Here is a 92,683-nt window from a genome sequence, read left to right as displayed (position 1 = left end):
CCGCCATGGCTGTTCGGCGCGGGGTACATCGACAGGGTCGCACCGACGTAGGGCTGGCCCGGGGTGTAGGTCACCCGGAACGGCTCGTAGTCCATGCAGACGTGGTTGGTGGGCACGTAGAACAGGTTGGTCTTCGGCGAGTAGGCGGCGGGCTGCTGGTCCTTCGAACCCAACGCGGCCGGGCAGATACCCTTGGAGTTGGTGTCCTCGCCGTTCTGCTCGGTGGAGAACTTGGCCTGGACGAGGGGGCGACCGTAGGTCTTGGAGCCCTTGTCCATGTCGACCTTGGAGGCCCAGTTGACGACCGGATCGAACTTCTCGGCGACGAGGAGTTCGCCGGTGGCGCGGTCCAGGGTGTAGCCGAAGCCGTTGCGGTCGAAGTGGGTCAGGAGCGGGCGCTCCTTGCCGTCGACCTTCTGGTCGGTGAGGATCATCTCGTTGATGCCGTCGTAGTCCCACTCGTCGTGGGGGGTCATCTGGTAGACCCACTTGGCCTGCCCGGTGTCGGGGTTACGCGCCCAGATGGTCATCGACCACTTGTTGTCGCCCGGACGCTGCTTGGGGTTCCAGGTCGAGGGATTGCCCGAGCCGTAGTACATCAGGTCGAGCTTGGGGTCGTACGAGTACCAGCCCCAGGTGCAGCCGCCGCCGGTCTTCCACTGGTCGCCTTCCCAGGTCTTCAGCGAAGAATCCTTGCCCACCGGCTTGCCGAGGTAGGTGGTCTTCTCCGGGTCGACGAGCATCTCGTCGTCCGGGCCGACGGAGTAGGCGCGCCAGACCCGCTTGCCGGACTTGAGGTCGTAGGCGGTCACGTGACAGCGTACGCCGAACTCGCCGCCCGAGATGCCGACGATGACCTTGTCCTTCACCGGCAGCACGGTGGCGGTGTTGGTCTCGCCCTTCTTCGGATCGCCGTTCTGGACCGACCAGTTCACCTTGCCGGACTTGGCGTCGAGCGAGACGACCGTGGTGTCGGCCTGGTGCAGGATGATGGCGCCGTCGGCGTAGGCCAGGCCGCGGTTGACCGTGTCGCAGCACATCACCGGGATCACCGACGGGTCCTGCTTGGGCTCGTACTTCCACACGATCTTGGCCTCGTGGTCGAGGTCGAGCGCGTAGACGATGTTCGGGAACGGGGTGTGGACGTACATCATGTTGCCGATGACGAGCGGGGCGCCCTCATGGCCGCGCAGCACGCCGGTCGAGAAGGTCCAGGCCACCTGGAGGTTCTTGACGTTGTCCTTGTTGATCTGGTCGAGCTTCGAATAGCGCTGGTTCGTGTAGTCGAGGCCCGGGAACGCCCACTGGTTGGGGTCCTGCATCAGCTTCATCAGGTTTTCGTTCGCGATGGCCGGCATGGCGGCCGGCAGGAGCGTCGCGGCGTAGGCGACGGACGCCGCAAGGGCGATCTTCCTCATAGGTGTTCCTCCATTTGAGCGTTCGAACCCGGACGTTGTGTCCGCCAGGGGTCTCCTCACCGCATCCCGGTCCGTCGGCGGCGACGTGTCGGCCCTGCGCGCTTCCGCGCCGGGCCCCGGACCGGGGCTGCATTCCCCTCGAGCCCCAAGATCATCGTCCGGGAGCCCAAGTGGAGCGCCGGTAGAAGTATCGAATTATAAGATCAGCGCAATAAGCATTTTCTAAGTGCGACAGAATTATCCAGTCATTATCATGCAGATGCTGATTTAACCAATACGACGTCGCCCGAAAAAGCCATGGCTTTATCAGGGGCGCAAATAGTGCTGTTTTTTAAATAAAGATGCCGCTCTTTATTATTCCGAGACATCGCTTTTTTGCGTTGACTCAGACTATCGAGTGGCTATCCTTATTCCTGCGACAGACTAGACCTAAGCACATGTATTCTTGTGACCGCTCGGAGGCATGTGTCCTGGTCGCGGCGGAGCCTTATGGCTCCGCCTTTTTTTTCGTGCGCGAACGGGAAAAGGCCCGGACCGCGCCTGGTGGGCGACGGCGGGCATCAGGACGGTCTTGGATCGGGCAGGGTCATCGGTCGGCTCATGAGGGGCCGCCTTGCGGCGATCCGGTTGCGGTCATGAGCGTGACGGTGCGGGTCAACACATAGCTCTACCCGCGCCGAAGCGCTCGGTAGAAGCTATCGTCCGGCCCATAGGGGGCCGGCAGTTATCGGGGAGCTTCATCCCCATCCCACGTCCGGCAACGTGGATTAATCCGTCGTCCGGGTCAATCCCTTCGTCGACCGATCACGCGCGGGTCACGGCAAGGGAGAGGAAATAGGCGCCGTAGGCCGTCACCATGAGGGCCGCGACCCCGTCGAGGACGTAGGGCGGCACCTTCCGGAAGATCCCGGTGCCGCCGAGGGCGAAAGCCAAGGTCGCCACGAGCACGACCCCGATGCCGACCCCGAGGGTCGCCGTTCCCGCGCCCTCCCGAAGCGAGACGCCGAGCCAGACCACCAGGATCTCAAGCCCCTCGGCGACCAGGGCCCAGGCGGCGACGCCGAGGCCCGCGGCGTTGATCGGCCGCGACCAGTTCGCGTCCGTCGAGCCGGGGGCCGTGCCGGCATCGCGCTTCGAGAGCCCGTCGATGAACTCGTAGAGCAGGTACAGGCCGAACCCGAGCAGCAAGACCGCCGAGATCCAATCCAGGACGTTCAGGGCCAGGAGGTAGGCCGCCTTGCGCAGGACGACCGCGAGGATCGACACCGCCAGCCCGCCGAGGATGGAGCCCGCCAGGACGCTGCGCCATCCGAACCGGTACGCCCCGGCCATCATCACCGTCGCGGCGATGAAGAGTTCGGTGAAGGTCACCTGGAAGGTGATGACGGCTCCGAGCCAGGAAAGGGTCATGGGATGCGCTCCGCCCCGGGCCGGCGTCGAACGCGCCGGCCTCGGCCGCGGAGGGCATAGACATGCCCCGGGCCCTGGACCAGCCACCGTCTTTCGTGATGCTTTCGAACGACCCGGGCCCCATCCCCACTCGGGATGGGGCCCGGGCGCGCGGGAGTTGGATCTTGACGAACGGGCGAGGCGAAGGCATCTCCCGTCCACGGCAATGGAATCTGCCGGGCCTTTCGGCCAAACCGCCCCCTGGGCTAATGACTCCTACCTTTTGCGGCGCCGCAACAAGGGGGACTCATGCGCGCGACCTTCCAAAATCTCTTCGACAGCCTGAACCTCGCGGCGTTCGTCCGCACGCGGCACGCCCATGCCGTTTCGGTGGCGCGATGGTCGGCCATCCTCGTGCCGATGGCCGCGGCGGTCGGCACCCTCTGCGCGGCCTTCCTGTGGAGCCTCGACGCGGCCACCCAGGCGCGCTTCGACCATCCCTGGTTCCTGTTCCTGCTTCCGCTCGGGGGCTGTGCCGTCGGCTTGCTCTACCACCTGTTCGGCAAGAGCGTTGAAGGCGGCAACAACCTCATCGTCGAGGAGATCCACGAGCCGGACGGCGGCGTGCCGCTCCGGATGGCGCCGCTTATCTTCCTCGGCACCATCGTCACGCACCTGTTCGGCGGGTCGGCCGGGCGCGAGGGTACCGCCGTCCAGATGGGAGGCAGCCTTGCCAGCGCCTTCGGCAAGCTCTTCGGGGTCGATGCGGCCGGGGTCCGGGTCCTCCTGATGGCGGGTATCGCCGCCGGCTTCGGCGCAGTCTTCGGCACGCCCATCGCCGGCGCGGTGTTCGCGCTGGAGGTGCTCGCGGTCGGTCGCGTCGAGTACGCCGCGCTGGTGCCCTGCCTCCTCGCCGCGGTGGTCGGCGACTGGACCTGCCAGGCATGGGGCATCCACCACGGCTTCTACCACGTGGACTTCCTCGCCGGCGGCGCGAAGGCCCTGACCGTCGATCCGCTGCTCCTTGCCAAGGTCGCGCTCGCCGGCGTCGCTTTCGGCCTTGTCGGGTTGCTGTTCGCGGAAGCCAACCACCTCCTCGGTGGTTGGCTGAAGCGCCTGGTCCCGTACGGGCCGCTCCGCCCGGTGATCGGCGGCCTCGCGGTCATCGGCCTCGTCTACGCTTTTGGTACGCGGGACTACCTCGGGCTCGGCGTCTCGGCCGCCGACGCCGGCGGGATGACCATCAACACCTTCTTCGGGCCGGACATCCATCCCTGGAGCTGGGCCCTGAAGATCCTGTTCACGGTCGTGACCCTCAGCGCCGGGTTCAAGGGCGGCGAGGTCACGCCGCTGTTCTTCATCGGCGCGGCGCTCGGCAACGCCCTGGCCGGGCTGCTCGGCGCGCCGGTGGACCTGTTCGCGGCGCTGGGGTTCGTCGCGGTCTTCGCCGGCGCAGCCAACACGCCGCTCGCCTGCACGCTGATGGGCATCGAGCTCTTCGGCGCGACGCACGGGGTCTATCTCGCCGTCGCGTGCTTCCTGGCTTACCTCTGCTCGGGTCACAACGGCATCTACCTGTCGCAGCGCATCGCGGTCCCGAAGTCGGCGGCGGCCAACATCCCGGACGGCATGACCCTGCGCCAGGCCCGTACGGGCCGGGTGCCGACCGTCGCACCGTTGGCCGAGCGCCCCATCACCGAGGAGACGTCATGACCCCATCGCATCGCGTCGTCGCCGCCGACACCGGCATGATCCGTATCTACATGAAGCCGGGCGAGCGCGGCGGCGCCGGCAAGGGCCGGTGGTTCTCTGGCTCGAAGCCGCTCTATCGGGAGCTCGTCGCCCAGGCCAAGGCGGAGGGCCTCATGAACGCCGTCGCCCACCAGTCCCACCACGGCTACAGCAACCATGGGCCGATCCAGGACGACGGCGCCGAGTCGCTCAACCCCGAGCTGACCATGTGCGTCGAACTGATCGGCACCCGCGAGCAGCTCGAAGGCTTCTGCAGCCGGCACGGTGCCCAACTCGCGAACAAGGTCATCGTCTACAAGCACCTGGAGCACTGGAGCGTCAGCCAAGTCGGCGTCGGTGCGGCGGGCCGGGCTGCATGACATGAACCGTCCCGGGACGCTCCGGGCTTCGGATTGCCGGATAGGCCAACGAATGCGATAGCCGGCCATGGGTGCGCGGTCCGACCTTCGGACCGGCAGGCTTCAGCGTTGGTCGGGCCGCCAGCGCGGGAGATCTATGCCCATGCCGCGGCGCCTTCGCCCGACCTCGGCCCTGCGTAACGTCCTCCGGGGCGAGGCCTCAGGCGGCCTGATCCTGATGGCGAGCGCCGCCCTGGCGCTGGCCATCGCGAACTCCGGCTGGTCGGGCGTCTACTTCTCAGTCCTCAAGACATACGTCGCGACGGCCTGCCTGAACGGGGACATTCGTCTTCGTGTTACCTGAACGTTCCCGGCCCCAGGCCGTTGGAGGCTTGCCTTGCGAGCTTCCCGCGTTCGCTGACGTGGAGCCAGTGGATGCCCGCAATCGCCAGGACCGAGTTCGCGAAGTCCGAGACCCCGCTGCCCTCCGATGAGGGACATGGCCCGAGGGCGGGGTTCTGGGCGCTGACGCTCGGTTCGGTCGGCGTAGTCTACGGCGACATCGGCACCAGCCCGCTCTACGCCCTGAAGGAGTCCCTCCACGCCACCGCCGGAGGGGGGCACGCGCCGACCCGCGAGATGGTCTTCGGCGTCGTCTCGCTGATCCTCTGGGCGCTCATCCTCATCGTCACGCTCAAGTACGTGCTGCTGGTGATGCGGGCCGACAACGACGGCGAAGGCGGCACGCCGTCCCTCGTGGCGCTCGCCCAGCGGGCGCTGGGCCATTCCGGCGGGTTCGTGATCGTGCTGGGCATGGTCGGCGTCTCACTGTTCTTCGGCGACGCCATCATCACTCCGGCCATGTCAGTGCTCTCTGCGGTCGAAGGGCTGAAGCTGGTGACCCCGGCCACCGACCCGTACGTCCTGCCCATCAGCCTCGCCATCCTGATCGGGCTGTTCGCCCTGCAGAGCCACGGGACGGCGCGGGTGGCGACCTTCTTCGGCCCCCTCACGGCGTTCTGGTTCATCGTCATGGCGCTGGGCGGCCTGGGCCACCTCGTCGACGACCCGAGCATTCTGGGTGCGCTTAACCCCGCCCACGGCGTCTCGTTCATCCTGAGCCACGGCACGGCCGGCCTGCTGGCGCTCGGTGCCGTGTTCCTCGCTGTGACCGGCGCGGAGGCGCTTTACGCCGACATGGGACACTTCGGTCGCACGCCGATCCGCGCGGCCTGGTTCGGGCTGGTGCTGCCGGCGCTCGCCCTGAACTATCTCGGCCAGGGCGCCATGCTGCTCGCCCACCCCGAGCGGGCCGAGAACCCGTTCTTCCTGCTCTATCCGTCCTGGGCTCTGCTGCCGATGGTGCTACTCGCCACCGTGGCGACGGTCATCGCCAGCCAGGCGGTGATCACCGGCACCTTCTCGATCACCCAGCAGGCGATGCAACTTGGCCTGCTGCCGCGCATGCGGGTCCTGCGCACCTCCGAGACCGAGAAGGGGCAGATATACATCCCTCGGGTGAACTGGTGGTTGCTCGTCGCGGTCGTGTTCGTGGTGGTGCTGTTCAAGTCGTCGAGCGGCTTGGCGGCCGCCTACGGCATCGCGGTCACCGGCGACATGGTCATCACCGCCTGCCTGCTGTTCGTCGTCGCCTGGAAGGTCTGGCGCTGGTCGCCTGCGGTCGCGGCCGCGGTCATCGCGCCGTTCCTACTCATCGAGTTGGTGTTCCTCTCGGCCAACGCGCTCAAGATCCTGCACGGGGGCTGGGTGCCGTTGACCATCGGCGCCGCCCTGGTCACGGCGATGTGGACCTGGCGGCGCGGCTCGGCCCTGATCGCCGAGGAGATCCACCGTCGGCGCGTGCCGCTCTCCGAGTTCACGCGGATGGTGGAGACCGGCTCGATCCAACGGGTGCCGGGAACGGCCATGTTCCTGACGGGAACGCCCGGCGATACCCCAGGGGCCCTGATGCACAACGTCAGGCACAACCGGGTGATGCACGCGAACAATTATATCCTGCACGTGGTCACCGAGGACCTGCCGCGCGTGGCAGACGCCGAGCGCGTCGCCGTGAGGAAGCTGTCCGACGCCTTCTCCTGCGTGACGGTGCGCTTCGGGTTCACCGAACTGCCCGACCTTCCGCGCGCCCTTGCGGCCGCGGGCCTGGACAAGGGCGACCTGTCGTACTTCCTGACGCGGCGGGTGCTGGTGGCCTCGCCGGAGACCGGCATGCCGGTGTGGCAGGACAGGCTCTACATCTCCATGGCCCGTGCGGCCACGGACGCGTCCCGCTACTTCCGCATCCCGGTCGACCGTGCCGTCGAGATCGGCGCCCGGATCGACATCTGATCCCGGGGAGGTCCGAGTGCGGTCGAGATTGTTTTCGATCCATTGCCAGCGGCGGTCGTGCTCGCCACGCGTCAGATCAGGCTGTTTCCTTCGCCCTACGCATCTCTTGGCCATCCTGGATGACCGGCAGACTTCGGCTCGTAGTCCGTTCGCGCGGTAGCACCGCGGTGCTTCCACGGTCGGCAGGGCCACCTATGTCTGTCTTAGCACAGCACGCCGCCGAAAGCGGCCAGACTGCTCTCCACCCATCCCGGTCGTAGAGCGGACGCACGGGTCGCGACCCAACGCGTCGGCTCAGTCCGTTTCCATGTCTGCCTGTAAGCGGGCGTTGTTTCGCATCCTGCTGTTTGGGTAGGATCAGTGGAGTGCCGCCCAATCGACCTTCGACAACGGATGTACCGCAAGCGGTATTTCGTCGGCGAAAGCAGGGGGCGCTATAGGAGGCGAAGAGCAGAACCGAGGGCATGGGTAATGAGCGTCTTCATGCAAAATATGGTAATAATCTGTGCTTTTCTCCTGACGGAAAATAACCCGCCAGGGGATGATCCAGCGACAAAAGACCAACTTCGAGCTTTTGGAACTTTAATTAGATCTGAAACATACTCTTGCCCAATAGCAACGAGCGCGACCTTCCTGGGCAAGAGTGGAAATGGATACGCCGTGAGGGTGACTTGTTCTGATACGACAGTCGGAGCATTTTACGTTCCGACCGAGTATGTATTAATCATAGACCAAGATTTTAATGTCGTGATACGTCCGATGAAATAATATTAAAGGGCGAAACCCTTTGCTCTTAGCTCGATAAATGATCGTATGGGCCTCTCCCCGAATGCGAAATCCTCAGGCATACGATCGACCGGATCGTCCCCTTCTAAATCAAATCCATCCAACCGGTAGCGACGCGCATTCAAACCTTGGTCGCCGGTCACGGCAACGCGTTGCGAACCCTCGTAATGGTGCTGGAGGCCTTGGGCCGAGCCAGGTCGAGGCCATGGAGATCCCAACCGGATCGGTCCGGATGTACGGCTTCGGGCCCGACACGACCATCGCCTCGCGTAGGGTGATCGGCTGGTATCCGACCGGGTCCTAGACCTCTCCTCCGACCGTCGGACCATGCACCCAGGCCCCCCCTGACGCTTCGGCGGATTTCGCCAGCAACCGGTTATATGAAGCGTCATACGCACAAAGAATCAAAACGATGCAACAATAGCTTTCCCAAGATCAATGCCCCCCGACGGCGAAGGTCGCCCCAGGTTTATCGTGAGTACCGATGCGCTCGACCATCGTTGCCGTCGCCTCGTTCATGCCGACGACGTCGACCGTGATCCCGTGGTGGCGGAGCTTGAGGACGACCCGGTCGAGGGCATTGATGGCCGAGATGTCCCAGAAGTGCGCCGCCGAGAGGTCGATCACGACGCCCTTCAGAGCTTCCTCGCGGAAGTCAAAGGCGGCGTGGAAGGCTTCCGCGGTGGCGAAGAAGATCTGTCCGGTCACCTGGTAGGTGCGCACGTCGCCCTCGCCACGGGATGACCGGACGGCGAAGAACTTGGTGACCTTGTGGGCGAAGAACAGCCCGCTGAGGACCACGCCTAACAGGACGCCCTTGGCGAGGTCATGGGTCGCGACCACCACCGCGACCGTGCCGAGCATCACGAAGCTCGACGCCTTCGGATGGGTCACCAACGTCCCGAGCGACTTCCACTGGAAGGTGTTGATCGCCACCATGATCATCACCGCGACGAGTGCCGCCATCGGGATCCGTGCCACGTAGGGACCGAGCACGACGATCAGGAACAGCAGGAAGGCGCCGGCCCACAGGGTCGAGAGCCGTCCGCGCCCGCCCGAGGAGACGTTGATGACGGACTGGCCGATCATGGCGCATCCCGCCATGCCCCCGAGGAAGCCCGAGGCGATGTTGGCCACGCCCTGACCGGCGCATTCGCGGTTCTTGTTCGAGCCCGTGTCGGTCATCTCGTCGATGATGGCCGCCGTCATCAGGCTCTCCAGGAGCCCGACCATGGTCAGCGTCAGCGAGACCGGCAGGATGATCCGGAGGGTGTCGAGGGTGAACGGCACCTGCGGCAGGGCCACCCAAGGGAGCTCGCTTGGGAGCGCGCCCATGTCGCCGACCTTGTGGATGCCGAGGCCTAGGTACATCGAGACCGCGGTGAGCAGGACGATGGTGACCAACGGCGAGGGTACCGCCTTGGTCAGGTACGGCAGCCCGTAGATGATGCCGAGGCCGATGGCGGTCATGACGTAGACCGTGGTGCCCTGACCGAGGAGCTCCGGCATCTGCGCCAGGAAGATCAGGATCGCCAGCGCGTTGACGAACCCGGTGACCACCGAACGCGATACGAACCGCATCAGATTGCCCAGGCGCAAGCCCCCGGCAATGATCTGAAGGAGCCCAGTGAGGATGGTGGCGGCGAACAGGTAGCCGACTCCGTGATCCTTCACGAGGCCGACCATGAGTAGCGCCATGGCCCCGGTGGCAGCGGAGATCATCGCCGGACGCCCGCCGGCGAAGGCGGTGACCACGGCGATGCAGAAGGAGGCGTAGAGGCCGACCTTGGGGTCGACGCCGGCGATGATCGAGAAGGCGATGGCCTCGGGGATCAGGGCCAGGGCGACGACCGTGCCGGCCAGCAATTCACGCGTGACGTTCGGAGCCCATTCGCTCCGGAGATGTGCGAGGTTCATGATGGGTGGGAGACTTTCGTCGTCCCGCACGCGAAGCGTCGTCGATCCGGTGCGGGATGCGCAAGACGATGGGTCGGCCTCCTCGGAGGTCCGCGACACGGTCATCGTCGATTGCGTGGTCCGGCGGATCGGCGGCCGGAAGAGCCACCCGGGGTTTCACCGGGTCCTGTTGGATGACCCCGCTCGTACATCAACCGTGTGGTGCGATGCAATAACCTAGCGGCGCCCGGTGGGGACCGCTCGGGCCAGGATCGGCGTCAACGTCCTTACCGCTGCAGCGGCCCCGCCGAGACGTCGGCCGATAGCGGTAGCGAACGCCAGAAGTTCATGCCTGGCGGTCGTCTCGTTTCCTGAACCGTTTCATGGATTGCGTAAGAAGAGGTTGGGACGCAAGCATGCGGCAGGGCGCAAGTGCCGATGCCGATCGGGCCGGATGGGTCAGGGCGCCGACGTTGCGATAGAGCATGTATCCCGCCACCACGAAGATGACCCCGGCGAAGATCCGGTTCAGCAGCCCCTTGTAAGCGGCCAGCCGGCAGGCCAGCCGCATGCCCAGGAAACCACCGGCGAGGCCACCGGCGATGAACTCGGCGGCCACGATCCAGTCCACGAGTCCGGACAGCGCATAGTTCGCCGCCGTGGCCAGCCCGAAGGCGCCGACCGCCAGAAGCGAGGTGCCGACCGCGTTGATCAGCGGCATCCCCGTCGCGAAGACGAGGCCGGGCACGATGAGGAAGCCGCCGCCGATCCCGAAGAAGCCCGACAGTATCCCCACCGTGAATGCCACGGCGAGCACCTTCGCCGTCGGCATCGGCCCGCATCCCTCGGCCGGCGCGCTTTCCAGGGCTGGACCGCCGTTTCGCCCGGAGCGGAGCATATGGATGCCGACGACGACCATCAGGATGGCGAACAGGAACAGCAGCCGCTGACCGTCCACGGCCTTGCCGAGGGTCGAGCCGACCAGGGCCCCGAGGACGCCCACCAGGGCGAAGACAATGGCGCACCGCCAGCGCACGTTGCCGGCGCGGGCGTGGCCACCGAACGTCAGCGTGGCGTTGGCCGCGACCGCCAGCGCCCCCGTGCCGATGGCGAGGTGGGGCTGGGACATGCCGACGACGTAGAGGAGAAGGGGGGTGGCGAGGATCGAGCCGCCGCCCCCGATCAGACCGAGAGTGAAGCCGACGCCGGCTCCGGACAGGAGGGCAGGCAGCGCGGTCATGACATGGTCGCTCCATAGGCCGAGCCGGAGCCGCGGATCGAGGTCAGGCGGTAAAGCAGCATTCCGCCGAGCATCGCGGCCACGAAGATCGCCACGTCGGGTAGCCCCAGAACGAGGGCAGCAAGCGCGGGTCCGGGGCAGAGGCCGACGAGGCCCCAGCCGATGCCGAACAAGGCAGCGCCACCGAGGAGCTTCGGATCGAGGCGACGGCCGGCGGGAACCTCGAACCGGCCCGCCAGGAGGGGACGGGCCATTCCGCGTCTCAGCCGGTAGCCCACCGCCGAGAGGGCCACCGCGCCCGTGAGCACGAACGCCAGGGTCGGGTCGAAGGCGCCGGCGACGTCGAGGAAACCGAGCACGCGGGCGGGGTCCATCATGCCGGACAGGGCGAGGCCAAATCCGAACAGGAGCCCGGCGACGAGCGCCGCCACGATGCGGGAAGCGTTCATCGGGACAGGCCCCCGTGCCGAACCAGGAACACGGTCGCCATCGCGAACGCCATGAATGTCGCCACGGCGGCGAGGGAGCGGGGCGACAGGCGAGCGAGGCCGCAGACCCCGTGGCCGCTGGTGCAGCCGGAGCCGAGTCGGGTGCCGTAGCCGACGAGGAGGCCGCCGAGGATCAACATCGGCCACGGCGCGTCGATGCGGGCCGCCGGCCATTGCCCGGCGACGCCACGGTACAGCACCGGGCCGAGCAGCAATCCGACGAGGAACGCGATCCGCCAGGCGGCGTCGCCGTCCCAGCGACCGAGGAGACGGCCGGCGATGCCGCTGATGCCCGCGATTCGTCCGTTGGCGAGGAGCAGCAGGGCCGCCGAGGCGCCGATGAGGGCGCCCCCGCCAAGCGGGGTGATGACGAAGCTCATGCCTCGTCCCCCACCCGTCCGAACACCGCCGCCTGGCCCAGCGTGCGGGCACGGGCCTCGACGGTTCGCGGCGGGACACGGCGGATCGGGCGCGAGGAGACGAGGATGTCGTCCATGGCCGACAGCAGCGCGAGCATGCGCGGGTCTGTCAGTCGATAGTACACCACCTTGTGCTCTCGCCGGGTGGAGACCACCTCCGCCTCGCGCAGGGCGCCGAGTTGCTGCGAGAGCGTCGGTTGGCGGATGCCGAGCTCATGCTCGATTTGGGATACTGCGTGCTCCCCCTTCGCCAGGAAGAACAGGATGCGGAGGCGGTTCGGGTTCGCCACCATCTTAAGAAGGTCGGCGACCATCGTCGCCGTCTCCTCGGAGAGGTCCGGCGCCTTAGTTGGCTCGATGCTCACCAAGCGGCTCCTTCGAGGGTATCGAGGGGGACCTTGAGGTAGCGCCGGCCATTCTCCTCGGGCTCCGGAAGGCGCCCGCCCCGGATGTTGACCTGGAGCGCGTGCAGGATGAGCTTGGGCATCGGCAAGGCGGCGTCGCGGGCGTTCCGCAGGTCGACGAACTCGGCCTCGCTCCTCGCCGCGACCATGTGGATGTTGTGGGCGCGCTGCTCGGAGACGGTGCTCTCCCAGGCCGCCATGCGGCCGTTCGGCTCGTAGTCGTGGCCGGTGAAGACCCGGGTCTCGTCCGGCAGGGCGAGGATCGCCTGGATCGAGCGCCACAGCGTGGCGGCATCGCCGCCGGGGAAATCGCAACGCGCCGTGCCGGAATCCGGCATGAAAAGCGTATCGTGAACGAAGGCGGCGTCGCCGATCACGTAGCTCACCGACGCCATCGTGTGGCCCGGCGAGAACATCACCCGCGCATCGACCTCGCCGACGCGGAACGTTTCCCCGTTGGCGAACAACCGGTCCCACTGCGATCCGTCGACGGGAAAGGCGGAGGGTAGGTTGTATAGCCCCTTCCACAGGTGCTGGACGTCGACCACCCGCTCGCCGATGGCGGTGGGCGCCCCGGTACGCGCCTTCAGGTAGGGGGCCCCGGAGAAGTGGTCCGCATGGGGATGGGTATCGAGGATCCACTCGACCGTCAGGCCGTTGGCGCGCACATGATCAAGGATCGCATCCGCAGAGCGCGTCGCGGTCGCACCGGACTTCTCGTCGAAATCTAGGACCGGATCGACGATGGCGCATCGGCGCGTCGTCGGGCAGGCCACGACGTATTGGATGCTGCCGGTCCGCCTTTCGTGGAAGCCCTTAACGATGGGGTGCTGGCTGGCGACGGTCATGGTCAAAGTCTCCCCAGGCGGTAGTACCAATCGGCGCCCTGGCCCGTGTCCTGGGCGGGGGCGGCGATCTCGTCGAACGTGAGGGGCGGCGTCGCCAGCACCGGCTCGCCCGGATGCCATCCCTCCGGCGTCGAGACCTCGGACGCGTCGGTGGCCTGCAGGGCGGAGACGAGGCGCACGATCTCCTCGACGCTGCGTCCCACGGTCATCGGGTAGGCGAGGGTCGCGCGGACGGTCCCTTCCGGATCGATCACGAAGGTGGTGCGCACGGTGGCGCTGGACGTCGCTCGGGCCGGCAGCATGCCGTAGGCGCGGGCGATGCCCATGGCCGGGTCCTCGATGATCGGGAACGGCACCCGCACGCCGAAGCGCTGCTCGATGCTGTGCTTCCAGGCGAGGTGCGACGAGAGGCTGTCGACCGAGAGGGCGAGGAGGTCGCAGTCGAGGCCCTGGAAGCGCTCATAGGCCTTGGCGAACGCGACGAACTCGCTGGTGCAGACCGGCGTGAAGTCGGCCGGATGGGAGAACAGCACGAGCCAGCGGCCGCGATACACGTCGAGTCTGCGCTCACCCATCGTCGTGCGGGCCCGGAACGCCGGTGCCGTATCGCCGATGAGCGGCGGGCATCCCGGTCGCTCGGCCACCACCGACACGTCAATATCGCTAGTCATGAAGTGACATCCGTCTCAGGCGTCCTGGATCTTCTCAGAACATCAATGTGTTTCCCCTTGTATCGAAAGTCAATATGTGTTTTTTGGAGATAAGAATATAAATATACATAATGATATATCGAAGACGAGGCGAGGAGCCGGATCATGGACGTTAAGCGGATCGATCAGGGCCTGTCGGTGACAGGGCAGCTACGACCGACAGACCTTTCCGAGGCCGCCCGGCTTGGGTTCGGGTCGATCATCTGCAACCGCCCCGACGGCGAGGGTGCCGACCAGCCGGGCTTCGCCGAGATCGAGCGGGCGGCGACGGAGGCGGGTCTCGACGCGCGCTACCTTCCGGTGGTCTCGGGAGCCGTGACCGATGCGGACGCCGAGGCCTTCGGCGTTGCGCTACGGGCGCTGCCCGGACCCGTTCTCGCCTATTGCCGTACCGGCACGCGATCCACCACGCTCTGGTCCCTGGATGAGGGGCGTCGCGGGCGCCCCCTGTCCGCCATCCTCGCTACGGCGAAGGCCGCGGGCTATGACATGAACGGCGTCGCCCGGCGCATCGCCTCCGGGGGGCGCGTCCCGACCGACGGCGCGGAGGCGAGCCACACCGTGGTGATCGTCGGAGGCGGAGCCGGCGGCATCGCCGTCGCAGCGAGCCTGAGGTCGCGCAAGCCCGACCTCGACATCGCCATCATCGAGCCGGCCGATGTGCACTACTACCAGCCGGGCTGGACCATGGTCGGCGGCGGCGTCTTCGAGCCGGCGACGACGGCGCGCACGATGGCCTCGCTTTTCCCCGACGGGGTTCGCTGGATCAAGGCGGCGGTGGCAGCCTTCGAGCCGGAGAGGAAGGCCGTCATCCTGGAGGGCTGCCGGGTCGTCACCTACGACCGCCTGATCGTCGCGTCCGGCCTGACCCTCAACTGGGGAGGCATCGAGGGACTGGGCGAGACCCTCGGGCGCAACGGGGTCACCTCGAACTACCGGTACGACCTCGCGCCCTATACATGGGAGCTGGTCCAGGGCCTGCGCTCGGGCCGGGCCGTGTTCACGCAGCCGCCGATGCCGATCAAGTGCGCTGGGGCGCCCCAGAAGGCCCTCTACCTCTCCGCCGACCATTGGCGCCGCGAGGGCCGGCTCGGGAACATCGAGATCGATTTCTTCAACGCCGGCCCCGTCCTGTTCGGCGTGAAGGAGTACGTGCCGGCACTGATGGAATACGTCGAGCGCTATCGGGCCGGACTCCATTTCGGGCATACGCTGACGCGCATCGACGGGTCGGCCAAGCGGGCCTGGTTCGCGACGAAGGCCGGGGATGGATCGCCATCGACGGTCGAAGTGCCCTTCGACATGATCCACGTGACGCCGCCCCAGCGGGCACCGGACTTTGTCAGGGCCTCACCGCTGGCGGATGCCAACGGTTGGGTGGAGGTCGATCAGGCAAGCCTGCGTCATACCCGTTTCCCGGACGTCTACGCCCTCGGCGACGCCTGCAGCGCTCCCAACGCCAAGACGGCCGCGGCCGCGCGCAAGCAGGCACCGGTCGTCGCGCATAACCTGTTGCACGACCTAGGCTACGTCCGCACCCCGCATGTCGCCTATGACGGATACGGCTCCTGTCCGCTCACCGTCGAACGCGGCAAGATCCTGCTCGCCGAGTTCGGCTACGGCGGAGCCTTGCTGCCGAGCTTCCCGTCCTGGTTCATCGACGGCACGAAGCCGAGCAGGATGGCGTGGTTCCTCAAGGAGCGCATGCTGCCGCCGATCTACTGGAAGGCGATGCTCAAGGGGCGGGAATGGATGGCCAAGCCGAAGGCCGTCGCCTGAACCTGGCCGCATCGAAAACATCAGGAGAAGACGCCCATGAGACGCCGGACGTTCGCCACGCTGCTCCCGTTGCTCGCGCTGATGGCGATCCCCGCCATGGCGGCTGGCGACGTACCCGCCGGGTATTATTCCGACCAGAAGGTCGTTTACCAGAACGACGGCGGCAGACCGGACAACGCGACCTACTTCAAGCACCTCCTCGGAAACCTCAAGAACCACGTCGAGGCAGTGGGCAAGGACCACATCCAGGTCCGCGTGGTGGATTTCGGCGACGGCGTCGACCTGTTCCAGATGGCGGCCAAGGACACGATGCTCGCGCAACGGATCGACGACCTCAAGGCGGAGGGGATCAGGTTCCTCATCTGCAGGAACACCCTGACGCAGCGGAAGATCGATTGGCACGAGCTGCACGGGGTGACCGAGGCCGACATCGTCCCGAGCGGGGTGGCGGAGATCGTCCGACTGCAGGGGATGGGCTTTTCCTACGTCCACCCCTGAGGACGGCTGCCGCCCGGGTCGTGGCCTTATCGGCCCAGAGAGCTTTCGCGACCTTGACCGCCGTACACGTCGACGACCCCCATCAGCTCCCCGGTCCGCCCCGATCCCGGCAACGACCGCTCTCATGTCGCACTTTTCAGGAATTCCTGAAAATGCGATAAGTCCCGAAATCAAGGCGCGCCCGGAGTTCCTCCATGCTGTCCAACATCGACGCTCTCGTGCTGGCCCGCGCGCAATTCGGGTTCACGGTCGCCTTCCACATCATCTTCCCGGTCTTCTCGATTGGCCTCGCAAGCTTCCTCGCGGTCCTCGAAGGGCTGTGGCTCGCGACCGGTCGGCAGGTCTTCATGGATCTGTTCAAATACTGGATCAAGATCTTCGCCATCGCCTTCGCGATGGGGGTCGTCTCGGGACTGGTGATGTCCTACCAGTTCGGCACCAACTGGTCGGTGTTTTCTGACAAGACCGGGCCCGTGCTCGGGCCGCTGATGGCCTACGAAGTGCTCTCCGCGTTCTTCCTTGAGGCCGGCTTCCTCGGCGTGATGCTGTTCGGCATGCGAAAGGTCGGGCCGCGCCTGCACTTCGTCGCCACCCTGGCCGTCGCCTTCGGGACCTTCTTCTCCGCCTTCTGGATCCTGTCGGTGAACTCGTGGATGCAGACGCCGCAGGGCTACGGCGTCAACGCGGCCGGCCAGTTCGTGCCGGAGGACTGGTGGGCGATCATCTTCAACCCGTCCTTCCCCTATCGCCTCGTCCACATGGTGCTCGCCGCCTACCTCACGACCTCGCTCGTTGTCGGCGCCGTCGGCGCCTGGCACCTCCTGCGCGACCGCTTCAACATCGGCGCCCGGACGATGTTCTCGATGGCGATGTGGATGGCGGCGCTCGTCGCACCCCTCCAGATCCTGGCCGGCGACGCGCACGGGCTCAACACCCTTGAGCACCAGCCCGCCAAGGTGATGGCGATGGAAGGCCATTACGAGAGCCATCCCGACGGGGCGCCGCTGATCCTGTTCGGCCTGCCGAACCAGGAAGCCGGGAGGATGGACTACCAGGTCTCGATCCCGAAGCTGTCCTCGCTGATCCTCAAGCATGACCTGAACGCGCCGCTGAAGGGACTCGACTCCATCCCGCGGACGAACTGGCCCCCGGTACCGGTCGTGTTCTGGTCGTTCCGGGTGATGATCGCGCTCGGCATGTTGATGCTGCTGCTCGGTGTCGTCAGCCTCGTGGCCCGGTACAAGCGTCGGCTCTACGAGTGGGCACCGTTGCACCGCTTCGCCCTGGCGATGGGTCCGGCGGGCTTCGTCGCGGTGGTCGCCGGCTGGATCACCACCGAGGTCGGGCGCCAGCCCTTCACCGTCTACGGCCTGCTGCGGACGACCGAGTCCGCCTCGCCGCTGTCGGCCCCTGCGGTCGCGGCCTCGCTCACGGCCTTCGTGGTCATCTACTTCGCGGTGTTCTCGATGGGCATCCTCTACATCCTGCGGCTGATGGCGAAGGCCCCCCATCCCGGCGAGCAGGGCGTAGAGCCCGGCAAGCCTATCCGGGCGGCCGGCATCACCCCGGCGCCTTCGGTCGGTTCCGACCGTACCCTGCAGCCGGCCGAGTGAGGGCATCGCGATGTTCGAGAACGTGGACCTCACCGTCGTCTGGGCCCTGATCATCGCGTTCGCGGTGTTCGCCTACATCGTCATGGACGGCTTCGACCTCGGGATCGGCATCCTGTTCCCCGCCTTCCGGCCGGGTCCGGAGCGCGACACCGCGATGAACTCCGTCGCCCCCGTCTGGGACGGCAACGAGACCTGGCTCGTCCTCGGCGGCGGCGGCCTGTTCGCGGTGTTCCCTCTGGCCTACGCCATCATCATGCCGGCGCTCTACGCGCCGATCATCGCGATGCTCCTCGGCCTCGTCTTCCGCGGCGTAGCCTTCGAATTCCGCTGGCGCGACCCACGTCACCGCGCCCTATGGGACATCGCCTTCACCGGCGGTTCCGTCGTCGCGACCCTGGCTCAGGGCATCGCGTTGGGGGCCCTGCTGCAGGGCATCAAGGTCGAGGGCCGCGCCTATGCCGGCGGCTGGTGGGACTGGCTGTCGCCATTCAGCGTGCTGGTGGGGATCGGGCTGGTATGCGGTTACGCGCTGCTCGGCGCGACATGGCTGGTGATGCGCACCGAGGGACCACTTCACGACCGCGCGCGCGCGCTGTCGCTGCGCCTCGGCGTCGCCACGGTGCTGGCCATCGCGGCGGTCAGCGCCGTGACGCCGTTCCTGGAAGGCAAGTATTGGCAGAACTGGTTCGCGATGCCGAACGTCCTGCTGACGACGCAGGTGCCGCTGCTCGTCGGAATCGCGGCCTTTTTCCTCCATCGCACCCTTAAGCGAGGCCGGGACCGCTGGCCGTTCCTGATCGCGCTCGGGCTGTTCCTGCTCTCGTTCGTCGGCCTCGGGATCAGCATCTTCCCCGACGTCGTGCCGGGTCGCGTCACCATCTGGCAGGCGGCGTCCCCCCATGCCAGCCAGGTCTTCATCCTGGTCGGCGCCTCGGTGCTGATCCCGATCATCCTGACCTACACCGGCTATGCCTACTGGGTGTTTCGCGGGAAGGTCGACGCGGACGGCTATCACTGATGGCCCCGATCCCAACCGAGCCGGGACCGCTCTGGCGACGCCTCGCCTGGCTCGCCGCGATCTGGCTCGGCAGCGTGCTGGCGCTCGGTGTCGTCGCCTTCGTCCTGCGCACCTGGCTCAAGGCCGGCTGAGCGCCCCTCTCCGATCATCGAACGCGGAGCTTCCGTGCAGCTTCCTCCCCTCGTCCAGACCTTCGTCCTGCATTTCGGCGAGATGGGATCCCGCTGGGGCATCAACCGCACGGTCGGGCAGATCTATGCCGTGCTGTTCGTCGCCGAGCGCCCGCTCAACGCCGACGAGATCGTCGCGCGGCTCGGCCTGTCGCGTTCCAACGTGAGCATGGGGCTGAAGGAGTTGCAGGCCTGGAAGCTCGTGCGGCTACAGCACGTGCCCGGGGACCGTCGCGACTACTTCTCCACGCCGGAGGACATCTGGCAGATCGTCCGTACCCTGGTCGAGGAGCGCAAGAAGCGGGAGATCGATCCCACGCTGACGATGCTGCGTGAGACCCTGATGCAGGTGCCGCAATCCGATGCGGAGGTCCATGCCCAGGCGCGGCTGCGCGAGATGCATGACCTGTTGGAGCTCCTCACCGGTTGGTACGCCGACATGCAGCGACTGGAGACCGAACGGTTGGTCGACCTCCTTACCCTCGGGTCGAAGGTCCAGAAGATGCTCGAACTCAAGGATCGCCTCCTGCCTCGTGCCCGAAAGATCCGCGAGGATGATGGTCGCTGACCGATCCATTGCCGGGAGGAGCTGGTGAAGCCGCCTAATCGGGCCTTCCCGCCGCCAACGCCGCTCGGTCGATGACCTGCACCTGCCCGCGACGGACCTCGACCAGGCCGGCGTCGGCCCACTCCCCCAGGAGGCGGCTTATCACCTCCCGTACGCTCCCGACGTCCGATGCCAGTTGTTGGTGCGTTTTCCAGACGATCCCCCCGGCATCGGCCTCGACCAACAACCGCCGCGCAAGCCGTTGTTCCAGCGGCGCGAAGGCCACCTCCTCGACGAGGTCGAACACGGCGGTCAGGAGCTTGGTGTAGTCGTCGAGGACGAAGTCCCGAAACTCGTCGCTCTCCCGCATCAGTTGGCGGAAGGTGTCGGCCGGTAATGCGGCAAGCTCCGTCCGGCTCTCCGCGACGCTCTGCGCCGGGAAGCCGCCGCCCGACAGCAGGCACTGGGTGGTGAGGACACAGGTCCCGCCGGCGCCGACCTTGTAGATCAGCATCTCCCGGCCGGTCTCGGACATCCGGAACACCCGGGTCCTCCCGTCGATGCACATGAGGTAATTCGCACACGCACCCTGGAGCTCGTAGGCAATCGCGCCGGACTCAAGCACGGGGAAATGCACGTTGCCGCGCGCGATCTGGAGATGGCTCGCGCTGAAATTCCGGACCAGTGGAAAGCGCTCGATCCAGCGTTCGATCTGATGGGCGGTCTGCATGGTCATCCTCCCGGGGCCGGCGGTCGTTGGATGCCGCCATGCCCATGACTCAAGCGTTATAGCTTCGGAATCCGTAGCCTTCGGTGACTTGGGTCACAGACGTTTGCGTCGGCATTCCATACCACTGTGGTCACTGAACAAAAAACCGTCCGGCAAGACCGTCATGAAGCGCAGGCTTTCGATGGACCAGGGCGAGAAACCGGGAGAAACCATGCGCCGCCTCGTCCCCCTTCTGCTCGCTTCCGTGCTCCTGGCCGCCCCCGCCCATGCCGAGCAGGACCTGCTCCTCGGTGCCAACATGGGCTCCGCCGCGATGACCAAGGCCGAGATGACCCGAGCCGACGTCGAGGCACTGATCGCCAAGGCGGACGGCAAGCCCATCGACCTCTCCGACAAGGCGCTCGCCGGCCTCGACCTCTCCGGCCTGAACCTGAAGGGCGCGAACCTGCGCACCGCCCGGCTCAACAAGGCCAACCTGCGCGGCGCCGACCTATCCGGCGCGAACCTGGAGCAGGCCTGGTTCATCAAGGCCGACCTCTCCGGCGCCAAGCTGGTCGGCGCAAAGATGTTCGGCATCACCGCCCGCGACGCTAACCTCAGCGGGGCCGATCTCAGCCGGTCGATGCCCATCGGCGACTTCAAGGGCGCGAACATGTCCGGGGCCACCCTCGTTGATCTCAAGGGCGGGGCCGACATCAAGAACCAGTCCATGGGCCTGATGCGGGCCGTGTTCGTCTCGGTGAACCTCAAGGGTGCCAACCTGAAGGGGGCCAACCTCGGGCGCGCGCGCCTGGAATACGCCGACCTCACCGATGCCGACCTCACCGACGTGGTCCTGATGGGCTCCGACCTGTCGGGCGCCAACCTCACCGGCGCGACCGTCGCCGGGGCCGACTTCAAGAACGTCGACGTCACAGCCGCCCGGCTCATCGATCTGAAGGGCCAGGACAGCGCCAAGGACTGGTCGGCCCGCGTGAACGTCGACCGCGCCATCACGCAGGTCTCGAACTGAGCCCTCTTCCACCTCGACCAATCCACGAAGGAAAAACGTCCATGACCACTCGCCGTATCTTGCTCGCCGCCTTCGCCGTCGCCCCCATGCTGTTCGGCACCGGGGCCATCGCCGCCGAGATGACCTACACGCCCGCCGCGTTCGAGGCCGCCCAGAAGGCCGGCAAACCGATCCTCGTGCACATCACCGCTCCGTGGTGCACGACCTGCGCCGCCCAGAAGCCGATCCTGTCGAAGCTTGAGGCCGATCCGAAGTTCAACGACCTGCAGGTGTTCGACGTCGACTTCGACAGCCGCAAGGACGTGGTCAAGCAGTTCGGCGCCACGATGCAGAGCACGCTGATCACCTACAAGGGCACCAAGGAGACCGGACGTTCGGCTGGCGAGACCAAGCCCGAGGCGATCTCGTCGCTCCTCGACAAGGCGATCTGAGGCTTTCGCGTGGTCACGAGCCTGGGCCTCGCCTTTATCGCCGGCATCCTCTCGGTGCTGTCCCCGTGCGTCCTGCCGCTGCTGCCTCTGGTCCTGGGAGCGGCCGCCTCGGAGCATCGGCTCGGTCCGGCTGCACTCGCCGGCGGCCTGGCCCTTTCCTTCGTAGTCATCGGATTGTTCGTGGCCACCGTCGGGTTCGCCATGGGGCTCGACGCCGGCGTCTTCCGGACCGGGGCAGCCATCATGCTGATCCTGATCGGATTGGTGCTGATGGTACCGGCGGCCCAGACCCGGCTGGCTGTGGCTGCGGGTCCGATGAGCAACTGGACCGAGAACCGCTTCGGCGGCTTCTCGACCGCTGGGCTGCCGGGCCAGTTCGGCGTCGGCCTGCTGCTCGGCGCGGTCTGGAGCCCGTGCGTTGGGCCGACCCTCGGTGCGGCCTCGCTGCTCGCATCCCAGGGCCGCGATCTCGGAGCCGTGGCCCTCACCATGTTCCTGTTCGGGATCGGCGCGGCCCTGCCGCTACTCGTCCTCGGCACCCTGTCGCGGGAGGTGTTGATGCGATGGCGCAACCGGATAATGGGGGTGGGTAGGGGATTGAAGGCGGCGCTGGGCCTGATCCTCGTGGTGACCGGCCGGACCATCGTGCTCGGCTACGACAAGATGTTAGAAACGGCCCTCGTCGATGCCTCTCCGGCTTGGCTGACGGATCTGACGACCCGGCTCTGAAGGGTCGCCATCCTGGTATCGAACGGCATGCCTGCAGATCCGGCACCGCAAGCGGTCCCCCGGGTGGGGGCTATGGGACCGGTGCTTTTGAGGAAACCCACGCGGATCGTCGACCGCGTGGGTTCGCCTTCGCTCATCCGGGCACTCGACGCCCAGTGGCCAGGCTAAGGCAGCGCCGCCTCAGCGGCGGCAGCGTCCGGCGGGGCCGCGATACAGCCCGGGTGGGCAGCCGCGCGGCGCGCCGGTGACGGCCCGCCGGATCGCGCCGCGCGGACCGCGGTTCAGGCGACACCCTCCGAACCCGCCACGATGTGCGCCGAACCCGCACCCGCCGCGCACTTGGACGATGGGGGCATCGAGGCCTAACCCGGGGTTAGCCATGGGCAGGGCCTGGGCCCCGCCTGTAACGAGCATGGTCGCGAACGCGCCGACGATCACACCTGTGAGCTTCATGATATTTCCTTCGTTGTTGCGGGCGCAGCTCATGGCGTTGCCATTGGGGAAATCGGAATCTTAGACCTGATCCCGGGCATTCGGGTCACTTGGCGCGGCAAGGTCGCTCCGCGCGAACGACGCGACGGTCGTGGTCTGCGTCCAGCCGAACGAACCGTTTGGTGGACACGGCGTCGATCTCCACCGCCGTGAGGAAGCCGTCGGCGTCCGCATCGATAGCCCGGAAGCGTCCGGCCGGATCGTAGGGCCCCTTTCCGGGATGGGCTTCCCACCAAGCCGACCACTCCGCTCGGCTGACGCGACCGTCATGGTCGGTATCGGCCCGCATCATCCGGGTGCGGTTCCGCGTCAGGAACGTCGCGAGATCGACGCCGGCGGAAGCCCGGTCTCCCGTCGGCAAAGGGGCCGTCGTCGGTGATTGGGCGGATGCGGCCGTCACCGCAAGGAACGTGGCCAAGGTCAGACAGACGAGACTCTTCGCCATGAGCGCAGCTCTTTCGTGGAAGGACCGGACGGGGGCGTGCCGGATGGCACGCCCCCCATGCTTCGGATGCCTGGCGCCGGTCACCACCGGCGATGCCAACCACCGTGCCAGCGCGGACCGCCCCAGCCGAAGCGCCTTGGGCCATAGAATGCCGGCCGATAGCCGTAGGGCCGGTAGAACACCCGCGGTCCGAGGTTGGGCCGGCAGATGCCGTATGGCCCGCGATGGCCCCCGAGGCCGCAGCCGTCCCGGGCCTCGGCCGTGCCGGCGGTTGCCAGCGGGCCCACGAGGCCGGCCATCAGCAGGGCCGCCGGAAGCAGTCGCTTGAACAGGCTCGGTGCGCGCACCGTTTCCTTCGTCATCGATTTATCTCCCGATGCGTGGTTGCGAGTGCCGAGACCTTGCCCCCCGCCTGTCGCAGGCGTTTGCCGGGAACCTCCTTTTTCGTCGCAAGCCGTCGCCGTCTCGAAAGTCCCGATACATTTCGCGACAGATTCCCCCGGGAGACGGACGCCGCGGCGCGTTAGGGTCGGCGGCGAAAGGCAAAGGACATGGACGACGCACACATCCTGGTGGTCGACGACCATCGCGACATCCGCGATCCGCTCGCCGCCTACCTCAAGCGGCACGAGCTCCGGGTCAGCGTTGCGGCGGACGCGGCGGCGGCCCGTGTCGTCCTGGCGGGAAGCGTCATCGATCTGGTGCTCCTCGACGTGATGATGCCGGGCGAGGACGGGCTCTCGCTCTGCCGCCATATCCGGGAAGCCTACGATACGCCCGTCATCCTGCTGACCGCCCTGGCGGAGGGGACCGACCGGATCGTCGGCCTGGAGATCGGGGCCGACGACTACGTCACGAAGCCCTTCGAGCCGCGCGAGCTTCTGGCCCGCATCAAGAACCTTCTGAGGCGCACGCGTGCGCTCCCTCGGACCCGGGAGGAGGCGGACGGACGCAAGCTGGCGTTCGACCGCTGGACGCTGGACACCGACCGTCGCGAGCTCGTCGATGACGCCGGCACCCCGGTAACGCTCAGCACGGCGGAGTTCCGCCTGCTCTCGGCGCTGACCCGGCATCCCAGGGTTGTGCTCTCCCGCGACCAACTCCTCGACATGACGAGCAGACGGACGGCCGACGCCTTCGACCGCAGCATCGACAACCAGGTCAGCCGGCTCCGGCGCAAGCTGGAGCGCGACCCGGCCAAACCGGGGCTGCTTAAGACCGTCTGGGGCGGGGGCTACGTCCTGGCGGCCGAGGTGAGGACGGTGCCTTGAGATTGGTGCCGCACTCGCTCGGCGGACGGCTGGCGCTGCTGCTCGTGCTCGCCGTCGTGGGCGCGCAGGCGGCGGCCTTCGCAATGTTCGCGCACGAATCCTCGCGGGTCGGTCGCGCGGCGGCCAGGACCCAGGTCGTCGACCGCATCGCCACGCTGGTGCGCCTGCTCGACACGGTCCAGCCAGACACCGTCCCGAGCGTCGTCGCGGCCTACGGGTCCCCCCGACACCGCTTCACCATCGATGCCGGGAGCCTCGTGCCCGAGGGCGCGATGGGTGTCGACGAGACGCGGCTCGCGCGGCGGATCGACCGACGCATGAAGGCCGACGTAAGCCAGGCGCGGATCGCCCTCGTCGAGCGGGACGCCGGGGAGGACACCCCCCGGGGCCGCCTGTCCGACAGGCCCCAGGCCCTGCGGGTCTCCGTCCTGCTGGACGACGGACGCTGGCTAAACGCCGAGGCTCCGCTCGCGCTGCGGACGCCGCCGTGGATACGCATCGCGCTCATCCAGGTCCTGGCGAGCGTGGTCGCGGTGCTCGTGGTCGTTGCCATCGCGAATCGCGGGATCGTCGGCCCTGTGGCGGAACTCGCCACGGCCGCGGAGATGGCCGGGCGAGGCGCCGCGTTCGAACCGCTGCCGGAGCGCGGCCCGCGCGAGTTGCGGACCATGACCGCGGCGTTCAACGTGATGCAGGTGCGCTTGGAGGCCTTCGTCGCCGACCGTACCCGGATGCTGGCCGCGATCAGCCACGACCTGCGCACGCCCATCGCCTCTTTGTGGCTCCGGGCCGAGATGGTCGAGGACGGCGAGCTGAGGAGCGCTATGGTTCGCACGATCTCGGACATGGGGCGGATGGTCGACGCGACCCTGGCGTTCGCCCGGGACGATGCGCTCGCCCAGGAAAGCGGCCCGCTGGATCTCGCCGAGATGGTCCGGGCGCTGGTGGACGACCACGTGGTCCTGGGGCGGGACGTCACCGTCGCGTCGCCGGCCGATCTACAGTTCCATGGTCGACCGGTGGCACTGCGTCGGGCCCTCGACAACCTCGTAGAGAACGCCGTCCGGTACGGTGACAGGGCGAGGATCACTCTTGAGCGGGGCGATGATAGCATCCGCATCCTCGTCGACGACGACGGGCCGGGCATTCCAGCCGACAGGATCGAGGAGATGTTCGCGCCCTTCGCGCGGCTGGAGGGCTCGCGGAATGCGGAAACGGGCGGGACCGGTCTCGGCCTCGCCATCGCACGGTCGGCGATCCGCGCGCATGGGGGCGATGTGGCCCTGGCCAACCGGGTCGGCGGCGGTCTGCGAGCCGACGTGAGCCTACCGGCCTGATGGCCGGTATGGAGCCGGCCGGATGTCGAGGATGTATTCCGCATCCCCGGCGTCGCGAGATCACGCCGCCCTGGCGGTGACCTTATCGAAGGTGCCCGTCGCGATCTGGTCTTCGAGCTGCGCCTTGAAGTCCGCGATGCCGAGGACCTGGACGGGATTGCCCGCGTCGTCGAGGAACTCGTAGAGGGCGTCCTCAATGTTTCGGTTGCTGAAGAACACGATGGCGTCCTCCTCGCCGCCGCCTTCCAGATGCGGCTCGCCGTTCGCGACGCCGGAGACGTAGCTGCCCGTCGGGCGGGTCTCCTTGTGGGTCCCATCCTGCCGGTAGAACCGAAGCTCGCCTTGCATGACGAGCGTCACGTAAGGGCTCTTGTGCCGGTGCAGCATCACCCGCTGGTTCGCCGCGAACTTGAACACGACGTCAACGATGCGGTTTTCCTCGTCGACCTTGTAGACGAAGAACGCGATGTGAGGGAGCCAATCCAGGGTCCGCCACGTGATGTTCGTCTCGTCGAACATATGATCCGGCATTTCGTCATCTCCCGCTTTCCATCCGGCCGCTTCTGGGTGGCGCACGGCTTTCGGCCGCATCGGATGGTTCAAGTCGGGGGCAACGTCCCCCATGATGAATGGATGCGCTCCCATCCGGTCCATCGACTGGCCTAACTCCACGGACGATCCCGACGGGTCCGGCCTGCTCCCCTACCTCGCGGCGGGTGCAGGCCAGTCTGCCGTCGACCAGATCCTCGGCCTTCCGCTGAAGGCCCCCCGGCACCCCGTCCAGGCGGAGGTGCCGTCGATACGCATCATGCGGTGCCGTTTCCTCCGGTGGCGCCGTAGACCTCGCCTGTGACGAAGCTCGCCTCCTGGGAGGCCAGGAACACGTAGATCGGCGCCAGCTCGACCGGTTGGCCCGGGCGACCCAGGGGTACCTCGGAGCCGAATTTCTCGACCGCCTCCTGCGGCTGGCCGCCGGAGGGCTGCAGTGCGGTCCAGAACGGGCCGGGGGCGACGGCGTTCACGCGGATGCCCTTCGCGATGGCCTGCTTCGCCAACGCCTTCGAGAACGCGATGATGCCGGCCTTGGTGGTCGCGTAGTCGACCAGGATCTTGGGCGGGTTGTAGGCCACCACGGAGGCCGTGTTGATAATGGACGCGCCGGCCGGGAGCAGGGGCATCGCTGCCTTGGTGATCCAGAACATCGCGTAAAGGTTGGTCTTCAGCGTCAGGTCGAACTGCTCGTCCGTGATGTCGCCGATGTCCTTCTGATTGGTCTGCTTGCCGGCGTTGTTCACCAGGATATCGAGGCCGCCGAGTTCGACCACAGCCTTGTGGACAAGGGTCTCGCAGAACGCCTTGTCGGTGATATCGCCCGGCAGCAGGATCGCCTTGCGCCCTTCCGCCTCGATCAACTTGGCGACCTCCTGCGCGTCCGGCATCTCCGCCCCGACGAAACTCAGGGCGACGTCGGCACCCTCGCGTGCGAACGCGATGGCCGCGGCGCGCCCGATGCCGCTATCGGCGCCTGTCACCAAGGCCTTGCGACCTAAAAGGCGACCGTGCCCAACGTAGCTGGTCTCGCCATGGTCGGGCTTCGGGTCCATCGCCTCGGCAAGGCCCGGTGCCGCCTGCGGCTGCCGCTTGAACGGTGGCTGAGGGTACTGCGTACGAGGGTCTTGCATCGCGATGCGATGGTTCTGGGCGTCGGTCATTTCTGGAATCCTGTGAAGGCGACCTGACTTCGAAGCCGGTCGCGACGGGCAGCGTTCTCGCAGTGCCCGGACATGATCGAAAGCGTGCCCGTACAAAGCCTGTTCCCGTTACCGCTGCGTGGGCAATCGTCACCCCGGCCAGCTGTCGAGGCCAGGAGCCTCAGGGAAAACCGACGCCCCCCGGTCAGGGCCGCGCTTCCAGCAACACCACCTCGTCACCGTCCCATCGAACGAGGAAGCCTGCCTCGTCGGTCGCTTCCGATATGACCGCCTTCCAATCCGATGCAGGACGTTCGGCGGCCCGTTCGAAGACGAGGTCGCAAATTCTGGAGACCGCCCCGACCGAGGTCGCTCCGCGCCTGGCCCAGTGACGGTTCAGGGTCGCCGAGGCGACATCGTAAAGCTTGGCCTGCTCGGCCGCGGCGATGTCCAATCGCATGTCTTCGAGTTCGGCAGGACCGATCATCGCTGGGCATCCCCGTGTCGGTGAAACACCGATCCGAGGTTTTCCCCCGGACCGGACGGCCGGTGAGCGACTATGGCAGGGCGCCGATCATGCCCTTCGCCTCGGACATCGTATTCTCGCAGGCGCGCTGGTCGCCCCGGCGATCCTCGTCCGTTGCCCGGATGATGAGCGTCCGGGCGTTGACGACGTGGTCGGCCGTCGAGACGGTCTCGGGGTCGCTCGGCGCGTCGAGACGTACCGTGCCCACGCCCCGTGGCGACCCGGTCCGCAGCGTGTGCCCGGGCTGCAGGCCGGAAACCTGTATGGCTCCGGCGCTGTCGAGGCGTCGTTCGATGGTCCCAATCTGCTCGGCGCATGAGGACGCCAGCGCAGGGAGGGGAGCAGCGGCCAGGACGAGGGCCGCAAGGGCGGGATTTAGGCGCATCGGTATGACTTTCGGGGAGATGGCAGCATCACGGTTTCGCTCGGCGAGCGTTCGACCCGATGCCGTCCCTCACCCGTCGATGCGAGGGTAGCGCCCATTCAACGGGCCTCAGCGCGGAATGTTGCAGTGCAGCACGAATGGCTGGGCAGCTCCGTGTTCCGCCGAGACGCGCTTGCCCCCGCGCGCTGACGACGCGTTGGACGAGGATCGCGGCATCCGTACGAGAGGACTGACCGTCCGGGAGGTGAATGGCGCCGTCAGTCTGCCTGCTCTAGGACTACGGCTGGACGACCATCGGGAACTTGGCGGCCAAGGTCGCGCAGAGCGCATCGCGATTGCGGATGGCCTGCCATCGCTCAAATTCCGCCGCGCCCGAATGCATCGCCTCGGCGGCGGGGCGGCTGCCGATGGCATCGAAGCAGATACGTGCCCGATCCACGATTGCGGAGTTGTAGGCGGTGAAGCCACAGGCCGCCGACGCTCTGCGCAGCATCCCGTGCATCCTGAGGAATCCGGCGCATTCGAAGTCCGCGGCGGACGCAGATGGAATACCCGCAGCAAGGATTGGGACACCCAGGAAGGCGGTGGCCCTGATGGCGGCCCGGACGCCCCTAACCATCGACGCCCGCCCGCTGATCGCCTTTCATCCCCAGTCCGGATGGCTGGTCGTCGCGACGGCGCCAGGGGAGCCGCAGATGCGCCAGGTACGGATAGACGGCAGGCAGCACGATGAGGGTGAGTAGGGTCGCCGTGACGAGACCGCCGATCACCACCGTGGCCAGCGGGCGCTGCACCTCGGCGCCCGCGCTCGTTGAGAGGGCCATCGGCAGGAACCCGAGCGCCGCCACCAGTGCCGTCATGAGGACCGGGCGCAGGCGCATCTCGGCGGCCCGGGTCGCCGCCTCGCGGGCGTCGAGTCCGACGCGTTCGAGGTCGCGGATGTAGCTCGTCAGCACCACGCCGTTAAGGATGGCGATGCCGAAGGTGGCGATGAATCCGATCGCCGCCGAGATCGAAAACGGCAGCCCGCGCAGGTACAGGGCGACGATACCGCCGGTGGCGGCGATCGGCACGTTGAGGAAGATCAGCCCGGCGAGGCGGATGTCGCCGAACATCACCACGAGGAGCACCAGGATCGCCGCCATCGCGGCCGGGACCACCACGGAGAGCCGGCTCGTCGCCTCCTGCAGGTTCTGGAACTGCCCGCTCCATTGCAGCGAGTAGCGCGGCGGCAGGGTCACCTGGGCCTTGACCGCCGCTTGTGCGTCGCTGACGAAGCTCTGGACGTCGCGTCCGCGAACGTTGGCCTGAACCGAGATCCGGCGCTGGAGCTTCTCCCGGCTGATCTGGGCGGGCCCCGTCGCCACGTCGACGGAGGCGACGAGCGAGAGCGGAACCAGCGCCTTGCCGCTCCGTCCGACGGGCAAGTCGCGTATGCGCGCGATGTCGCTGCGGTCGGCGGACTTCAACCGGACCACGATGTCGGTGATGGAGTTGTCGTCGCCGTAGATCATTCCGGCGGTGCGGCCGCCGATGCTCTCGACCACATCGAGGATGTCGCTGACGTTAATGCCGTAGCGGGCGGCCGCCCCTCGGTCGACCTGGATGGACAGGGCCGGCATGCCGGCCTGCGCCTCGGCCTTCACGTCGGCCGCGCCCGAGACGCCGGAGACCGCCCGCACGATGGCGTCGGCCTTGTCCTTCAGCACCTTCAGGTCGTCGCCGTACAGGCTGATCGCGACGTCGCCGCGCACGCCTTCCAGCAGGTCGTCCATCCGCATCTGGATCGGCTGTGAGAACGCGTAGGAAACCCCCGGCACCTCCGCGCGCAGACGCTTGTCGAGGGCGGCGACGAGCCCCTCCTGGGTGGTCGCCGTCGTCCAGGTCGATGGGTCGGACAGGGTAATGAAGCTATCGGTGGACTCGACCCCCATCGGGTCTGTGGGGATCTCGGCGCTGCCGGTGAGCGAGACGACCCGCTTCACCTCGGGGAAGCTCTTCAGGGTCTGCTCGATGCGATGCATGACCTTGAGCGAGGCATCGAGGTTGATGCCCGGCAGCTTTTCCGACGTGATGACGATGGAGCCTTCCGAGAGCTTGGGCAGGAACTCGCCTCCAAGCCGGGTCGCCAGCCAGCAACTTCCGGCGAACAGCCCGAGGGTGACCAGGAGGGTGATCCCGGTGCGACGTTCGGCCAGCCGAAGGATGGGGGTGTAGGCGCTCCGCGCCCAGTGGACGACGCGGGTCTCGCGCTCGCCGATCCCGGGCCCGGCAAGCACGATGGCGGCGAGCGCCGGCATCAGGGTCATGGTCAGCACCAGCGACCCAGCCAGCGCCAGGATGACGGTGAGAGCCATCGGCCGGAACATCTTCCCCGCCACCCCTTCGAGGGCGAGAATGGGCAGGTAGACCATGATGATGATGGCCACCGCGAACAGGATCGGGCGCGCCACCTCGACGGTCGCCTTGCGGATCACCTCCTCGGCCGGACGCTCCGGGTGTTCGCCGCGGGCGCGCAGGACGTTCTCGATCATCACCACGGCGCCGTCGACGATGAGGCCGAAATCGATGGCGCCGAGGCTCATCAGGTTGCCCGAGAGCCCGAACAGCCGCATCCCGGCGAACGCCATCAACATGGACAAGGGGATCGCGGCCGCGACCACGAGGCCGGCCCGGAGGTTACCCAGCAGCAGGAGCAGCACGACGATGACGAGCACAGCCCCCTCCATGAGGTTGTGCTCGACGGTACGGATGGTTCGTGCCACGAGTGTGCTGCGGTCGTAGTAGGGGACGATCTCGACGCCCGGTGGGAGCTGCTGGCGCAGGGTCTCGATGGTCTGCTTCACGGCCACGACCACGGCGCTGGCGTTCTCGCCCTGCTGCATCATGGCGATGCCGACGACGGTCTCGCCCGCCGCATCGTGCGTCACGGCGCCGAGCCGCACCTTCGGGGCTTCCACCACCTCGCCCAGGGTGGCGACCGTCACCGGTACGCCGCCCGGCCCCGTCGTGACGACGATGTTGGCGAGATCCTTCGTGTCCTTGGCGAGCCCGAGGCCGCGGATGACCTCCTGCTGGTCGTTGTGCTCGATGTAGGCGCCGCCGCGCGCGGCGTTGTTCTCGGCAAGCGCCGTGTAGACCTGGGCCATGGTCACGCCGTAGCGATGCAGGCTCTCGGCGGCGATGCGGACCTCGTAGGTAGGCATCTGGCCACCGTAGATGTTCACGTCGGCGATGCCCGGGGTCAGCTTGAGCTTCGGTGCGATGGTCCACTGTAGGATGCGCTTCAGGGCCATCGGCGAGTAGCCCGGGCCACGCACCTCGAATTGGTAGATCTCGCCCAGCCCCGTCGCCATCGGCCCCATCTCGGGATCGCCGACGCCGGCCGGCATCATGGTCTTCGCCAGCGGCAGGCGCTGGAACACCTGGGACCGCGCCTCGGTGATCGACATGGAATCGTCGAAGGTGACGTAGACCGCCGAGACGCCGTAGCGTGAGGTCGAGCGTATCCCTGTGAGGCTTGGCGCCCCCGCCATCGCGTTCTCGACGGGGAAGCTGACGAGGCGCTCGACCTCCAGCGGCCCTAGGCCGGGCGAGAGGGTCAGGACCATCACCTGCTTGGGCGATACATCCGGCACCGCGTCGATGGACAGGCCTTCGAGGTTGACGATGCCGCCGATCGCACCGGCGAGCGCCAGGATCACGACGAGCCAGCGGCGGCGGATGAGGAGGGCGAACCAGGCGTTCATCGCGATCTCAATCCGTGGAACCGAGCAGGGCGCGCATCAGAATGGCCTTGAGGCCGAAGCTTCCTTGCGTCGCCACCGTCTCCCCCGCCGCCACGCCGGACGTCACCTCGACCCAGTCGGCGCGCTGCACCCCAAGGGTGAGGTCCCGCTTCTCGAAACGGTCGTCTCCCGTGCGCACGAAGGCGATGGGGCCGCCCTCGGTCTGCTGGATCGCGGCGGCCGGCATCGTGACCCCCTCACGCCCGAGATCGGCGGCGATCTCGACGGAGACGAACATGTTGGCGCGCAACGTTCCGTCCGGGTTGGCGATCTCGATGCGGGCCGGGGCGGTATTCGTCATCGCGTCGATGGCGGCATTCACTGAACGCACCCGGCCCTCGAAGCGGGGATGGGCCGTGACCGGGGCCTCGATGGTCGCCCGGTCGCCGGCTTTAACGGTCGCGATGTCGTGGCCGTAGAGATTGGCCAGAACCTGGATCTGCGAGGGGTCGGCCACCGTGAAGGCGTCGCGGTTGGTGTCGACCACCTCGCCCAGGGTGATACCGGCCATCGTCACGACACCGTTGATCGGCGAGACGATGGCGCTGATGCCCGGAGCCTCTCCGGGAGCCGGGGCGAGGCGCTCGTACTGCGCACGGTAGAGGTCGACCTGCGATTTGGCGGACAGGGTGGCCGCATGGGCTTTGGCGAGGTCGACCTGGCGACGGTCGACCTCGGCCTGGGCGACACCGCCGATCTTCACGAGGTCGCTGCCACGCTTCAAATTGGTCTCGGCGACCTTCTCCGTGGCCTGCGCCTCCCCGAGGCTGGCCTGCGCGGCGGCGAGGCCGTTGCGGGCATCGAGGACCCCGGCGGCGTCGAGCGTGGCCAGCGTCTGCCCGGCCTTCACCTGGTCCCCGGGCTGCACCGAGAGGGTGAGCACCCGACCCGAGGTCCGGGGCTTCAGGCGGGTGACCCGGCGCTCGTCGAAGGCGACCATGCCGGGCGTGCGTACGGGAAGGATGATCCGGCGGGTTTCGGATTGCCCGAACGTCAGTCCGAGGCGGCGTTGTCCGTCGGCATCGAGGGTAACGACGTTGTCCTCGGCAGGCTGCTCGGGAGCGTTCGTGCTCGATGCTGCGTCAGGTGCGGCCGCGGCCAACCCGATGAGGCCCAGCATGGGTTCGAGGTAGGGCTTGGCGGCCTCGCGATACCACCAGGCGGCCAGCGCGACCGCGATCAGACAGACGACCACCGCCAACAAGGAACGACGCCCGATCCTCGTGGGGGTCTGGCCGGATAGGGCGTATCCTCCGGATGCTGCCGTTGCCGTCGATCCCTCGGCGTCAAGGCGCTCGCGCACCTCGCCACGACCGGCGATCCCTACCTCGCCGTTCCCGGGCACGTCCGTCTCCGCCTCCAGCAACACGATGTCGTCCGTCAGTTAGATTAGATTTATTCTAGGACATAGAACGGGCCGCCACGCGCACCATTAAATTCGCGTTCACACTCGTGGTCACGGGACCGGTCCCGAACCACATCATACATCGGGACAGGGGCGTGAGCCTGGGAGTGGACCGGGTTGGCCAAGCTACTTCTGATCGAGGACGATGCCGCGACGGCGGAGGACGTCCTCGGCGACCTGCGCGGGCGTGGGCACGAGGTCGAATGGGCCGCCACGGGACCGGAAGGCGCGACCGCCGCCCGTTCCGGGTACTGGAGCGCCATCATCCTCGACCGGATGCTTCCCGGCTTGGACGGGCTCACCCTCCTGCGGGACCTCCGCGGCGCCGGTGACCGGACGCCGGCGTTGGTCCTGAGCGCGCTGGGCGACGTCGACGAACGCATCCGCGGCCTGCGCGCCGGCGGCGATGACTACCTCGGCAAGCCCTTCGTCCTCGCGGAACTCGCGGCCCGGATCGAGGCCCTGCTGCGGCGGCCGACCGACACCCGCGAGACGGTCCTCAGGGTGGGAACCCTAGAGATCGATCTTCTTGCCGGGACCGGGCGCCGGGGCCTGCGCGGCCTCGACCTGCTGCCGCGCGAACTCAAGCTCCTCGAATATCTCATGCGCCGCCCCGGTCAGGTCGTGACGCGGGCAATGATGTTCGAGGAGGTCTGGAACTACCGGTTCGCGCCCAAATCCAACCTGATCGACGTCCATGTCGGGCGCCTGCGCAAGAAGCTTGAGGACGAGGGCGAGCCGATCCTGATCCACAACGTCCGGGGAGAGGGCTTCACCCTAACCCCCGATGTCTAGGCTCACCCGCTCCTTCGCATTCCGCTGGGCGCTCGGCATCGCCCTTTGGTCGACCCTGCTGTCATTGGTCCTGTTCGCCTTCGTATACTGGCAGACCGCCGCGTTCATGCAGGACGAGCTTAACCAAGTGCTTCGCCACGAGGTCCGGTACGCCGCCCAAGACCCGGGGCAGGCGGCGAACCGCATCGAGACCTGGATCAGCGAGGACCTGCATAGCGTCCACTTCGCCGGCCTGTTCGGCGCCGATGGGGGCAAGCTCGCGGGCAACCTCGATGCGCGGCCGGCCGACCTGCCTCTTGACGGCGAGGTCCGCCGGATCGGTACCGAGGTCGCAATCGCGGGACGGCGCCTTCACGAGGATCTCTGGTCCGCGGCCGTGGCCCTGAGCGATGGCACGGTCGTGGTGGTGGCCCACGACACAGACGAGATCGACCGCGCCAAGGCCACGGTGATCCGGGCGCTCGGGCTTGCGCTGGGACCGACCCTGGCCTTTTCCATCCTCGGCGGAGTGCTACTCGCCGGGCGAGCCAAGCGCCGCTTGGCGTCCACGGAGGCGGCGGTCGCTCGGGTGATGCGCGGTGACCTGCGCCAGCGCTTGCCGGTCGGCGAGGCCGGGGACGAGTTCGACCGTCTCGCACGGGACGTCAACGGGATGCTCGACGAGATCGAGCGTCTGATGGAGGAAGTACGTGGCGTGGGTGACGCAGTGGCCCACGACCTTCGGACCCCACTCACGCGCCTCCGCCTGCGTTTGGAGCGCGGCCGCGACCAAGCTCGCGACATCGACGAACTTCGCGAGGCGGTTGACCAGGGTCTGGTCTGGATCGACCAGACCCTGGAGATGGTGACGGCGGTGTTGCGCATCGGCGAGATCGAGCACGGCCGCCGCTGCGCCGCCTTCGGTCCTGTCGATCTCGGTCTCGTGGTGGGCGAGGCGACGGAACTGTTCGAACCCCTGGCTGAAGAAAACGGGGTCGCCCTCAGCATCGACGTCGATAGAAGTGTCACCTTCATCGATGGCGACCGCAGCCTGATCTTCGAGGCGGTCTCGAACCTTCTCGACAACGCGATCAAGTTCACGCCGCCCGGGGGAAGCGTCCGGGTCGGTCTTCTCCGACGCGAGAGCGATGGCGATGTCGTGATATCCGTCGAGGATACGGGCCCCGGGATCGCCGCCGGCGAGCGTGACCAGATCTTCAAACGATTCTATCGCGCGGAACGCGCCCGACAGACGCAGGGCAACGGACTTGGCCTCGGCCTCGTCGCCGCCATCGCCAAGTTGCACGGGTTCTCGTTGGCCGTCGGCGACGGTCTTGCCGGGGGATGCCGTTTCGAAGTGGGATGCCCGACGGTGGAACGTCGTACGACCCTGGCGGGATGAACGCGTGCCCGGCTTGCGGGCGCGTGGAATGGCGGACGGCGTCATTGTTGGTGGAGCGAACCGGACAACGCCCATCGTCAAGGCCCCGACCGGAAAATGAACTTAATTTTAAGAATTGTTCTAATCTGCACTTCGGTGTGCAGTGTCGGCCATGATGTCGATACACCCTTGCGCGGTTAGAAGGTTGGCAGGCGCGGTCCTCGCCCTGGCGCCGATGACCGCGCCCGCTGCAGCGGAGTCCCCGCAAGTCCGTAAGGACGCTCCACTGTCATTCTCCGAACCGGTCGGCGTGCCTCACAAGCACTGCGCGGGCTCATGCATCAGCCGGGGGTCGCTGCAGTGGTATTGCAGGGTAGACCAGACATGCGCGTTGAATTGCTCGACCGCCCCGCCGGGCATGGAATGCCACGGTGGCGAGGACTGAGGTTCGACGGACCGATGCATCGAATGTCGGTCACGTCATATGCAGTCGCCTCGCCGAAGGCATAGGTAGGTTTACGTAAATATTTTGATGGTCCTGAGGCGACAAACTTCTCGCTTCGACTAATGCTCGATATGGAAAAGGAAGTGGCTTTGAATATCTCCGATAATAGCAAGTTGGACACCAAGTCCTTCGAGATGCAGGGCAAGTGCCCCTTCGGCGGCGACCGCATCGGCGGCGCGGTCGGCACCCCACCGGCACTCTCGGACTGGTACCCCAACCGACTGAAGGTCGAGCTGCTTCATCAGAACGGGCCCCAGGCGAACCCGCTCGGCGAGGACTTCGACTACAAGGCAGCCTTCGAGGCGCTGGACCTCGATGCCGTGAAGCGGGACATCAAGTCCTTTCTCACCAGCACGGTCGCATGGTGGCCGTCGGATTACGGCAATTATGGCCCGCAGATGATCCGCATGGCGTGGCACGCTGCCGGCACCTACCGCATCGCGGACGGGCGCGGCGGCGCCGGCGAGGCGCTCCAGCGCTTCGCGCCGATCAACAGCTGGTGGGACAACGGCAATACCGACAAGTCCCGGCGCCTGATCTGGCCGATCAAGCAGAAGTACGGCAGCGCCCTCTCCTGGGGTGACCTCATGGTCCTGACCGGTAACTGCGCCCTGGAGATCATGGGCTTCCCGACCTACGGCTTCGCCGGCGGCCGGCAGGACGCCTGGGAGGCCGATAACGCCACCTACTGGGGCCCCGAGATCTGGGACCCGACAGACGTCAAGTCGTTCGACAGCATGGTGACCCGGGACAAGCGTTGGCGCGGTCAGAACGGCGATGCGGACTACGACCTCGAAAATCCGCTGGCCGCCTCGCACCAAGCGCTGATCTACGTGAATCCCGAGGGTCCCTACGCCAACGGCGACCCGATGGGGTCGGCGCGCGACATCCGCACCACGTTCACCCGGATGGCGATGAACAACGAGGAGACCGTCGCCCTGATCGCCGGCGGGCATGCCTTCGGCAAGAGCCACGGCATGGTCTCGGCCGACGAGGTCGGCCCGCCGCCCGAGATCGCGCCGATGGAGGCGATGGGCCTTGGCTGGCACAACCCGAAGGGCACCGGCTTCGCCCAGTTCACGATGACCAACGGCATCGAGGGCAGCTGGACGCCGAACCCGACCCAGTGGGACAACGCCTACCTGGAAAACCTCTTCAAGTTCGAATGGGTGCAGACCAAGAGCCCGGCCGGTGCCTCGCAGTGGACTCCGGCCGATCCGGATGCGCCCAAGACCCCGGACGCGCACGTCCCGGGCCAGATGCACGGCCTGATGATGATGACCAGCGACATCGCCCTGAAGGTCGATCCCGAGTACCGCAAAGTCTGCGAGAAGTTCCTGCACGACTTCGACGCCTTCACGCTGGCGTTCTCGAAGGCGTGGTACAAACTGACCCATCGCGACATGGGCCCGAAGGAGCGCTATCTCGGGCCCGAGGTGAGGATCGAGGACGACCTGCTGTGGCAGGACCCGATCCCGCCGCGCGAGCACGGCCTGATCGACGACGCCGACGTCGCCGCGCTGAAGCAGGACATCCTGGCCACCGGCCAGTCGGTGTCCGACCTCGCGTTCACGGCCTTCTCGGCGGCCTCGACCTACCGGGATAGCGACAAGCGCGGCGGCGCCAACGGTGGACGCCTGGCGCTCGCCCCGCAGAAGGACTGGGCGATCAACCGGCGGACGGTGCCGGTGGTCGCGGCCCTCCGGCAGGTCGCCGATGCGTTCAACGGACGCGGCGGCGGCAGACGGGTCTCGCTGGCTGACCTCATCGTGCTCGGCGGCTGCGTCGCCATCGAGAAGGCGCTGGCGGATGCCGGACATGCCATCGCGGTTCCATTCACGCCGGGCCGTGTCGACACCCGTCAGGACCTGACCGACATCGAGATGTTCACGTGGCTGAAGCCCGTCGTCGACGGCTTTCGCAATTACGTGGCGGACGATTTTGCGGCGGTCACATCGGGTCGTGTCTCACCGGAAGAACTCTTCCTCGACAAGGCGTATCTCCTCTCCCTCACGGCGCCCGAGTGGGTCGCCCTCGTGGGTGGCCTGCGTGCGCTCGGAGCCAACCACGATGGCTCGAAGCACGGCATCTTCACCGACCGGGTCGGCGTCCTGTCGAACGACTTCTTCGTCAACCTGACGAGCGTCGACCTCGAATGGCGCAAGGCCGACGAGGCGGGCATGACCTTCGATCTGGTCGACCGCGCCGGCGGCGCGACGAAGTTCACCGCGACCCGGTGCGATCTCGTCTTCGGATCGAACTCGCAGCTCCGTTCGGTGGCCGAGGTCTATGCCGGCAGCGACGGCGGGGCGCGTTTCGCGAAGGACTTCGTCAGGGTCTGGAACAAGGTCATGATGCTGGATCGCTACGATGTCAGGTCCTGATCGACCCTTGCCGTAAAGGCACCGCGCGATGAGCCAAGGCCGGGGCATCCATTGCGGATGTCCCGGCCTTGGCATTTCCCAGGGCATCCGACGCAATCCTAAATTCGGTGTCATTTTCGAACGATTCTAATCTGTAGTCGTTCCTCAGGCACGCGTCGCCCATCCGGGTCATGCACGCTCCAAGGTCACATCTGAACCTCATGAAGAACGCACGCCTCCTATCGGCCATGCTCCTCCTCGGGACGGCACTGCCGCTTCCCGCCGTCGCCAACGGAACACCGACCGTCTCACCGTCGGTTCCGAGCGCGATGAAGGTCCTCTCGCGGATCGACCTGGCCCAGGCCGACCAGCCAACCGCCAAGAGCACCGACGACGTGCGCGGGGCCTCGCAGACCAAGACCACCAGTCCACAGCCTGTCGGCGCCTTCCCGACCAACGAGATGTCGGGGCTGCCGGTCATTGGCCTCGATGGCGACGCCGATGCGATCAAGAAGGATGTCGCAGCCCTCCAGCAGACGCTGACCGAGCTGCAGCAGCTCCAGCTCCAGACCAAGCAGGCCCACTGGAACGCCTCCGGCACGCTGTACTACCCGCTGCACCTGCTCCTGCAGGAGCACTACGAGGGCCTGTCCAAGTACGCCGACACCATCGCCGAGCGCCTGCTCGCCATCGGATCCTCGGCCGACGGCCGCGCCAACACCATCGTGAAGACCTCCGGCGTTCCGGAGATCCCCGGCGGCTTCCTCGACGACGCCCAGATCCTCGTGTGGTTCACCAACGCCTATAAGCGGGTGGGCGAGGAGGTGAACGCCGCCATCAAGGCGACGGAGCAGGTCGACCCGACGACCTCGAACCTGCTGCAGGAGGTCGAGCACGGGGTCGCCAAGTACCAGTGGCAGATGCGTGCCCAGCTCCAGCGCACGAAGACCGACCCGAACACGGGCTGGGACCTCAACGACAACAAGCCCGTCGACATCGCCCCGCAGGGCCCCTCGAAGCCCTGATGGATTACGGCCCGCCCTCGCCCGCCGCGGCGGGGGCGTGGTCTACTTGACCGGATACGACATGCCTTCACGCGAGACATCCTACGACGGCACCACCATCGCTTTGCACTGGCTCATGGCCGGGCTCGTTCTGGTCCTATGGCTCATTGGCACCTTCCTCGAAGACCTACTGCCGAAGGGCCCGCTACGCTCGGGAATCTGGTCAGCCCACTTCGTCCTCGGTTTCGTCTTCACCGGCGTCACCGTCGCGTTGCTGGCCTGGCGTTATACGAATGGCCGCCAGTTGCCAGTTGAGGATCCCGGTCCCCTGCATGTCCTCGCCAAGGCGACCCATGCCGCCCTGTACCTGCTGCTCTTCGCCATCGCCGGGCTCGGCATCGCCAACGCTTTCGTGCGGGGCGTCACGTTGATCGGACCGCTTTCGCTGCCGCAGCTCGGCGATCCGGAATGGCGCAAGCCGCTGACCCAGTGGCATGGGCTTGCCGCCAACGTCCTGATGGCCGTCGCCGGCTTCCATTCCGCGGCCGCGCTCATCCATCATTACCTTTGGCACGACGCCGTGCTGCGTCGCATCCTGCCGGGACGCGCGCCCTCCGCCCCATACGAGAGACCCTGACGATGATGCGTGCGACCCATCAGGAAAACCACCTCATCGACCGCATCGGCTGGCTGCGCGCCGCCGTGCTCGGCGCCAACGACGGCCTTGTTTCCACGGCCAGCCTGATCGTCGGCGTCGCCGCTTCCTCGGCAGCCTCCGGCGAGATCCTCGTCGCCGGCACGGCCGGGCTCGTGGCCGGTGCGATGTCGATGGCGGCCGGCGAGTACGTCTCGGTCAGCTCCCAGTCCGACACCGAACAGGCGGACCTCGCACGGGAGCGACGCGAGCTTGAAGAGGACCCTGTTGACGAGCGGGAGGAGCTCGCAGGCATCTATGTCGGGCGCGGCCTCGACCACGACCTCGCGCTGCAGGTGGCGGACCAACTCATGGCGAAGGATGCGCTCGGCGCCCACGCCCGTGATGAGCTCGGCATCTCGGAGTTCACTACCGCGCGTCCGATCCAGGCGGCGTTGACGTCGGCGGCGACGTTCTCCGCCGGAGCGGCCATGCCGTTGCTGGTGGCCGTGCTGTCGCCGGCCGATGTCGTCGTCTACGCGGTTTCGGGCGCCTCGCTGCTTTTCCTGGCCGTACTCGGCGCGCTCGGGGCCAAGGCCGGAGGCGCCGCCATTCCGCGTGCGACGGCACGGGTGGCGTTCTGGGGCGCGGCAGCGATGGCGGTCACCGCCGGCATCGGCCACCTCGTCGGCAAGGCTGTCTGAGCCGCCGATCGCCGGTCGCGGCCTAAAGGCGCCACCTGGCCAATGCCGAGCAGCAAGGCCCCGGCTGCGATGAACCCGATGCTACGTGCGCCGAGAAGCAACCGGCCGGCGACGATGAGAGCCATGTCGACGCCTGCCGTCCGGGGGCGTTCGAGGGCAGGTCGGTTATCGTTCGCGGCAATTCCGATGCGGGAGTCGTGACGCGCCGTCGTCACCTTGGCACGGATTGAAGGCGTCCGATCCTCGTTAGGCAGGTGACGGATCGCTCTCAAGGCAGCATCCGCTGCGGCGGACCGTGACGTCCCGACCATGCGACCCGCGACGAACGGAGCCACAGGCCTCCTACGGCGGCAGACGGCACCATGACCCTGGCGGGGGCCGCCTGCCGCTTCCTGGGGACATGGCGAGGAGCGCTCGGTTACTCCAGGGCCGGGGTCGGTCACCGCCGATCCGACGTCGTCAGCCATGATATTCGGCCTAGCGCATCGGCGCCGGCCCAGGTTTGCGGAGAGCCGCTCCAACCCTGCCGGAGACACGGGATCGTTCACTGGTCAGTGTATCGGGCGGCCCATGCAAGCGTCGGTCACGTCCTGCCCGGTCTCGACGTCCCGGACGGAAATGCGATGCCCCTCTGCCCTGAACCGATCGAGGTCCTCGGCCGAGACGTAGGTCTTGCGCTCGGGATCGTACAGGCGGGAGCCGGCGTAGCGCCTGAGCTGCAGGATGGATTGCGGTCTCTTTTTCGGCATCGCTTCCATGGGGCTGGCGTCGGCGCCGGCGCGACGCGTTTCTTACCTTGGAACGATTAAAGTCTGGGATTTGCGCATGCAATGATCGATCGGGCGTTGGTCCGGTCCGAACGCCGATGTTCGTGACCCTTGGCGGTGCCGCCTCGCGAGGCGTCGATGGACCTCATCCGATGGTCCTTCGCGACGCGATGGTTGTGTCCGGGGCGAACTCGTAGATCCGTATCGATCCGGTCGCGAGTTCGAGGCACTCGACGTCGTCCGGCCCAAGGCCTTCGAGCGCCAGCACCAGGGCCCGCAGGGCGTTGCCGTGGCCGACGACGAGCGTCGGAGCGCGCATAGCCGCCGGCTGGATGTGCCTCAGGTGGAAGGGTACGACCCGTGCGACGGTGTCTTTAAGGCTTTCGCCGTTCGGCGGCCGGCCCTCGTACGACCGACGCCAGTCCTCGACCCGCGCTGCCCCGAAGCGTCGGTAGGCGGTCGCTTTGTCGAGACCGCCGAGGTCGCCGTAGTCGCGTTCGTCCAGCGCCGCGTCCCGCCGGGGGACGAGTTCCGGCTGTCCGAGGGCATCGAGCGTCAATGCCATAGTGGTGACGGCCCGCGTCATGTTCGAGGTGAAGGCCGCATCGAAGCGATGCCCCTCATCCCTCAGGATCGTCCCGACCGTGCATGCCTCGCGCCGGCCGTCCTCGGTCAGGGGAGGATCGAGCCTGCCCGTGAAAAGCCCGTCCGCGTTGGCCTGGCTCTGGCCGTGCCGGACCAGGACGAGGCGTCGCGACGAAGGGATCATGGCTGGCAGCCCGGGTCCATCCTCGATCCGGTGAGCCCCGGATGCGGTCGACCGACGAACACGGGACGTCCTCCCCGAGAGTCGCGAGAGGTACCCGTAAATGAAAAGGGGCCCCGTGGGGCCCCGGTCGATCACATGCGATGATGCCGGTGGCCGTGCCGCATCATGTGGCCCCGGTGATGGTGGTGCCGCATCATGTGCCCACGATGATGGTGATGGCGCATGCCATGGCCGCGATGACCGTGCATGCCGTCCATCCGGACCTCAGTCACGGCGGTCGGGGCATCGACGGCACCGATCATGCCGGGGGCGGCCGAGGCGGGGGCGACCGAAGCAGCACCCAGGGTTGCCAGGATGGCAGCGGCGAAAAGGGATTTTCTCATGGGCTTCCTCAAGTCGTTGTCGGCAATGCGTCGAAAACGACGGCACCCGAGCCTTGGGAACGGCTCCGCTTCCAAGACCGTTCCGCGGGGTACGTTCTCCTCAATCTCGCGTGCCTAACGGAACATTCGAATTCCGTTGCGCTGGTCGGCCAGCCTCACTTTTCGACTCAGCTGGCAATAACATCGAACGGCACTCACCCCGCCCTGGCCGGCCACTGACGATGTAGATCGTCGATGACGAAGGCGTGGGCGTGACGGCGGCCTCCATGCAGGTGCGGGTGCCGGACGTCGAGGTCCGCGTGGGCGTGCTCGATCACGTCGGGGTCCGTTGCCGGCCATAGCCGGGCCGCCGTGGTGACGCCGGCAAGCGTCATTCCCCCGAGGATCGCCAGCGTGGATGGCATTCCCACGGACGGCCCCAGCCACCCGGCCAGCGGATAGGTGAGCAACCAGGCGGCATGGGACAGGGCGAACTGGGCGGCGAAGACGGCCGGCCGGTCCTCCGGGGTTGCCGAGCGGCGCAGGAGTCTGCCGGTGGGGGTCTGCACGGTGGAGTAGGCGATGCCGAGGATCAGCCATGTCCCGAGGAGAAGCGGCCAGCCGATGGTCCCGCCCCATGTCATGGCCGCGACACCCAGGAGAACCACGCCGAGCAGGGCTGCCGCCGGGATCATGATTGCGCGGTCCGATAGCCGGTAGAGCAGGCGCGGCAGCGTCAGGGCGGCGATCATGGAGCCGCCCCCGAACAGGCCGAGGGCGAGGGCCACGTCGGCCTGGGGTCGCTCCAGCAGGCCCTGCACGATCACCACGGTGTTGACGATGACCATCGCGCCGGCCGAGGCGACCGCGAGGTTCAGGGCGAGCAACCCGCGCAGGCGCGGCGTCGCGAGGTAGATCCTGAGGCCCCGCGTCGTGCGGTCGTAGACGCCGCCTTGCCGGTCGGACCCGGTGGCGGTCGGCAAGGTCACGGACACCACCAGGGTCGCTGAGCAGAGGAAGCCGACGACCGTGCCGCCGAACAGCGCGTTGTAGGGGACCACGGTCAGGAGAAGGGCCGCCAGGGTCGGGCTCAGCAGGTTCTCCAGGTCGTAGGCGAGGCGCGAGAGCGAGAGGGCGCGGGTGTAGTCCCGTTCGTCCGGCAGGATGTCCGGGATGCTGGCCTGGAAGGTCGGGGTGAACGCCGCCGAGGCCGATTGCAGGACGAAGATCAGGGCGTAGACCTGCCAGACCTGGTCGACGAAGGGCAGCGTCAGGGCGATGGCGGCGCGGACGAGGTCCGTGCCCACCAGGAATGCGCGTCGTGGCAACCGGCTCGTGAAGGCCTGGGCCACCGGGGCGACGAGGACGTAGGCCACCATCTTGATGGCCAGCGCCGTCCCGAGGACGGTGCCGGCGCGGTCACCCGCGATGCGGAATGCCAGAAGCCCGAGGGCGACCGTGAGCAGGCCCGTGCCGATCAGGGCGATGACCTGGGCCGCGAACAGGTGACGGTAGGTGCGATGGGCGAGGACGCTCAGCATCGGGAGCGCCTCACAGGTACTTCGCGAGCAGTTTGAACTCGGCGAGTGCGTCCTTGGTGGATTTGCCTCCGTGCCCGACGCCGTCCGCGAGGCAGTGCTCCATGTGGTCCTCGATGAGGACGCGCTTGGCGTTCGTGATGGCACTCTCGACCGCGTGCAGTTGCTGGGCGAGGTCCACGCAGGGGCGGCCCTCCTCGATCATCGCGATGACCCCGGCGAGGTGGCCGTGCGCGCGCTTCAGGCGCTTGACGATGTCCGGATGCGAGACGTGTTCCATCCCGAGATCCTATCCCCCCGGAGGGGATGCATCAATCGGCGTCGCTTGCTACGGCTGCGTGTCGTGGCCGGCCTGCGGCCCGTTTTCGCCGAGCAGGTCCGTGACGTGGGACTCGGCCGGATGGCCGGTGGCGGCACGATGCACCGCGGAGCATGCCGCAAACCCCGGACCCGAAACCGTCATGACCAACATGCGGGTGCTGTCGTCCCCCATGCGCATCGCCAGGGTGGTGCGCGCCTCCGGCCATTCCAGGGCGTTCGCGGCAGGTCCGATCCGGGGCTCGCCGTGGCGCCGCACGCCTTTCCGCCGCATCGCCTCCCGCGCCGACGCGGCGGCGACGTCGCCGAGCGGGCGCCCGACCCAGACCACTTGCTACAGGCCCTGGTCCCGGCAGACGACCAGGATGACCTGGTCGGTTTCGGTGCCCGAGGCGAGCGGCCGGTCGTGGAAGTAGAACAGTGCGGTCAGGTTCGCCTCGCGGTCGACCATGGACGGCGGCGCGATCCGGTCTACCGGTCCTCACGAGAGACCGAACGGTGCCTCGTCGCCCGAAGCGGCCGCCGGCATCGAAATGGCAGCCCATGTCGCGAGGGCGAGCGCTGGACGGCACGGCATCGGGCTACTCCGCCGCCTTGAGGTGCGCCGGGGCCTCCGCCACCCGGACCGGCGAACCGACCGTCGTCTTCCGGGCGAACCGGGCATAGAGGGCGGGGAGGATCACGAGCGTCAGGAGGGTCGCGCTGATGAGGCCGCCGATTACGACGGTCGCGAGCGGCCTCTGGATCTCGGCCCCCGTCTCGGTCGCCAGCGCCATCGGCACGAAGCCCAGCGACGCCACCAGGGCGGTCATCGCCACCGGCCGGAGCCGGGTCATCGCGCCTTCGAGGATCGCCTCGCTGCGCGGTTTCCCCTCCGCGATCAGCTGCTTAATGTAGGTTAGCATCACGAGTCCGTTTAGGACCGCTACCCCCTACAGGGCGATGAACCCGACCGCCGCCGGCACCGAGAACGGCATGCCCCGCAGCCATAGGGCGGCGATGCCGCCAGTGAGCGCCAGGGGAACGGCGCTGAACACCAGCAGCGCGTCGCGCGCCGAGTTCAGGGCCGAGAACAGCAGCAGGAAGATCAGGAAGAAGCACACCGGCACCACGACCATCAGGCGCTGCCGGGCCAAGGCCAGGTTCTCGAACTGCCCGCCCCAGGTCACGTAGTATCCGGCAGGAAGCTGGACGCCCGACGCGACCTTGGCCTGGGCCTCCGCCACGAGCGAGCCGATGTCGCGGCCGCGCACGTTGGCGGTGACCACGACCCGCCGGCGCCCGTTCTCGCGCGAGATCTGGTTCGGCCCCTCGGTGACAGAGAAGCTCGCGACCTGCTTCAGGAGCACCGAGGACGCCCGCCCGTTGACGCCCGGGGGCAGCGGCACGGGGATGTTCTCCAGGGCCTCGCGGTCCTCGCGCACCTTGTCGTTCAGGCGCACGACGATGGGGAAGCGCCGGTCGCCCTCGAACACCATGCCGGCCTCGCGCCCGCCGATGGCCGCGCCGATGACGTCCTGGATCGAGGACGTGCTCAAGCCGAGGCGCGCGGCCTCCGTCTTGTTGATCTTGATCTCCAGGAACGGCAGGCCGGCCGTCTGCTCGACCTTGACGTCGTCGGCGCCTTCGGTCCCGCGCAGTACAGATGCCCGCCATTGTGGACTTTAAGACCACGTCTAGCTGGTCTCGACGGGAATCTATGCCAAGGTCGAGGGAAGGCATTCCGAAGTACGGCCAGCCCTGAGGAGGACTGACCAGACGGGATCACGGTCAACCCGATCTTTCGGCAGAGCTAGGAGTAGGGTCTAGGCCTCACCATCCATCGGGTGGTTGGTAAAGCCGTATGGCGTGGCGTAGAGCCTGACGTTCCGGAGGGCCTGCGGTCCGCCATCGTCGATCTGCGCCTGGCGCCAGGCCACGGCCTGGGGGAGTGCGCTGTAAGCCATCACGACCACCTCGGCTTCCCTCTTCCCTGGAACGAGGAGCGCGTCGGTCGAGAGGCCACGGCGAGGCTTTACGCGCGGGATGCTTACAGGGCTCGTGCCGTCCGATGCCCCTAGGACGAAGCCGATGGCCGCTGCGTCAGCTTCTCCCTTGATGATCGTGATCTCGAAATCGAGACAAGCGTCCGCGCGAGGATAGACCACGAAAAAGATGTCCGAACGATTGATGCGCCCGAGCAGGTAGTCAGCCTGCTGGTCGGCGTCCATGCCAGTCATGGGCCCCGCATTCTTCCTTGCCTTCTCAAGCAAAGAACTCGTGAGCTTTTCCATGGGACTCGGGGTCCGATCGAAATTGAAGCGTGTGTTCATGTCATGGCTCCTGCAGAAAGGGTCATCCCCTCAGGTCGCCAGGAAAACACCATGTTTCCACATGACTGCGCGAGTCATTTGGTCCACTGAGATTAATATGTGCTTGCTGTAGTAAATTTCACGCAGCCAGAAAGAAGACAAGCGACAATCCGAGAGGTAGTTCATCGCTCGTTGACATAAGTAGGCTTCGAGCTGCGCCAAGTGGGCATCGCCGGAAAGGCCCGCGCGGATCAAGGATTTGCGCTCGACTGAGGGAAGCCCGCTGGGCACCTTCCTGATTAGAGATGCTGGCAAGACCGCGGCAGCGGCGGGTGGGCATCTGGCAGGCGCGAGAGGCGCTGCGGCGAGACCAAGGCGCGGTGGTGGAGGTGCGGCGGTTCTCTCGACCTCCAAAAAATGGCGAAGCCACCCCTTAGGGTCAGCTCGATCACACGGAAAACCCCATTCCTCACGCGTCCCAGCGAGGGCTTGCCCTCGCGCCAGGGCGCGCTTGAGGAACCCCCACCCTAGAAGGTAACCCCTGATTACCTGCGGTAATCGGCCTCCGGTGGTGGGAACCCCCCTACCCCCTACAAGACATTTTACGGAGAAGATAAGCCATTGCATTTGCTCGATTTCTGTTGATTTCAAACGTGTGAAGCAGTAGTCTGGTGTTATTGCCTTCGGACATGACCATGCTGCCCCTTTCCCGGTGCCTCGCCACTCAACTTGTCCTGTCCTCGCGCATGCCCCTCCATATGGACGGCAAGCCCGTGGCGAGGGGTGAGCGCGTCGACGTTAAAGGCGTGCGGCTCATGCTCTCCATGCTGTCCCGGGCGGCGTCCCGAGAGATTGATCGGGGTGATTGGCAAGATGCGCGTTGGGATCACGAGCACCTGTCGGACCGCCCCCATGAGACGGTTACAGTTCCACTCCGGCGGCTTCTGGCAGAGGTCGGCCGGGGAGGCATCGGGGGATTGGTAGAAGCGCATACCCGGGCGGCAAACATCCGCGCTACCATTATTGGTGAACCGTCGCTCGGCGAGGTTGGTGTCTTGGCGCTTGGCATACGTGAGAAGGGCGTTGTAGCCCGGCGGCGTATTTCGGAGAAGGCGACACAGGTTGAGGTTAAGGTCGATCGCACCTTCGCCGCCATTGCCCATCCTCACGCGGATGCCACGGACGACGTTCTCGATCCGCCGTCCTTCGTCTACGACCCTCGCGTAATGGCGAGTTTCACCTGCCGCTACAGCCCTCTTGTCTACCTGCGACTGCTGGCTTGGAATGACGACCTCACAGCCGCGCCGGCCCGCTGGCGGTCCACTCGGCGCATGGGCGGCGACGTAACGCTTGAAATCCCGGTGCTAGAAGTGCAGGCCGCACTCGGGGCGTCAGGCATCGTCAGCCCGTCTGCTACGGCGCAGCAGCTCATTCTCCCGGTCACAGAGGATCTCCGCCGGGCAGGCATCGACTTCTCTTGGGAATGGGAGAGGTCACCGCGGATGAAGTCGGTGAAGGCCCTCCGGCTTAGGTTCAGCGACCCCAGGGCCGCGCGTGCGCCGAAAAGAGTGCGGACTCCGACGGCTATGCGTCTTTCCCCTGTTCCTCGTCCGGCTTCGACGGGCCTGCGGACACTGCGTCCATCCCTTCCGTCGCGATGACCTCGGCCGCCTCTGCCGAGGCGGCTATTGGGTTGGCCTGAAGAGTGATCTGAACGTCGAAGTCAGTTTTTGCAGCCAGCTTCGCAAGGCCATCGACTGCGGCAGGATCCTGGGCGATGCGGATCAACGTGTCCCAGACCACGTCACGCATGACGAGTTCTCGATCTGCGCGCTCGGCTCGCGTTCCGACCACAGCGACGACTTTATCGCCGTTTTCAGATCGGGCATGTCCTCCGACGGGCTGGGCACCCCGCCCAAGGTACTCAACGGTATCGGCCTCATGGTTCGCGGCCCGGTAGACCGAGATGGTATGATCCACGATAGCATCATCGGTCACGTAGGCGGGAATTTGGCGCTCGACCATCTCGCCGTCGACCTCGGCCCGCACGGCTTTCATGCCCTTTGACCACCGGCCCCGCATGTCGGACCCGTCGAGGCCGAGCTCATGCAGCACGGCGGCGGCGTTCTTCTTCAGACGGGAATCGGACGCTATGGCCGCGATGACGCCGGCGTCGGCGATACTCGTGCGGCGAATGGCGTCGGCCACCTGACCGAGACGTGCCGGGTCCGCGAGATCGCCCATGCTTACGACGTCATCGACAACGAAGCCTTCAGGCAGGACGCGGCTTCCCGCGATCCAGAGGGGAGCCTCGCCTATCCGGTAGACCGGGCGAAGGCGGCCGGCAAACTGTGTTAGCTCCTCCTCCCGGAACTGATGCTGGATGGTCTTGGCCCAAGTTCCCTCATACTCACTGATACTAACGGTGACGGAGCCGCCGTTCCGCAGCGGATGAGTACGCCGGATTTGTGGCGCGCTGATCGAGATGGCGTCGCCGCGGTCGTCAGTGGCGAGGCTTCCGTCCTCGTGGTGCAAATGGCCATCGCCCCAACGGTCGATAGGCCACTCCGGCTCGGCATCGTCGTAAGTCGCCGCGGCCACGAGTCCGTCAATGACCCGGATGGGGAATTCGTGTCGACCGACGGAAAGCGCAACGAGGTGCTCTCGGGCGAAGTCGAGCCCGCGCACCGCGCCATAATGCATCCAGTCGCAATTCGGCGGCTCGCTCCAGCTATCCATCAAAGCGGCCCGGACGGGCTTAGGCGCCCCGACGACGATTCGTCCGTGACCGTAGAGCAGCGAGGCCGTTGAGATGGCATGGTGGGCCTGGGCAATGACGCCGGCAACCCGTCGGCGGGCGTTCTTGTCCTCGCCGGCACTTGCCAGGAGGAAGCCGGACGTATGCCAAGTGCGGTCGGCGACGAGGATCGTCCGGAGGTTAAGTCTAGCGTCTATATGCGTAAGCTGAACCTTACGCCCGACCCACACCTTCTCCGTGAGGGCCTCATTGGCCGAGGCGTCCAGCAAAAGAACCGGGTGCTCGCAGAAGTTGGGTTCCGCGCGCCAGGAAATTCGGATAGTCGCCCCTCCGTCCAGGCTCTGGATGCGCATGTCGCGCTCGCCCCGCGCCTGGCCGGGCTTCACCTGACCATCGGGGCCGATCCGGTCCCTGCCGCCGCGTAGATCATGTTCGATGGCGTCCATCTTAAGGGCAAGCAGGCGCTCGGCGATCAGCGACCAGAACCGCCACTCCTCGCGCAGGTGCGCTCCGGTCGGGCGCTCCACCAATGCCCTGATCCCCTCGATGCTCATGCCGGGATGCAGCTTGCGACCGGCGTCCTGTGCGCGACCGGTGACTCTTACCGCGCCTTCGACAAGGGCCTCGGCCGCCTTGATCGCCTCAATCCGGTCGCCGTTGACGCGGTTTTGCATGTCTTCGACGATGCCGAGGGCCGGGTCCTTGCCCTTGCGGATGGCGGCTGCGGCAAGGGATGCGACGCGCTCGCGGGCTGCCAGCAGGTCGTCGCCGGTTTCACCCTTGTCGCGTTTGTACGACCGTGGCGGCGCGCGTAGTGTGTCAAGGGTCGCGGTCGGAAAGCTTTTCCACTGCAGGATCTCGGTCCAATAGCGTTCGTCTACAATAACTCCGGCGACGGCCTCGCTCAGCCCGGCCGGCAGGTTTGCCGACGTCAGGAAGGCCGTTGGCGCAAAGATGACCTCCGCCTCCCCGATTTTCGCCCTGGCCGCAATGACCGGGCAAACGTTGTAGTGCTTGCAGAGCTTTTCCTCGCTCTCCCCGACCGCGTCCTGCACAGTGGCCTTGCATAGCCCGGCGCTGCTTATCCCCGCCTTGACCAGAATGCGTTGCTCCTCCGCGCGTAGGCAACCGCCACGCTCCTTCCCCTCCAGGATCAGGTACCGCGTCCCCTCTGGCAGGTCGCGGGCTGCCGCCTCAGCATTTTTCCGGAAGACCGCCTTGGCGCCGCGCCGAGACCCCTGGAAGCGCGTGACGTTCTCATGAATGTTTTCGTACGACGGTTGCAGGAAGAGCATCGCGCCGCCAATGGGACCGTTCTCAATTAAGTCGTCGGTTGTGACCTTGACGCCCGTCGAGGACTTGCCTGATCCGGTCGGGCTACGCATCAGCCAGACCGGTCGCACCGGGGCTTCCTTTCCAAGTTTCCGGTCCTCGCGGACCATGCGATAGAATCCTTTGAACGCGTCCACGACGGCGGCTCCAACCGCAATCGCCTGCTCGTCGCGCTCTACGTCGGAGATCAGGGCGCGTTGACGAGCCAGTGTCGGGTTGGCCGGCTCGAAGACCACGTCGTCGGGCAGCTTAATCCGCTTCCGGGGCAGCCAAGAGAGGTCGTCCGTCTCTTCCCGCTCGACGGAGTGAGAGACGCGGGGTACCGCACGCACTTGGCCGGTAGCCTCGTGGCGCAAGATCCCAATTGCCTTCATCTCGCCGCGAGACAACTTGGCTGCGGCGCTGTCGATGCGCTCCCGGCATCCGCGGGCGAGTTCCTGAGAGGTCCTGAATCTGTTGCCTCCTGTCGCGAAGGTCTTTTCACACTCCTCGATCAGAAAACCGGTCAGGGCGTAGCGGCCCTCTTGCGATAGAGCCATGCCCGGATTCTTGAGGACATACGTATACGCTCGTCCCTGTACAAAGCGCTCCCTCCCGGCGGTGACTAAGCCTTTAGCATTCCAGGTCACTCCGGCCATGCTTTGGCTGAGGCCGGGACGGATGAAGTCACTGATTGTCACGAGAGACGGATCGAGGGTAGACGCAGTCGCCCAAGCAACCGAATTGCGCAGATTTGGAATGATGATCCCGCTGCTGTCGACTGCAGACAGGAAGGCTTCGACTTGTGCCTGGGTGATCTGAGGCGCGTGATTGGGTCCATGCGTGTCGGGTCGACAGAGGCCAACCCATTGAAAGTGCGAGCCAGTCCTATAGTGGGCACCAAAAGCGGTGATCGGCTTACGGTCCGCGAGGATCTCAATGGCCTGGGTATCGGAGCTCCCACCAGGGCCGGCAGCATCGAGATGGTGCGAACCGTTGCGGACCGGATCAGCGGGGTTCGAGCGGTAGATCAGGACGATGCGTGGCGCGCGGCCGACGCGGCGGAATGGGGTTTTGTCAAAGTGCTCGTCGGCGAGGCGGAGGACGGTCTCCGACATCGCTGGATCGGAAATATCGATATCGACGGCCAATGCCCCGCCCGAAACCTCTCCCATGATCAAAGCGGTGTTAGCCCGGTTCCCCCGAGTGTCGCTCTGATCCCACCAGGAAAGCTCGTCCGGTGTAGGCAGCCGCTGTTGTAGAGGCTTCCATTCCAGCGCCTTTCTGGAACGTCCTGGCTGCAGGACGAGGATGGGGCCGCGACGCTCGGAGCGGGCTTGCGGGAAAAGTGACCATCCGTGGTCGACGCAGGCCGGGGCGATAATGCCAAACCGCTGTGCAGCTTCCTCCCGCTGCCGAGCATCCTCGCGTGCGCGCACTTCGGCGTCGGCGAGTTCTTTGGTACGGCGAGCGGCGTCCTCGGCGGCTCTCGCCGCTAGACTTTCGACATCACCCACCCACGCCCTCACGCTCACGACTGTGGCGTCGTGCTGGTTTAGAACAGCGATGATCTGAGGGCTGAGCTTATCCGAGGGGGCAGCGATAACTTTCACCAGGGATTGAGATTTGGACATGTGCCTCGGCTGCGGAGGCGACGGATCACTGGCTGAAACGGTGGAACGCCAATTTCGGGTCCCCGTGACTGTTTGCCAATCACGCATATTCGCCCAGCCGTGTCATCAGGATAATGGAGATAACGAAAAAATAATATGGAACATTGCGCTGGCTTTAGATCAAATTGTAAGGAGATATGCAGGCATAAACCCATACGGATGCAAGCATGCTTGCTGAGTTTCCAGCAAGCATGAGGTTTTGTAAACGGTACATATTAGCATCTTACGGACTGCAGGCGCGCATCTGGTGACTCTGCCGGCGATACTCGCTACGATTGTCGGAGCGCACGGCACCGCTGGAATACGATCCGTCGATCTCAACTTCGTCTTCAGGATGAGGGCCGGTTGCTCCGTCCGGAACATCCTCGACTACGTTGGCAACAGTGGACTACCCTCATCGTCATCGCGCTTGCCGGCGGCGCCCAGCGTTTCGGCGAGATCAATCGGACCATTCCGGGCATCTCGAAGCGGATGCTGACGCAGTGCCTCCGCAAGCTGGAGTGAAGCGGATTCATCACGCTTCAGGTGTTCGCGACCAGTCAGACTTGGCCATCAAACACCTTCCCCGCCCACAACAAGCGTATCTGAGGTGTCCGTGAAATTGGGGGAGGATCATCGCCGCCTTCCTCGGCATCGGATTTCCTCAAAATGTGTTCGAGGAGGGCAGGTAGCCGGTCAGCGGTGTCGAAAGAGCTTGTGCTGGCTTTTCAATCAGTCGTCGAACCTCGGCTGGCAAGGGTGAGGCGGATGCACGAGTGCGGCCGCCGACTGGCGAGGCGTAAAGGCGGGGATGTTACCCATCAGCTCAGCAGATGTGAGTTTTCAAGGAGTGAGGGGCGCGATTGCGCCGGCCTGGAGCGGAAGGATAAAAGCATCGAATGGTTAAGCTCAAGGGTAGGCGTCGCTTGACCTGCCACCATGAGGCAGGGCACGCCCTCGTACGATGGTATTTTGGCTACGACACTGATAAGGCAGTTGTTCTCACCGTTGAGGAGCTAATTGCCGGCCGGATGATAGAAGACCGTCAGGGCAATCTCGTGACATGCGAGGGGCTAGTTGATGGCTACGACATCATTGGGTACCCGTTCGGCCCGAGGACCATCCACAACCTTCCGCCCGGCGAACAGGATGAATTTAATCGGTGCCGCGCTATCGCCCGCGACATTGAATTCATCAACTGCTTAGCGGGCATTTATGCCGAGGCCCGCTATCGGAAAATGTCCGCTGGGGGATGCATGTTCTCAGGCGGACTGGAGGACATGAAGCACTTTCAGATATTGGTGAACGCTTGGAAGCTGCCTGACAAGGAACAGCGAGACGTTTCCGGCCTAGCTGAAGCCCGGGCCGCTGCTCTCGTGCGCTCGCCGATGGGATCGGAAGGTATTTGGAACCTAGCTAACCTTTTGATGGAGCATGGCGAAGTCGACGGCGAAATGATCGCGGCGGTATTTCGGCAAGCTTATGGCGGCCGGCAATGCGCGTATGGAGCCTGGGACGCTCACTGGCCTCCAACGCTTATCCAGATCCGAGATGGCTTCGTCCCTTAAGGGTGATTTTGGGAGCCGCTGCAATGGGCGAACCAAGCGCCTACGGAGGCAAAGAGGAATTCAAGCTTTGCCGACTTGGCAAAGATCCTGGTAAAGCATTGACGTCCGCGTCGATTGCTTGGAGCGGCGTCAGATGTTCGGGGCAAGCCAAGGCCAACGACGAAGCTCATCGGCAAGGGGATCGTGTACTACGCCAAAGAGTTTGGCGTACGCCCCCCGGTCCCGTCGAAGCAGGCACTGCTGCCCGGTTTCTGAGGGATAAAACCTTCTGCAGCTAAAACGTAGTCGATCCACCTTCACTACACATGGGGCCTGTTTTCGCAACTAAGACAGGCTCTTAGCGTTTTTAGTCGCCCGTCGAGAACTCGGCCGCGCCCCCGGCGCATGGCGTGCGACGGTACCACGTCAGCGTGGCACCTTCCTCTTGCAGGACACACCACTCGCCGAGAGGCCCGGCGCCGCCGCACCACAGATCCTGCGCCGGCGACGCCAGCGCCATCCTCCGGACCATCGAGTGATCCGAAGGATTGGTGAGGTTTTGGACGCTGCAGCTGACCTCCACGTCATCATAGGATGTCCCGGGACGGTGCCTCACAAACATGCTTGTCGTAATCGCAAACTGGCCCTTCTTCTCGCTGGCGCCCAGATGCCATTTCGGAGCCGACCACGGGCCATCCCCTGCGGCCACGGCGGTCGTGATCAGGACGAAGAGGATGACGAAGTCGCTACGCATGACGGATCTCCAGGGGATGGGGGACGGCCCAGCACGAGCCGTCCGAGGCGAAGTGGACGAGGGCGGCCGCGCGGATCGGGGCGCCATCGGGAAGCGTGAAATCTGTCGACCGGTAGGGGCAGAAGCGCACTTGCAGCGCGCCTATGGGGAGGCCGGATTCGGCGGGGACGCCCCGGGCGTAGGCGATGACCTCGCGGGCCTGCCGCAGCCGAATCCGACGCACCCCGGCGAGGGAGACGACGAACCGTACGTCCCGGAGGACGAGGGAGGGGACGTGGCCAACGACCCGATTTTTGACGCGGACGGACCAGCAGGCCCGGCTCAGGTTTCGGTAGACGTCGGGCATCGCGCGCCCTCCATCTCCTCGGCCAGGACCTCCGCCCGGGCCGCGACCGCCAGGGCCCGGTCCGGGCGGATCAGGCCGGCGGCATCGAGCCGGGCGACCCTGAGGACGTAGATCCGCGCCCGGCGTGGACGGAGCCGGCATTCCCGGCCGGGCACCCATGCCGCCCGAATCCGCGCGGCCGCCGTCGCAAGGTCACCGCGGTTCATGGCGATCCTCCGGGAGCTGGGGGAGTGCGAGCGCCAGCGTCACGGCTCTATTGGCCGCCACGAGGGCCTCGACGCCGGTCAGGACATGCTCGTCGGCGAGCCGCGTGACGTGCAGGACGTAGGCCTCCATCCCGTGCGAGACCTGCGCGTGGAGACGACCCGAGGCGCGATGCGCCCTGAGGATCTCCACCAGGTAGTCGAGGACGGGGGCGTGGGCGCGATGCTGCATGATCGCCCCCCCTAGTTGGCCTGGCCGAGGTCGCGGCCGTTGACGGCCACTTCGACGAGCTGCTGCAGGACGCGGACGCTGCCTCCGGACCAGTGCGTCCCGATCATGTCGAGTTCGTCGGGCGTTAGGTCGGGGAGCCACACCGCATCGAGGCCGCGCTCGACCCGGAGTTCGGCCACGATGGCCCGGGCCAGGACCGGGAGAGACCGCGCCGTCGGCATCGGCATCTCGAAGACCCGGAAGCGACTCAACAGGGCCGGGTCGAGGCCGTCGAGGGTGTTGGACGTGGCGACGTAGGAGACCGCAGACAGATCCACCGGGCATTCCAGGTACGGGTCCTGGTACGCCCGGGCGGTCTCACGTTCAGTCAGACCGAGAACGCCGTCGACGAGCTTGCCGTTGTCGGCGCGCGTGCCGGCGCGGGCGATCTCGTCGAGGACGATCATCACCGAGGCCGCACCTGCGCGACGGATCGCCTGGAGCGGTACGGATGCGCGCCCCGTGCTCCACATTCTGCTGGTTCCGATGAACGACGCGTCCGCGACGCCGCTGCAAGAGTAGACCGTGACGGCGAGCCCCATCTCCTCCCCGATCCGGCGGGCGAGACGCGACTTGCCCGAGCCAGGCGCCCCAACGAGCAGGAAGGGCGACAGGTAAGCGAAGGACCGCCCGGCGAGGGGCGCCAGGACCGCGTCGATGATCCTCTCGCAGTCGGGGAATTCCCTAACCAGGCGCCGCTTCACGCGCGCCAGATCGGGGACGACAACGAGCGGCAGCTTCTTGCCCGCCATCGGGGCCCATTCGGCCCTGGCCGTCGTCCCGACGCTGCCGCCGGGGCGGCCCTCGCCGCCGGTCGCGGACCCGGGCAGGTGGTCGACGGACGACAACACGAGGAGTGACGGCCCCGCCTCGGCGCGGGCGGCCTCGATGGCCCTAAGGCCGGACGCCGCCTTCGCCTCCTTCGCCCATTCAGGCTCGCGCTGCTGGAGCGAGCCCGTGAAGGCCTGCCTGCCGAGTTCGATGCATTGAAGGGCGAAACCGGATGGCATGCCGGTAGGGCGCTTGCCCTCGAAGCGCCAACTTTCGCCGGCGTAGAGACTCGCGCCGACGGCGCCGTAAAGCATGTCGTCCTCGCCGGGCTCACGCTCGCGTGCATGGCGCCATGCGAGATCGACGTACGCCAAGCGGGCTACGCCATGGCCCAGGTCGGCGAGAAGAAGCGTGACCAGATCCAGCATCTCCTGTTCCTGGCGGTCGTGGAACGAGAGATCGAGGTCGGCATCGACGGCGGACTGGACGCCGACCGTCCGCCTGAGGACGAGCCATGCCTCATGGATCGCGGTGGTGAACCGGATCTCCTTGGCGGACTGATCCGGCTTGATCGAGAGGGCGGCGATAGCCGACTTCCAGAGGGAGACGACGATCTCGTGGAAAAGCGGCGAACTCGCGCACTGCCGGATGAGCTCGTCCCGGCCGGCGGAATAGATGCCCGGAACTGTCGCGAGGATCTCCGCCTGGAGTTGGCGGGCGTGGGAATTTCGGTGAACGGGGGTGCCGAGGAGCAGCGCGCGCAGACGCGGCGCGCCCGCCCCGTTCCGGGGGAACTTTCGCATGATCGGTTTCCTGCTTCCGTAGAGGGTGCCCGGCTTGAGCCGAGGCAGTCCCGTGCGGTGGTCTTACACCGTCACCTGTTAAGCGCGGGTTACTCGTCCTCGATGGCCGGCGCGCGATGCTCGGCCCGCTGCTGCGCGAGCCACGTGACGACTCGCTTGGCCTCGGCCACCGTCTTGGCCATCTGATCATCCGTGTCGATGACGGGCGGCAGGCCGATCTCCCCGGGCTTGCGCGGCCGGCCGCCGTCACCGGCCACCGTTTTGGCGAGGCGCGCCGTCGCCAGCATGACGTCACCAAGGGCCCGGGCCCATGGAAACGCGGCCCCTTCGCCGAGCGCCCGCAGGACCGGGGCTGGCAAGCCGTAGCGCCCGATCCGGTCGCGCTGGCACGTGCGTACGTTCAGTCCGGAGACGAGGGCCAGGCTCTGGACCCATTCGGGCCCGAACAGGGCGCGGGCGGCATTCTCGACCGCGACGAGGATCTCCGCCGCAATCGCCTTCGCCTCGATCTCGCCGCCCCCTACGGTCGCGACGCGCCCATGGAAAGTGCAGGGCGCGTCGTCGAGGAGGCCGACGCAGATTCCGCCGTCGGCCGGCTGCGGCATGGGCTGGAGGACGAGGTGCATTGAAGTGGGTTCCCGCATGAGGAAGGGCGGCCCAGAAGGACCGCCCTGGAAGGTAGCACCGCGGCCGGTGCTACACGCCGGCGAAGCGGACCGACGTGACGTGACCGGTCCGATCCTGCTCGACGGCCGCGACCTCCCGGAACCCGGCGGCTCCACCCGACAGGAACTGGCCGAGCGTCACGGGGCGGGGATCGGGCGCCCGAGCAGCTTCCCGGGCGAGCTTGAGCAGGGCGGCGTCGAGGTCGCGCTCGGCCACGGCGCGAAATCCGGCGCACAGGTCGTGCTCCGAAACCTTGATCTCGTCCCAGACGCCAGCCGAGTTGCGATAGATGACCCGCTTACCCTTGAGCGTCCCGAGGCACTCGACCAGGTCCTCGATGACCCTATCGACATCGTTCGTGACGGAGCGGCCGCCGAGGTCGAGGTCGGTGACGCAGACGACGTCGCCGCGGATCTCGAACGTGTAGCTGGAGCGCTCATTGCCGAAGAGGTCCTGCTGGCGGCCGTCGACCTCGCGGAGCTTGGAGGTGACCCGGCAGACGGGTCCGACGCCGAGCTCGACGCTCATCGGGTCGGAGAGGGGCTTGCCGCATATCCGGCAGGCGTCGTTCGTGATGGTGGCCATGGTGTGCGGTTTCCTGCGTCCTGGTTGCGAGGGCCGGCTCCTGCCGTGCCGCTCGGGAGATCGGCGCTCCCCGCTCCCCCGGTATCGCACCCCGGGGGAGAAGGTAGCGTCGACGTGATCAGATGCCGGCGATGACGAGGTCGGCTTTGGCTTTCTCCGGGAGCAGCCCGAAACCGGCGAGCGCGGTGTAGACGACGGCGTGCTTGGTCTTCGGCGTCAGGTTGATCCGGTTGATCTCACGGGTCTTAGGATGGACGTCCTCGTTGCCGGCGTGCGTGGCGACCCAGCCCTTCGCGCTGCGCTTAAGGCTGAAAGAGGTGACGGTCTTCTTGTAGCCGTAGCTCGCCGCGGACGGACCTGCATCGCGGAACTGATACGTGCATCCGGGCCGGCTGGAGATGGCGACGCCGGCCTTTTCCAAGCGACGCTCAGCCTTCGAGGCGGCGTCAATCAATTCGATAGCCGCAGGGAAAACACGGCTGCGGCCTCGCAGGGCGCTCAGCGCCTCTGCGACCGCAGCATAGTTCGCCTCGTCAAGGAGGATTGACGAAAGGCCTGAAGTCTTTGCAGCCATGATGCGGTTTCCTGCGTCCGGTTTTATGGAGGCCGGGTCATCCGCGCCGTCCATGTCCGATATAATAGGACAGAGTTTATCTTTTGCAAGGCCCACGACGAAGGCCCCGGCGATGCCAGGGCCTGTCGTGGGTGTGCCCCCTCGGGGAGGGGAAATGCGGTGGTCAATTCCCACCCGAGGGTAGGCGAATTAACCCCCTGAGCGGGGGAAAGGGTCGCCCCGAAAGCGTAGGGGGACTATCTGGTCTGCCCCCCGAGCTGCGGGGGAACTCGGGCCACCTGACAGGCGGACTCGCACACCACGAGTTGCCCCCGTCGCCGGGGATGTCCGTGATGAAAAAGGTTGTTTCGTTCGCTGTCAACGGGGTCGTCCGCCCCGAATCGACAGATCGGTGTATTTTCTGGGGAGAGCCCAAATGAGGGCTGCGGCCGCACCACGAAGGACGTCTGATCATGGCGGGCAGGACCTGGCTGAAGCCCCACTACGTCGCGACGGACTATGACCCGGTCACCAAGGAACTGCTGCCCGGTTCCATGGCGCCCGGCATGTACGTCGAAGACGAGCAGACGTTCGACTAGATCCTCGCAGATCCCAAGGTCGGCCGGATCGAGCGGGCCTTCAACGCCCCCGCCGATAGAAGCCGTCCCCGGGCATGGCCGCCCGTAAAGGTCGCGGGCATCCGGCTCCGGGTCGCCACCCAGGCCGAGCTCGCGGGTCCTGCGCGGCGTGACGACCACGACGCCCCCGCCGCCGGCCGAGGGCCTGTCGCCCGCCGAGATCTCAACGTGGGGCAAGATCGCCGACCGAATTCGGCGCGGGAAAGTCACCCCGAACGCGATGCGGATTCCGCCTGGCATCAACCAGGCGCTCAAGCGCGCCGCGGCATCAAAGAGGTCCTGATGGCGGTGTTCGAGTGGACCGACACCTGTAGGATCGCGGATGCGGCGAAACGGTCTTGAGGCGGGCCCCTACCGCCTTGGAGCGCCCACGCCGCCCTCCCAGGGGCGCGTGTAGCAGGGATCGCCCTGGCCCCCACACGGCCGGTTTCTCAACTCCACCTGGCAGGGCCTGCCGGAGCTACCGCACGGCGCCTCCGTCGGGATGTAGCCCATCATCTGCGTGATCTCGGCGTGGGCGCCCCGCTCCTGCACGAACAGCATGACGAGGAGAAGCGCGATCACGGTGAGGATCGCGTTCATGTAGAGCCCCTGGTAGGCGCGTGCGTATTCGAGGAAAGCCTTCGTCGCGCGTGCCGTCTTCGGTGTCATGCCAATCCTTCGGTGCTGCTGGTGCAGAATGAAAAGGGTTGAGTGATTAAGGCTTGGCCGCCGCGACGAGGCGCTCCCACCGTTCGACGGACGCGGGAGCCGCCTCGATGGCTATGAGGCGCTCACGGATACGGGAGACGGCTTCGATGGCTCCGTCCGGAGAAGGGATCAGGCCCCAGAACAGGCATTCACTCACCAGCATCGGCCACTGCGGGTAGAGTGTCATCCCCAACCCTAGGCTGTGGGCCCAGGCCATGAGCGCCTTGACGTCGATCGGTTGCTGCGCCTCAGCGACCATCACGTAAGCGGTCTCGCGAACGGCGAAGTCGAGGCACTTCCGGCCGAAGATCTGGATGTCGGTCACCGTGACGGGTTTGTCCTTGACCTCGAACGCCCGCTCGATCTCGTCGCTGCCCGCGTCGGCCAGGACGCAGACGTCACCGGGATATCGCCGGGACGGCGAGTTGATCCTGTCGGTCACAATGCGGTCGGTGCCGAAGGCGACGTCCAGCAGGCCTGCGACGATGGCCTGGGCGCGTTTGCCGCCTTCGGAATCCTCGGCCACGAAGCGGAGCACGGCCACGATGAGTTCCTCCCCGGACAGCGCGCCGGCGCCGGCGGCCGGGGCGTACCGAGGGGCGTGTCTCATCCTGACCGAGACGAAGGCCCGCAGGGCGTCGCGTGCGCCTGCCTCGTCCATGCCCTCGATCTCGCGCACGAGGCTCATCATAAAGTCGAAGGCAGGCTTGGCGTTGCCGCGAACCGGGGTGTCGTCGCCGAGATAGGTCATGCGGAAATAAGGTTGGTTGTTGAGGGGTTGCGGACCGGTCGCCCCGAGGTGGATGCCCAACTCGGCGGCCACGGGCACCAGCACCTTCTCGGACAGCGTCCTGGCAGAGAAGGCGTTCGGCGCATCCGACCCGGCATGTGCCGGCTTGATCCACTTCACGTCGGCGCGCCGGTCGACGGAGCGCGCCAGCAGGATCGTACCGAGGAACGCGATGTGGGTAATCGCCTTGCCGCGTATGCACAGTTCCGAGAGTCTTTCGACCCTGGCGCACCATGTCGCCGGCCCCAGGTCGGTAGGGATCTTTGCCGCCTCCACCCTCAGGATGCGGTCGGCCTTGGCATGATCGATGGAGAGCAAATGCGTCCGCCTCGCTGTGGATGAGGAATGCCAAATCGGCGAATAGCACTCCTGGGCGGGGACCAGCTACGCTACGGTCGCGGTCATGCTCAAAACGATATCTCTCTTCAGCGGCATCGGCGGCCTGGATTTCGGATTCGAGGAAGCCGGTTTCGAGACGCGCGTCGCCCTCGAACTCGACAAGTTCGCCTGTCGCACGATGCGGCTGAACCGCCCGTCCTGGGAAGTGATCGAAGGTGACGTGAATGCAGTGCCGTCCTCCGTCATCCTAGAGAAAGGTCGGCTTTCGGTAGGAGAAGCGGACGTCCTGATCGGCGGGCCTCCATGCCAACCCTTCTCGAAGTCGAGCTACTGGGTCCGTGGTGACAGCCTGCGCCTGGACGACCCGCGCGCCGATACCCTGGCGGGCTATCTCCGTGTGCTGCGCGATACCCAACCGAAGGCGTTCCTCTTGGAGAACGTCGGCGGCCTCGCCTACGAAGGTAAGGACGAGGGACTGCAGGTCCTTCTCGACGGCATCCGTCAGGTGAACCAGGCGACCGGCACGCGCTACGAACCTGCGTGGCGGGTCGTCCGCTGCGCGGAGTACGGCGTCCCCCAGATCCGTGAGCGGGTGTTCCTTGTCGGGGCCAGGGATGGACGCCAGTTTCGGTTCCCCGAGCCTACGCATGGAGAGGCCGTGGGGGACATGTTCTCTCCCACACGCGAGCCCTTCATGACCGCCTGGGATGCGCTCGGCGACATCGCGGAGCCGAACAGCCTTGATGGCCTTAGGATCGGGGGCAAGTGGGGCGAACTGTTGCCCACGATTCCGGAGGGGCAGAACTACCTTTGGCACACGCCTCGCGGCGGCGGCATGCCCCTCTTCGGATGGAGGACGAGGTACTGGAGCTTCTTGCTGAAGCTCTCGAAGCGCCTGCCATCGTGGACCGTACAGGCCCAGCCTGGCTCGGCCATCGGACCGTTCCACTGGAAGAACAGACGCATGACGTTCCATGAGATGTGCGCGATCCAGACCTTCCCGAAGGGACTGATCATGCACGAGGGCCGGACGGAGATGCAGCGGATGCTCGGCAACGCCGTGCCGTCCCTGATAGCGGAGATTCTGGCGCGTGAGATCCGTAAGCAGATCCTTGACGTTCCGGCGAAAGGCAGGCTCGCCCTGAAGCCGAAGCGCAAGGAATTCGTACCACCGCCCGAGCGGCTAGCGCCGGTTCCAGACAGGTATCATGAACTTGTAGCGAACCATGCTGAGCATCCAGGCACCGGCAAAGGACGCAATGCCTCGAAGAGGGTGCAGGCCGCCGAGTAGAGTGATATACTGGGCTGACCGCCTAGCAATCGCGGAGCGACCTCGAAATTCTTCCACCAAGGCAGGCCTCCGACGCTGGCACATCCGGGCGACCTGCTCGCGGTGTAAAGCCCGCCTCGAATTCCTGCCCGAGGAGGGCCGATCGGGGGAGGACCCCGATGACCAACGCTCCGTCGGGCTCGTCGTGGTGTGGTGCCCCGAATGCGGGGGTGAGGTCGTCGGCCGGGAAAGGCGTTAGATCCGCGGTGGCCGCCGGTGCATGCCGAGCGTCGGGATCGGCGGCTGCTCGGGACGAGGATAGAACATGGCCCAATTGATATGGGCCCTGGGGACTCTCTGGTCGGCCTTGAGCAATTCGTCCCGCCGCCGGTTCAACGCCTCGACAGCCTGTGAGGCCGCTTCCTCTTCCGCGAGGCTGACGTGAGGGCCAAACAGAAACTCCTCGCTGATGCCGGAGGCCTCCTCGAACAGCGCGAGGAGATGGGTGTACTGACCCTTCACCATGCACATGCCATCCAGGACGTCCGGCCAGCGGTCGTAGATGTCATCCGTCCGGTACTCGGCGAGGTCCTCTATGAACTCGCACATGTCGTCCACGCCGGGCACCTCATCCAACCCCATGCCGGTCGACAAGCGGGCGTTGCCTAGCGTGTCATGCCAGAAGCTTGGTTCCGGGTGATAGGTGCTCGCGCGGGTCATGCTCTCGGCCAGCTTCGCCCGCTCACCCGGCGTGAGACGGCTGAAGATGTAATCGCCGACTAGCCGAGGGTTCTCATCGTCCTCCTGCCAGGACGGATGAGGCATCAGGTCGAGAGCCTCGTCTAGACGTTGCAATTCCTGCTCGTGAGACAGCTTGCGGCCGGGCTCCGGGTAGAACAGTTCGAGGTCGGCGTGCGCCATGGGGAAAGCGTACCCGTGCCTGAGATTGACGTCCCTCCTCGTATTGAGCTTGCCGACGGCCTCACGCACCAGTGCCTCTTCCTCCGGGGTCTGAGGCCCTCCGAACCTGGCGCCGCCGAACAGGACGTCGTCGGAAATCCCCGAGGCCATCTCGAACAGGGCGCCTATGCGCGCGTCGTCTCCCTTGCCCCCCTCGGACAGGCCACTCAGGATCGAAGCCCATAGGTCGCAATGCGGCTCCGTCCTGACGGCGGCGAGGCGTTCAAGGACGTCCCGCATCTCATCGTCTGTCGGAGGCTCATGGCAGCCGACGCCCACGCCCAGGTTTCCGAGGTCGCGATACCACTCGTTATTGAGTTCGGCATTGTCCTCGCCGCACGCCAGCATGTTCCTGCTGAGGGCGGCGCGATCCGCGAGGGTCATGTTGTCGAACACGTAGGTGCCCGCCAGCCGGGGCGCCGTCTCCGTCGCGAGCCATGACGGATGCGGGGCCCGCTCGAAGGCCCTGTGCAGCCGTCGCAACTGACGAGAGAGCCTGGCCCGACGAGGGTCCTTCGTCAGGCTGATGCCGTTGGGCGGGGCGGGGGCGGGGCGGGGATTGTCTACCATTCTCCTCAAATACCGAGGGACCATTACGTAGAGGTAAGAACCTAGGGTTACCCAGAATGGAATCCGTTCTGGAGGCCATCACAGTGAACGACACCGAAATTCCCGACTCGGCGTGGCTCGCCAAGCTGCTGGAGAGCAGCCGTCTCGGTGGCGATCCCGAGCGTGATCATGCTGGCGTCGACGCGGTGTTCGCGGTCTGGCTGACGGGTGACGACCAGGAAACCGTGAACGCGCGCATGGTCCGCGGCCGGGCCATCGTCCCGGGCAGGCCGGGGATCTCGATGTCGGCCGAGGCGGTCACGGAGGCCGCGCAGGCCATCGACTTGCAGCTTGAGATCGGCGACGCGATGGATGACCGCCCGTCGGTGCCGGCCCCGTGGCGGGCGTTCTTCGCCGAGGCGGGATGAGGGCGGGCCCGGATCAGGCCGACCTGATCTCCGGCGCCGGCTTCGAGGCCTTCGGCTTGCGCGCCTCCGTCATGACGGCGTGCAGGGCCTCCCGATCAGGAAGCACCGCCGCGGCGGCCGCCTGCTCCACGTGCTCCCGCCATGGGTCGAGGACGGCGCTCTTCTTCGCCAGGCGCCGGGCGCGGGAGTAGGCACTCTCGGTCACATCGTCAGACGCATGGCCTTCGTTGTGGTCGAGGATCAACTTCACCTCGGCCAGCGTGAACCCGAGATCCTCCTGCCCGTGGGTGGTGATGGCCCGGCGCAGGTCGTGCGGCGAGGCATCGACGCCGGGCATGATCCGGACGGCGTGGTTCAGCACGGACTCGTTGACGTGGCTCACCTCATCCCCGGCCTTCTGGGGACGCAGGCCCGGGAACAGCCATCGGGAATCCGTCGGCATCTCCAGCATCCGCTCGACGGCGGCCCGGGCGGCGCCGGCCAGCGGCAGGTCGTGGGTGCGGTTATCGCCCCGCTTGCGCGCCGTCTTCCGGAACGCCGGCGGGATGCGCCAGACCATGACCCCGTCCTCGATGGCGAAGTCTCGCCGCCGGGCCGAGACGATGGTGCGCCGGCGCTGGGCCGTCAGGACCATGAGCTCGACGGCGGCCGCGACGACGGGATGGAGGATGCCGGCCTGGGCGATGGCGAGGATGCGCCCGACCTCGGCGACGGGCGGGACATAGCTGCCCGGGCCGTCGTCGTCCTCATCCTCGTTCTCGCGCCGAGACCGCTCGGGCGGCTTGAGCGCGGCCATGATGCCGGGCTTCACCGCGGTCTCGCGCTGGTTCTCCTCCAGGGCGAGGAACGTCCACATGGGCCGGATGACGGATGCCAGGTGCTCGGCATGCCGCTCCCGGCCGGTCCGGTGCATCGCGGCAACGACGCGGGCCATGGTCCCGAGGTCGAGGGTCCAGGCCTTCTGGTGCTCGAAGGGCTTGAGCTCGGCCACCGTAAGCATCTTGCGGTAGTCGACCCAAGTCGCCTCGCGCCGTGTCCGCTTCACCTCGTCGAGGAATCGGTCGCGGGCCTCGGCGAACGTCCAGCGTCCGTCGGCATCCAGCCGGGCGGAGATCTCCGCCACGGTCTCGCGCTTCTCCTCGACCGGGGGAGGCGGCTCGACCATGCCGGTCCGGACGAACTCGCGCTGCAGCCAGCGGTCGTCGACCTGGCTGTTCCGGTCCCGCACCTGCTCCATGGCCGCGCCGGCCAGCTTGCGAGCCTGGGTCAGCGTGAGGAAGTCGACGGAGCCGAGGGTCAACCTGATCGTCTTGGTCGCCACCTCGGTCCGCCATGCCCACACGGCCCCGCGGCGGCCGACACGCAGGACGAGGCCCGTCTTGCCGTCGTTGACGTCGTACGCCTTCGCCCCGGCCGGCAGCGGCTTCCTCGCCGTCTTCACGTGGGCCTCGGTGATCGGCATGGGGAACGGCTCGCGAACTCGGACGGGTCTCGGACGGGATTCTGTCGCGGCGAGAAGCCGAATGCGCAAGCGGACTTAGCTGTCTTGGTGAACGGATCGTGGGAAGAGAACCGGGTTTTACTTCCATATCCCCTTGGAACGGCAGACTTTTCAGGCTACCTCAGTCCCCTGTGGAATCCCGGGCGGGGCGGGATGCTTGGTAACAGGGAAGCGGAATCATAATCCTCGTGTCGGGGGTTCGAGTCCCTCTCCCGCTACCAATATTCTCAACGACTTAGACGCGAAGCCCTGGCCTGGACGCCGGGGCTTTTTCGTTCCGGGGCGGATTTGGGGCGGCACCTCGGGTTTCCCTCGACGCCCAGGGAAGCCCGCCAGAGGCCCTCTCTGAATTCCCGTGGATGATTCCCCATCCCGGAAACCGCCTCGGAACGCCTCCGACCCGTCTCTCCCAGGCTCCTGTGGACGGCCGGCGCTTTGCGCCCGCCCACGTCATTGACAGGGCCGGTGATCCCGCCCGGGATCAGGACGCCAGCCTGACCGGCCGAGCCCGCCGCCGGTCCCGACCCAGCGCCTTCGCCAGGTCCGCCGGCCGCTCGGCCTTGACGAAGCCGCGCCCGCGCCGGTCCGGAGACACCGCCTGCCACATGTCCTCCGCCAGGGCCCGCAGGATCGCGTCGCGCTCCTCGCCTGGGCCTGCATCCAGGATGTCGTCGAATCCGTGCATTGCCAACCTCCGCTGTAGGAACAGATAGAGAACAAAGTTAAGCCAGCAAGCCCCTTGTGAATACCGCAAAATGCGGTATATTGAGATCAGCCACCCGGGGCGATCCGGGCCAACGATGGAACCCAGCCATGCGCAAGCTCACCACCGCCGACGTCCTCTGCAGCGAGACCGTTGGATACTTCCTCAACGAAGTCCGCACGCCTGCCGAGTTCGAGTCCGTGCTCGATCAGATCAGCGACCTGTCCGCCCCCGCCGAGGCGTCGAAGGTCGACCTCGACTACCTTGGCCCCGATTCGATTTCCGTCCTCGGCGACGGCTCCGTCCTGTGCTGGGGCGCCGAGTACCTGATCGACCAGAAGTTTCAGCGCGACCTGGTCGTCTACACCAGCGCCGAGAAATGGCGTTCCGTCCTGTCCGCCGAGACCCAGGCCGAAATCGAGCGGGCCGCCACTGTCGACAAGGACTGAACCCGAAACACGGACACCCACGGCCGGGGCGAGAGCCCCGGCTTTTCGCGTCGGAGGGGACACGACATGGCCTGGACCGTCAGACTGCGCGCCCACGGGGACGGGCGCATCCTGGAGAACGCCACGTTCACGACCCCGAGCGCGGCCATGGAAGCGTACCGGCTCCTGCTAGACCGCGAGGATCTGGTGGGCCAGCCGCTGGCCGCGGTGTTCAAGCCGCCGCGCGGCGCGGTTGACGACGGCAACATCGCGACCTGGTTCAGCAGGTTCGACCGGGAGCTTGGCGAAGGTCGCATCGCCGGCGACGACGACCGGCTCGACCCTTGGGCCGACGCGAACGCCACGAGCTCGGCGCTTAACGAACGCGCGCCCCGGGCGCCGGCCGCCGTCGACTGGGAGGCGGACGCGCGCCCGTTCTCCGACTGCCTCAAGGTATGGGCCAAGGCCCGGGGCGGCCGGGACGCCGCGGCGGCCGCGCTGCGGGTGAGCCGCAAGACCTTCGACGGCTGGTGCGACGGGCGTAGCGCAGCCCAAGAGGCCATGGCGCGCCGGCTCATGACGCTGATCGACCGGCAGTGACCATCTCGGCATCCAGAACGAGAACTGGATGTCGAAATGGTCAGTTTCCCACCTTCTTCACCCGGTCGACGGGTTGGGTGAAGAAGGTGGGAAAACCGCCAGGCCGCCCCGGCCAGGGTCCTGTTAACCCGGCCCGTGCTACCACACCGATTCCGCCGACCCGGAGAGACCCGTGAAACCGATAGCCACGCCCCCCGCCGAGATCCCACACCCCGGGGCGTGACGCCGTGCGCGCAGCCCCTCACGGAGGCTGCCCCGATGACCACCTTCTTCACCGCTGACACGCATTTTTTCCACGCCGGCGTCCTGCGCATGAGCGCGCGCCCGTTCGCCGACGTCGCCGAGCACGACGAGATGCTGATCGCCGCCTGGAACGCCGTCGTCGCCCCCAGGGACGAAGTCTGGCATCTGGGCGACTTCGGGATGGGCGGCACGCCCGACCGGTACGCCGCCGTGTTCAAGCGGCTCCGGGGACGCAAGTACCTCGTGCGCGGGAATCACGATAAGACCAAGACGACCTCGCTGCCGTGGCACGAGCAGCACGAGCTCGTCTCTCGCAAGATCGAGGGGCAGCGGGTGATCATGTGCCACTACCCGATGCGGGCCTGGGTGGGTGCCTGGAGGGGGAGCATCAGCCTGTTCGGGCACACCCACGGCCTCCTGCCTGACACCTCGCAGTCATGCGACGTCGGGGTCGACCGGTGGTCGTATGCCCCGGTCACCCTGGAGCAGATCCGAGAGCGCCTCGCCGCGACGCCGGACTTGCCCGAGGAGCGGGTGCGCGGCGCCGCGCTGGAGGCCGAGGACGACGGCGAGGGCTAGGAGCCGTTGGCAGCCCTGTCCTTCGTGAGCCGGACCGCCTCGTGGATCTCCGCGGCGATCTCGGGATCGTCGGGGCGGTCGTAGGCCCGTGCGCCGAGATCCCGCACGGTCGTCATCATGTGCGGCACGAGCCATTGCTTCAGGCGGTCATGCGCGCGCCGGTCGACCCGGGCGAGCTCTTGCCGGTACTCTTTCGCGACGATGCTGTCCCCGTAGGCCAGGTGCCACAGGCTGACGAAGACGTCGTCCAGCGCGATCAGCGGAAGTACCCGCTTCGCTCGCGAGGGGTCCGAGATGTCGGCGAAGTCTCGGCCGCGAACGATAGAGAAATCGAAGCGCTTGTTGTCCGGTGCCTTTTGGATTGCGACGATGACGTCGGCGAACTTGACGCGCTTCTTCAGCACGGCCAGTTGCCCCTGCCTCGGGATCGTCTTCATCTCCTTCATGTCGCTCAGGGCGCGCTTGAGCAGGTTGTTAAGCCACTCTTCATCCTTCGCGGTCGCCTCAAATGTATTTGCCACAACGTTCACCCGGTGGGCTTGATGCCCTATGCGCAGAGGAAGCCATAGTAGAGGTGTGCCGTCATCAAGAGTCGAACTCTTTCCTTAACGCTCAGTCCGCCCCGTGGACGCCGTGCCACTCCACCAGCAGGATCGCCCGGCTCCACACTCGGCGGTGGGCGTCGTCGTCGTCGGGGATGGTTCGGACCGCGGCGGCCTGGGCGCGCCCGTCCCGGGCGAGGAGCGCCGCGACGAGGGCGTCCACGATGAGCGTCTCGGCGCGCCACCGGGCGAGGTCAAGCGGCGACATCCTCGGCCTTCCCGTGGCAGGCGGTGCAGATCATCTCCGTGGCCCAGCCGCAGCCGTCCCCGCAGGCGTCCTCCTGACTGCAACCGCAGGCGTGGCAGACCGGCCCGATCACCTCGGGCAGCCGAAATACCTCGGTGAAGTCCGACCCGTGCTGCGCCGGCTCCACCCAGTGGTGATCCTCTAGGATGTTGGCGTCGAGGACGGTCTCCAGCAGCGCCCCAAGGGCGAGCCGCTCCGCCTCGTAGCCGGCGCGCGATGCCGGGTCCGGAGCGTGCTCGGCGATGCCGCGGGCGACGACGAGATCGAGCGCGGCCCGTCCGACGAGCTCCTGCTGGTCCCGGGTCAGGGAAGCCCAGGCCGCGGTGGAATCGAAGCGCAGGGCGGCGATGTTGGTGGGCTCAACCATGGTCGGCATCCTCCGATTCCGGGGCGGCCTTGACGACGACGGCGTCCACGTCCGGATCGAGGGCCGCCGCGAGGAACAGCAGCGTCAGGAACGCCAGGAAGGTCGCCGACCCCCACACCGCAGTTACGAAAAGCGCCCGAAGCAATGTGTCGGCGCGGCCGTCGATCAGGAAGCCGATGGTGACGATGGCGGCGGCCGAGACGGCGGCCCGCCCGGGGCCGCCACCGATGAGGTTGACGAGGGACCGCATCAGGTAGCCCTCCTGACCGGGGAGACGTCACCTTTGGCGAATCGCGGCATTTCCTTCAGCAGGAATTGCATCAGCGCTGCGCGGGCGTCGGGCGTGCCATGCAGGTACAGGCTGTCCTCGCCCAGTTTGATGACGATCTCGGGCTCGCGCTCCGCCTTCACGGCAGCCTCGCCCTTCTTCACGAGGTCGAGCACGCGCTCGACGGTGTCGGGGTCCCCGGAGAGGGTCCAGCAATCGCCGTCCTCGTCGAAGGTCATGTGCTCAGTGCGGCGCTCCTTCTCGTTGTCGATGGGCGCCACGACGTCCCGCAGGGCGCGGACCTCCTCCACGATCTGGTCGATCTCGAACGAGTAGCTGGGCCCGTGCAGGATGGTGACGATGTTGCGGAGGCCGTCTTCCCAGCGCCCCTCGTAGCGCTTGAGATCGGCGAGCGAAGCCGCCTCGGGCAACTCGGGCGGCCGGCACTCGCGCACCAGGACCTCGTAGGGCCCGATGGCGAAGTGGTACGGCGCCGGCTCGTCAGGAGCCAGGAAGCGCTTCTGCTGCCAACTGAAGGCGACCCAGCGTGTCCGGTCGGCGCGTTCGGGATGCCTTTCATCAGCGGCGACCTTCGCGGCTCGGGTCACCATCGCCACGCTGACTCCATCGACGCACGCGACGGAGAGGGAGCGGAACTCCGGCCAGCCGACCCGTACCGAGTAGAGCGCCTGGATCGGCTCGGCTGGCGCGGCCTGCTCGGTGGGTTGGTTGGTCCGAACCTCCACCCGCCCGTCGGCATGGGTAGTCCTCGTCTCCATGATGATCCCGGGGCCTTCGGCGGGCTTGCGCACGATCTCGAACCCGGCTGTGCCGAGGGCTTCGATCAAGTTGCCGGACACGTAATATGGGAGGGCCTTGTCGGCCTTGCCCCGCTCATAGGCTGACCACAGTGCGTCGTCGATGATGGGCTGGTACTCGCGCCGCATGGGACGCTCCTCTCTGGTGGGAGTTGCCGGGAATCGGTGGGCGCCCCTGTCGCCGGGCGCGCGACGGAGGCGTCAGATGTCGGCGAAGGCCGCCAGGTCCTCGGGAGCGATGACCTGCTCCTCGGCCTTGCGGCGCGCGGCCTCGATGCTGACGGTGGGGACGATGAGACGGAGCGAAACGACCCACTCTTTCTGCTTCGCGTCGCTCCACTCGGTGTAGGCATCGAGCAGCAGTTCACGGACCTCCCGCAGGGTCACGTCGCTGGCGAGGTCTACTAGGAAGGCACCGAGGAACCGGTGGAGCTCATCCGGGATGGGGCCGTCGAGATCCGCCTCGATCAGCAGGTCGATCAGCGGGGCTGCCTGCCGCCTCGTCTCCGCGGCCCGCTTGCGCGCCAGGGTCGCCCGCAGCCGCATGACCCTCGACCGGCGGACGTTCATCGCAACCTGCTCAGCTGCCGGCAGCCCGCGGACGCGCACGGCTTTGCCGGCAATGATCTCGTAGACCGGCTCTCGGTCGAGGAGACGGTAGCCGGGCTCGCCGCCGGGCCCGACGGATTCCTCCAGGATGCCCAGGTGGGTACCCCACCCGATGAGGTTGCCGACGTAGTCGAGGGCGAACTCCCCGCTCCATCCCCGCGGACCCCGAGCGACGTCGGCGCACTGCCGCAGGGCGGAGTAGGCGATCCAGTCGCGATCCACGCCGTAGAGCTTGAGGAGCGCGAGGTTGACCTCGGCCGGGTAGTGCTTCCGGTCCTGGCCGTAGCCCCGGCGCGCGATGGCGGCGTCTAGAACTACGTCCATGGTCACGCCGAGCAGGTGGGAATAGTCGGGCTGCGGGCGGTAGTAGTTGCGCCGGGGCATGCCGGCCTCCTCAGGCGACGAGGCGAAGGGCGGGCGCCGGAACGACCGTGGCGGCCCACAGCGTCACGCCCTCCTCGCGCGTGATCGAGCGGACGCGCCAGCGCTCGGGCCGCCCCCGGTAGAGCGTCTCGATGACGTGGCCGGCCTCGATGGCAGCACCGCCGAGACCGTGGACAGTGTGCTCGATGGCGCCGCTGGAGAATCCCTCGCAGACGACGGAAAAATCACGGTTCTCGCGGTGGATCACGGCTGGCTCCTGCGCTGGGGGACACGGGGGAGGCTGGACGGCATCGGCTTCTCGCCGTGGCTCTCGGCCAGCGCGCCTGCGAGGCGTTCGACACTCATCTTCGAGGTCTCCAGCAGCAGCCGGCTGACGCTGTCCGAGACCCGGAGGAGCGCGAGTTTCAGGTCCGGGTCGGTGAGCTCGTCGATCCGGCGGTCGACCGCGGCCCGGACGGTGACGAGGCGCTTGCGGGTCTCGGCGGCATCGAGGCGTGCGAGGCCGGTGACGAACTCGGAGCGGACGCTGGTCATGCTGCCCTCCGGCGTCGCGTCTCGTAGGCTCGGCGCCCGGATTCGCTCCGGTCGACCCGGGGGGCTGGGGTGCCGTTCTCGCGCAGCACCCGGTGGACCACTGCGACGGTGACGCCGACCTCGGCGGCCGCGTGGCTGACGCAGCCGAGGCGGGCGACGGCGGCGATCACGGCGGCATCCTGCTCTGGGGTCGTCGACCGGGCGTACGACGACCGGGACGGCTGGCCGGCGCGGCTCCGCAGGATGGAGCGCCCCTCCTGCGCGAGCTTCCGCAAGATCGACGGGGAGCACCAGAACCAGCGCTCGTCGGCAGCGTCGGGACCGTAGCCGTCCGCGATCTGGGCGACGCACTCGGGCCGCGGCCGGATGAAGACTTCCTGTTCGAGGGGGCGGCCCTGCGTCACGACACGGCCTCCGGCTGGCGCGGCACGTAGACGACGTCGCGTGCCAGGCCGAGCCCCCGCAGGATCGAATCCCCGGGTGCCCGGCGGCCCTTCAGGACGTCCGTCACGTACTGGGGCGACACCCCGTTCGCTGACGCCCACTTCGCCCTCGTGCCTGAGGCCATGCACTCCGCCAGCAGCAGTCGCACCACGGCTTCGTCGCGGAGGACTACTGGTTGTTCGAGGCTTTCGTCAGCCGCCATGGCGGTCTCCTGTCGGTGGTCCAGGAGGAAGGTAACAGCGATCCGCTTATCCGCTAGATGTGTAACGGATGATCAGGGAATATTTTTGCGAGGTCGATTTATTCTACTTTCAATAATAAATCTGGGGCCTTGTGGCGCCAGGAAATCGTGGCAATCTACTCGGGTAAGCTGAAATGCGGAGTGCCCGATGCTCACCCTGATCCTGTTCGTCATCACCCTTGGGGTCGTCTGCGCCTCGGCCTACGCGGCGGCCCAGCGCCCGCTGCCCCTCGTCGAGGCCCTGCCCGTGGGTGCCCTTGGCCTGTCCTGGCGCCGCGTCGGCGAGCGCCGGACGCAGAACGGCCCCAAGACCTTGTGGCTGGCCGACGCCGGCGATGAGGCCGTATTCTCCAGGCTCTACCGGGCGGACCGGGACGGCATGCGCGAGTTGGGCTTCTCGTGGGGCGGCGAACGCCCCGGCGAGTACGACAAGCCCGTGTGCTGGGAGCCCGTCCCGGCGCCGAGCAACGACCGATTCGCGGCCGCCTTCGCCCGGGCCGATGGCATCGCAGGCGAGGAGCAGGCCCGCCGTGCCGAGGCCGAGGCTGAACGCCGGGCCCGGGTGGCGGAGAACCTCGCGCGCCTGTGAGCGCAGGAAGGTGAGGAGCGCCTCGCCGCGGTCGCCCTCCTGCGCAAGCGGATCGCGGACCTGCCGTGGGCGTGGACGCGGGGGCAGCGGGAGAAGGCCCGGGCCATCTTCGCCGAGGGCGATCAGCCGTCCGACAAGGCGGCCAAAGCAGCGAAGCACCTCGTCCGGACGTGCGACGAGATGGTCGCCCGCGTCACGGAGCGGGCGCAGACGGAGAAGAAGGAGCAGTGGTGGGCGCTGGCCGCGAATCCGTCGATCCAGTCCCTCGTCCACGTCGCGACGAAGTTGCTCAGCGAACTCGACGAGGACTGGGCCACGGTCGAGAACTCCGCCGGCTGGAGCAAGGCCCACACCGCCATCGGGCATGTCCTCTCCAGCCTGCCGCGGCTCGGCCAGTGCGAGGCGTCCCAGGCCCTTTGGGCTGTGCACGTCCACCGGCGTCAGATCCCGGCGACCTTGAGGTCCGAGCTCTTCGGGGAGGCCGCGTGATGGCCCGGCGCCCGCATCCTAACCAACTCGACCTGTTCGCTAGCGTCACCGAGACGGCCCCCGAGCCCGCGCCCGCGGTGGTCGTCGCCAAGGCGCCTCGTTTGCCTGACGACGAGATCACGCCGTTCGTCGATGCCTCGATCATGGGCGTCGTGCCGGGCCGCACCCCGATGGACGTCGCTCTGATCGAGGCCGGCCTCGCGAACTTCTACTCCCTCTCGATGGGGTACTCGCTGCGAGACGAGACGATGCCCTTCACGCCACGGAGCATCGCCTTCCCGGTGACGCTCCGTCGCGACCGGGCCGGTCGCCCAAACCTTTTCCTATCGACGCCGGCCTGCGCCGACCTGCCGTACGTGCGCAGGGTCGAGGAGGTCACAGGGCTGAAGGCCGTGTGGCCGCCTGACCACGGCGATGCCCACGGGGGTATGTGGCACCACGCCATCGACCTCGCCAACGATGCCGGCTGGGAACGCCTAGCCGGGAGCCTGGAGCACACGGTGATCAGCTACGTGCTCCAGGCCGTCGCCCTCAAGTTGTTCTTGGGGGGAACTGTCGGTCGGGAACGCACGCGCATTCCTCGAACGGATCGGTGTGCCGGAACCCGCCGACGCACGCCCGGCAATCCTCGGCTCGTGGGCGAAGCCGTACGGCGCGTCGGTAACCAACAACTGCCCGCAGGGCTGGGGTGCCGTCCGCGCCGTCGAGCTCGGCTGGGTCACGCCCAAGCGCATGAAGGGCAAGCGCGAGATCGAGGCGGCCTTCACCGAGGCCGGGCTCGCCGCAATCGCCGAAGCGCGGGCCTCGAAGATCGCCGCCTGACCCCCCGAATTAAAATCCGCAAAAATGCGGATTTCCCCGATGTGCCTTTCGTCCGGCCGGGGCAGGATTTCCTCACCACCCACCAAGGAGCACCCGTCATGCCTAGCTTCCGCCAACTCCTCGCCTACGCCATCGCCGCCATCGCCTACGCAGCGCAGGCCCTCGCAACCACGACCAAGCTCGTCTGGCGCGCGGGCAAGTGGGTCGCCGAATCCGTGTCGGCACCCCTCCGCGCGGCTCCCCCGGCGCCCCCCGGTGGCTCCGCCGCCGAGGCCGCGGCCGCCCTCGCCGAAGCGTCCCAGGCCCCGGTCGGAGTCCCCGCCGGCTATCACCACGCGGCCGCCGGATTCGATCCGGCGAAGGACCGCACGATGGAGCAGGCGTACCTGGAGTGGGGCGCCCTGGCCCAGCAGTATGCGGTCTCGCAGGCTACCCCGGACGGCGTGGAGCCCTCCCTCGTTGCCTTGGACGACGCCGCCTACGGCTGGCTGGTGTCGCTCTCGGCCCCGGAACTCCTGACCGTCGCGAACTCGTCCCCGCGGCTGATCGGCCTCCACATGTTCGGTGAGCGCGACCTCGCGGGCCTGTCGATCTGCCCGACGCTGAAGGAGTACGAGCAGGCCAAGCTGATGAAGGCCGAGGCCAAGCGCTTCGCTGCCGCCCAGACCGCCGAGAACCGGCAGGTCACCGCCGACATCCTGCAGGATCTCGTCGACAACCCGACCTGGGGCCCCGCACCCGCCCACGCCTGATCGGCCCCGCCACCGGAACGACGAAGCCCGCCCTGGTCACCCGGGGCGGGCTTTTTTCGTGCCTCGTCGCAGGGGGGGCGACATATTGTCGAATACGGCTCTGACCTGAAATTTCCTGTTCCGACTTTCCCTGTGCGCACGCGGTAGCATCACGTGCGCACACGGTAGCACGTCGTCATGCCGTGGAGCCCCGTACGTACGCGGCCCCGGGGGCGTACGTCACGCGCGGCGGGCGTTCGTACGGCGGGCGGCAGTCACAGCGACCCGGACGGCCTCAGCCCGGCGCACCTTGGCGAGCTCGGCCTTGAGGGCGGCGTTCTCGGCGCGGAGGGCGGCGAGCTCGCGGCGGTCCCGGGCCATCGCCTGGCCGACGGTGGCGAGGTGCTCGACGGTGACGGCATCCTCGTGGGCGGCCCGGGCGGCGGCAACGCGAGCCTCGCCCAGGGCGAGCCCGTTCTGGTGGGCGATGGCGAGGCCGGCAGCTAGGCTGTAGGCGCCGCGCTCGAAGGTCTCCGCAAAGTTCTCGCCGCGCATGGGGGCCTCCTGTGGACCGGCTGTGTCCAACAAGAGATCGCCATCCCGATTCCGTTGTCGAGAGTCCCTCGCACGCTGTGGTTACCGATCTCCTGGCCGCATGTGGAGAACCCCGTCACGTGCGGGCCAACTCGGAGACAGGCTGCAGGCTGGCGTTCGTATGGTGAATGAGCGTCCCGTTACACCTAGGCTGTGCAACGAATGCTCGGACTTGCGTAACGCTTTGTTGAAAGTCTGAATCAGCCCTGTCCGATGACGAGGAAGCCCATGATGTCGGCTCGAAATCGTCTGTCGAACGAAACCCAGAGATCGGTTTGCGAAATCGAGGTGCCGGTAGAGCAAGTCGCGGCTGCCGAGGTCCCGATCTGACCATGCTCACGGTGTCGGCGGTAAGGCGCCCTCCGGCTGCATGCCGTTGGCCGTAGACGCCCCCGATGCCCCGCCTGGCGAGGCGTAGAGGCGCCTGAACCTATCGTGGTTCTCCAAGGCCTTCGGCCGGTAGGAGCCTGATCCCGCGCATTGGACAACGGAGGCGAGGCCGAAGCGTTCGACCACCGTCGGATGCACCGGCGCGTCGTGTACGATGGTTCGGACCGGGGCCTCCCAGTTCCATGATACGGAGAACGGTCGAAGGAACCGTGGGATCGACCGTTCGATGGTATCGTGCATGCTGGCGATCTCGCAGTGCTGCACTCCGTCGGCGGACGGGTAGAGGTGTAGCGTGGGGTTGCCGGTGGCGTCGCCGGGCGCCCGCAGCCCTTCCAACATTAGGCCGTCTGGGATCCTGGTCGCTTCCTCGATCATCCACTTCAGCGGTATGTCGGAAAGGCGGGACTCAGTCTTGGGATAGCTTCCTCCGATATCCGAGTGATTGCCTGCGAACCAGATTTGGACCAGTCGCGCCGGCCCTTAGGGATGCGCCGGCGCGACGGGCTGCAATCCGCCCCATGCCACCCGGTCGAAGTCCTTGCGGGTCTCGTCGATGGCGTTGGCGGACCGAGCGTAGCGGACGAAGCGGCTCAGGAGGCGGTCGAAGTTCTCTCCCTTCCATTCGGCCATGTGGGTGCGAACGTCGCCGGGGTTCGGAAAATCGCGGATGACCTTCCTGCGGATGAGCCAATTACGCCGCCACAGGTAGGCGCCGCCGGTGAGCATGAAGGCAGGCAGCAGCAAGGCGAAGGCCGCATCGAACCGGACGCCCGGATAGAGGTGGAGCAGACCGGCAACTGCGGCGGCCGGCAGGAGGCCCAGCACTGCGGTGCCCAGTGCAGCCCCGACGGCCAGGCCCGCTTGGAGGAGGAAGCGCCGCAGGCCCCGCGCACCGAGGGCGGCCACGGTGTCGAAGACCCCGACGAAGTAGGGGGCCGCATTCGAGCGTTCGGGCTCCCCGGTCTCATGTGCCGAGCCGTAGCGGTCTCGGAAGCGCCGTGCGAGTTCTTCCCTTTCGGCCTCGTACAGCTCGCGCTCATGACTGGCGCCGTGCTCAAACACCGTATCGACGGCCTCTTGCGCGATGTCGCGCGCTGCTTTCCGGAATTGCGGGACGGCGGAGCCGTCCGGCATCCGAGTCGGGACGCCGCAAAGCCTCAGGAGGTTCGCCACGCATCGGGCGGTGTATGCGCCGCGACTGAACCCGATCAGGAATATGCGGTTTCCGGGTCGGTGGTGGTCGATGATGAACTCGTAGCAATCGACGATGTTCGCGTTAATGCCGCGGCCCGTGACCGACGCCAGGAGCTTCTGAACGAACCGGACCGGGGCGGTCATGGCGGTGGCCCCGATGTCGGTGCCGAGGCCCGGGTCGTAGAACGAGACCTGGTCGGCCGGGTCGATGGAGTTCTCCGGTCCCGTCCTGGCGAGCCGGTACATCTTGTAGACGTTGCTCACCCTCTGCTCTGGCCGGACACCGCCATCCTGGCCGGTGCCGTCCGAGAAGATCACGATGTTCCTGCCCATGCTCAACCCACTCGCTCGGTGCTCGGCACGTCGAACATCCCAAGCGTCAGGCGCGATTCCAGACGGTGGTCCAGGAGCGCCTGGAAGATATCTCGGCCGCTTTCCACCGAAGGCACGATCCGACCCGCATCGTCGAAGGCGATGGCCAAGTTCATCCGCGCATGCTCGGCGAGCAGCCGTTCCATGAAGGCTGCATCCTTGTAGAGGCCCTTCTGCTGGATCGCGACGGCCCGCCGCAGATGGATCCTGTTCGTCCCTACATAGTCGTTCAGGGGACCGAGATCGGTGAAGATGCCGGCGAAGGCGGGCTCCGCCTTCAACGCCAAGAACGCCGTCTCGTGGCCCACCTTGTAGGACAGCACCGACTCAAAGTGAGGCTTGCTTCTGACGAAGACCCGGTCTTCGAGCACGAAGAAGTCGAAGTCCGGACGGATCGAGAAGCCCGGTTTCTCTTCGAGGTCCAGTTCCTCGTCGTTGAAGAACATCCTGATGACGCCCGTTGTCCTTCGCGTCGACCACGAGGCATCGGTCTTGCGCACGGCCAGCAGCGTCCTGCCGTCGTGGACGAACTTAGCCACGCAGAAGACGCTGTTGGCGAGATCCCGTATCCCTCGGACCTTGCGGGCCGGCGTGGGCTCGGCGACCGCCTCGGAGATCAAATGCGCATGGGTCTCGTCAGCCTGGACCGTCAGGGCGCTGGCCTCGTTGTTCTGAGCGAGAATGTCGTACTCGATGGTTTCGGCGATCGGTTCGAGGCATTTGACGACGGCGCCGCGCAACCTGGTCGCCAGTTCGTCGGTGATGCCGACCCATCGGCCCGAATACCTGGGGCGTCCCTCCCCGCCGGGGGCCGTCTTGAACAACCAGACCGAGACCCCCGCCGAGGCCAGGTCGAACGCCTTCAAGTCCGCGAGCGTGGTCATCCCCGGTCGTCCCCCCCGTCGTCTCTCACGACCATCACGTCCTGCAGGCCGCCTTGGTAGTAGCTCCGCTCGGGCTCCACGACGACCTTCGAGAGCATCCGCCCGACGTGGGTATTGCCGCCGCCCTCGTATATGTATTTGACCTCGAACAACTTCCAGCCGAACGCGGCCAGGACGGGATTGAGGACGATCTGCCCGGACCTGTAGGTGATCCAGAATATCCAGATCAGGAACACGGCGAACCCGATGAGCTTGAGGGGCTGATCGTATTCGAGGCTGATGAAGGAGACGACGTAGGGGATCACGTAATTGATGAGATCGGCGGGGATGTGCTTGCTCTCTGTCACCCTCACGCGATGTGGGGTCCGCACGAGGCGAAGGGCGAGGAAGGTGACCGCCATGCCCGTCGCGCAGATCGCCACCGCCGACAACGACCAGATCGGGTTCTTGAGGGGGCTCGCGCATTCCAGGGCGACCATCGTTGCCACCGGGCAGATCCCCCGTTTCACGGGCCCGACGTCTAAGTCCTGGGCGAGCAGGATCACGCTGAGCGGTAGGTACGACCCGAGATAGATCGCGACCGCGACGAGGATCCTGAGCTGCATTCCCTTTGTCTCTTGACGGTCCGTGTCAGCTCGACCCGGTAGAGGACCGCTCGATAAGCACTGGATCGGATCCTAGATGGGGCTAGGCGTGTCTGATTTCGACCTGTCGGACGCTGTTTGCCCGCCCGCCACCGGTCGTGGAGAGCGGGCGGCCAGGACGTGCTCGCCCGGCAGGCGGGCCGGCCCGGCGGGCTTTGCGAGCGGCGTCGCCCCCACGGTCGGCGGCGGGGGGAACGGCGGCGGTCCGGTCCCGGCCGGGCGCAGAGCGGCGCCATTACCAGGGCCGCTAGCAGGGCGTAGACGATGCAGGTGTCGCGCCATCCGACATGGATGTTGAGAAAACGCATCGCCGGCCAGCACAGGGTGATGTCGAAGCCCAACGCGATCGCGATCTGCGTCATCGCCCCGTGGGCTGAGGCGCCGTAGGCTTGCCCGATGGCGGCGATGAGCGGATCGTAAAATGCCACCGCCATGCCCGCACCGATGACCGCCCAGGCGAGGAGGAAGACTGGCAGGTTCGGAGAGACCGCCATCATGATCTGGCCAGCGGCGATGACGAGGGATCCGGCGACCAGTACGGTCCGGCCGCCATGCTGTCGGATCATCCGCCCGTCCCAGGGCGAGAGGAACCCGGAGATCAGGATCGCGAGTAAGAGGGCGCCGACGACCATGCCCTGCGACCAGCCCGTGGATTGGATGATGGGATTGGCCAGAGCCGCGATGAGGAAGAACGAGCCGCCCCACAGGATGATCTGCGTCACGCCGAGGGCTACGTTCTTGGGCAGCGTCGATCCGAGGAATTTCACCGGAGAAGTTGCGGGAGACGTCGTCGACACAGGGGATTTGCTCCGCATTCCGGCCGATCCGTCGTCTGGCCCTGAGGATCGTGGTCCGTCGAAGACGTCGCGCCTCCGTTGCCGGCGACCATCGAAGCGGCCAGGTCGGACGCGATGGTTCACCTTGACCTGGAACCCATCGTCCGCGCGGGCTAGCATGTTCGTGAGTTTGGATTGCAGCGTGGAAGAACGCATGCCTGTCCCTGAAGAGACCAGGCTTTGCCTATCGAGTGACCGGAATGGATGGGCCGCCTGATACTGCCGTAAGCATTGGAGCACACCGTCAGGTGCCGGGTAGCGTCGCCGCATCCCATATCGGTCTCCACCATCGCGATGCGGTCCGCCTGCTCTTCATCCTGGCGCTGGGAAGCGAGGAGGCGGGGGATGGTGAACGCATCTTCCGCGGCGAGAAGCGGGCGATGGCCATCGATTTCCTCGTCCGCTACCCGGACTATCTCGCAGACGAGCTCATCACCCGATACGAGACCAAGTCCGATCAGGAAGCCCTAGACGCCGCGGTCGCGATCTTCGATGCGGATGAGCCGGATGAGCGTACGGTCGCGATGGTGCGTTGGCGACGTGGCGCCTTCCAGAACATCGAGATGCCGCTGTCGATCCTGACGGCATACGGCTTGGTTCGGCCCTTGCGGCAAACCGCCGGCCAGCGCCGGCACGACTTCGTGGTCCTGCCGGCGGCGTTCGCCTTCATCGAACGGATCGAGCGCGAGCAGCCCACCTTGCGATGGTACAGGTCGCGCGTCGACCTCGTGATGACCCTGACGGCCTTCCGCAGTGGGTCCGACCTGAAGGGGGACCAGTACCTCCATCCCGAATACCGCGATGCCCGCCATGGGACGGAGATACCCTCCATCAAGGAGCGTGTTCTCGACCGACTCAAGGCGATCAGGGGACGACCATGACCACGCAAGCCACCGCAGCGGAATGGGTCGAGTCCATCGCCTGCAAGGCGTCGCTGCCGATCCCGACCGTTCAGGAGATCCTGGACCGACACGGCGTTGAGCCGCAATCCACGCTTCCGCGCAGGAAAAGCCTCCGCATCCGGTCCGTCACACTCGAAGGGGTGAAGGAGGGCACTTCCGCCGACGGTCCGTTCGCCAAGACGTTCACATTCGGACCGGGCCTCTGGGCCATCGTCTCCGACCAGAATTCCCGCGGGAAGTCGACGCTCCTGAACGTGATACAGGGCGGTATCCGAGGGAACATCCACGACCGCATCAAGCCGGATGTCTGGCGATGGCTCAGCCGTGCCGCGGTGATCTTCGAAGCCAACGGCATCGGTCATCGCCTCCTCGTCACCAAGGACGCCGGCGACACTGACAAGGATGCGGTCGGGACGTTCTGCCGTGAGCAGGACGAGGCATGGCTTCCGCTGTTCGAAGGCACTGTCGGCAAGCCCCTTGAGCGCGCGGTCGAGGACGCGATGCTGGCCGAGTTCGGCTTTGCGCGGTTCCATGCCCACAACGAAAAGGACGGCAGTCACACGCACGGCTGGCCGGTGATCGCCTCCGCGTTGTTCGTCGAGGGGCCGGGCAAGGCGGTATTCGGCGAGTTGCTGATCGACGCCATCCCGCTTCGCCTGCTCCAGATGTTCATGGGCCTGCCGTGGGTCAGCACCTACACGGCCGCGTCGACGGCGCTCAAGCGGCTCAAGGCGACGAAGGTCGAGCGTCCATCGACGTCCGGCGGCTTGAGGGAGAGGCTCCAGGCCCGGCTCGAAAAGGTGGAATCCTCATTGGAGTCCGCACGTGGACGGGTCCGCCCCGGGATGGTGCGCGCCGACCTTCGAGCCATGATGCTGCATGAGGACGGTCGTCTCCTCGGCCTGCGCGAGCAGGTCGAGGCGAAACGGCAGGACGCGTTCAGGCTTGAGCGTCAGTTGCAGGGTGCGACCACCACACTCGCCGATACGCGACGGGCGCTGCAGCAGCTCAAGGACGACCGGGCGGCCGGGGTGGTCCTTCGCACCTTGCGGCCGGTCTGCTGCCCCTCGTGCGACGCTGGCATTGACCATGACCGGCACGCCCGGGCCGGAGAGGGATCGACCTGCGCACTGTGCGGCACCCGCGAGACCCCGGCCGAGGACGAGGACGGTCTGCGCCTTGAGGAACTGCAGCATGACGCTAACGACGTTGCGGCCGCCGTCGCCGAGCTCCGTCTGCAATCTGAGGGCGCGCAGGCATCGCAGCGCGGGGCGGAGCAGGATCTGGGAAAGGCCATCGCCGCCGTACGTGCCCTCGAAGCCGAGTTGAGGAAGGACGACACGGCCGACCTGGAATTGGAGATTCGGGGGTTCGAGGCCCAGCGCGAGCAACTCATGGCCCTGATCGCCGCCGAGCAGGAGGAGGAGGTCGAGGAGCAGGCCGCCGACGACATCGGCCAACACGACGAGACCGTGCTCAAGGTCGCCGAGGATGTTACCAAGGATCTCTACGACGACCTGGCACGGGAGATCCTCGCCGACGTTTCGCGGGAGATCACCGAACTCTCCCGCTCCTTCGGGGTCCAGAACATCGAGAGCATGGATTTGGGTACGGGGGGTGCGATGCGCATCATGCAGGGTCATGCCCTGACGAGCTTCGGGAAGCTTTCCCCAGGTGAGAACCTGCGCGTCCGGATCGCGGCGGCGCTCGCCGTGATCGAGGTGTCACGGCAACGCATGTACGGTCGGCACCCGGGCTTGCTGGTCCTCGACAGCCCCGGCGCGCAGGAGATGGCACCAGCCGACTTCGCCGCGTTGCTGTCCCGCGTGCACGAGGCTATCGAGAGCGCGGGGGACATCCAGATCATCGTCGGCGCCCGCGCGGAGTCGACACTCCTGGATGTTGTCCCATGCGATCACGTGACCCACGCTGAAGGGGACCGATTCCTTTTCTGAACCCGGGAGCCCTGGTGTCGTCCGAACTGATCCAGCGCCTTCTGGACGAGTGCGACCCCACCGACCTCGGAGACGTCTCGTCCGACGAGCTTGCAGCGGCGGCTGCCGGGCATTCGACGGAGGTTGAGGGTGCACGGCTCTTCGTCGCGTTGGCCATGCATCCGCGCGCCGATGCGACCGCGGCGGCCCTGATCGTCCTGGTCCAAAACGCTGACATCCTTGCCATGATGGAGATCGCGTCGTGGTTCGGCCGCGGCGGCCAGGTCGCGGCGCCGCAACGGTCCGGGCTTGGCCAGGCGTTCCTCGGACGGGCAACCGACAGGTCGGTTGACTACGGTACCCGTTCCCAGGCGCTGAAGGCGGCGATGATCTTGGCCCAGTCGGAACGGGCACTGCTCCGGCGTTTACAGGCCGTCCTCCTCGAACTCGACCCTTCCGACGAAGGCATCTACCTCAGACATGCGACCAGGATCACCGGGGCCGTACTCGGCCACGAACCGGCGGACGATGACCTCCGTAACAAGCTGACGGAGCTCACGGATGTCCAGGATGCCGAGGACGAGGCTGCTGTCGAGCTTGGCCTCGACGCCCTGAGAGCCGGGCTCGACGCTACCACGCCGGAGGCCGCACTAAGCGCTTTCGGGGCGGCACGGGACTGGTTCGCGCGTGCCGAGGACGCGACGGAGGTGCGTCTCGACGCGCGCCTCTACCGAACTTGCCTGGACATCTTGCTCGCCTTCCACGAGGGCCGAACCAGCGACGACCTCCCCGACAGGATCGCGTCGGTGACACGATCCGCCTTCGAGTACACCGCATACCTTACGGATGGCGACTGGCATCCAGAGACATCGTCCTGGCTTGCCTCGAAGGACCTCGAACGCGTCCATTGGACCTCGCTGGCGCTCCGCCTCGGATCGCTCGTGGACAAGGTCTCCCGTTCGGCCTGGCTGAAGGTCGCCGCGGTCATGGAGGACGAATTGCTCTCCATCTACGCCGCAAGCCGCAGCATGTTTCGACGCAGCGCGGACGGGGGACTGGAGCAGGTCGTACGGCCACGGATCGTCGGTGCCATGCAGGGGGAACTGCGCTCCCTCGACATCCTGGATCACTGGATCGCGGAGAATTCCGGGTCCGCCTCCCTGCCGGACGCCAAGTCCCTCTGGGACCTCGTGGGGGAGGCCCGCGAGGCCATTGTCGGCCACCGCCCTTCCGGGGCGGCGGCCGGGAGCTCACCGACCGCCGCCATCCTTGAGCGCCTGCCCGAACCGATACGCGAGACCGTCTCGGCCCGTATCGAGGCGGACGCCTTGTCCTTGCTCGACGAGAGCGTCTCGCGCACGGTCGACGAGGTCCTGGCACGGGCCACCACCGCCTTAATGTCCAACGTCGACTACAGGGAGAAGCCTGATGCCCGGCAGTTCTTCGACGTCCTTCTCCTGGACGTCACGCGTTTCGTGGTGTCGAGGTACAACCTGAGCACGGCCACGTTCCCAGGGGTCGCCTATCTCTTCAACAGGGATAAGGCCAATCCGCCGCTGGAGGCCGACCTCCAGCACGATCTCGTCAACTACCTCATGGGCTCAAGGCTCGCCGATATCTGCCGACCTGAAGCCCGCGACCTCGGGGGTGGCCGCGTCGACGTCCTATTCACCTACAAGTGGTTGAAGACGACATCCGAACTGAAGCGGTCCTTCCCGAAGCTCACCTCGGGCGAGCTCGTCGATAGGTACGGTCCGCAGGCCATCTCGTACCAGGGAACGAACGTCGCTCTCTCCATGCTCATGGTCCTCGACCTGTACGACCGCGCCGGAGCCCAGGCCGACATTCGCGACCAGATCGACGTGCATCACCGGACGGTGGCCGATAGCTCCGTGGAGAGCGCAGTCGTACTTTTCCGTGTGCAGGGCCGGCGACAGACCCCCTCGGACGTCACCAAAGCTGCGCTGACGTCACCTCGGGCCAAGCCAGGTGTGGTGGCGCCTGCTCCCATGCAGTGATCTGAGCCATGACAGGTGGATCGGGGAAAACATCGATTCCATTCTCGATATTCCCTCTCATTGCGACCTTGAGCACCGCACCCCGCTCGCGGTCGATCTGACCGAGCATCGGCAAAGCCCGTTGCCAAGCCGCCAGGAGTACGTGGTCGATTTTGACGACCCAGGCTTTGGGAAGCTGTTAGCTATCCCTGAAGGTCTTCCTAGGGCCGTGTGGGCACGCTTCCATCAGCTCTCGTGTTTCGTTCGCCGCGGCGCACCAACCGCACGAATCTTGGATGTCGTCTCAGCCGACCTCACCTTGGCCCCATGGACACCACGTTCGACGTCATCATCGTAGGGGGAGGCGCCGCCGGCATCGGCGCCGCGCGGCGGCTCACGGCCCAAGGCTCGTCGACCTTGCTGCTTGAGGCGTCGCCGCGTCTCGGCGGCCGCGCCCACACGCAGGACCTCGGGGGCTACCCGCTCGATCTCGGCTGCGAGTGGCTCCACTCGGGCGACCGCAACGCGTGGGTGGGCATCGCCGAGGCGTCCGGCTTCCCGGTGGACCGAGGCGATCCGCCATGGGCGAAGGCGCATCCCGGCAACGTCCAGGACGAGGACGACGAGGAGGCGGCGCAGAGGGCGTTCGGCGACTGGGAGGAGCGGCTCCGCACGGTGGCGGCTGGCAGCGACCGGGGCAGCGACGCCCTTGAGCCCGGCGGCTCCTGGAACGCCTACGTCCGGGCCATCGCCGGCTTCATGAGCGGCGTCGCGCCCGAGAGGATCTCCGCCACGGACTACCTGGCCTACGACGATGCCTCGACGGGCCGGAACTGGCACCTGCCGCTCGGCTACGGCACGCTGGTCGCCGCCAGCCTGCCGTCCTCGACGGCGTTGCGGCTCGCCACTCCCGCCCAGCGGATCGACCTGACGGCGGACGGCGTCGCGGTCACCACGCGCGCGGGCACCGTTCGCGCCGGCGCCGCCATCCTCACGGTCTCGACCACGGTCCTGGCCGGCGACGCGATCCGCCTTCCATCCGGGACGGACCCTTGGCGCGAGGCGGCCGCCGCCTTGCCTCTCGGTCGCAACGAAAAGATCTTCCTGGAGATCGGCCGCGACGCCGCGTTCGAATCCGACGTGCATGCCTACGGCAACCTCCACGACCCGCGGTCCGCCGCCTATTCCATCCGCCCGAACGGATGGCCGGTGATCGAGGCTTTCCTCGGGGGCGAAGGTGCCCGGATCGTGGAGGAGGACGGCCCGGCCGCGGGCTTCGCCTTCGTCTCGGCCGAGTTGGTGTCCCTGTTCGGGAGTGACGTGGCGTCGGCGATCCGACCGCTCGCGGTGACCGCCTGGAGCCGGATGGCATCCATCGGCGGGGCCTACAGCTGCGCCCTGCCGGGCCGATCCCAGGCGCGGGCACGGCTGGCTCAGCCCTTCGAGGACAGGCTCTTCTTCGCCGGCGAGGCGACGCACCCCTTCGACTTCACGACCGCCCACGGGGCCCACGACAGCGGGCGACGGGCCGCCGACGAGGCGTTCGCGGCGCTTCGGGAGAGGCGCGGCCTCGTGCTGCGAGGATCAATGGCCGCCGCGGAAGCACGAGCGGCTCGGTAGCGATCCATCCCGATGGCGTAACGCCTCGACCGGCAGGGCAACCGCCGACGCCGCCATCGCTTTCGTGGCCGGAACACCAGCAAGGTCCGCCGCCTTGCCCCACGCGGGGCATGTCCCGCACGGAAGGGCATCCGCGATGCAGGGCTATGCAACCTCGTTCGGTCTCGGCCTCGTGGCCGGAATGCGCAACATGACGGCGTGCGCCGCCTTGGCCTAGGCCGCGTCGGAGGGCCGGACACGCGGAACCCTCATCCCAGGCGGCTCCGGTGCCCGCACGCTCGCAACGGCGGCGGCGGTCGCCGAGATGGCGGGGGACAAGATGCCGTTCGCCCCCGACCGTCGCATCCCGCCGTCCTTCGCCTTCCGGCTTGCCGTCGGAGCGGTCGGCGGATGGGCGTTGGCCGGTCGCCGTGCGTCGCCCCAGGTCGGGGCTTTGGCAGGCATGGCGGGCGCAATCGCCGGGACGCTCCTCGGCCGGGCCGCCCGCGGTCCCGACTCCCGCACCACCCCCGGACGCGCCAAGGGCCTCGCCGAGGATGCCGCCGCCGTCGGCCTAGCCGTCCTGGTGGTGTCCTCGGCCGAGCGCCATCCCCGGACGACCGGTGCGGTTTCCGGCGCTCGTCGTACCTAGGGGCCCCGTGGCTCGCTTTCCGATGCAGGGTCGAGCTGTTCCTTCCCGGTGATCCGGGGTCGGCGCGGGCGACGGGGTTGCGGGCGGGAGTGATCTCGGACGGGGCGCCAACGGTCGGAAACGCCGGGGTGACCATTGCCCGCGGTCGTGTGTGGGAACGCGCCTCGTCCGAATGGGATTTGGACAGCGACCGGGCCCGACCAAGTTCGCGCCGGCCGCGGCCATGGCCCGGCATGGATCACCCTCCCCAGGATATGTTGATGACAGACGCACGGAACCATCGCGTGGCGATGCAGGACCCCCGCACCCAGTATCCGCAGCCTCCGTTCAAACGTCAGCCGCAGGAGGCGCCGGGCCTCGCCGGGGCGATGGACCCGAAGCCCGACCACGGCGAGACGAGCTATGTCGGCCACGGTCGCCTCGCCGGCCGCAGGGCCCTGGTGACCGGCGCCGACAGCGGCGTCGGTCGGGCCGCAGCCATCGCCTTCGCCCGAGAAGGGGCGGATGTCGCCCTGAGCTTCGTCGAGGCCGAGATGCCGGACGCGCGCGAGGTGGCCAAGCTGATCGAGGCCGAGGGTCGCAAGGCGATCCTGCTGCCCGGTGACATCACCGACAAGGCGTTCTGCGAGACCCTGGTGCACAAGGCCGTGGTCGAACTCGGCGGCCTCGACATCCTGGTGAACAACGCCGGCAAGCAGACCAACCAGACGGATATCGGCGACATTACGGACGAGCAGTTCGACCGGACGCTGAAGACCAATCTCTACGCGATGTTCTGGATCACCAAGGTGGCGATGCCGCTGCTCCCGGCGGGTGCGTCGATCATCAACACGGCATCCGTGGTGGCCTACAACCCGCCCAAGATCCTGGTCGACTACGCGACCACGAAGGCCGGCATCATCGCGTTCACGAAGGCACTGGCCAAGCAGTCCATCGAGAAGGGGATCCGGGTGAACGCGGTGGCGCCGGGACCGTTCTGGACCGCGCTGCAACCGTCCGGCGGCCAGCCGCAGGAGGCGGTCGAGAAGTTCGGGTCGGAGGTGCCGTTGGGTCGACCGGGGCAGCCGGTGGAGCTCGCGCCGATCTATGTTTTCCTGGCTTCCCAGGAGGCGAGTTTCGTGACCGGCGAGGTCTACGGCGCCACCGGCGGCAACGGCACCGCATAGGTCACGTCACGCCCGACGGATTGGCTGATCCATCCGGAATGAACGACGCGCTACCCTGGGCGGCAGAGACCGACCCAGGGGGGTTGCCGTCGGGGACGAGCCATCGCTCCCCGCTCCCGTTCACTTCAAGGGGTCGTGCCCCCAATTCATCAGCGACAGCCGCCAGGGCGAGTCCTTCACCTCATCCTTGTCCTTCGGGCCACCCTGCTTGAGGTGCCGATGGACGTAACCGACGACCTTGCGCATGTGGTCGTAGTCGTCATCCGACAGGTCGGCCTTCTTAGCGTTCAGGATCTCGACGATTCGCCGGCCTTCCTGGTGGCCGGTCGCCTCGCCGCCGTCCTTCTTCTGGCCGACGGACCGGCTGTCGTCGCCCTTCAGGTGCTTCTCCAACGCCGAGGCCGTCATGTTCACGACCTCCTTGAACTCCCTGTAGGTCGCCTCGTGGTCCTCCTTGGCCATTCGTGAACTCCTGATCGACGGACGATGGTTGCGACCGCCCCGCAACTAGGTCGGTGCCAGGCATGAACGCACCGGACGTCGAGTCGGGTCCCGGTCGTAGACGACAGCTGGAGTCTCCAAGCCGTAGGGTCGGGGCAGGGAGCCCTATGGACAGTCCTCTGCTTGGATGACCGCATCGTTCATCAGGAGTTGAGCACATCGAATTCCGCCGTCGCGCACGCATGGGGTGTCGGACCTGAAACTTTCGGCAGTCCGGTCCCGTAACGATGCGCGAGAACGGAATCGCGCCCAGGCCACAGGCCTTGATTTGAGTGCGCGATACCTACTGTCTATCCATCATAGTATAGAAAATAATCTCCCCGTTTCTGAGGGAACAACAATACAATCATGCTGTTGTCCCGTGGGTTGGATAAGATGTTCACCTGTACAGGAGATATTGCATGAAGACGTTCACCCTTGCGCTGACCGCACTGACCGCCCTTGGCGGCATCGCCCTCGCTTCAGGTTCGGCAAACGCCGCGCCGATGTCCGCTAACGGCATGCAGACCGAGAGCGGCGTCACCCAGGTCCGCATGATGCAGGGCGACCGGATGATGATGAAGAAGCGCATGATGCGGAAGCAGATGATGAAGCGCCGCATGATGAAGAAGCGGATGATGAACCGCGGGATGTGATCCCAGGCGCCTTGCGCTTCCGGAGGTCCCGATGCGGGGCCTCCGCCCCGGTGGCCATGAGTTCGAGGACGACCGTTTGGCTCGAACCTACCTCACCAGATCCGCTCCCGAGACCGGCGAGGTCGAGCGCCGCCGTTGGATGTTCCGGCACCCCGTCGTCATCCGCGTCACGCACTGGGTCAACGCGGTCTGCCTCCTGGTGCTGCTGATGAGCGGCCTGCAGATCTTCAACGCCCATCCGGCCCTGTACTGGGGCAAGGTCTCGACCTTCGACACCCCGCTGATGGCGATGTCCTCCAGCGAGGACGATCCACTGAGAGGCGTCACGAACGTCCTCGGGCACACCTTCGACACCACCGGCTGGCTCGGCTCGTCGCCGGGCGCCGACGGCGAGGCGGCCGACCGCGGCTTCCCGGCCTGGGCCACCCTGCCGAGCGACCAGGACCTCACCGGCGGTCGCTCCTGGCACTTCTTCTTCGCCTGGGCCTTCGTCCTGAACGGGCTCGCCTACCTGCTCTACGGGCTGGTCAGTGGACAGCTTCGATTCCGGGTGATCCCCTCACGTGACAAGATCCGGCACTTCGGCGCGTCGGTGTGGGAGCACATGACCCTACGTTTCCCGCAGGGGAACGAGGCCAAGCGCTACAACGTCATCCAGAAGCTCACCTACCTCGTCGTGCTGTTCGTGCTCCTGCCGGTGCAGGTGCTGGCCGGGCTCGCGATGTCGCCGGCGATGGACGCGGCGTTCCCGTTCCTCCTGACGCTCTTCGACGGTCGCCAGTCGGCGCGCACGGTCCACTTCGTGGTGGCGGCCCTGCTCGTCCTGTTCGTCGTCGTGCACGTCGCCCTCGTCCTGCTCTCGGGCTTCGGGAACAACATGCGCGGCATGCTCACCGGCTGGTTCGTGATCGAGCGCAAGGTCGAGCCGGCGCCCGTTACCGGGGAGACCCGGGCATGAGCCGCATCCTAAGCCGACGCGCCCTCCTGACCGGGGCTTCCGCCGCGGCCGCGGCGGCCATGCTCGGCGGATGCGACCGGCTGGGTAACGCAGCGTGGTTCCAACGCACCCTCAAGTCCGGCGAGGACGCCAACCTGTTCGTCCAGCGCCTGCTCCTGACCGACCGCACGCTGGCGCCCGAATACGCCGAATCCGACATCTCGCCGTGGTTCAAGCTGAACGGCACCGAGGACCCGCCGGACAAGGCGTACAAGGCCCTGGCGAGGGGCAAGTTCGCCAAGTACCACCTGGAGGTCGACGGTCTCGTTGAGGCGCCCTTCAGGCTGTCGCTGGCCGAGCTCCGCAAGCTACCGGCGCGCACCCAGGTCACCCGGCACGATTGCGTCGAGGGGTGGAGCGCCATCGGCAAGTGGACCGGGGTGCCGCTAGCCGACCTCCTGACCCGGGCCAAGCTGAAGCCCGAGGCGCGCTACGTGGTGTTCCACTGCGCCGACACCATGGACCAGGGCGAGGACGACGGTGCGGCCGACACAGCGCAGGATGGCGGCCCCGACGAGGCGGTCCCCGCGGGCAACGCCAACCCGGCCATGACCAAGCAGTCGGGCGGCGGGGAGAGCAGGAAGAGTTCCGGCGGCCAGCAGGCGTCGGAGGACACCGCGGCCGGCGGCGGATCGCCGGTCCGATACTACGAGAGCATCGACCTCGTGGACGCGTTCCACCCGCAGACGATCCTCGCCTACGACATGAACGGCACGGCGCTTCCCGTCTCGAACGGCGCCCCGCTGCGCCTCCGCGTCGAACGCAACCTCGGCTACAAGCAGGCCAAGTACGTGATGCGCATCGAGGTGGTCGAGGGCTTCGCACACATCGGCGAGGGCAAGGGCGGGTACTGGGAGGACCAGGGCTACGCCTGGTATGCCGGCATCTGAGGTGGCAGGGACGTGCCGTCGACGTTCACGCGGGACCTAGATCCTCGCCATTTCCGAGGCGACGTCCAGCAGGGTTTCCCCGGTCACGTCGGGTCCCTT

At 66.8% G+C, this 92,683-nt stretch carries 99 protein-coding genes, 1 tRNA gene, 3 pseudogenes, 2 riboswitches and 1 other annotated feature; of the genes and pseudogenes, 46 read left to right on the top strand and 57 right to left on the bottom strand.

The features are described 5' to 3' along the window. Both MKK55_RS18425 and MKK55_RS18420 read right to left on the bottom strand, forming a co-directional pair. Positions 1 to 1,418: PQQ-dependent dehydrogenase, methanol/ethanol family (locus MKK55_RS18425; protein ID WP_279593344.1), on the bottom strand; the 1,418-nt coding region annotated here is incomplete at its 3' end. 682 nt (positions 1,419 to 2,100) lie between these two features. Continuing rightward, positions 2,101 to 2,172: riboswitch (Fluoride riboswitch) on the bottom strand. A 50-nt stretch (positions 2,173 to 2,222) separates the two neighbouring features. Beyond that, on the bottom strand, positions 2,223 to 2,828 hold the full coding sequence (locus tag MKK55_RS18420; RefSeq protein WP_147840826.1) for a TMEM165/GDT1 family protein: 606 nt from the start codon (positions 2,826 to 2,828) through the stop codon (positions 2,223 to 2,225). 192 nt (positions 2,829 to 3,020) lie between these two features. Beyond that, positions 3,021 to 3,093: riboswitch (Fluoride riboswitch) on the top strand. 23 nt (positions 3,094 to 3,116) lie between these two features. Between MKK55_RS18420 and MKK55_RS18415 the strand changes: the two genes are divergently transcribed. The 4 genes from MKK55_RS18415 to MKK55_RS18400 all read left to right on the top strand — a co-directional run bounded on the left by MKK55_RS18415 (position 3,117) and on the right by MKK55_RS18400 (position 7,246). Next, entirely contained in the window at positions 3,117 to 4,520 is a 1,404-nt protein-coding gene (locus MKK55_RS18415) for a voltage-gated chloride channel family protein (protein ID WP_147840825.1), read from the top strand. Beyond that, positions 4,517 to 4,918, top strand: a complete 402-nt coding sequence (locus MKK55_RS18410) for a DUF190 domain-containing protein (RefSeq protein ID WP_147762561.1) — start codon at positions 4,517 to 4,519, stop codon at positions 4,916 to 4,918. Before MKK55_RS18415 ends, MKK55_RS18410 begins: the two co-directional genes overlap by 4 nt. 142 nt (positions 4,919 to 5,060) lie before the next feature. After that, on the top strand, positions 5,061 to 5,261 hold the full coding sequence (locus tag MKK55_RS18405) for a Na+/H+ antiporter NhaA (RefSeq protein ID WP_243924977.1): 201 nt from the start codon (positions 5,061 to 5,063) through the stop codon (positions 5,259 to 5,261). 71 nt (positions 5,262 to 5,332) lie between these two features. After that, the gene (locus MKK55_RS18400; protein WP_147840824.1) at positions 5,333 to 7,246 is read left to right on the top strand and encodes a potassium transporter Kup; all 1,914 of its coding nucleotides are present in this window, start codon (positions 5,333 to 5,335) and stop codon (positions 7,244 to 7,246) included. Positions 7,247 to 8,467: 1,221 nt separating this feature from the next. Here MKK55_RS18400 and MKK55_RS18395 read toward each other — a convergent pair. The 7 genes and pseudogenes from MKK55_RS18395 to MKK55_RS18365 form a co-directional block, all read right to left on the bottom strand. Next, on the bottom strand, positions 8,468 to 9,949 hold the full coding sequence (locus MKK55_RS18395; RefSeq protein WP_243937007.1) for a SulP family inorganic anion transporter: 1,482 nt from the start codon (positions 9,947 to 9,949) through the stop codon (positions 8,468 to 8,470). 114 nt (positions 9,950 to 10,063) lie between these two features. After that, positions 10,064 to 10,119 (bottom strand) — a sequence feature (sul1 is cis-regulatory element that is thought to sense ions involved in sulfur or methionine metabolism; They are found in Alphaproteobacteria). Between the two features lie 155 nt (positions 10,120 to 10,274). Beyond that, a complete protein-coding gene (locus MKK55_RS18390) occupies positions 10,275 to 11,168 on the bottom strand; it encodes a sulfite exporter TauE/SafE family protein (protein WP_243937006.1) in 894 nt (297 codons plus the stop codon). Beyond that, positions 11,165 to 11,617 carry a DUF6691 family protein gene (locus MKK55_RS18385; protein WP_243937005.1) on the bottom strand — a complete coding sequence of 151 codons (453 nt, stop codon included), beginning with the start codon at positions 11,615 to 11,617 and terminating at the stop codon, positions 11,165 to 11,167. Before MKK55_RS18385 ends, MKK55_RS18390 begins: the two co-directional genes overlap by 4 nt. Then, positions 11,614 to 12,036 carry a YeeE/YedE family protein gene (locus MKK55_RS18380; protein ID WP_243937002.1) on the bottom strand — a complete coding sequence of 141 codons (423 nt, stop codon included), beginning with the start codon at positions 12,034 to 12,036 and terminating at the stop codon, positions 11,614 to 11,616. The genes MKK55_RS18385 and MKK55_RS18380 overlap by 4 nt, the downstream gene beginning before the upstream one ends. 113 nt (positions 12,037 to 12,149) lie before the next feature. Then, positions 12,150 to 12,389, bottom strand: a pseudogene (locus MKK55_RS29365) (ArsR/SmtB family transcription factor); the annotation flags it as partial. 47 nt (positions 12,390 to 12,436) lie between these two features. Further along, positions 12,437 to 13,327, bottom strand: a complete 891-nt coding sequence (locus MKK55_RS18370; RefSeq protein ID WP_243936998.1) for an MBL fold metallo-hydrolase — start codon at positions 13,325 to 13,327, stop codon at positions 12,437 to 12,439. Positions 13,328 to 13,329: 2 nt separating this feature from the next. Next, positions 13,330 to 13,998: a peroxiredoxin gene (locus MKK55_RS18365; RefSeq protein ID WP_243936997.1), complete on the bottom strand. Its 669-nt coding sequence runs from the start codon at positions 13,996 to 13,998 to the stop codon at positions 13,330 to 13,332. A gap of 144 nt (positions 13,999 to 14,142) precedes the next feature. Here MKK55_RS18365 and MKK55_RS18360 point away from each other — a divergent pair, with 144 nt between their 5' ends. From MKK55_RS18360 to MKK55_RS18335, 6 genes are all read left to right on the top strand, one after another. Further along, positions 14,143 to 15,816, top strand: coding sequence for a bifunctional protein tyrosine phosphatase family protein/NAD(P)/FAD-dependent oxidoreductase (locus MKK55_RS18360; protein ID WP_243936996.1), 1,674 nt, complete (start codon positions 14,143 to 14,145; stop codon positions 15,814 to 15,816). A 36-nt stretch (positions 15,817 to 15,852) separates the two neighbouring features. Beyond that, a complete protein-coding gene (locus MKK55_RS18355; protein WP_409566085.1) occupies positions 15,853 to 16,314 on the top strand; it encodes a DsrE family protein in 462 nt (153 codons plus the stop codon). Between the two features lie 194 nt (positions 16,315 to 16,508). Then, positions 16,509 to 17,927 (top strand): cytochrome ubiquinol oxidase subunit I, encoded by a 1,419-nt coding sequence (locus MKK55_RS18350; RefSeq protein ID WP_243936995.1) that lies wholly within the window; start codon positions 16,509 to 16,511, stop codon positions 17,925 to 17,927. A 10-nt stretch (positions 17,928 to 17,937) separates the two neighbouring features. Beyond that, the gene (gene cydB, locus MKK55_RS18345; protein WP_243936994.1) at positions 17,938 to 18,945 is read left to right on the top strand and encodes a cytochrome d ubiquinol oxidase subunit II; all 1,008 of its coding nucleotides are present in this window, start codon (positions 17,938 to 17,940) and stop codon (positions 18,943 to 18,945) included. Next, positions 18,945 to 19,076 carry a DUF2474 domain-containing protein gene (locus MKK55_RS18340; protein ID WP_238270136.1) on the top strand — a complete coding sequence of 44 codons (132 nt, stop codon included), beginning with the start codon at positions 18,945 to 18,947 and terminating at the stop codon, positions 19,074 to 19,076. Before cydB ends, MKK55_RS18340 begins: the two co-directional genes overlap by 1 nt. A 34-nt stretch (positions 19,077 to 19,110) precedes the next feature. Beyond that, a complete protein-coding gene (locus MKK55_RS18335; protein WP_243936993.1) occupies positions 19,111 to 19,683 on the top strand; it encodes a GbsR/MarR family transcriptional regulator in 573 nt (190 codons plus the stop codon). Between the two features lie 34 nt (positions 19,684 to 19,717). On the opposite strand, the gene MKK55_RS18330 is transcribed toward MKK55_RS18335, so the two are convergent. Beyond that, positions 19,718 to 20,392, bottom strand: a complete 675-nt coding sequence (locus MKK55_RS18330; protein ID WP_243936992.1) for a Crp/Fnr family transcriptional regulator — start codon at positions 20,390 to 20,392, stop codon at positions 19,718 to 19,720. 211 nt (positions 20,393 to 20,603) lie between these two features. Between MKK55_RS18330 and MKK55_RS18325 the strand changes: the two genes are divergently transcribed. Genes MKK55_RS18325 through MKK55_RS18315 form a run of 3 tightly spaced genes read left to right on the top strand, consistent with a single transcriptional unit; the run spans position 20,604 to position 22,564 of the window. Next, positions 20,604 to 21,404 carry a pentapeptide repeat-containing protein gene (locus tag MKK55_RS18325; protein WP_243936991.1) on the top strand — a complete coding sequence of 267 codons (801 nt, stop codon included), beginning with the start codon at positions 20,604 to 20,606 and terminating at the stop codon, positions 21,402 to 21,404. A gap of 41 nt (positions 21,405 to 21,445) precedes the next feature. Then, positions 21,446 to 21,835 (top strand): thioredoxin family protein, encoded by a 390-nt coding sequence (locus MKK55_RS18320; protein ID WP_238270128.1) that lies wholly within the window; start codon positions 21,446 to 21,448, stop codon positions 21,833 to 21,835. A gap of 9 nt (positions 21,836 to 21,844) precedes the next feature. Then, positions 21,845 to 22,564, top strand: a complete 720-nt coding sequence (locus MKK55_RS18315; protein WP_243936990.1) for a cytochrome c biogenesis CcdA family protein — start codon at positions 21,845 to 21,847, stop codon at positions 22,562 to 22,564. Between the two features lie 180 nt (positions 22,565 to 22,744). Here the strand turns inward: MKK55_RS18315 and MKK55_RS29360 are convergent, their stop codons facing one another. The 3 genes from MKK55_RS29360 to MKK55_RS18305 form a co-directional block, all read right to left on the bottom strand. Further along, positions 22,745 to 23,017 (bottom strand): GCG_CRPN prefix-to-repeats domain-containing protein, encoded by a 273-nt coding sequence (locus tag MKK55_RS29360; protein WP_373322459.1) that lies wholly within the window; start codon positions 23,015 to 23,017, stop codon positions 22,745 to 22,747. An 85-nt stretch (positions 23,018 to 23,102) separates the two neighbouring features. Beyond that, the gene (locus MKK55_RS18310) at positions 23,103 to 23,501 is read right to left on the bottom strand and encodes an acid-shock protein (RefSeq protein WP_243936989.1); all 399 of its coding nucleotides are present in this window, start codon (positions 23,499 to 23,501) and stop codon (positions 23,103 to 23,105) included. Positions 23,502 to 23,581: 80 nt separating this feature from the next. Further along, a complete protein-coding gene (locus tag MKK55_RS18305) occupies positions 23,582 to 23,800 on the bottom strand; it encodes a GCG_CRPN prefix-to-repeats domain-containing protein (protein ID WP_409566086.1) in 219 nt (72 codons plus the stop codon). A 252-nt stretch (positions 23,801 to 24,052) separates the two neighbouring features. Here MKK55_RS18305 and MKK55_RS18300 point away from each other — a divergent pair, with 252 nt between their 5' ends. Both MKK55_RS18300 and MKK55_RS18295 read left to right on the top strand, forming a co-directional pair. Continuing rightward, positions 24,053 to 24,772: a response regulator gene (locus MKK55_RS18300; protein ID WP_238270122.1), complete on the top strand. Its 720-nt coding sequence runs from the start codon at positions 24,053 to 24,055 to the stop codon at positions 24,770 to 24,772. A gap of 5 nt (positions 24,773 to 24,777) precedes the next feature. Beyond that, positions 24,778 to 26,109, top strand: a complete 1,332-nt coding sequence (locus tag MKK55_RS18295; RefSeq protein ID WP_243937018.1) for an ATP-binding protein — start codon at positions 24,778 to 24,780, stop codon at positions 26,107 to 26,109. 60 nt (positions 26,110 to 26,169) lie between these two features. Here MKK55_RS18295 and MKK55_RS18290 read toward each other — a convergent pair whose 3' ends face one another. The 7 genes from MKK55_RS18290 to MKK55_RS18260 all read right to left on the bottom strand — a co-directional run bounded on the left by MKK55_RS18290 (position 26,170) and on the right by MKK55_RS18260 (position 33,868). Beyond that, positions 26,170 to 26,763 (bottom strand): regulator, encoded by a 594-nt coding sequence (locus tag MKK55_RS18290; protein WP_313898973.1) that lies wholly within the window; start codon positions 26,761 to 26,763, stop codon positions 26,170 to 26,172. Between the two features lie 152 nt (positions 26,764 to 26,915). Beyond that, complete coding sequence (locus tag MKK55_RS18285; RefSeq protein ID WP_243937014.1) at positions 26,916 to 27,821, bottom strand: SDR family oxidoreductase; 906 nt, start codon at positions 27,819 to 27,821, stop codon at positions 26,916 to 26,918. A gap of 184 nt (positions 27,822 to 28,005) precedes the next feature. Further along, positions 28,006 to 28,287 carry a hypothetical protein gene (locus MKK55_RS18280; RefSeq protein WP_243936987.1) on the bottom strand — a complete coding sequence of 94 codons (282 nt, stop codon included), beginning with the start codon at positions 28,285 to 28,287 and terminating at the stop codon, positions 28,006 to 28,008. Positions 28,288 to 28,357: 70 nt separating this feature from the next. Next, the gene (locus tag MKK55_RS18275) at positions 28,358 to 28,534 is read right to left on the bottom strand and encodes a hypothetical protein (protein WP_243936985.1); all 177 of its coding nucleotides are present in this window, start codon (positions 28,532 to 28,534) and stop codon (positions 28,358 to 28,360) included. Positions 28,535 to 28,988: 454 nt separating this feature from the next. Continuing rightward, positions 28,989 to 29,204 carry a hypothetical protein gene (locus MKK55_RS18270; protein WP_243936984.1) on the bottom strand — a complete coding sequence of 72 codons (216 nt, stop codon included), beginning with the start codon at positions 29,202 to 29,204 and terminating at the stop codon, positions 28,989 to 28,991. A gap of 118 nt (positions 29,205 to 29,322) precedes the next feature. Further along, positions 29,323 to 32,460 carry an efflux RND transporter permease subunit gene (locus MKK55_RS18265; protein WP_243936982.1) on the bottom strand — a complete coding sequence of 1,046 codons (3,138 nt, stop codon included), beginning with the start codon at positions 32,458 to 32,460 and terminating at the stop codon, positions 29,323 to 29,325. 7 nt (positions 32,461 to 32,467) lie between these two features. Beyond that, positions 32,468 to 33,868, bottom strand: a complete 1,401-nt coding sequence (locus MKK55_RS18260) for an efflux RND transporter periplasmic adaptor subunit (RefSeq protein WP_409566084.1) — start codon at positions 33,866 to 33,868, stop codon at positions 32,468 to 32,470. Between the two features lie 153 nt (positions 33,869 to 34,021). Between MKK55_RS18260 and MKK55_RS18255 the strand changes: the two genes are divergently transcribed. The 6 genes from MKK55_RS18255 (at position 34,022) to MKK55_RS18230 (ending at position 41,269) form a co-directional block, all read left to right on the top strand. Continuing rightward, positions 34,022 to 34,699 carry a response regulator transcription factor gene (locus tag MKK55_RS18255; protein ID WP_243936980.1) on the top strand — a complete coding sequence of 226 codons (678 nt, stop codon included), beginning with the start codon at positions 34,022 to 34,024 and terminating at the stop codon, positions 34,697 to 34,699. Then, positions 34,692 to 36,080, top strand: a complete 1,389-nt coding sequence (locus MKK55_RS18250; RefSeq protein WP_243936978.1) for an ATP-binding protein — start codon at positions 34,692 to 34,694, stop codon at positions 36,078 to 36,080. The genes MKK55_RS18255 and MKK55_RS18250 overlap by 8 nt, the downstream gene beginning before the upstream one ends. Before the next feature lie 555 nt (positions 36,081 to 36,635). Next, positions 36,636 to 38,948: a catalase/peroxidase HPI gene (katG, locus tag MKK55_RS18245; RefSeq protein ID WP_279593342.1), complete on the top strand. Its 2,313-nt coding sequence runs from the start codon at positions 36,636 to 36,638 to the stop codon at positions 38,946 to 38,948. 200 nt (positions 38,949 to 39,148) lie between these two features. Then, the gene (locus MKK55_RS18240; RefSeq protein WP_243936976.1) at positions 39,149 to 39,952 is read left to right on the top strand and encodes a Dps family protein; all 804 of its coding nucleotides are present in this window, start codon (positions 39,149 to 39,151) and stop codon (positions 39,950 to 39,952) included. A 61-nt stretch (positions 39,953 to 40,013) separates the two neighbouring features. Next, entirely contained in the window at positions 40,014 to 40,568 is a 555-nt protein-coding gene (locus MKK55_RS18235) for a cytochrome b (protein ID WP_243936974.1), read from the top strand. A 5-nt stretch (positions 40,569 to 40,573) separates the two neighbouring features. After that, positions 40,574 to 41,269 (top strand): VIT family protein, encoded by a 696-nt coding sequence (locus MKK55_RS18230; RefSeq protein ID WP_243937010.1) that lies wholly within the window; start codon positions 40,574 to 40,576, stop codon positions 41,267 to 41,269. A 551-nt stretch (positions 41,270 to 41,820) separates the two neighbouring features. Here the strand turns inward: MKK55_RS18230 and MKK55_RS18225 are convergent. Together MKK55_RS18225 and MKK55_RS18220 are read right to left on the bottom strand one after the other, a co-directional pair. Continuing rightward, entirely contained in the window at positions 41,821 to 42,018 is a 198-nt protein-coding gene (locus MKK55_RS18225; RefSeq protein ID WP_243936972.1) for a polyhydroxyalkanoate synthesis regulator DNA-binding domain-containing protein, read from the bottom strand. Positions 42,019 to 42,181: 163 nt separating this feature from the next. Next, complete coding sequence (locus MKK55_RS18220) at positions 42,182 to 42,805, bottom strand: 2,3-bisphosphoglycerate-dependent phosphoglycerate mutase (RefSeq protein ID WP_243936970.1); 624 nt, start codon at positions 42,803 to 42,805, stop codon at positions 42,182 to 42,184. A gap of 140 nt (positions 42,806 to 42,945) precedes the next feature. Here MKK55_RS18220 and MKK55_RS18215 point away from each other — a divergent pair, with 140 nt between their 5' ends. Further along, complete coding sequence (locus MKK55_RS18215; protein WP_243936968.1) at positions 42,946 to 43,407, top strand: hypothetical protein; 462 nt, start codon at positions 42,946 to 42,948, stop codon at positions 43,405 to 43,407. Here the strand turns inward: MKK55_RS18215 and MKK55_RS18210 are convergent. From MKK55_RS18210 to MKK55_RS18190, 5 genes and pseudogenes are all read right to left on the bottom strand, one after another. Beyond that, a complete protein-coding gene (locus MKK55_RS18210) occupies positions 43,383 to 44,708 on the bottom strand; it encodes an MFS transporter (protein WP_243936966.1) in 1,326 nt (441 codons plus the stop codon). The two genes, MKK55_RS18215 and MKK55_RS18210, sit on opposite strands and share 25 nt — an antisense overlap. Before the next feature lie 10 nt (positions 44,709 to 44,718). Next, a complete protein-coding gene (locus MKK55_RS18205; RefSeq protein WP_243936964.1) occupies positions 44,719 to 44,985 on the bottom strand; it encodes a metal-sensing transcriptional repressor in 267 nt (88 codons plus the stop codon). A 48-nt stretch (positions 44,986 to 45,033) separates the two neighbouring features. Then, a complete protein-coding gene (locus MKK55_RS18200) occupies positions 45,034 to 45,354 on the bottom strand; it encodes a hypothetical protein (protein ID WP_243936963.1) in 321 nt (106 codons plus the stop codon). Positions 45,355 to 45,604: 250 nt separating this feature from the next. Further along, a pseudogene (locus MKK55_RS18195) lies at positions 45,605 to 46,672 on the bottom strand (efflux RND transporter permease subunit); the annotation flags it as partial. 156 nt (positions 46,673 to 46,828) lie between these two features. Then, entirely contained in the window at positions 46,829 to 47,335 is a 507-nt protein-coding gene (locus tag MKK55_RS18190) for a hypothetical protein (RefSeq protein WP_243936962.1), read from the bottom strand. A 674-nt stretch (positions 47,336 to 48,009) separates the two neighbouring features. Here MKK55_RS18190 and MKK55_RS18185 point away from each other — a divergent pair. Continuing rightward, a complete protein-coding gene (locus tag MKK55_RS18185) occupies positions 48,010 to 48,975 on the top strand; it encodes a hypothetical protein (RefSeq protein ID WP_243936961.1) in 966 nt (321 codons plus the stop codon). Here the strand turns inward: MKK55_RS18185 and MKK55_RS18180 are convergent. Then, positions 48,899 to 53,017: a hypothetical protein gene (locus MKK55_RS18180; RefSeq protein ID WP_243936960.1), complete on the bottom strand. Its 4,119-nt coding sequence runs from the start codon at positions 53,015 to 53,017 to the stop codon at positions 48,899 to 48,901. The genes MKK55_RS18185 and MKK55_RS18180 overlap by 77 nt on opposite strands. 384 nt (positions 53,018 to 53,401) lie before the next feature. Here MKK55_RS18180 and MKK55_RS18175 point away from each other — a divergent pair, with 384 nt between their 5' ends. Beyond that, on the top strand, positions 53,402 to 53,560 hold the full coding sequence (locus tag MKK55_RS18175; RefSeq protein WP_243936959.1) for a winged helix-turn-helix transcriptional regulator: 159 nt from the start codon (positions 53,402 to 53,404) through the stop codon (positions 53,558 to 53,560). 374 nt (positions 53,561 to 53,934) lie between these two features. Continuing rightward, positions 53,935 to 54,603 (top strand): hypothetical protein, encoded by a 669-nt coding sequence (locus MKK55_RS18170; RefSeq protein ID WP_243936957.1) that lies wholly within the window; start codon positions 53,935 to 53,937, stop codon positions 54,601 to 54,603. A 346-nt stretch (positions 54,604 to 54,949) separates the two neighbouring features. Here the strand turns inward: MKK55_RS18170 and MKK55_RS18165 are convergent, their stop codons facing one another. The 8 genes from MKK55_RS18165 to MKK55_RS18130 form a co-directional block, all read right to left on the bottom strand. Beyond that, a complete protein-coding gene (locus MKK55_RS18165) occupies positions 54,950 to 55,336 on the bottom strand; it encodes a hypothetical protein (protein WP_243936956.1) in 387 nt (128 codons plus the stop codon). Beyond that, positions 55,329 to 55,682, bottom strand: coding sequence for a hypothetical protein (locus MKK55_RS18160; RefSeq protein ID WP_243936955.1), 354 nt, complete (start codon positions 55,680 to 55,682; stop codon positions 55,329 to 55,331). The genes MKK55_RS18165 and MKK55_RS18160 overlap by 8 nt, the downstream gene beginning before the upstream one ends. Next, the gene (locus tag MKK55_RS18155; protein ID WP_243936954.1) at positions 55,658 to 55,888 is read right to left on the bottom strand and encodes a hypothetical protein; all 231 of its coding nucleotides are present in this window, start codon (positions 55,886 to 55,888) and stop codon (positions 55,658 to 55,660) included. The genes MKK55_RS18160 and MKK55_RS18155 overlap by 25 nt, the downstream gene beginning before the upstream one ends. After that, the gene (locus MKK55_RS18150) at positions 55,875 to 56,117 is read right to left on the bottom strand and encodes a hypothetical protein (RefSeq protein WP_243936953.1); all 243 of its coding nucleotides are present in this window, start codon (positions 56,115 to 56,117) and stop codon (positions 55,875 to 55,877) included. The genes MKK55_RS18155 and MKK55_RS18150 overlap by 14 nt, the downstream gene beginning before the upstream one ends. 11 nt (positions 56,118 to 56,128) lie before the next feature. Continuing rightward, positions 56,129 to 57,355 carry an AAA family ATPase gene (locus MKK55_RS18145; protein WP_243936952.1) on the bottom strand — a complete coding sequence of 409 codons (1,227 nt, stop codon included), beginning with the start codon at positions 57,353 to 57,355 and terminating at the stop codon, positions 56,129 to 56,131. Positions 57,356 to 57,819: 464 nt separating this feature from the next. Further along, complete coding sequence (locus tag MKK55_RS18140; RefSeq protein ID WP_243936951.1) at positions 57,820 to 58,356, bottom strand: hypothetical protein; 537 nt, start codon at positions 58,354 to 58,356, stop codon at positions 57,820 to 57,822. 70 nt (positions 58,357 to 58,426) lie between these two features. Continuing rightward, complete coding sequence (locus tag MKK55_RS18135) at positions 58,427 to 58,981, bottom strand: DUF6011 domain-containing protein (protein WP_243936949.1); 555 nt, start codon at positions 58,979 to 58,981, stop codon at positions 58,427 to 58,429. A 118-nt stretch (positions 58,982 to 59,099) separates the two neighbouring features. After that, entirely contained in the window at positions 59,100 to 59,555 is a 456-nt protein-coding gene (locus MKK55_RS18130) for a hypothetical protein (RefSeq protein WP_243936947.1), read from the bottom strand. Between the two features lie 452 nt (positions 59,556 to 60,007). On the opposite strand from MKK55_RS18130, the gene MKK55_RS29070 reads away from it, so the two are divergent. Together MKK55_RS29070 and MKK55_RS18125 are read left to right on the top strand one after the other, a co-directional pair. Continuing rightward, positions 60,008 to 60,133, top strand: coding sequence for a hypothetical protein (locus tag MKK55_RS29070; protein ID WP_279596267.1), 126 nt, complete (start codon positions 60,008 to 60,010; stop codon positions 60,131 to 60,133). Between the two features lie 148 nt (positions 60,134 to 60,281). Next, on the top strand, positions 60,282 to 60,455 hold the full coding sequence (locus MKK55_RS18125; RefSeq protein ID WP_243936945.1) for a hypothetical protein: 174 nt from the start codon (positions 60,282 to 60,284) through the stop codon (positions 60,453 to 60,455). Between the two features lie 68 nt (positions 60,456 to 60,523). On the opposite strand, the gene MKK55_RS18120 is transcribed toward MKK55_RS18125, so the two are convergent. Both MKK55_RS18120 and MKK55_RS18115 read right to left on the bottom strand, forming a co-directional pair. After that, entirely contained in the window at positions 60,524 to 60,823 is a 300-nt protein-coding gene (locus MKK55_RS18120) for a hypothetical protein (protein WP_243936944.1), read from the bottom strand. 46 nt (positions 60,824 to 60,869) lie between these two features. Then, complete coding sequence (locus MKK55_RS18115) at positions 60,870 to 61,970, bottom strand: restriction endonuclease, SacI family (RefSeq protein WP_243936942.1); 1,101 nt, start codon at positions 61,968 to 61,970, stop codon at positions 60,870 to 60,872. Positions 61,971 to 62,055: 85 nt separating this feature from the next. Here MKK55_RS18115 and MKK55_RS18110 point away from each other — a divergent pair, with 85 nt between their 5' ends. Next, positions 62,056 to 63,282 carry a DNA cytosine methyltransferase gene (locus MKK55_RS18110; protein ID WP_243936940.1) on the top strand — a complete coding sequence of 409 codons (1,227 nt, stop codon included), beginning with the start codon at positions 62,056 to 62,058 and terminating at the stop codon, positions 63,280 to 63,282. Positions 63,283 to 63,516: 234 nt separating this feature from the next. Here the strand turns inward: MKK55_RS18110 and MKK55_RS18105 are convergent, their stop codons facing one another. Next, positions 63,517 to 64,791, bottom strand: a complete 1,275-nt coding sequence (locus MKK55_RS18105) for a hypothetical protein (protein WP_243936938.1) — start codon at positions 64,789 to 64,791, stop codon at positions 63,517 to 63,519. 56 nt (positions 64,792 to 64,847) lie between these two features. On the opposite strand from MKK55_RS18105, the gene MKK55_RS18100 reads away from it, so the two are divergent. Further along, entirely contained in the window at positions 64,848 to 65,198 is a 351-nt protein-coding gene (locus tag MKK55_RS18100) for a hypothetical protein (protein ID WP_243936936.1), read from the top strand. A 13-nt stretch (positions 65,199 to 65,211) separates the two neighbouring features. On the opposite strand, the gene MKK55_RS18095 is transcribed toward MKK55_RS18100, so the two are convergent. Beyond that, positions 65,212 to 66,660 (bottom strand): tyrosine-type recombinase/integrase, encoded by a 1,449-nt coding sequence (locus MKK55_RS18095; protein ID WP_243936934.1) that lies wholly within the window; start codon positions 66,658 to 66,660, stop codon positions 65,212 to 65,214. Between the two features lie 186 nt (positions 66,661 to 66,846). Here MKK55_RS18095 and MKK55_RS18090 point away from each other — a divergent pair. After that, positions 66,847 to 66,920, top strand: a tRNA-OTHER gene (locus MKK55_RS18090). Between the two features lie 260 nt (positions 66,921 to 67,180). Here the strand turns inward: MKK55_RS18090 and MKK55_RS18085 are convergent. After that, positions 67,181 to 67,384: a hypothetical protein gene (locus MKK55_RS18085; RefSeq protein WP_243936933.1), complete on the bottom strand. Its 204-nt coding sequence runs from the start codon at positions 67,382 to 67,384 to the stop codon at positions 67,181 to 67,183. Positions 67,385 to 67,512: 128 nt separating this feature from the next. Here MKK55_RS18085 and MKK55_RS18080 point away from each other — a divergent pair, with 128 nt between their 5' ends. The 3 genes from MKK55_RS18080 to MKK55_RS18070 all read left to right on the top strand — a co-directional run bounded on the left by MKK55_RS18080 (position 67,513) and on the right by MKK55_RS18070 (position 69,252). Further along, entirely contained in the window at positions 67,513 to 67,851 is a 339-nt protein-coding gene (locus tag MKK55_RS18080; protein WP_243936932.1) for a hypothetical protein, read from the top strand. A 66-nt stretch (positions 67,852 to 67,917) separates the two neighbouring features. Next, the gene (locus MKK55_RS18075) at positions 67,918 to 68,430 is read left to right on the top strand and encodes a hypothetical protein (protein WP_243936931.1); all 513 of its coding nucleotides are present in this window, start codon (positions 67,918 to 67,920) and stop codon (positions 68,428 to 68,430) included. A 258-nt stretch (positions 68,431 to 68,688) separates the two neighbouring features. Further along, entirely contained in the window at positions 68,689 to 69,252 is a 564-nt protein-coding gene (locus MKK55_RS18070; protein ID WP_243936930.1) for a metallophosphoesterase family protein, read from the top strand. Here MKK55_RS18070 and MKK55_RS18065 read toward each other — a convergent pair. The 10 genes from MKK55_RS18065 to MKK55_RS18020 form a co-directional block, all read right to left on the bottom strand. Next, a complete protein-coding gene (locus tag MKK55_RS18065; RefSeq protein WP_243936928.1) occupies positions 69,249 to 69,782 on the bottom strand; it encodes a hypothetical protein in 534 nt (177 codons plus the stop codon). The genes MKK55_RS18070 and MKK55_RS18065 overlap by 4 nt on opposite strands. Before the next feature lie 82 nt (positions 69,783 to 69,864). Continuing rightward, the gene (locus MKK55_RS18060; RefSeq protein ID WP_243936926.1) at positions 69,865 to 70,062 is read right to left on the bottom strand and encodes a hypothetical protein; all 198 of its coding nucleotides are present in this window, start codon (positions 70,060 to 70,062) and stop codon (positions 69,865 to 69,867) included. Beyond that, complete coding sequence (locus MKK55_RS18055) at positions 70,049 to 70,468, bottom strand: hypothetical protein (protein WP_243936924.1); 420 nt, start codon at positions 70,466 to 70,468, stop codon at positions 70,049 to 70,051. The genes MKK55_RS18060 and MKK55_RS18055 overlap by 14 nt, the downstream gene beginning before the upstream one ends. Next, positions 70,461 to 70,718 (bottom strand): hypothetical protein, encoded by a 258-nt coding sequence (locus tag MKK55_RS18050; RefSeq protein ID WP_243936922.1) that lies wholly within the window; start codon positions 70,716 to 70,718, stop codon positions 70,461 to 70,463. The genes MKK55_RS18055 and MKK55_RS18050 overlap by 8 nt, the downstream gene beginning before the upstream one ends. Further along, positions 70,718 to 71,683, bottom strand: a complete 966-nt coding sequence (locus tag MKK55_RS18045; RefSeq protein WP_243936920.1) for a hypothetical protein — start codon at positions 71,681 to 71,683, stop codon at positions 70,718 to 70,720. Before MKK55_RS18045 ends, MKK55_RS18050 begins: the two co-directional genes overlap by 1 nt. Before the next feature lie 72 nt (positions 71,684 to 71,755). Further along, positions 71,756 to 72,547 carry a hypothetical protein gene (locus MKK55_RS18040; RefSeq protein ID WP_243936918.1) on the bottom strand — a complete coding sequence of 264 codons (792 nt, stop codon included), beginning with the start codon at positions 72,545 to 72,547 and terminating at the stop codon, positions 71,756 to 71,758. Positions 72,548 to 72,557: 10 nt separating this feature from the next. Beyond that, a complete protein-coding gene (locus MKK55_RS18035) occupies positions 72,558 to 72,794 on the bottom strand; it encodes a hypothetical protein (RefSeq protein ID WP_243936916.1) in 237 nt (78 codons plus the stop codon). Continuing rightward, a complete protein-coding gene (locus tag MKK55_RS18030; RefSeq protein ID WP_243936915.1) occupies positions 72,791 to 73,081 on the bottom strand; it encodes a hypothetical protein in 291 nt (96 codons plus the stop codon). Before MKK55_RS18030 ends, MKK55_RS18035 begins: the two co-directional genes overlap by 4 nt. Beyond that, a complete protein-coding gene (locus MKK55_RS18025) occupies positions 73,078 to 73,485 on the bottom strand; it encodes a hypothetical protein (RefSeq protein ID WP_243936914.1) in 408 nt (135 codons plus the stop codon). The genes MKK55_RS18030 and MKK55_RS18025 overlap by 4 nt, the downstream gene beginning before the upstream one ends. Continuing rightward, on the bottom strand, positions 73,482 to 73,727 hold the full coding sequence (locus MKK55_RS18020) for a hypothetical protein (protein WP_243936913.1): 246 nt from the start codon (positions 73,725 to 73,727) through the stop codon (positions 73,482 to 73,484). The genes MKK55_RS18025 and MKK55_RS18020 overlap by 4 nt, the downstream gene beginning before the upstream one ends. A 187-nt stretch (positions 73,728 to 73,914) precedes the next feature. On the opposite strand from MKK55_RS18020, the gene MKK55_RS18015 reads away from it, so the two are divergent. From MKK55_RS18015 to MKK55_RS18000, 4 genes are all read left to right on the top strand, one after another. Beyond that, on the top strand, positions 73,915 to 74,355 hold the full coding sequence (locus MKK55_RS18015) for a hypothetical protein (protein WP_243936912.1): 441 nt from the start codon (positions 73,915 to 73,917) through the stop codon (positions 74,353 to 74,355). Between the two features lie 180 nt (positions 74,356 to 74,535). After that, positions 74,536 to 74,844 (top strand): hypothetical protein, encoded by a 309-nt coding sequence (locus MKK55_RS18010; RefSeq protein WP_243936911.1) that lies wholly within the window; start codon positions 74,536 to 74,538, stop codon positions 74,842 to 74,844. A gap of 594 nt (positions 74,845 to 75,438) precedes the next feature. Continuing rightward, on the top strand, positions 75,439 to 75,666 hold the full coding sequence (locus tag MKK55_RS18005; RefSeq protein ID WP_243936910.1) for a hypothetical protein: 228 nt from the start codon (positions 75,439 to 75,441) through the stop codon (positions 75,664 to 75,666). 98 nt (positions 75,667 to 75,764) lie between these two features. Further along, a complete protein-coding gene (locus MKK55_RS18000) occupies positions 75,765 to 76,418 on the top strand; it encodes a hypothetical protein (RefSeq protein WP_243936908.1) in 654 nt (217 codons plus the stop codon). Between the two features lie 219 nt (positions 76,419 to 76,637). On the opposite strand, the gene MKK55_RS17995 is transcribed toward MKK55_RS18000, so the two are convergent. The 5 genes and pseudogenes from MKK55_RS17995 to MKK55_RS17975 form a co-directional block, all read right to left on the bottom strand. Beyond that, positions 76,638 to 76,952, bottom strand: coding sequence for a hypothetical protein (locus tag MKK55_RS17995; RefSeq protein ID WP_243936906.1), 315 nt, complete (start codon positions 76,950 to 76,952; stop codon positions 76,638 to 76,640). A 375-nt stretch (positions 76,953 to 77,327) separates the two neighbouring features. Next, a pseudogene (locus MKK55_RS17990) lies at positions 77,328 to 78,908 on the bottom strand (DUF2235 domain-containing protein). Positions 78,909 to 78,910: 2 nt separating this feature from the next. Beyond that, positions 78,911 to 79,831, bottom strand: a complete 921-nt coding sequence (locus MKK55_RS17985; RefSeq protein ID WP_243936904.1) for a Kiwa anti-phage protein KwaB-like domain-containing protein — start codon at positions 79,829 to 79,831, stop codon at positions 78,911 to 78,913. Beyond that, the gene (locus MKK55_RS17980; protein WP_243936902.1) at positions 79,828 to 80,436 is read right to left on the bottom strand and encodes a hypothetical protein; all 609 of its coding nucleotides are present in this window, start codon (positions 80,434 to 80,436) and stop codon (positions 79,828 to 79,830) included. Before MKK55_RS17980 ends, MKK55_RS17985 begins: the two co-directional genes overlap by 4 nt. Further along, positions 80,373 to 81,290, bottom strand: coding sequence for an MFS transporter (locus MKK55_RS17975; protein ID WP_243936900.1), 918 nt, complete (start codon positions 81,288 to 81,290; stop codon positions 80,373 to 80,375). Before MKK55_RS17975 ends, MKK55_RS17980 begins: the two co-directional genes overlap by 64 nt. Before the next feature lie 269 nt (positions 81,291 to 81,559). Here MKK55_RS17975 and MKK55_RS17970 point away from each other — a divergent pair, with 269 nt between their 5' ends. From MKK55_RS17970 to MKK55_RS17945, 6 genes are all read left to right on the top strand, one after another. Next, complete coding sequence (locus MKK55_RS17970) at positions 81,560 to 82,192, top strand: hypothetical protein (RefSeq protein WP_243936898.1); 633 nt, start codon at positions 81,560 to 81,562, stop codon at positions 82,190 to 82,192. Next, entirely contained in the window at positions 82,189 to 84,168 is a 1,980-nt protein-coding gene (locus MKK55_RS17965; protein ID WP_243936896.1) for a hypothetical protein, read from the top strand. Before MKK55_RS17970 ends, MKK55_RS17965 begins: the two co-directional genes overlap by 4 nt. A 14-nt stretch (positions 84,169 to 84,182) precedes the next feature. Further along, positions 84,183 to 86,165: a hypothetical protein gene (locus MKK55_RS17960; protein WP_243936894.1), complete on the top strand. Its 1,983-nt coding sequence runs from the start codon at positions 84,183 to 84,185 to the stop codon at positions 86,163 to 86,165. A gap of 306 nt (positions 86,166 to 86,471) precedes the next feature. After that, positions 86,472 to 87,764 (top strand): flavin monoamine oxidase family protein, encoded by a 1,293-nt coding sequence (locus tag MKK55_RS17955; protein WP_243936893.1) that lies wholly within the window; start codon positions 86,472 to 86,474, stop codon positions 87,762 to 87,764. A 250-nt stretch (positions 87,765 to 88,014) separates the two neighbouring features. After that, positions 88,015 to 88,395 (top strand): hypothetical protein, encoded by a 381-nt coding sequence (locus MKK55_RS17950; protein WP_243937009.1) that lies wholly within the window; start codon positions 88,015 to 88,017, stop codon positions 88,393 to 88,395. Between the two features lie 260 nt (positions 88,396 to 88,655). Next, positions 88,656 to 89,561 carry an SDR family oxidoreductase gene (locus tag MKK55_RS17945; protein WP_227440317.1) on the top strand — a complete coding sequence of 302 codons (906 nt, stop codon included), beginning with the start codon at positions 88,656 to 88,658 and terminating at the stop codon, positions 89,559 to 89,561. Positions 89,562 to 89,681: 120 nt separating this feature from the next. Here the strand turns inward: MKK55_RS17945 and MKK55_RS17940 are convergent, their stop codons facing one another. Then, positions 89,682 to 90,023 (bottom strand): DUF3140 domain-containing protein, encoded by a 342-nt coding sequence (locus MKK55_RS17940; protein ID WP_243936892.1) that lies wholly within the window; start codon positions 90,021 to 90,023, stop codon positions 89,682 to 89,684. 440 nt (positions 90,024 to 90,463) lie between these two features. Between MKK55_RS17940 and MKK55_RS17935 the strand changes: the two genes are divergently transcribed. The 3 genes from MKK55_RS17935 (at position 90,464) to MKK55_RS17925 (ending at position 92,584) form a co-directional block, all read left to right on the top strand. Beyond that, positions 90,464 to 90,697: a hypothetical protein gene (locus tag MKK55_RS17935; protein WP_243936891.1), complete on the top strand. Its 234-nt coding sequence runs from the start codon at positions 90,464 to 90,466 to the stop codon at positions 90,695 to 90,697. Between the two features lie 139 nt (positions 90,698 to 90,836). Then, on the top strand, positions 90,837 to 91,655 hold the full coding sequence (locus tag MKK55_RS17930; protein WP_243937008.1) for a cytochrome b/b6 domain-containing protein: 819 nt from the start codon (positions 90,837 to 90,839) through the stop codon (positions 91,653 to 91,655). Beyond that, positions 91,652 to 92,584 (top strand): molybdopterin-dependent oxidoreductase, encoded by a 933-nt coding sequence (locus tag MKK55_RS17925; RefSeq protein WP_243936890.1) that lies wholly within the window; start codon positions 91,652 to 91,654, stop codon positions 92,582 to 92,584. Before MKK55_RS17930 ends, MKK55_RS17925 begins: the two co-directional genes overlap by 4 nt. The last annotated feature ends 99 nt before the right edge of the window (positions 92,585 to 92,683 follow it).

The organism is Methylobacterium sp. J-059 (assembly GCF_022829485.1).
GTDB lineage: Bacteria > Pseudomonadota > Alphaproteobacteria > Rhizobiales > Beijerinckiaceae > Methylobacterium.
Note: the sequence above shows the minus strand (reverse complement) of the source record. Positions and strands in the feature narration are given on the sequence as shown.

Excerpts from the sequence above, each read along its gene's own strand:
- MKK55_RS18420 (WP_147840826.1), bottom strand. The coding sequence starts at position 2,828 with ATGACCCTTTCCTGGCTCGGAGCCGTCATCACCTTCCAGGTGACCTTC.
- MKK55_RS18415 (WP_147840825.1), top strand. The coding sequence starts at position 3,117 with ATGCGCGCGACCTTCCAAAATCTCTTCGACAGCCTGAACCTCGCGGCG.
- MKK55_RS18410 (WP_147762561.1), top strand. The coding sequence starts at position 4,517 with ATGACCCCATCGCATCGCGTCGTCGCCGCCGACACCGGCATGATCCGT.
- MKK55_RS18405 (WP_243924977.1), top strand. The coding sequence starts at position 5,061 with ATGCCGCGGCGCCTTCGCCCGACCTCGGCCCTGCGTAACGTCCTCCGG.
- MKK55_RS18400 (WP_147840824.1), top strand. The coding sequence starts at position 5,333 with ATGCCCGCAATCGCCAGGACCGAGTTCGCGAAGTCCGAGACCCCGCTG.
- MKK55_RS18395 (WP_243937007.1), bottom strand. The coding sequence starts at position 9,949 with ATGAACCTCGCACATCTCCGGAGCGAATGGGCTCCGAACGTCACGCGT.
- MKK55_RS18390 (WP_243937006.1), bottom strand. The coding sequence starts at position 11,168 with ATGACCGCGCTGCCTGCCCTCCTGTCCGGAGCCGGCGTCGGCTTCACT.
- MKK55_RS18385 (WP_243937005.1), bottom strand. The coding sequence starts at position 11,617 with ATGAACGCTTCCCGCATCGTGGCGGCGCTCGTCGCCGGGCTCCTGTTC.
- MKK55_RS18380 (WP_243937002.1), bottom strand. The coding sequence starts at position 12,036 with ATGAGCTTCGTCATCACCCCGCTTGGCGGGGGCGCCCTCATCGGCGCC.
- MKK55_RS18370 (WP_243936998.1), bottom strand. The coding sequence starts at position 13,327 with ATGACCGTCGCCAGCCAGCACCCCATCGTTAAGGGCTTCCACGAAAGG.
- MKK55_RS18365 (WP_243936997.1), bottom strand. The coding sequence starts at position 13,998 with ATGACTAGCGATATTGACGTGTCGGTGGTGGCCGAGCGACCGGGATGC.
- MKK55_RS18360 (WP_243936996.1), top strand. The coding sequence starts at position 14,143 with ATGGACGTTAAGCGGATCGATCAGGGCCTGTCGGTGACAGGGCAGCTA.
- MKK55_RS18355 (WP_409566085.1), top strand. The coding sequence starts at position 15,853 with ATGAGACGCCGGACGTTCGCCACGCTGCTCCCGTTGCTCGCGCTGATG.
- MKK55_RS18350 (WP_243936995.1), top strand. The coding sequence starts at position 16,509 with ATGCTGTCCAACATCGACGCTCTCGTGCTGGCCCGCGCGCAATTCGGG.
- cydB (WP_243936994.1), top strand. The coding sequence starts at position 17,938 with ATGTTCGAGAACGTGGACCTCACCGTCGTCTGGGCCCTGATCATCGCG.
- MKK55_RS18340 (WP_238270136.1), top strand. The coding sequence starts at position 18,945 with ATGGCCCCGATCCCAACCGAGCCGGGACCGCTCTGGCGACGCCTCGCC.
- MKK55_RS18330 (WP_243936992.1), bottom strand. The coding sequence starts at position 20,392 with ATGCAGACCGCCCATCAGATCGAACGCTGGATCGAGCGCTTTCCACTG.
- MKK55_RS18325 (WP_243936991.1), top strand. The coding sequence starts at position 20,604 with ATGCGCCGCCTCGTCCCCCTTCTGCTCGCTTCCGTGCTCCTGGCCGCC.
- MKK55_RS18320 (WP_238270128.1), top strand. The coding sequence starts at position 21,446 with ATGACCACTCGCCGTATCTTGCTCGCCGCCTTCGCCGTCGCCCCCATG.
- MKK55_RS29360 (WP_373322459.1), bottom strand. The coding sequence starts at position 23,017 with ATGAAGCTCACAGGTGTGATCGTCGGCGCGTTCGCGACCATGCTCGTT.
- MKK55_RS18310 (WP_243936989.1), bottom strand. The coding sequence starts at position 23,501 with ATGGCGAAGAGTCTCGTCTGTCTGACCTTGGCCACGTTCCTTGCGGTG.
- MKK55_RS18305 (WP_409566086.1), bottom strand. The coding sequence starts at position 23,800 with ATGGCCGGCCTCGTGGGCCCGCTGGCAACCGCCGGCACGGCCGAGGCC.
- MKK55_RS18300 (WP_238270122.1), top strand. The coding sequence starts at position 24,053 with ATGGACGACGCACACATCCTGGTGGTCGACGACCATCGCGACATCCGC.
- MKK55_RS18290 (WP_313898973.1), bottom strand. The coding sequence starts at position 26,763 with ATGGACCGGATGGGAGCGCATCCATTCATCATGGGGGACGTTGCCCCC.
- MKK55_RS18285 (WP_243937014.1), bottom strand. The coding sequence starts at position 27,821 with ATGACCGACGCCCAGAACCATCGCATCGCGATGCAAGACCCTCGTACG.
- MKK55_RS18280 (WP_243936987.1), bottom strand. The coding sequence starts at position 28,287 with ATGATCGGTCCTGCCGAACTCGAAGACATGCGATTGGACATCGCCGCG.
- MKK55_RS18270 (WP_243936984.1), bottom strand. The coding sequence starts at position 29,204 with ATGCTGCGCAGAGCGTCGGCGGCCTGTGGCTTCACCGCCTACAACTCC.
- MKK55_RS18265 (WP_243936982.1), bottom strand. The coding sequence starts at position 32,460 with ATGAACGCCTGGTTCGCCCTCCTCATCCGCCGCCGCTGGCTCGTCGTG.
- MKK55_RS18250 (WP_243936978.1), top strand. The coding sequence starts at position 34,692 with ATGTCTAGGCTCACCCGCTCCTTCGCATTCCGCTGGGCGCTCGGCATC.
- katG (WP_279593342.1), top strand. The coding sequence starts at position 36,636 with ATGGAAAAGGAAGTGGCTTTGAATATCTCCGATAATAGCAAGTTGGAC.
- MKK55_RS18240 (WP_243936976.1), top strand. The coding sequence starts at position 39,149 with ATGAAGAACGCACGCCTCCTATCGGCCATGCTCCTCCTCGGGACGGCA.
- MKK55_RS18235 (WP_243936974.1), top strand. The coding sequence starts at position 40,014 with ATGCCTTCACGCGAGACATCCTACGACGGCACCACCATCGCTTTGCAC.
- MKK55_RS18230 (WP_243937010.1), top strand. The coding sequence starts at position 40,574 with ATGCGTGCGACCCATCAGGAAAACCACCTCATCGACCGCATCGGCTGG.
- MKK55_RS18225 (WP_243936972.1), bottom strand. The coding sequence starts at position 42,018 with ATGCCGAAAAAGAGACCGCAATCCATCCTGCAGCTCAGGCGCTACGCC.
- MKK55_RS18220 (WP_243936970.1), bottom strand. The coding sequence starts at position 42,805 with ATGATCCCTTCGTCGCGACGCCTCGTCCTGGTCCGGCACGGCCAGAGC.
- MKK55_RS18215 (WP_243936968.1), top strand. The coding sequence starts at position 42,946 with ATGATGCCGGTGGCCGTGCCGCATCATGTGGCCCCGGTGATGGTGGTG.
- MKK55_RS18210 (WP_243936966.1), bottom strand. The coding sequence starts at position 44,708 with ATGCTGAGCGTCCTCGCCCATCGCACCTACCGTCACCTGTTCGCGGCC.
- MKK55_RS18205 (WP_243936964.1), bottom strand. The coding sequence starts at position 44,985 with ATGGAACACGTCTCGCATCCGGACATCGTCAAGCGCCTGAAGCGCGCG.
- MKK55_RS18190 (WP_243936962.1), bottom strand. The coding sequence starts at position 47,335 with ATGAACACACGCTTCAATTTCGATCGGACCCCGAGTCCCATGGAAAAG.
- MKK55_RS18185 (WP_243936961.1), top strand. The coding sequence starts at position 48,010 with ATGCTGCCCCTTTCCCGGTGCCTCGCCACTCAACTTGTCCTGTCCTCG.
- MKK55_RS18180 (WP_243936960.1), bottom strand. The coding sequence starts at position 53,017 with ATGTCCAAATCTCAATCCCTGGTGAAAGTTATCGCTGCCCCCTCGGAT.
- MKK55_RS18170 (WP_243936957.1), top strand. The coding sequence starts at position 53,935 with ATGGTTAAGCTCAAGGGTAGGCGTCGCTTGACCTGCCACCATGAGGCA.
- MKK55_RS18165 (WP_243936956.1), bottom strand. The coding sequence starts at position 55,336 with ATGCGTAGCGACTTCGTCATCCTCTTCGTCCTGATCACGACCGCCGTG.
- MKK55_RS18160 (WP_243936955.1), bottom strand. The coding sequence starts at position 55,682 with ATGCCCGACGTCTACCGAAACCTGAGCCGGGCCTGCTGGTCCGTCCGC.
- MKK55_RS18155 (WP_243936954.1), bottom strand. The coding sequence starts at position 55,888 with ATGAACCGCGGTGACCTTGCGACGGCGGCCGCGCGGATTCGGGCGGCA.
- MKK55_RS18150 (WP_243936953.1), bottom strand. The coding sequence starts at position 56,117 with ATGCAGCATCGCGCCCACGCCCCCGTCCTCGACTACCTGGTGGAGATC.
- MKK55_RS18145 (WP_243936952.1), bottom strand. The coding sequence starts at position 57,355 with ATGCTGGATCTGGTCACGCTTCTTCTCGCCGACCTGGGCCATGGCGTA.
- MKK55_RS18140 (WP_243936951.1), bottom strand. The coding sequence starts at position 58,356 with ATGCACCTCGTCCTCCAGCCCATGCCGCAGCCGGCCGACGGCGGAATC.
- MKK55_RS18135 (WP_243936949.1), bottom strand. The coding sequence starts at position 58,981 with ATGGCCACCATCACGAACGACGCCTGCCGGATATGCGGCAAGCCCCTC.
- MKK55_RS18130 (WP_243936947.1), bottom strand. The coding sequence starts at position 59,555 with ATGGCTGCAAAGACTTCAGGCCTTTCGTCAATCCTCCTTGACGAGGCG.
- MKK55_RS29070 (WP_279596267.1), top strand. The coding sequence starts at position 60,008 with ATGGCGGGCAGGACCTGGCTGAAGCCCCACTACGTCGCGACGGACTAT.
- MKK55_RS18120 (WP_243936944.1), bottom strand. The coding sequence starts at position 60,823 with ATGACACCGAAGACGGCACGCGCGACGAAGGCTTTCCTCGAATACGCA.
- MKK55_RS18110 (WP_243936940.1), top strand. The coding sequence starts at position 62,056 with ATGCTCAAAACGATATCTCTCTTCAGCGGCATCGGCGGCCTGGATTTC.
- MKK55_RS18105 (WP_243936938.1), bottom strand. The coding sequence starts at position 64,791 with ATGGTAGACAATCCCCGCCCCGCCCCCGCCCCGCCCAACGGCATCAGC.
- MKK55_RS18100 (WP_243936936.1), top strand. The coding sequence starts at position 64,848 with ATGGAATCCGTTCTGGAGGCCATCACAGTGAACGACACCGAAATTCCC.
- MKK55_RS18095 (WP_243936934.1), bottom strand. The coding sequence starts at position 66,660 with ATGCCGATCACCGAGGCCCACGTGAAGACGGCGAGGAAGCCGCTGCCG.
- MKK55_RS18085 (WP_243936933.1), bottom strand. The coding sequence starts at position 67,384 with ATGCACGGATTCGACGACATCCTGGATGCAGGCCCAGGCGAGGAGCGC.
- MKK55_RS18080 (WP_243936932.1), top strand. The coding sequence starts at position 67,513 with ATGCGCAAGCTCACCACCGCCGACGTCCTCTGCAGCGAGACCGTTGGA.
- MKK55_RS18075 (WP_243936931.1), top strand. The coding sequence starts at position 67,918 with ATGGCCTGGACCGTCAGACTGCGCGCCCACGGGGACGGGCGCATCCTG.
- MKK55_RS18070 (WP_243936930.1), top strand. The coding sequence starts at position 68,689 with ATGACCACCTTCTTCACCGCTGACACGCATTTTTTCCACGCCGGCGTC.
- MKK55_RS18060 (WP_243936926.1), bottom strand. The coding sequence starts at position 70,062 with ATGTCGCCGCTTGACCTCGCCCGGTGGCGCGCCGAGACGCTCATCGTG.
- MKK55_RS18055 (WP_243936924.1), bottom strand. The coding sequence starts at position 70,468 with ATGGTTGAGCCCACCAACATCGCCGCCCTGCGCTTCGATTCCACCGCG.
- MKK55_RS18050 (WP_243936922.1), bottom strand. The coding sequence starts at position 70,718 with ATGCGGTCCCTCGTCAACCTCATCGGTGGCGGCCCCGGGCGGGCCGCC.
- MKK55_RS18045 (WP_243936920.1), bottom strand. The coding sequence starts at position 71,683 with ATGCGGCGCGAGTACCAGCCCATCATCGACGACGCACTGTGGTCAGCC.
- MKK55_RS18040 (WP_243936918.1), bottom strand. The coding sequence starts at position 72,547 with ATGCCCCGGCGCAACTACTACCGCCCGCAGCCCGACTATTCCCACCTG.
- MKK55_RS18030 (WP_243936915.1), bottom strand. The coding sequence starts at position 73,081 with ATGACCAGCGTCCGCTCCGAGTTCGTCACCGGCCTCGCACGCCTCGAT.
- MKK55_RS18020 (WP_243936913.1), bottom strand. The coding sequence starts at position 73,727 with ATGGCGGCTGACGAAAGCCTCGAACAACCAGTAGTCCTCCGCGACGAA.
- MKK55_RS18015 (WP_243936912.1), top strand. The coding sequence starts at position 73,915 with ATGCTCACCCTGATCCTGTTCGTCATCACCCTTGGGGTCGTCTGCGCC.
- MKK55_RS18010 (WP_243936911.1), top strand. The coding sequence starts at position 74,536 with ATGGTCGCCCGCGTCACGGAGCGGGCGCAGACGGAGAAGAAGGAGCAG.
- MKK55_RS18000 (WP_243936908.1), top strand. The coding sequence starts at position 75,765 with ATGCCTAGCTTCCGCCAACTCCTCGCCTACGCCATCGCCGCCATCGCC.
- MKK55_RS17995 (WP_243936906.1), bottom strand. The coding sequence starts at position 76,952 with ATGCGCGGCGAGAACTTTGCGGAGACCTTCGAGCGCGGCGCCTACAGC.
- MKK55_RS17985 (WP_243936904.1), bottom strand. The coding sequence starts at position 79,831 with ATGACCACGCTCGCGGACTTGAAGGCGTTCGACCTGGCCTCGGCGGGG.
- MKK55_RS17980 (WP_243936902.1), bottom strand. The coding sequence starts at position 80,436 with ATGCAGCTCAGGATCCTCGTCGCGGTCGCGATCTATCTCGGGTCGTAC.
- MKK55_RS17975 (WP_243936900.1), bottom strand. The coding sequence starts at position 81,290 with ATGCGGAGCAAATCCCCTGTGTCGACGACGTCTCCCGCAACTTCTCCG.
- MKK55_RS17965 (WP_243936896.1), top strand. The coding sequence starts at position 82,189 with ATGACCACGCAAGCCACCGCAGCGGAATGGGTCGAGTCCATCGCCTGC.
- MKK55_RS17955 (WP_243936893.1), top strand. The coding sequence starts at position 86,472 with ATGGACACCACGTTCGACGTCATCATCGTAGGGGGAGGCGCCGCCGGC.
- MKK55_RS17945 (WP_227440317.1), top strand. The coding sequence starts at position 88,656 with ATGACAGACGCACGGAACCATCGCGTGGCGATGCAGGACCCCCGCACC.
- MKK55_RS17940 (WP_243936892.1), bottom strand. The coding sequence starts at position 90,023 with ATGGCCAAGGAGGACCACGAGGCGACCTACAGGGAGTTCAAGGAGGTC.
- MKK55_RS17935 (WP_243936891.1), top strand. The coding sequence starts at position 90,464 with ATGAAGACGTTCACCCTTGCGCTGACCGCACTGACCGCCCTTGGCGGC.
- MKK55_RS17930 (WP_243937008.1), top strand. The coding sequence starts at position 90,837 with ATGTTCCGGCACCCCGTCGTCATCCGCGTCACGCACTGGGTCAACGCG.
- MKK55_RS17925 (WP_243936890.1), top strand. The coding sequence starts at position 91,652 with ATGAGCCGCATCCTAAGCCGACGCGCCCTCCTGACCGGGGCTTCCGCC.